The sequence below is a fragment of the Streptomyces sp. NPDC024698 genome, assembly GCF_055559015.1.
The window spans coordinates 1-113,181 of sequence record NZ_JBVHLK010000022.1 but is presented as its reverse complement, the minus strand read 5'-3'; the positions used below and the strand labels follow the sequence as shown (position 1 = coordinate 113,181).

Here is a 113,181-nt window from a genome sequence, read left to right as displayed (position 1 = left end):
CCGCAGGAGCCCTTCCCGGCCCTGACCATCGACTGCGTGACGATGCGCAAGCGGCCGTTGCTCCAGTCCATCGTGGTGGGGCGGCCCCCGACGGAGGACGGTCCCCTCGGCCGGGCGACGGAGCGGTTCTTCCTCCCGCTGCTGAAGATCATCGTCCCGGACATCGTGGACTACCACCTGCCGGAGGCGGGCGGTTTCCACAACTGCGCGATCGTCTCGATCGACAAGAAGTACCCCAAGCACGCCCAGAAGGTGATGCACGCCGTCTGGGGCGCCCACATGATGTCCCTGACGAAGCTCATCGTGGTCGTCGACGCCGACTGCGACGTCCACGATCTGCACGAGGTCGCCTGGCGCGCGCTCGGCAACACGGACTACGGACGTGACCTCACCGTCGTCGAAGGCCCGGTCGACCACCTCGACCACGCCTCCTACCAGCAGTTCTGGGGCGGCAAGGCGGGCATCGACGCGACGAAGAAGTGGCCCGAGGAGGGCTACACGCGGGACGGCGGCTGGCCCGAGATGGTGCTGTCCGACCCGCGGACGGCGGCGAAGGTCGACCGCCGTTGGAAGGAGTACGGGCTGTGAGTTCAGCTTCCGCGGCGCTTCCGCAGCCGGGCCGCACCAAGGCGTTCCTGCGGCTCGTCATGATCGAGCACTCGGTGTTCGCGCTGCCGTTCGCCTACATCGCGGCGCTCACCGCGATGTTCGAGGTCGACAAGAACATCCACTGGGCCAAACTGCTCCTGGTCACCGTCGCGATGGTGGGTCTGCGCACCTTCGCCATGGCGGCGAACCGGATCATCGACCGCGAGATCGACGCCCGCAACCCCCGTACGGCCCAGCGTGAACTGGTCACCGGCGCGATGAGCGTGAAGCACGCCTGGACCGGCGCGCTCGTCGCCCTCGTCGTCTTCCTCGCCGCCGCTGCCCTGCTCAACCCGCTCTGCCTGGCGCTGGCGCCCATCGCGGTCATCCCGATGGTCGTCTACCCGTACGGCAAGCGGTTCACGAACTTCCCGCAGGCCATCCTGGGTCTCGCCCAGGCCATGGGCCCGATCGGCGCCTGGATCGCCGTCACCGGCACCTGGTCCTGGGACGCGGTCGTCCTCGGCCTCGCGGTCGGCGTCTGGATCGGCGGCTTCGACCTGATCTACGCCTGCCAGGACGTCGAGACCGACCGCGAGATCGGTGTGATGTCCGTGCCGGCCCGCTTCGGCATCCCGGCCGCGATCCGCGGCGCGCGGGTCTGCCACGCCGTCACGACGGGGCTCTTCGTCTGGTACGGGGTGGCCACCGGAGCGGGCGCCTTCTTCTGGCTGGGTCTGGTGATCGTCGCCGGCGCGTTCCTCTACGAGCACTCCATCGTGAAGCCGCACGACCTGAGCCGGCTGAACCGGGCGTTCTTCCAGGTGAACGGGTTCATCGGCATCGCCCTGTTCGTGTGTGCCCTGCTCGACCTGCTGGTGCGCGGGCTGACGGTCTGAGCAGGGGCGGTGGCCGGATAGGCTCGACATCATGAAGCCAGGACAGACGCAGCGCCGGCCTTGGATCGTGGGGGTGTCCGGCGCGTCCGGTACGCCGTACGCGGCCGCGGTGCTGCGTTCACTGCTGGAAACGGGGGAGAGCGTCGACCTGGTCGTCAGCCGGGCCTCACGGCTCACGCTGCTCGACGAGACCGGCCTCCCGTTCCGCGACGCCCACTGGCGGGACGACCTGCGCGCGTGGCTGGAGCGGGGCGCCGACGGCAAACCCGGCACCTTCGACGTCCCCGGGGAGCGTCTCGACGCCGTACGGCACTGGAGCGCGGGCGACCTCGCGGCAGGGCCCTCGTCGGGCTCGTACCCGGCCAAAGGCATGATCATCGTGCCCGCCTCGACCGCCTGCGTGGCCGGAGTCGCCCTCGGTCTGTCGAAGGACCTGCTCCAGCGGGCCGCGAGCGTCACCCTCAAGGAGGGACGCACGCTGGTGGTCGCCGTACGGGAGACCCCGCTGAACGGGCAGACACTGCGTCACCTGGTCTCCCTGGACGACGCGGGCGCCACCGTCCTGCCCGCGTCGCCGGCGTTCTACGCGGGAGCCACCCACATCCAGGACCTGGTGGACTTCGTCGCCGGGCGGGCCCTCGACGCGGCGGGTGTCGAACACGGCCTGTACCGCCGGTGGAAGGGCGAACTCGGGAGCGGCTCCCGGGACGCCACCACCTAGACTCGCAAGATTCTCAGGACTTCTCAGACCTTTTCAGTGGAAGGCTTCGATCGCATGGACGCGGTGGACAGGCAGCTCATCCAGGCCCTGAGGGAGAACGGCCGGGCCTCCTACGCGGAGCTGGGGCGCCTCGTCGGGCTGTCGGGACCCAGTGTCACCGACCGCATCAACCGGCTGGAGGCGGCCGGCGTCATCACCGGGTACCGCGCGACGGTCGACTCGGCCTCGCTCGGTCTCGGCGTCACCGCCCTGATCGGCATCTCGCTGTCCGACGCGGCCGACCACGAGGACGTGGCCCGGCGCCTGCGCGACCTCAGCGAGATCGAGGACTGCTGGTTCATCGCGGGCGACGACTCGTTCATGCTCAAGGTGCGCTCCAGCGACGTCGACGGACTGGAGAAGACCATCCGGCGGCTGTCCGGGACCAAGGGCGTCTCCCGCACCCGCACGACGATCGTGCTGTCCACGAAGTGGGAGAACCGGGTCGGAGAGCTGCCCGAGGAGGAGTAAGAGGCGTCCTCGGCACGAAGGCCCTGGTGGGGGCCTTCTGCCGAAAAGCCGGGGGAGTACGGTTGGCAGCGTTCGTCACAGGGAGAGGTAATCGCATGGATGTCGGGCTCAAGCGCGAGCTGGAGGACAAGGTCCGGGCCGGTGAGCGGCTCAGCCGCGAGGACGGCATCGCGCTGTACGAGTCGGACGACCTGGCCTGGCTCGGTGGCCTCGCGCACGAGGTGCGGACGCGGAAGAACGGCGACGTCGTCCACTTCAACGTCAACCGTCACCTCAACATGACGAACGTGTGCACCGCGTCCTGCGCCTACTGCTCGTTCCAGCGCAAGCCGGGCGAGAAGGACGCGTACACGATGCGCATCGAGGAGGCCGTCCGCCTCGCCACGGCGATGGAGGGCGAGAACCTCACCGAGCTGCACATCGTCAACGGCCTGCACCCCAGCCTGCCCTGGCGCTACTACCCGCGCTCCCTCAGCGAGCTGAAGAAGGCGCTGCCGAACGTCTCGCTGAAGGCGTTCACCGCGACCGAGATCCACCACTTCGAGACCATCTCCGGGCTGTCGGCCTCGGAGATCCTCGACGAGCTGATCGAGGCCGGACTCGAATCGCTGACCGGCGGCGGCGCGGAGATCTTCGACTGGGAGGTCCGGCAGCACATCGTCGACCACCGCACCCACTGGGAGGACTGGTCGCGCATCCACCGCCTCGCGCACGAGAAGGGTCTCAAGACCCCGTGCACGATGCTGTACGGGCACATCGAGGAGCCCCGGCACCGGGTCGACCACGTGCTGCGGCTGCGTGAGCTCCAGGACGAGACCGGCGGCTTCCAGGTCTTCATCCCGCTGCGCTACCAGCACGACTTCGTGGACATGCAGGACGGCAAGGTCAGGAACCGGCTCCAGGCGCGGACCCAGATGGCGACCGGCGCCGAGGCGCTGAAGACGTTCGCGGTCTCCCGGCTGCTCTTCGACAACGTCCCGCACGTCAAGGTCTTCTGGGTCATGCACGGCGTCCAGACCGCCCAGCTCGCGCTCCAGCACGGCGCGGACGACATGGACGGCTCGGTCGTCGAGTACAAGATCACGCACGACGCCGACAACTACGGCACGCCGAACAAGCTGACCCGCGAGGACCTGCTGGACCTCATCCGGGACGCGGGCTTCCGGCCGGTGGAGCGCAACACGCGCTACGAGATCATCCGCGAGTACGACGGACCGGACCTGGCGCGCCGCGAGACCCCGCAGGCCATGCGGGTCTGACGTGTCGCTGGTCTTCGAACTGGACCCGGCGGTCACCCCCGAACTGAGGGACGGGGTCGTCGGCCTCTGGGTGGACGTCTCCAACGCGGGCGGCTCCGTCGGCTTCGTGCCGCCGGTGGCCGCCGGTGACGTGCGCCCCGAACTCGTGAAGCACTTCGTCGCCATGGCGGAGGGCCGCACCCGGCTGCTGGTCGGCCGGGACGAGGACGGCGCCGTCGCCGCGACCGCGTTCCTCACCCGCAACACCCACCGGCTGATGCGGCACTGGGTCTGGCTGTACACGGTGATGGTGCACCCGCGGCACCAGGGCAACGGGTACGGCCGGGACCTGCTCGCCGCCGCGGAGGAGGCGGCGGGAGGCCTCGACGGCGTCGACGCGATACGGCTGACCTGCCGGGGCGGCGAGGGTCTCGAACGCTTCTACACCTCCTGCGGCTACAAGGAGGTCGGACGGGTGCCGGGCGCGATCCGGGTCGCCCCCGGCGACGACCGGGACGACATCACGATGCTGCTTCCGCTCGCGGTCCGCGGCTGAGGACCCGCTGCAAGATCGCTGTCCGGGCGTGCTTCACTGGACGGAGTTCTTTGGGACCGTTCGAAACGGAAGAGTGGATTGAGATGCTCCGCTACACACTGATGCGCCTTGGGATCTTCGTGGGCTGCCTCGTGGTCGTCTGGGGCCTCGTCTACTCGGGCATCGCCCCGCGCGGCCTCGGCGACTCCAACTACATGTGGGTCGTCCTGCTGGCCCTGGTGATCTCCGCGCCGATCAGCTTCGTCGTCCTGCGCGGCGCCCGCGACCGCGCCTCGGAGGAGGTCGTCGCCCGCGTGGACCGCGCCCGGGCGAACCTGGAGCAGAACCGCAACCAGGAGGACGCCGCCGTGGACGAGGCCTCGCGGGGCGCCGCGAACCAGCCCTCCTGAAACCGCTCCGCGCCCACCCGCGCGGCGGCCCCTCGTAGGCTTGGCGCATGGGTGCTGTGAAGAACAAGCGGATGCCGCGCGCGGTACGCGAACAGCAGATGCTGGACGCGGCGGTACGGACCTTCGGGCAGCGGGGGTACCGGGCCGCGTCGATGGACGAGATCGCCGAACTGGCGGGCGTTTCCAAGCCGTTGGTCTATCTGTACCTGAACTCGAAGGAAGACCTGTTCACCGCGTGCATCCGGCGTGAGGCCCAGGCGCTCACCGAGGCGGTCCGCGCCGGCGTCCGCATCGAACTGCCCGCCGACCGGCAACTCTGGGAAGGGCTGCGGGCGTTCTTCACCCACACCGCGGAGAACCCGGACGGCTGGTCGGTGCTGCACCTCCAGGCCCGTACGCACGGCGAGCCCTTCGCCGCCGAGGTCTTCGCGATGCGCGAGGAACTGGTCCGGTTCGTCACGCAGTTGATCGTCGTCGCCGCGCGCGAGGCGCACCGTGACCCCTCGCTGCCGGCCCGGGAGGTCGCCGGGCTCGCGGAGGCGCTGGTCGGCGCCGCCGAGTCGATGGCCGCGTGGGCCAACGCCACCCCGGGCGTCTCGGCCCGGCAGGCCGCCGCCACCCTCATGAACTTCGCCTGGGCCGGACTCGGCACCCTCATGCAGGGCCGGCCCTGGACCCCGCCCGCCACGGGAATCCCGTCACAGACCACCGCGGAGGTCCGGCACCTCCGGCAGGAGGAGGCCTGACACCCGGGGCCGGCGGCACCCGCCGCCGTCCCGGGCCGGTCAGTTGCGGCCCCAGCGGCGCAGTGCGGGGGCGACCTTCTCGCGGCCCACGCGGTAGAGGGACCGGGCGCCGCCGCGTGTCGCCCGGCGGACCACCGTCCGCAGCGGTCCGGCGCTCGCGCCCGGCGCGACCGCGAGCGGCCTGCCCTTCTCGTCGAGGCCGTTGCGCTCCAGGATGCCGTCGAGATAGGCGCCCGCGCGCCGCGGCGAGTAGTAGGGCCGCAGCGCGGGCAGCCGCCCGGCGGCTCCCAGCGCGGCGACCCGGGCGCGGGCGGCGGCGTACGGATCGCTCTTGCCGATGCCCTGCCGTGCCGCCCAGACGGGGTCGACGCGGGGTGCCGCGCCGGCGTCGAGGTCGTCCCAGGAGGCCAGACAGCCGGAGTCCACGAAGTAGTGGTTGCCGTGCGCCTCGCGGACCCCGAAGTCGGTGAGGATCGCGGTCGGGATGCCGCGGTGCACCGACTCCAGCGCGGCCGTCGAGCTCACCGTCACCAACAGGTCGGTGCGGTCCAGGACTTCGCCCATGTTGCCGTAGACGAGCCGCAGATTGGCCGGGGCAGGCCCGGTCATCCGCTCGACGAGCAGTTGGTACGGGTCGGTCTCGGCGTGCGTGGTGCGCTCGCCCGGGAGGCTGCGCAGCTTCATCAGCACCAGCCGCTCGGGGTGCCGTCGCGCGTGGGCCGCCGCCCGCTCCAGCAGCTGGAGCCGCGGCTCCCGGCCCTTGGGGACCGACGGCTGTACGGCGAAGGTGAGCGTGAACGGCCGCTCCGTGGAGGGCGCGTAGGGCTCACCGCCGAGGAAGGGCAGCGCGCACTCCACCACCGTGTCCGGGTCGACGCCGACACCGGCGAAGGCGGCACGGAAGCGGTCGGCGTCGTAGGCGCTGTTGGCGAGGACGAGGTCGGTGCCGGCCCGGGTCATCAGCCCGTCGATCATCTTCTCGTAGACGACCCCGACATAGCCGGTGACCGTGACCGGCCGGTGCTCCCGTCCCTCCCACGCGATCCCCAGGCCGTGGGTGAGCGCGAGGGTCGTCCCGCCGACCGTGGCCAGGACGACCAGGTCGGCGGCGGCGAGGTCCTCGTCGTCGACCAGCTCCGCCACCGTGACCTCGCGCCGGGTGTCCGGCACGATCCCGATCTCCGTCAGCTGGCGCTCCGTCGGGGTGGCCGGGGTGCGCAGGAAGAGGGCGTCGAGGGCGTGCCCGGGCGCGATCCGCCGGGCGACGGAGGCGCCCCACTTCCAGCGGGTGTCGGAGTCGGCGATGACGGCGGTACGTCTGGACGGCATGGTTCGGGAGCCTTTCCTGGCGGCGGTCCTGGGGAGTGGACCGAGGCTAGGAACGGTGTCTGAGGGCCATATGAGCGGCTGCTTGAAAGCACCTTGGTGCGCTGGGTGCTCACTGTGAGAGCTTTCTCAACGTGCGCTTACCATCTGCGAGTTGACGGAGTCCGCGGTGCGCGGCGAGGGCTCGCCGCCGCGCGGTGTTCGCCGGAAGTTCACTCGCCTCGCGCGGGCGGCGACCCCACCTCGCCGGTCAGATGGACCCGGTCGCCCGACCTGAGCTCGAAGAACGGGCCCCGCGCGGCGTACGTCACCGTCCCGGGCAGCGGTACCGGCGCCCTGAACTCGGCGCGCACGCGGACCGCTTGGCGGGGCCCGTACTCGGCGAGGCTGCGGGCGACCGTCCACATGCCGTGCGCGATGGCACCCGGGAAGCCGAACAGGCGGGCGGCCAGGGGATGCAGATGGATGGGGTTGCGGTCCCCCGAGACGGCGCCGTAACGCCGGCCGACGTCCGCCGCGAGGCGCCACTCGGCGAGCGCGGGCAGCGGTTCGGACCGCGCCGCGGGAGGAGCCGGGACATCCGGTGGGGTCCCGGGGGCCTCGTCGACGGTCCCGTGGTCTCGGGCCGCGTTCCGGGGCCTGTGCCGGGCGAGGTAGGTGCTGCGTGACTCCCAGACGATCCTGCCGCCGACCCTCGCCTCGGTCAGCAACGTCGCCTCCGTGCCCCTGCGGTGCGGCGCCAACTTCTCGACCCGTACGCCGAGTTCGTACGCGGCGCTCGCGGTGGACTCCTGGTGCCGGGTGATCTCGATCGAGGTGTGCACCAGCCCGGGCAGCGGAAGCGGGAAGGCGCGCCCGGCCATGATCCGCATCGCCAGCGGGAAGGCGAGCACGTGCGGATACGTGACCGGGAGGGCGTCGGCGCCGGTCGGGAACCCGCACACCCTCTCGTACGCGGCGAGGTGTGCGAGGTCGATCCGCACACCGGGCAGGAGGAGCCGGGTGGAGGGGGCGGGGGCGTCCGGGCGGGGCCGTTTGAAGGGTGAGAGCAGGGTGCCGCGGGCCAGCAGCGGGGCGAGCGGGGGAGACGAGGCGAGGGTGCGGGTCCGTGGTCCGGTCTCAAGGCGGGCGGGAGGTCGAGTGCGCATCGGAAGTCTCCAGACGGACGGGGGATGGGCCGGCTTCTGGACGGGCATCTATTTACTCTGGAGTAAGTTACCGTGGGTAAGGCTACGTCAGGGGGAGGGCGGGGTCGAGATGCGATACGGCGACGTCCTGGACGAGGGGTGTCGGGCGAGGGGGTGCGAAGCCTCGGGCGCGCCGGGGTCCGGCGCTTCGCCCGTGAGTGCGCCGGAGCGGCCGACCTGCGACGGCATCGCGGGTCGCGGGGCGGAGAAGAGCACAGCTACCCCGGGTAACCCCCACTTCGCCTGCGGCAAAGCGTCACAAACCCCACACTTCGGCGCCGTAGGATCCCCGTCTCACCGGGTTGCCGAGACCCCTGAACCCCCCACGTTCCAGGGCCGTATGAGTTTGCGCGCGCCCGCGCGCTCCTCCGAGCCCGAACACGCTTTGCACCCGCCCCGGCCTCCGGCCGACAAGGAGCCGCCCCGTGTCCAGCCCGTACCCGCCCGACTCAGTCCCCTTCCTTCCGGAGCCCGAGATCAAGCGGCTGGACGGAGTCGTGCGCGAGGTCGCGGTGCCTCCCATCGTGGGCCAGGTGACCCACGGATCCCTGGCGGACATCCCGTTCGACAACGCGGCCGCCGCCCCGCAGGACGCGGTCCTCAGCCGTAGGACGCCGGACGGCGAGGGCTGGCGGGACGTGAGCGCGGCCGAGTTCGCCGACGAGGTCCTCGCGGTGGCCAAGGGGCTGATCGCGGAAGGGTTCGTGCCGGGCGACCGGATCGCCATCATGGCCCGGACGACGTACGAATGGACGCTCCTCGACTTCGCCGCCTGGGCCGCGGGCCTGGTCACCGTGCCCGTCTACCCGACCTCCTCCGTCTTCCAGACCCGCTGGATCCTCCAGGACTCGGGAGCCGTCGCGCTCGCCGTGGAGTCCGTGGGCCAGGCGGCGGCACTCGGCCCCGAGCGCGATCACCTTCCCGATCTGCGGCACATGTGGATCTTCGAGAAGGGGCACATGGAGCGTCTCGCGGAACTCGGCCGTGACGTCCCGGACCAGGAAGTGGCCGTACGGCGCGGGATGCTGGGCCCCGACACGCTCGCCACCCTCATCTACACCTCGGGCACCACCGGCCGCCCCAAGGGCTGCGTCCTGACCCACGGCAACTTCTTCGCCGAGGTCGACAACGCCGTCGAACTGCTCTACCCGATCTTCAAGGCACGCCCGCAGGACCCCGCCTCCACCCTGCTCTTCCTCCCCCTCTCCCATGTCTTCGGCCGCATGGTGGCCGTGGCCTGTCTGCGCGCCCGCGTGAAACTCGGCCACGCGCCGAGCCTGAAGACCGACGAACTCCTCGCGGACCTGGCCTCGTTCAAGCCGACCTTCCTGCTCGCCATCCCCTACGTCCTGGAGAAGGTCTTCAACACCGGCCGCGCCACGGCCGAACGCATGGGCCGCGGCTCGTCCTTCGACCGGGCGGCCCGGATCGCCCAGAAGTACGGCGAGGCCGTCGAGGCCCGGCAGCACGGCACCGGTCCCGGCCCGAGCCGCTCCCTGCGCGCGGCCCGCGCCCTCTACGACCCCCTCGTCTACCGCCGTATCCGCAACGCCCTGGGCGGCAGGGTCCGGCACGCCATCTGCGGCGGCTCCCCGCTCGGCCGCCGGCTCGCCGCCTTCTACGCGGGAGCCGGGATCGAGATCTTCGAGGGGTACGGGCTGACGGAGACCACGGCCGCCGCGACCGTCACCCCTCCGCAGAAGCCGCGCCTGGGCACGGTGGGCCGGCCGCTGCCGGGCACCCGGGTGCGGATCGCCGCCGACGGGGAGGTGCTGCTGTGCGGGGCGCAGGTCTTCCGCGGCTACTGGGACCCGCACGCGGGCGGTGTCGTCGACGCGGCCCCCGACGGCTGGTTCGCCACCGGTGACATCGGAGAGCTGGACGACGGCGGCTATCTCGCCATCACCGGGCGCAAGAAGGAGATCCTGATCACCGCGGGCGGCAAGAACGTCGCCCCGGCGCCCCTCCAGGACTTCCTCCGCTCCCATCCGCTGATCGCCCAGTGCATCGTGCTCGGCGACCGCCGCCCCTTCGTCTCCGCCCTGGTCACCCTCGACCCCGAGGGCATCTCCCACTGGCGCCGGATGAACGGCAAACACCCGGTCCCGCCCGAGCTGGTCATGGACGACCCGGATCTGCTGGCCATCCTCCAGCGCGCCGTCGACGAGACCAACCGGCTCGTCTCCCGCCCCGAGTCCATCCGCCGCTTCACCGTCCTGCCGGTCGACTTCACCGAGGAGGCCGGCCATCTCACCCCCTCCATGAAGCTGCGGCGCGCGGCGATCGAGAAGGATTTCAGCGGGGAGATAGAAGCCCTGTACGCCGTATAGCCCCGGTGTCCCCGTTCTGGCGGGGAGACGCACAAAGGCAGGAGCCCCGCGGCCGGCTGGCGCGGGGCTCCTTGGGTACTGCTATCCGTTCCGGATCAAAGCTTTGGGCTCATGGAGCCGCAGGCTTAGAGCGGAGTGACGTTCTCCGCCTGCGGGCCCTTCGGACCCTGCGTGACGTCGAAGGAAACCGACTGGTTCTCTTCGAGCGAACGGAAACCGTTCGCGTTGATCGCGGAGTAGTGGACGAAGACGTCCGGGCCGCCGCCTTCCTGGGCGATGAAACCAAAGCCCTTTTCGGCGTTGAACCACTTCACGGTTCCGGTAGCCATAAGCCCTCCTTGGGCCCAAAGGGTTGCCCTGCTCCAGAACCTGCGATTGTGTAAACAACTGCATACGTCTGAAAACGACGAGAGCCCGCGGTCACATGCTCCGCAGGCTCTGTACTGCAAGGGAAACCAAACTGCAACTTGCGGCGAGCCTAGCACGCAGGCAGCCGAAAGCAATAGAGGCGAAGATCACGTCATCCGGACGGGTGGTCCGCACCGGTCAGGGGCCTGACGTGCGTTGACTGCGAGGTGTCACGACGGTTGACACGCGAGGTCGGGATGGTTTCCACCAGCACACGCCGACCCTGAAGCCTGCACGCTATCGCATGGGGGCTAGCCTCGCGATGTGGACAATTCTCGCACCCGGCCGCGCGTCGGCCACATCCAGTTCCTGAACTGCCTGCCCCTGTACTGGGGGCTCGCGAGAACGGGCACGCTCCTCGACTTCGAGCTCACCAAGGACACCCCCGAGAAGCTCAGCGAGCAGCTGGTGCGAGGGGATCTCGACATCGGGCCCATCACGCTCGTCGAGTTCCTCAAGCACGCCGACGACCTGGTCGCCTTTCCGGACATCGCGGTCGGCTGCGACGGCCCCGTGATGTCCTGCGTGATCGTCTCGCAGGTTCCCCTCGACCAGCTGGACGGCGCCCGCGTCGCCCTCGGCTCCACCTCGCGCACCTCCGTGCGGCTCGCCCAGCTGCTGCTGGCCGAGAAGGTCGGGGTGACGCCCTCGTACTACACGTGCCCGCCCGATCTGAGCCTGATGATGCAGGAGGCCGACGCCGCCGTCCTCATCGGCGACGCGGCGCTGCGCGCCAACCTGCTCGACGGGCCGAAGTACGGGCTCCAGGTGCACGACCTCGGCGCGCTGTGGAAGGAGTGGACGGGCCTGCCGTTCGTCTTCGCCGTGTGGGCGGCCCGCCGCGACTACCTGGAGCGCGAGCCGCTCGTCACCCGGAAGGTGCACCAGGCCTTCCTCGCCTCCCGCGACCTCTCCCTCGACGAGGTCTCCAAGGTCGCCGAGCAGGCCGCCCGCTGGGAGGAGTTCGACGAGGCGGTCCTGGAGCAGTACTTCACGACGCTCGACTTCCGCTTCGGCGGCCCCCAGCTGGAGGCCGTACGGGAGTTCGCGCGCCGCGTCGGCACGACCACCGGGTTCCCCGCGGATGTGAACGTACGGCTCCTTCAGCCGTGAGACGCCGGCCGACCCGGTCCCGTTGATTTCGGGGCCGGGGGCGCGCACGGCACTACGCTGCTGGGCAGTGTGTACGGGGGAGGGGGAACCGTGAGTGCCATGCAGCCGCTCGGAGCCGACGAACCCACGGCCGTGGGGCCCTACCGGCTGCTCGGCCGGCTGGGTTCCGGCGGCATGGGGCGCGTGTATCTGGGACGCAGCGCGGGCGGGCGTACGGTCGCAGTCAAGATCGTCCATCCGCACTTCGCGCTCGACGAGGAGTTCCGCGCCCGCTTCCGCCGCGAGGTCGAGGCCGCGCGGCGGGTCGGCGGCGCGTGGACGGCGCCCGTCCTGGACGCGGACCCGGAGGCACCGGTCCCCTGGGTCGCCACCGGCTACGCGGCCGGGCCCTCCCTTTCGCAGGCGATCGCCGACGGCGGGCCGTTGCCCCTCCACTCCGCCCGGGTCCTCGGCGCCGGTCTGGCCGAGGCGCTCACGGCGGTCCACGCGCTGGGCCTGGTCCACCGTGACGTCAAGCCCTCCAACGTGCTGCTCACCCTCGACGGCCCGCTCCTGATCGACTTCGGCATCGCGCGGGCCACCGACGGCACCGCCTCGCTGACCTCGACCGGCGTCTCGGTCGGCTCCCCGGGCTACATGTCGCCCGAGCAGATCCTCGGCAAGGGCGTCACGGGAGCCGCGGACGTCTTCTCGCTCGGCGCCGTCCTCGCCTACGCGGCCACCGGCGAGCCCCCCTTCCCCGGCGACTCCTCGGCCTCCCTCCTCTACAAGGTGGTGCACGAGGAGCCCCGACTCGACGCCCTGGAAGGCGAGTTGCGCGAGCTGGTGGCGGCCTGCCTGGCCAAGGAGCCCTCGGCGCGGCCCGGTCCGGGAGAGGTGGCCGCGCGGCTGGCGCCGGGGGGTGCCGCCCGGCTGGTGTCGGCGGGCTGGCTGCCGGGCGCCCTGGTCGAGCGGGTGAGCCGAAGTGCCGTACAGCTGCTGAACCTTGAGGCGGCGGGGGCCGCGCAGGCCACGCCCTCCGGGCCGTTGGGGTTCAGCAGCGCCTCGGTCGAGGCGGTCCAGGGCGGAGGCTTCGGGCCGCCTCCGCCGGGCTTCGGGCCGCCGCCCACGATGCCGCCCTACGTACCGCGACAGGGCGAGGTCTCCTCCTTTGGGCCAGAGGACGCCGTTCACCGCGAGGGGGCCCCGGGCCCGGGGACGCCCGACCGGCCGGGCAGGGTCTCGGTCAGCGTGGCGGCGACCTCCGCGCCCGGGGCGGGCGGACAGGGCCGCAGGATGAGCTGCACCGTCGCGCTGGCCGTCGCGGGGGCGCTGGCGGCGGTGACCGTGGGATCCGCGTTCCTCTTCGACCTGCTGCCGGGCGGCGGCAAGGACGACGAGGGGAGCGTGGCGGGCGGGCGGCCGTCGCCCACGGCGAGCCGGAGCCTCTCCGCCACGGGGCCGAGCGCGACCGCGAAGGAACCGGGCTCCACCGAGAGCGCCCCGGAGCCCGCTCCGACGAAGAGCGCGTCCGGTCCGGGGAAGCCGCCGTCGTCGATCCCGGCCTCCTACCTCGGCACCTGGGAGGGCGACGGGCTCGGTCTCAGCGGCACCCTCCCCATGGGCACCTTCCGCGTTACCGTCCACCAGGCCGCCGTGGGGCAGGAGTTGGGCACCTTCCGGCAGACCGACCAGATCGGCGGCATCTGTGACGACGTGCTCGTCCTGAAGGAGGTCACGAAGACACGGCTCGTCGCCACGAGCGTGGCCTCGGAGTCCAACCGGGACGTCTGCACCAAGGGGCGGCACGAGGTGCGGCTGACGCCCGTCGGCAGCGATCTGACCTACGAGACGGACAACCCGGAGGCGGGCGATCCGGTGGCCCGGATGAACAAGGTCGGCTGACGGGGCGGGGCGGCCCGGGCGGTGTCGGGCCGCCTGGTTCGGTCGGACAGGTGGTTCGGTCGGACAGGTGGTTCGGCCGGCCGCCCGGGTCAGCCGGTCTGCGCCTTCTCGCGGGCCTTCGTGATCCTGACGGCCGCGCTGATCAGCGCGGCGGCGACGAGCAGCGTCGAGAGCAGGCCGACGGCCCAGACCCACGGGTACTGGACGTGCACCCAACAGGGTTCGCCCCGGCCGAAGCACCCGGAGTCCCCCTCGCGGTGGTGCTTCGGGCGCGCGGTGGTGAACACGACCAGCGCGCAGAAGGAGCAGGCGGCGAGGCCCGGCAGGGAGGCGACCGCCCAGCCGAGCGAACGGAGCGGCCGCTCCTTCCACTTCATCCGTGAGAGCGCCGCGATCACGGCGGCGAGCCCGAACGGCAGCAGGGCGCCGACGGCGGCGGCGAAGCCGTACCCGCCGCCGGGCGAGGCGGGAGTGGTACGGCCCCAGAGCTCCCGCCCCCAGGCCTCCGTCGCCAAGCCGAACGCGGCGAACGCCGCCAGGGCGGCCGACAGGATCAGGCAGCCCCCGACCGCGTTCCTCCAGGACCCCTTCTCCCGCGCCCGCCGTCCCGCGGACGGCCGCCGCGGCACATGCTCGTGGCCCAGCGCGGCCCCCGTGGGCCGCCGCCGTTTCGGTCTCGCCGATCCGCCCACCGGACCCGCCCCCTTCTTCCTCGCTCCCGCCGGCCTGTTCTCCCTGGCTCCCGCCACCGTGCCCGCACGGGCCGATGGCTCACATCGGTGTCGTCACCGTCATCGGCTCCCCGTCCCCGAGGTGGAGCAGGCCCTTGCCGGGGGCGACCGGACCGCCGACCATGCTGCGGTTCGTACGGATGCCGATCAGCTCGCCCGCGGACGAGTCCTGCGGGCACAGCAGGATGCCCCGGCGGCCCTTCTTCATCTCGACCTGCCAGCCGGAGAAGCCGCTGCACACGTCGTCCTCGTCACCGGCGATGACCAGCGCGAGCCCGCGTTCGGCGCCGCGCTGCACGATCCGCTTGAAGACCGTCTCGGCGTCGCAGTCCTCCAGCACCTCGCCGTCGTCGACCAGCACCACGATCGGCTCCTCGGGCGTCGCCGAGTCGATGGCCTCGCGCAGGTCGTCGCCCTCGATGTCGTCCTCGTCGAAGACCTTCAACACGCCGTCCTGACCGTCGAGTTCGCGCAAGGGCGACGGACGGGGCGCCGCGACGACCAGCCGTACGCCCTGGGCCAGGTACGAGCGGGCCATGTTCATCAGCGTCGTACTGCGGCCGGACTTGGCCGGACCCGCGACGACGAACGTCGGCACGCCCTGGGAGAGGTCCGGGCCGAAGCCCCGGACGTCGTCGCCGCCGATGCCCACCAGGCTCCACAGCCGGGAGCGGGAGGCGTCCGGGTCGCGCATCTCCCAGGCTTCGGCGAAGCCGATCCGGGTGGGCAGCACGTCGACCCGGAACGGGCGCCGGGCGCGCGGCAGTTCGGCGTCCCGTGCCGCCGCGGCCTCGCCGATCGCGGTGAGCGCCGCGGCCTGTCCCTGACCGGTCGAGTCCTCCGCGAGCAGGGCGAACTGGGTCTCGGTGCCGTGCTCGTTGCGGTAGCCGCGGCCGGGCGGGATCTCCTCGGGGACCTTGCGCGCGTTGACGCCGATCAGCGAGAAGTCGGAGCGGTCGGCGAGCCGCAGCGCGTACTTGTCCTCGGTGAGCGAGCCGATCCGGGTGGAGAGGATCTGCCGGTCGCCCGTCATCACCAGATGCAGTCCGACGCTCGCGCCCTCGCGCATCATGGCGGTGAGCTGGTCGGTCAGATCGCCGTGGTCGTACTCGCCGAGCGTCGGCAGCCAGCCCTCCCACCGGTCGAGCAGCACCACGATGTGCGGCAGCCGCTCGTCCTCCGTCACCGCGGCCCGCTGCTCGCCGATGTCCGCGAAGCCCTTGTCCGCCAACAAATCCTGCCTGCGCCCGAGTTCGCCCTTCAGACGGGTGACGAGACGGACCACGCGCTCGGTCTGGTTGCGGCCGACGACGGCGCCGCAGTGCGGCAGCCGGGTCAGCGCGTTGAGCGCCCCGTTGCCGCAGTCGATGCCGTACAGATGGACGTCGGCCACCGAGTGGGTGCGGGCCAGCGAACCCGCGAGCGTGCGCAGGATCTGCGACCGTCCGCTGCGCGGGGCGCCGCCGATGAGCAGATGCCCGAAGGAGGCGAAGTCCACCACGACGGGCCGGCGGGCCTGGTCGGCGGGCAGGTCCTCGACGCCGTACGGGGCGGGCGGCAGCTTGCCCGCGCCGCCCCGGAACGCCGGCGCGGTGATCTCGTCGAGCAGCAGCGTCCCGGCGAGGGCGGGCAGCCACGGGCTGTGCTGGGGAGGGATGCCGAGCGCCCGGTTGGCGTCGCGCACGGCGTCGACCAGCACCTTGAGGTCGGTGATCTCCTCCTCGCGCTGCTCGGTCCTCGGCTTGACCAGCGCGGTCCGCCCGAGGTCCGCCCAGTCCAGCGGTCCGGCCCAGGGCGCGAGCGCCGCCGGGTCGGCGGCGCCGGGACGGCGGCCGCCCACGCGTCCGGACTGGAACGGCACGAGCGAGGCGTGCCCGAGCCGCACGTACGCGCGGCCCGGCGTGCTTTTGGAGATCTGCCCGGCCTCGGGGGAGTCGATGACATCGCTCGACTCGCCGCCGTCGGTCACGCGCAGCGCGATACGGAGGTTGGTGTTGGCCCGGATCTCGGGCGAGACGACACCGCTGGGCCGCTGGGTGGCCAGCAGCAGGTGGATGCCGAGCGAGCGGCCCCGCTGGGCGATGTTGACCAGACCCGTCACGAAGTCGGGCAGGTCGCGCACCATGGAGGCGAACTCGTCGATGACGATGAGGAGTCGGGGCACCGGAGCGTGCGAGGGGTCACGGCGTACGAGATCCTGGTAGTCCTCGATGTCCTTGGCGTCGGCGGCGGCGAGGATGTGCTCGCGCCGCTTGAGTTCGGCGCCGAGCGATTCCAGCGCACGTTCCACGAGATGGGCGTCGAGATCGGTCACCATGCCGACGGTGTGCGGGAGTTGCACGCAGTCCTTGAACGCCGAGCCGCCCTTGTAGTCGACGAGGACGAACGTCATGTTCTCGGGGGTGTTGGCCACGGCCAGCGACGCCACGATCGTCTGGAGCAGCTCCGACTTGCCGGAACCCGTCGTACCGGCGATCAGTCCGTGCGGGCCGTCGCGCCGTATGTCGATGCCGAACGGACCGTCGTACGACTCGCCGATGACCGCGGTCGTCGACTGGCCGCCCAGCCGCCAGCGCGCGCCGATCGCGTCCCCGGTCGGCGGTTCCAGCTGGAGCACGTCGAGCAGCCGGCTGGCGCCGGGCAGGGCCGAGTCCTCGGTCTCGCCGCTGATGTCGCGCAGCGCGGAGAGGGAGCGGGCGAGCCGTGAGCACCAGGCGGGCGACACGAGGTCGGGCCGTACGTCCCGGACCCGGGCGATGCCCGTCTGCTGGACGCGCAGCCGCAGTTCGAGCGGCTTGTGCGACCCGGTGGCGGAGTCGTCGGTGCTGGTGGCGTGCCAGGCGTGGAAGGAGGGGAAGCCGCCGGGTGCGGCCGGTGCCGTCCTGGCGGGCGCCTGCGCGCTCGGGTGCTCCTCGGGCCTCGGCTCCGCGACGACGACGGCCTGGCACTCGCCGGGCAGGAACCGCTCCTCGGCGTCCAGGCAGATCGCGTACAGCGACATGGCCGGGCCCTCGCGCAGCAGTCGCACCACGCCCGGCATGGACCGCAGCCGCCGGGATCCGTCCCAGACGACGACGATGTCGGGGTCGCCGAACGAGGCCTTGTTGCCGTTCTGCCTGGCGGCCTTCTGGCGGGCGTCGAGGAGCTGGGTCAGCTCGCCGATGCGGGCGCCGACGGTCTCGGCGTCCGTGCCGATGAGGACGTTGGCCTCCTGGGCGCCGGCGGGCCTGCTGTGCGGGAGCCAGCGCACCCAGTCCCAGCTGTCCCGGCCGCCGTTCTCGGTCAGGACGTAGAACTGGACGTCCAGCGGACTGTGCAGCACCGCGGTCTGCGCGAGGACCCAACGGCCGAGCGCCCGGGCCGAGTCACCGGGTCCCGCGATGCCGACGACACCGCGCTCGGCCAGCGGAAGGGCGACCGGGGCGTCCTCGATGGTCCAGGTGACCTGGCGCTTGTGTTCGTCCCGCTCGGGATCGTCGAGCACGACCTCGGACGGCAGCTGTCCGGTGCCGACCCGCAGCAGCAGATGGTCCGCGTCGGTGCGCCGCCGCTCCCACAGCCGGGTGCGCGGTCCGGTGCCCAGGGACAGCACGGTCGCCGGGTCGGGGATCGCCCGGTGCCGGTCGAGCCGTTCGGCGAGGAGTGCCTCCCGGGCGTCCTGCTCGATCCGCGCCTTGTGCTCGGCGTACTCCTTGACCTGCTTGGCATGGGACTTGCGGCCCTGCTTCTTGTCCATGAAGTAGTTGCCGAGCATGATCAGCGGGCTCAGCAACGCCATGATCATGTAGTACCAGCGCCCGAACACCATCACCATGACGACGGCGCTGACGAGCGGGGTGAGCGCCATCAGCCAGGGCAACGGGCGGGCCTCGTAGTCCCGTACGGGGCTCGGCAGTCGGAACTTCGTCTCGCGTTCGGGCGGTTGGAGCCGTGGGGGCCGGTTGTAGTCGAGGCCGGCTCCGTCGTCCGACCATGTGAGCGCGGCGTCGGGCTGTGCGTAACGGTCGAGCTGGAAAAGGGTGTTGCCGACGGCGACCTGGCTGCCGAGCGGCCACGCGTCGTCCTCGCGGTCTGCGATCGGCTCGCCGTCGAGGGTGACGCCCTTCTTCTCGCCGTGCACGGCGACCCGGCACGTCCCGTCCGTTGCAACTGACAACGTCAGTGCTCTTCCCGGGAGTTCGGGATCGTCGACCCGGACGTACGAGGCGGCCCCGGCGCCGATGTCGTACCGGCCGATCCCGAGCCGGTGCACGCCGCCCGCCGACGGGCCGCCCGCCACCCGCAGTTCGACCAGGCCGGTCGGTTCGCCCGGCAGGCATCCGGCGGGGTCGTGCAGACTCACGACGGCGCCCTCGCGCAGCGGCGAGGTGGCGATGGTCGCGGCGGGATCGACCGGGTACCCGTCGACATACGCGACCGGCGCGCCGCCGCCGGCGGCTCCCTGGTGCTGCCCGAGGGGGATGATCTGGGCACCATCGCCGTAACCGACTTGCTCCGCGAGCTCCTTGGCGATGTCCCCCACCGAGGACTCGGGATCCGCGTCGAGCACCACGTCGGCGGTGGCTCCGCCGAGCGGGTCGACGACGGTCAGAGTCAACCGCACGCTCGTCCTCCCCCTGACACCGAAGGCCCCTTCCGGAACGCGGGCCACCGTGCTTCCGACGATAGCCGCTCACCGCTTCCCGCAGGCAACGGCCCGTGTGAGGGAACCACGAAGGCCCGCCGCGGGAAGGGGCCTTGGTGCGCGCTCGTGACACAACCGGGGTGTGCTCCTGCAAGCGCCGTAAGTAAGCTGCTGGATCGACGCGGACGATCACACCATCCGCATCAGGAGCCACGGGGGTTGGCCCTGCGGCGAGTTGAAGCATGGAGGACGTCACATGGCCGGCGGCAAAGACGCGGACATCACTTACGAGAAGATGCGGCACGCTGCGAAGCGACTCGGCCACGAGAAGGAGAAGATGGAGGACAAGCTCCACGGCCTCGACAGCTACATCGACGGCCTCGTCGCCGACGGCTACACGACGTCCAAGGGCTCCCAGGCCTTCGACGACTCCTTCAAGGAGTTCACCAAGGGCATGAAGGACACCCTGGAGGGCCTCAAGGGAATGGCCAAGTTCCTTGAGGACGCGGCCAAGGCCTATGAGGACCTGGACGATCAGCTGGCGAAGGGGGTCAAGGGCTGACGCCCTCCCCGGCACTCGGGTGAACCGGCGCGGCGGTGTGCCCCGGCGCCCCGCCGCGCCGGGCGGATCCGGCTGCCCTTCGCGCGGTTCGGGCGTATGTGCGCGGGGCGCGCGTGCCGCCTCGGAACGGGCCCGGGAACAGGCTGAGGTGGGCCGCTTCACCGACCGGAGGACCGAGTGGTGAACAAGGAAGAGGAGTCCGTCGACAGCCTGTTCGCGCGGCTGCCGGAGGACGGGCGCCGCACACTGGAACAGGTCGGACTTGGCCTGCCGGAGCTGCGCCTCATGGCCGCCGACGACGGGATGCGCAAGGTGCGCGCCGTTCTCTCCGAGTTCACCACCGAGCTTCGGCCACGGCGTCCCGGGGACGACGAGGGCCCGGCGCAGCGGACCGCCGTACGTCCGTGGGTGCTGCTGTTCGTGGCGGCCCTCGCCGGGGTGGTCCTCACCGAGGTCGCCACGCCCGTACTGCACGAGTCGGCGCTGCTGGTGGGCGCGGTCTGGGCACCGGGTGTCCTTCTCGCGGCCGTCAGGACCCGCGCGTCGCGCGGAGGGCTCGTCCTGCGATGGGTCGCGGTGGCGGCGTACGCCGCCCTGGTCGTCACCGGCTCCTTCGGCACCCAGCAGTGGTACCTGCGGCTGCGCGGTGTCGAGCAGCCCGTGACGATCGTCCGCCCGCTCCACCAGTGGACCCACGGCACCCGGGAGACGTACTGCAAAGTCCGGCTCCAGGACGGTTCCGTCCGCCGTCTGCTCGGCGACAGGGAGAACTGTGCCGACCGGGTCGGCTCCCGGGACACCGCCGTCGTCGATCCGGCAGGTCACTACCGGCCCTTCCTCGGCACGCGGGCCGAGATCGGGGGGACGGCGGGTGCGGTCGTCGCGCTGGGCGCCGCCGTGGTCCTGATTCTGGCACCGGCGAGCGCCGTTTCTCTGGGACGGACACCGCGGCCCGGGCGGGCCGAGGAGGACCGGGCGGTATGACGGGACCATCGGGGTCGGACCGGCCCCGGAGACCCGTGCCTACGGCGTTTGCCCCGACGCGTCCGTATCGCCGGTGGGCTCGGAGAAGGACACCGTGCGGAGAACGGCTACCAGCAGGTCGCAGAATTCGGCCCAGTACTCGGTCGAGGCCGTGTCCAGAGTGAAGACGGCGGTGTGGGGTCCGGTCGGAAACGGGATGTGCACCTGGATCTGCCCCGTGAGAAGGCGCTCCTCGGCGCCGCTGGCGGTGATCTCGGGAGAGAGGGTCACCTCGCGGAACGTCACGCACGAGACCGCTGGACCGCAGGGCAGGTCCAGCCATCGGGCGTCATGGCGCGGATCGCTGCCGAGAGCGGTCAGGATGCCGTGCGCGGCGATCTCGGGGTCGGTCTGCTCCGTCTCCACGGCGGCCACCGTGAGGGAGCACCGGACGACGCCGCCATCGTCGTCGTCGGTGGAGAAGAGGCCCATCGCCGAATACGAGACGCCCGCGTGCGCCAGGCGTTCCGCGAGTGCCTCGTAGAAGGGGGCGGCGGGAGTCCACAGTGCCGCATCGCCACGGGAGTAGAGCTCTCGTACGAACGCCTTTGACAGGACGGCTCGTTCGTCCGGTGTGGCCGCCAGAGGCAGGGTGAAGAAGCCTTCGGGTGCGGTGAACGACAGCGGGGGTACGTCGTCGAGCACCGAGAGGACCGGGTTGGCGGTGGGTGTCACAGGATCCGGCTTCCTTGGTCGTCAGATGTCGCCGTCGTGGAATGTGGCGTTCTCTCCGTCGGGATCCATCAGCTTGAAGGCCGACTTGCCGATTCCGTAGACGGGGTCGACGCGGTCGTCGAGCCGGTAGGTGACGTAGACGTTGCCGCTCGGGCGGCGGTGGATCAGCAGGCTCCCCCCGGGCTCCTTGTCCTCCACGAGCTTCCGTACGGCCTGCCGCTGCCCCGGTGTGAGGTCGTCCGGGTCCATCAGGGTGAGCGGGTCCTCCAGGGCGCGGGTGGCGTCGTCACGGCAGGTGCCGTTCCAGCCGGCCAGCCGGCACCAGGATCCGTCGGTGAAGGCGAGGGTGAAGTCCGTGTCGGTCCGGCAGAAGTTCCTGCGGGTGGCCGCCGCGATGTTCGACCGTTCGGTCTCCCAGAGGACCTCGTCGAAGGGATCCTCCGTGTCGTTCAGCAACCCGAGAACGAGGACGCGTCGGTCTGTGACGACCAGATGCGTACGGTCCGTCGTGGGACGCCGAGCCGGATCGAGCTGCCAGGGGAGCGTACGCGCGAGGGTGCCGGGCGCCGCCCACATGACCGGGAAGTCCTCGACCTCGTTCTCCGGCTCGTCCGGCGTGCCGAGCGTCGTGACGTTACCGGTGCTGCCCGAGCCCGCCAGCGATTCGAGGACACCGATCGCCGCCACGAACAGCACGCTCGCTCCGAACCTCGCGGCGCCGCGCGCCCGGCGCTCGCTCTTGCCGCGGACGGTGAAGCGGGGGCCCTCGGGCCAGCCGGGCAGGTCGTCCTGGATGTCGGCCCGATCGGGGTCCCGGAACCAGCGCATGTTCGCCACGGGCGTGGCGGCACCCGTGGCGAAGCTCACCGCGGATCGCGCGATCAGGATCTCGTTCGCTTCAGGTTGCCAGATCGTCATCAGTGTCTAGCCTCAGTGTGCGGTAGCGGATTGGTGGAGGCGGTCCCCGGGATCGGTGGACTCACCACTGTGCAGTCCGATGCTGATTCCCTTGGGCAGCACCTTGCCTGCGACATCGATTCCGCGGCCCAGCCCGCTCAGCGGGTCGACGGTGAATCTCTCCCCGAGGAGCGCGGCACCCTTGGTCCCGAGCCACTGGCCCTGGTGGTAGCCCGCCTCGGCGAGACCTGCCAGTCGGTTCATCGTTCCGCTCTCGCTGCTGAGCAGGGCGATGTCCTTCGCGGTGCCTCCGAGGACGATCTTCCTGCCCAGCAGGCCGAGTCCTCCTTCGACGGAACCCGCCATCTTTCCCGTGGCCATGAGATTGAACGAGGAGGCGATGGGCGACGCCGCGAAGCCCTTCCCGAACTCACCGATGCGTTCAGCGGCAACCGCCTCGCTGGCCACCTTCGCTCCCTTGGCGAACATCCCGATCCCGGGGAGAAGGCCCAGCGCGTCGGTGCCCATGGTGAGCCAGCTGACGTCCGCGCCGCCGGCCATGGCCACCCCGTGCGTGAGCAGGGCCAGTCCGCTGGTCAGGAGCGCGGCGGCACCGAAGATGGCACCGAGCGGTTCGAAGGGCAGGGTGATGATGGCGAGGACGCCCAGCACCGCGGTGATGTCGCTGAGGACGTCGCCGATCTCCTTGATCAGATCGGCGTGCTCGGTCACCCAGTCCGCGGTTCCGTTCCAGGCATCCGCGATTCCGTTCCCCAGGCTGTCCCAGAAACCCGGCTCGTCCGGCGCGATGTCGGCGGCCTTGTCAAGGTCCTTGCTGATCAGACCCGCGGCCTTGTGGTACCGGTCCTCCAGGTCGTGGACCTTGCTGATGACCTCGTCGACCCCACCGGACGCCTTGCCGAGTGCGTCGCTGCCCTTGCCCTCGGCCTCCTGTTCGGCCTTCTCCTTGGCCGCGAGTTTCACTCCGGCGTCCTTCTCCAGCCGGTCGGCCTCGTCCTGGAAGTCGGAGAGCTGTCCGGCCCAGCGATGCAGGGCCCGAGCCGCCTTGTCGAAGGAGTCGTGACTCTTCTTGATCAAGGGAGTCACGTCGGTGGAGATGTGCTCGCTGAACGCGATCGCGGTCTTGCCCTTCCAGGCACCGCACTCGATCCGCTGCAACTCCCCCAGAGCCGTGCCCAACTCGCCCGCCAGTCCGGCCAGTTTCTTGGCGAGTTCCCGGGTCTGTTCGACATCGCCGGGGGTGGGGTCCCAGCCTATGTGGGGATATGAAGGGCGTCCCATGGCTCGTTCAATGCCCCTTCTTCGTCGGAGCCTTGAGAGACTCCGCGAGATCCAGATCGAGCTTCTCGAAGGACGAACCGATCTTGTCGATCATCTTGACCGCACCCTGGGTGTGCTTGCCGAGCTGTTTGATTCCGTAGCCCCAGGTGTCGGCGAAGTCATGCACGTCGTCCACCAGGCCTTGATCTCCCACCACCGATCCGTCGGTGCCGCGCAGAGTGCGACGCGCGGCGTCCATACGGTCGGTGACGTTGCCGAAGGTCTTCCTCAAGTCCTCGAAGATCGTGCCCTCGAGCCGTAGATCACTCACGATGCGTCGCCCCCGTTGCGTCCGTGAAGGGATCGCCGGGCGAGGTCCGGGCGCGCCTCGGGGCGGAGTTCTCGAGACGGTGCGGCGTCCTCGGCTGTGACGATCATCGCGGCGATCCTACTTTCCGCCCTCGGCGCGCCACCACAGGGGAAGGCGCGGCGCGTTCGGAGGTTTCCGGAGCCGTCTTGGTCCGGTCGTGGCGATGAGGTGATCGTTTCGCGATTCCGGATCGTGAAGCAGGGGTGATCCGAGACGCGACCGGTCCTTGGGGCCGCCACACGAGGAGGGGCCGTCATCGGTTGACCGCCTGGATCTCCTGGACGGTGATGTCCTGGGTGGTTCCGAAGGTGCCGTCGGGGAGGTCGCCACCGGCTCCTCCTGTGCCGGTCCAGGTGACTGCCCAGGTGATGGTGGCCCGGAGTTTGTAGGTGCCGTCGCCCGATGAGCGGAGGTAGGTGATTCCGCAGGGCGGGGTTTGTCCGGCGTCGCCTTTGGCGTACGGGGTGCCGATCGTGTGGTCGTCGTTGAGTGGGCATTCGCCGCCGGCCGGGTAGGTCTGGGCGTCGCTGGTGCCTGGCTCCAGCTTGAGGGAGACCGGTTTGGCGGTAGTGGTCGCGGAGATGTCGAGGCCGGCCACGTTGAGCGCCGCGGTGACGGAGACGTCCTTGAAGGTGGCCTTGTCGAGCCAGGCCCAGGTGGGGAGGTTGACCTTGGTGGTGTCGCGGGGGGCGAGGGTGACCTTGGTGTCCGGGAGCGTGATCCTGTTGTAGGCGAGCTCTGCCAGGACCTGGGGCGTCACGGCGTTCTTCACTGGGGGAACGTCCCCGTTCAGGACCCAGAACGGCAGCTCACTACAGGTGAAGGCAGCGGGATCGTCCAGGCGGTTCGGGTTCTGGACGGACACCCACCAGTTGCCCTTGTCGGCCTCGTCGAGGTTGTAGTCCTTGTACTTGCCGTCGTTGTAGATGTCCCGGAACTGACCCGTCGCCGACTTGGCGTAGTTCGGCTGCCGAGGGTCGTTGACGACTTCGTCGTATTCGCCTTCGACCTTCTTCTTGAATTCGGCGGCCGAGACAGGCTCGTACCAGCAAGCCGGCGGTGTCCAGTTCCCCACGGGCGTGACGTTGCCGGACGACTCGCCGCCCTTTCCACGGGCGCTGCCGGAGTATGTGATCCGCGACTCCAGCGTGTGACCGGAGCGCTTTGTGGACGTGTTCACGTTGGTGTCGGAACCGCCGGTGCCGCGATCGGCGAAAGCCGGGCTGGGCAACAGCACACAGGTCGTCGCAAGGGCGCCGACGGTGAGTACCCGGCCCTTGGACCTCAGTGCGTGCACTTGCCGCTGCCCCTTTCGGAGACGAGCTGCGTCGTCTGCCAGACGCCGTTGCGGGCCTTCTTCAGATGAGTGTTGTAGTAGACGTACGAGTTCTTGGTCACCGGGGTTCTGTCGACTTTCTTCGTCTTCACGTTCTTGTTGAACGCCTTGCTCTCGTCCGTGCAGAACGTGACCCCGGCGGATGCCGTTCCGTAGAGCGTCACACTGGGACGGAAGTACCGAACGGTGCCGGTGTACGTGATTCCGCCGTCCACGAAGGACTTGACCCACTGAGCGCCGCCGACGAGGGCATCGCCCTGCCGGTAGAAGGCGAGGGCCGGTTCGTCGGGATTCCCCTTGATGATGGCGTAATTGGTGGCCGTCTGCGCGCGCCCCGCATCCGCGAGGATCGCGTCCTTCGTCGCGTCCCCCGTCTTCCATCCCTCGAACTCGTCCTTCACGTCGCCCGGAAGAGTGATGTCCGGCCGGTCGGCGTCGTCCGAGGGGCTCGGGCTCGGTGAAGCCGACGCCGTCTTTCCCCGCTCCGCCCCCGCGATCTTGTCGTTCCCCTTCGGGGTGTCGCCTCCGCCCCCGCAGGCCGTCAGCAGCAGGGCTGTTGTCGCGGCGAACGCGGTAGCAACGGGCAAAGTGCGGCGCTTCACAGTGGGCTCCCCGTGGGACATCGGTTGAACGAAGTCGGTCAAGGGCAACGACGGTATCCGTGGGGCTCCTGGTTTCGCCAGGACGGAAGCCCCGTGTGGGCGGGGTGACACGGGGTGTTCCGGTCAACCGGGGTGCTGCGGGCCTCCGATGGTGTTCCTGGCCACATCGGCCGGCGCCGCGAGGGGGACACCTCCACACCCGGCCTCCATTTTGCGTTCGGCACCTTCACCGCCTCCCCCGAGCGGGGCTCAGGCACGCGAAGCCCCCGGCGTCACGGCCGAGGTGGCCGTTCGCGGGGCCCGGCGTTCCTTCCGCCGGTAGGCGCAGTCCCCCGTGCGGCTGAAAAGATCCCCTCCCGCCGGACCCATCCGTAAGCACCTCGTGCAGGCCTCGTGCACACCCGGTGACGGATCGTCCGAACGGACACGTCAGGGATTCGCTGTCGCACAGGCCGGCCGGCCCGTGGATCTCCGGGCCCAACAGGGAACCGGAACACCGCCGTTGCGCGTCGACAACATCGAGTCAGGTGTGGTTCAGGGGACTTGAGGCGCCTTGAGGGGCCTATGTGCGGCTGATACGGTGCCATGGCTCGACGCTCGCTCCAGCGTTGGCTGTTCGGCCAGGTCGCACGGTACGTCCCGGAAAGGGGCGCGGGGGTGAAGTGTCGCATTTGGCGCGTCAATCGGCAGACATTTTCTTGGGTGTACGGGGAGCGGTCGCGTGAAGATCCAAGAGCGTACGGGGGCGGGCGGCAACCGTTCCGGCACGGCGGCGCACCCGGCGATGGGCGAGCGTCTGCCCACCCCGCCTCGCGAGCGCAAACCCGCTCTGGCCGCCCTCGCCGTGCTGCTCATCCTCGTCGGTGCTCTCGGTGCCACCATGCTGGTGCTGCGCGCCGGTGACCGGGTCGAGGTCGTGAAGGTGACGAGCGACATCCAGGCGGGCGAGTCCGTGAGCGGTCACGTGAGCTCCGTGCTGGTCGCGGACGACGCCTCCATCCACTACGTCCCGTGGAACCAGGTGAACCAGCTCAAGAAGCTGAAGGCCAAGTCCACGATCTACCAGGGAACCGTCGTCATCGGCGAGATGTTCACCGAGGGCTCCACGCTTCCCGCGGGCAAGTCCTCCGTGGGCGTCTCCCTCAAGGAGGGCCAGTACCCCGCGGGCATCAAGGCCGGCGACACGGTGGCCGTCTACCGCGTCGGCGACACCGGATCCAGTGGCGGCCGCGGTGCGACGGGCTCGTCCAACTCCGCGAACCCGGGCGCCTCGAACACCGGCGGCAGCCCCATCGTCGAGCGGGCGAAGGTCAGTTACGTCCAGGACCAGAAGGACAGCACGATCAGCAGCACCAACCTGCCGGTCACGCTGACCGTGGACAGCGGCCAGGCGGCCTCCGTCGCCGACGCCGCCTCGGCGGGCCAGGTCGCCCTCGTCATCGTTCCCGGCAACTAGAGGCGAGTGGGTAGACGGACATGGCGCTCATCGCCCTCGCCGCGGACAAGGGTTCCCCCGGAGTGACCACCGCCGCGGTCGCGCTCTCCGCGGTCTGGCCCCGCAGGGTCCTGCTCGCCGAGACCGACCCGGCAGGCGGCGACCTCGTGTACCGCAGCGCCGCGGCCCACGGCGGCCCGCTGAACCCGAACACCGGCATGCTGTCGATCGCGGCCACCGCGCGCCGCGGGCTCGTCCCCGACCAGCTCTGGGACCACGTACAGCCCCTCAGCGGCGGACTCGACGTCCTCGTCGGGCTCGGCAACGCCGAGCAGGCCGCCGGTCTCTCCGGGCTCTGGCCCACCCTGGGCCGGGCGTTCGCACAGCTCGGAGACTCCCCGAACGCGTCCGCCGACGTCCTCGCCGACTGCGGCCGGATCAGCGGGGACACCCCGGCGGTCGAACTGTTCCCGCACGCCGCCCTCGTGCTGCTGCTCTCCCGCACCGAGCCCGAGGCCATCGCCCGCGTCCGCGACCGTGCCGCCGCCCTCTCCGCCAAGCTGCACGGCGGCCCGCGCGGCGCCGGCGGCCTCGCCACACCGTTCATCGGCGTCGTCCTCGTCGCCGACCCCGGCGACTCCGCCAAACTCGTCCACCAGGTCAACGACATGCTGGTGGCGGGCAGGACCGGGGCCGCCGTCGTGGGCACCATCGCCGACGACCCCGCGGGTGCGGCCCAGCTGGCCGGACGCAGACGCGGGCGCCTCGACAAGTCGCTGCTCATCCGCTCGGCCCGCAAGGTCACCGCGGACCTCTACCAGCAGTACGGCGCCGCCTGGTCCGTGCCCGCCGACGGACCCCACGCCGGGCACGGACAGCCCGCCGCCGGAGCCGGCCGATGACGGCGGTCGACCACCAGCTGGTCAAGCGGTTCCGGCAGGACGCGGGCGACCGCATCTCCGAACAGCGCCGCGAGGACCAGGTCCGCGGCGTGACCCCGATGTCCGGCGAGGACGAACGGCACTACGCCCGCGCCGTCATCGCCCAGATACTCGAGGACCACGCCCGCGGCGAGATCAGCCTCGGCAGGACCCCGCTCGACGCGGAGACCGAGGAGCAGTACGCGGCCGCCGTCCACGCCGCGCTCTTCGGCGTCGGCCGGCTCCAGCCGCTCCTCGACGACCCGGACGTCGAGAACATCGACATCAACGGGTACGACGAGGTCTTCATCGGCTACGCCGACGGCCGGGAGACGAAGGGGGACCCCGTCGCCGAGACCGACGAGGAACTCGTCGAGCTCATCCAGGTCCTCGGCGCGTACTCGGGACTGTCCTCCCGTCCCTTCGACTCCGCGAACCCGCAGCTCGACCTGCGGCTGCCGGACGGCTCCCGGCTCTCCGCCGTCATGGACGTGACCCGCAGGCCGGCCCTGTCGATCCGCCGCGCGCGCCTGGGCAAGGTCTTCATGTCCGACCTCGTGGGCAACGGCACCCTGGCCCCCGAGGTCGCGCACTTCCTGGCCTGCGCCGTCCGCGCCCGCAAGAACATCATGATCGCGGGAGCCACCAACGCCGGGAAGACGACCCTGCTGCGCGCCCTCGCCAACGAGATCCCGCCGTACGAGCGTCTCATCACCGTCGAGCGCGCACTGGAACTCGGCCTCGACACCTTCGCCGAACTGCACCCGAACGTCGTGGCGTTCGAGGAGCGGCTGCCCAACTCCGAGGGTCAGGGCGCCATCACGATGGCCGAGCTGGTCCGCAGGTCGCTGCGTATGAACCCCTCGCGCGTCATCGTCGGCGAGGTCCTCGGCGACGAGATCGTGACCATGCTCAACGCGATGTCGCAGGGCAACGACGGCTCGCTCTCCACCATCCACGCGAACAGCTCCAGCGAGGTCTTCAACCGCATCTCCACGTACGCGTTGCAGGCGAGCGAGCGACTGCCCATCGAGGCCAGCCAGATGCTCATCGCGGGCGCGGTGAACTTCGTGGTCTTCATCCAGCGGCGCAACGACTACGAGTCCGGCGGCCGGCTCCAGCGCATGGTGACCTCCGTGCGCGAGGTCAACGGCATCGACGGACGGGTGCTGTCCAGCGAGGTGTTCGCCGAGGCCCCGGACGGCCGGATCGTCCCGCACGCGCCCATCGCCTGCCTCGACGACCTCGTCGCGCAGGGCTACCGGCTGCCCGGCAGCGGGAATTGGTGACGACGATGACGATGATCCAGGAAGCGACGACGGCCGGGGCGTCGCTCGCGGCGGCCATGGCCGCCGCGAGCGGTCCACCGCATCCGACAGTGACCGCCCTCCCCGGCGGGCCGTCGGGCACGGTCTCCCTCGCCGCGCTCGACCCGCTCGGCTCCATGGGCGGACTGTTCTCCCTGCCCGTGCTGTACGCACTCGCGTGCGGGGTGGCCGTCGGCGGCGGCCTCGCGCTGTTCGCCGTGGCCGTGCGCGGTCTGCCCGCCAAGCCCGCGCACGAGAGGCAGAAGGCGAGCGAGCGCGCGAGCGAACTGATCCGGTTCGCCGGCCGGCGCGGCTCGATCGCCGCCATCGCGGGCCTTGCCGTCCTCCTCCTCACCGGCTGGGCCGTCGCCGGCCTCGCAGCCGGCATCCTCGTCTTCTTTTGGGACAAGCTCTTCGGCGGTGCCTCCGAGGAACGCGCCGCGATGCGCCGTGTCGAGGCCCTGGCGTCCTGGACCGAGTCGCTGCGCGACACCATCGCAGGCGCCGTCGGTCTGGAGCAGGCCATCCCCGCGTCGGCCCGCGCCTCCGCGCCCGTACTGCGGCCGCACCTCGACGCGCTGGTGGACCGGCTGCGTTCCAGAACGCCGCTCCCCGAGGCCCTCCAGCAGCTGGCCGACGAGATCGACGACGCGTCCGCCGACATCATCGTGGCCGCGCTCATGCTCAACGCGCGCCTCCGCGGCCCCGGTCTGCGCCAGGTCCTCGGCGCGTTGGCCAAGTCGGCGCGCGAAGAGGTCGACATGCGGCAGCGCGTGATGGCCCAGCGCGCCTCGACCCGGCGTTCCGTGCAGATCGTCGTCGCGGTGTCCGTCGCCTTCGTGCTCGGACTGTCGGTCTTCAACCGTGACTTCGTCGAGCCGTACGGGACGGCGGTCGGGCAGCTCGTACTCGCCTGCGTCTGCGGTCTGTTCGGCCTCGGCTTCTGGTGGCTGCGCAAGCTGTCCACGATCGAGACGCCGGAGCGCTTCCTGGTACGGGACGAGTCGTCCGTGCGGTTCGTGCGGCCCCGTACGCCGGTTTCCGGGGATGAGGCGGTACGACGATGAACCTGACCATGCCCGTCCTGATCGGCGCCGTGCTGGGCCTGGGTGTCTACGCCCTCGTCCGCGCGCTCATGCCGTCGAGGCGCAGCGCGGTCGCGCAGGTCGCCCGTATCGACGCGATGCGGGCCCGCGGGGCGGCGTACGAGTCCGCGCACCACGGCCAGCGCGACAGCGGACGCTTCGGCGGCCTGCGGGCGCGGGTCGGCGAGCGTGTTGCCGAGCTCTATCTCCAGCAGGGCTGGGAACAGCGCTCGCTGCGCGCCGATCTGGCTGTCCTGGACCGGAGTTGGGAGAGGTTCCTCGCGACGAAGGTGCTGCTGGCCGCGGGCGGTGTCTTCTTCGGGCCGTTCCTGTTCGCCGTCGTCTGGACCCTCGGTGTCGGGCGCAGTCCGATCATTCCGGTCTGGCTCGCGCTGCTCTTCGCGGCCGTCTTCTTCTTCCTCCCCGATCTGGAGGTACGGCGGGACGCGGTGGACAGGCGGCGCGATCTGCGGCGCGTGATCGGCGCGTATCTGGACCTGGTGTCGATGAGCCTGGCGGGCGGTCGCGGTCTGCCCGAGGCGCTGATGGCGGCCGCGGAGATCTCCGACGGCTGGGCCATGCAGCGCATCCGCAACGCGCTCGCCGACGCCCGGATCACCGGGATCAGCCAGTGGCAGGCGCTCGGCTCGCTCGGTGAGGAACTCGGCGTCGAGGAGCTCAAGGACCTGTCCGCCTCGCTGGCGCTGGTCGCGGACGACGGTGCCAAGGTGCGTGAGTCGCTCGCCTCGCGCGCCGAGACGATGCGCCACCGCGAGCTCTCCGAGATCGAGGGCAGCGCGGGCGAGAAGTCGCAGTCGATGCTCGTGGCCCAACTGCTGCTGTGCGCGGGCTTCCTGGTCTTCCTGATCTTCCCTGCGGCGATGCGCGTGTTCCAGGTCTGAACCGTCCGCCGTGCCCGAAGGGCCACCGATTTCGGCCGCCACCATCTTCCGAGAGGACAACTCACCATGAACGGACGGAACTTCAGCACCGGGATCCCGGGGGTGGACTTCCTGATCACCTTCCTCCAGGGCCGGGTGCAGCGTGCCCGCTCCGGCGAACTCGACCGGGGCGCGTCCGCGGTCGAGTGGGTCATCATCTCCGCCGTCGTCGTCGCCATCGTCGGTGTGGTCGCCGCGATCATCAACGCCGCGCTGAGCGACGGCGCCAACAAGGTCGGCAACTGCATCAAGGGCGCCGACGCCGGCAAGACCTGCTGAGCTCTTACGGGGATGAGCGTGCGCGAGGACCGATCGGTACGTCACTGGGTGCGCCGCAGGGTGGAGGCAGCCTCCGCCCGCGGTGACTCCGGCATGACCGCGATCGAGTTCGTGCTGCTCACTCCGGTGCTCTTCTTCATGATCTTCGCGACGGTGCAGTTCGCGCTGTACTTCTTCGCGGACCATGTCGCGCAGGCGGCGGCCCAGGCGGGTGCCCGTAAGGCCCGTGCCACCGCGGACGCGCAGCCGGGCGCCTGGCGGGGCGAGGCGGGTGACGTCGTCGACAGCTACATCCGTCAGCTCGGCCCGAAGCTGGTGCTGTCCCCGGACGTGACGATGCTCCAGCCGGAGCCGGACACCGTGGGTGTCGAGATCACGGCGCGGGTTCCCGCGGTCTTTCCCGGCCTGGATCTGACCGTGCACGCACGGTCGTCGGGGCCGGTGGAGAGGTTCGTGAAGGAGGAGACGCCGTGAGGGGGCCAAGCAGCCTGTGGGGCCTGAGGGGTCTGCTCAGGGTCGTGCGTGACCGTGTCTCCGGGCGGCCGGGTCGGGACCGGGGGCTGTCCACCATCGAGGTGGTGATCCTCGCCCCGGTGATGATCCTGTTCATTCTGGTGCTGGTGGCGTTCGGGCAACTGGTCAACGGGCGCGGCGCGTTGGACGGCGCCGCCAGGGACGCGGCGCGGGCCGGCTCGATCCAGAAGGACCACGCGACCGCCATGGCCGAGGCGCGCAAGGCCGCCGAGGCCGACCTCGGGGACGTCTGCTCGGGCCCGGTGAGCGTGACGCAGACCAGCGCGGGCTTCGAGCCGGACACGCTGTTCACCGTCGAGGTGAGCTGCGAGGTACGGGGGCTCGCGATGATCGGCCTCGATGTGCCGACCACCCTGGAGTCGTCGTTCAGCTCCCCCCTCGACCCGTTCCGGAGGACGGCATGAAGGCCAGGTCAGCGGTACGTGACTGGGCCGCCGTGCGCCGGGAAGCGCTCGGCGACCGTGGCTCGGGTGCCGGTGCGGTGATCATCTTCGCGCTCGTCTTCCTGTCGCTCTCGGCCTTCGTGATCGACGGCGGGATGTCCATCTCCAAGCGTGAGCGGGCGGCCGACATCGCGGAACAGGCGGCCCGTTACGCGGCCCAGGACATCGACCTGGAATCCCTCTACGAGAACCGGAACGGCCCGGCCCCCATCAACTTCGAGGACTGCGGAGCCCGCGTGAAGGCGTTCGCCCGGGAGATGGGCATGTCCGGCCCGGACGTCGCCGCGACCCACTGCGTGAGCGCCGACGCCGAACAGGTCGAGGTCGAGGTCCAGTTGACCTATTCACCGGTCTTCACGGGGATGTTCTACGGCGGGGACGTGACGGTCCACGGACGAGCGGTGGCGGAGAACGAGGTGGGCTGAGCCACGTGGTACCGGCTAATTCGCCCCGCCCTTCTTCTGGGTCTTCACCCCCTCGGAGACCTCCTTCGCCAGTTCGTCGTCGAGCTTCTTGAACTCCCGGACCACCGCGTCGGACATCTTCGCCAGGGCGTCGAGGGACTGGCCGATGTCCTCGCGGCCGTCCTCCCAGCCGGACTCGAAGTCGTCCAGGGCGTCGTGGACGGTGTGGTCGCCGAGGTCGTCCTTGAACGATTCGAAGAGCTTCTTGGTGTGGTTCAGCCGGGTCTTGATGTCCCGCAGCCGGTCGCCGTAGTCCTCCAGCGCGCTCAGCGGGAGCGCGAGGTCGCTCTTGCCGCCACCACCCATGCCGGTTCCCCCTCCTGAAGTCCCGAAGTCTCGGTCAGACGAACCGGAACGTGCCGGTCACCGCGTCGAAGATGTCGTGGAAGGCCTCGGCCAGATCGAGCACCGGGCTGGCTCCGGAGACGAGAACGACCGTGTCGGTGGTTCCCGGGACCGGGATGTACGTCTGGGTCAGCACCATGCGAAGGGTACGGGTGTCGCCCTGCGCGACGGGCACGTCCTCGACGCCGAACGTCCTAGCCGCGAGGCCTACTTGAGGTATGTCGACGGTCGTCACCGTGCGCCAGGCGTCACCCTCGCGGCGGGCCGTGACCGTCCGCAGGCTCTCCGCGATCGCGCGCGGGTCGGTCGACAGCGCCACGCCCTGCTTGTTCTGGGCGCCCAGCACCGACACGGTGAGGGTCGCGGTCAACGGAACCCCCTCGAAGTTCTCGGCCATGCAGCCCATGTAAACGGCCCCGGAGTCGTACGCGTCCTTGGCCATCTTGCGCAGCACGGCCGCCAGATCGCTCCGGTACTCCGCGAGTTCGGGCACCTCGCGGATCCGCTCGTCGACCAGCGCGCGAACGGTGGCGTCCCGGCCCTCCGGACGGATGTCGAACTCCCACCAGGAGTCGGGGACGGACAGGGAGAAGCCCGATGACGAGCCGAGGTTGTCAGAGCTGTCGGGGTGCGCGGTCACGTGCCGATTCCTTGGGCGGTAGGCGGATCTCGTCGGATGGTGCGGCTGGATGGTCCTCAATCCATTTCGATTCCGAGGTCCCGTGTCAGGATTTCCATCAGCCGGCTTTCCGGTACTTCCGGAGTCTGGTGGCGGGCGTTTCTCACCTGGATGACGAAATCCGGGGAAAGGGAAACGTGATACTTTCCGAGATAGTAAGGGAGATCCTGGCGCCACAGCCAGATCCCGTCCGTGTAGAGCGATCCGATGCCCGAGAGTTCTGGGGCTTCCGGATCCAGGACGTCAGGTCCGGCACTCATTTCACTCCAGATCCCGGCACCGTTTCGGAGATATGAAATGATCTCGGCCTCATCCGGTTCCCCTGTCACGTTGACGGAGTCCCGCATGAGTCCGTCGGTCGGGAGCCCCCATCCGGGGGTGAGTTCGGAAAAGAACCCGACAGGTCGAATCATTTGATGTCCTCGTTGGTTTCCTGGCCTGTCACTGGGCCATCGGGAGGAAGGTCAGCCAACTTCCGCCGTCCTTGATCTTCGGGGTGAAGGGGCCCTCGCCAAAGCTCGGGACGCCCACCGCGTCGGTCGGGGCCTTGACGGGAACGCCCAGCGAATTGGCCATGTCCTGGATCACGTGAGGCTGAGCGGACCCCGAATGGCAGGTGAGCATCCTGATGGGTCCACCATCATATCCAGGTATTTGCCTGATGGTATCAAGGACGTGATTCGGGTTGATGGTATGGCCTCCGGCTGCTTGGCCCGCGCGATTCGCCTCACCGGCTACCATTCGTCCGTCCACAGTGCCGTGAATGATGACATCCTGGTATCCAGGAAGTCTTTTCGCCACGTCGAAATTTCGCAGAGTGGACGGGTCGTAACCGATCGCCGTGGCCCCGTCCTTGTGGTAGATCGGGATATCTGAGGGGAGTGCGTCGCTCGGCGTTCTGGTGGGAGGGCCGACATGTGGTGAATCCGCCTTCCACCAGCGATTTCTGCCCATCATGCTGAAGGATGAGAAGCGCAGATTCTTCATGCTGCGCACGCCGTCCGCGAGGCCCTTCAGACCCCCGCCGATCCCCTTCATGAAGGCGCCGCCGAGTGCCCTCAGGCCGCCCAGTTTCCAGAGTTTGCCCATCTTGGCGATGCTCGTGAAACCCTTGGTGGCGGGAATGCAGTCGAGGATCGCGAAGATGAGATCGCCCCAGCCCGCCTGGCCGTTGAGCATCTTTCTCACCGTGTCCGCGAGCACGACCAGAGCCGCCGCGAACACCAGCCAGCCCAGCGGGCCGCCCACGATCATCACGATGATGCCGACGATCGTCACGACCCACTTGCACACCGTGACGATCTCGTCCCAGTGGTCGGAGACCCAGTCGAGGGGCTCCTCCCACCAGTGGCGGTTGTGGATGCCGGCGTCCGACGCCTCGTGCAGCTTCTTCACCGTGCGCCGGGCGGCCTCCTCGCGCAGCCCCCTCGCGTGCGCGGCCAGCTTCTTCGCCGCGTCCAGCAGTCCCTGGGCGTCGTCCACGTCCTTGCGGGCGGCGGTCTGCCGCTCCCTGGCGTGCTGGGCGTCCCGGGTCGCACGGCGGACGTCGGCCTCGTCCGGTGGCGGCACGTCCCTGCCGGGGTGCTTGTCCGGGTCGTAGGAGTCGGCCTTCGTGGTGGCCGTGCGCACCCAGTCGTCGGCGCCGGAGAGGGCGCTGTTCGCGGTGGACAGATCCTGGCGGGCCCTGCGGCCGTCGCGCAGCGCCCTGTCCGCCTTCTGCTGGGCGTCGTCCAGATCGGGCCAGTACGAGGCGAGCGCGTCGCCCGCGATGCCGTAGGACTTCTTGAGCTTCTTCAGCTGCCCCGGGACGTCCTCGAACTCCGAGGCGAAGGAGTCGGCCGTCTTGCCCGCCCACTTCAGGACCGCGTCGTCGTGCGCCAGTCCCTTGACGTCCCGCAGGATGTCCGAGACGTCGTCGGCGAAGTCGTGGAGCGAGCCCGCGAGTGTGCGCACCCGCTGCGGGTCGCCCGGCGTCGGGTCCTGGTCCAGGTCGAGTATGTGCCAGTCCGTCGGCCTGTTCGACACGTGTTCCCCCGTAACACCCGCAACCTCTGCATCAGAACGTACGTGTGAACGTAGCGCGTCGACCGTTGCGAGTGGAACGCCGAACAGGGCTTCGTAGAGGGGCTGTTACGTACGGGCCGCGCTGACCCTCCCGGTGCGTATGGCCTGGAGGAGGTGGCCGACGGGGGCGGGGGTGGTGGTGAGGACGATGGCGGGGTCGTCGGATTCGCGGAGGTGCAGGACCGCGCGGGTGGAGGCGAGTTCGACGCAGGAGTCGCCGTCGCCGGGCCCCGAGTAGGACGACTTCTGCCAGTTGTCAGGGGTGGTCATGGGTGCCTCTCACAGCTCCTTCGTCAACCTGTGGATGAAGTCGCGAGACCGGTCGGCGTCCAGCGACACTTCCCCGACCTTATGGAACAGCGTTCGATACGCGTTGAGTTGGGCCTCGGAGTCGATGAACGCCGCGCCCTGGGGAGCGTCGCGCACGACGGTGTCCAGCTTCGGCGCGGGGCCTCCCGCGTACGTCATGGCGCTCGCCGCGCCACCGAACCCCTCCAGGTCGAAGGGGATGACGCGCACGGTGATGTGGTCGGCTTCGCAGAGTTCGAGCACATGGGTGAGTTGGGCGCGGGACGTGGAGCGGTCGCCGACCATGATGCGCAGCGCGGCCTCGTGGACGATGCCGTCGTACCCCTTGGGGGCGGGGCCTTCGAGCAGTTCCTGGCGCTGCATGCGGTGCTGTACGCGCAACTCCACTTCGTCGGCAGGGAGTTCCGGTACGCGATAGGAGAAGACCGCGCGGGCGTACCGCTCCGTCTGGAGGAGGCCGGGGATGTGGAGGAACTGGACGTCCCGCAGGAACGTCGCGTGGTGTTCCAGCTCGGCGAGGTCGAGGAACGGTGTGGGCAGCGAGCCGCGGTACGGCTCCCACCATCCGCGTGTCCTGTCGGTGGCCATGGAGACCAGGGACTCCACGAACTCCTCGTCCGTGCAGAGGTACTGGGCCGCGAGCCGGCGTAACCGCTTCTCGCTCACGCCCGCGAGCCCGGCTTCGATCTGGCTGATCTGCGCGGGGTTCACGCCGAGGAGCGTGGCCGCCTCGCGCGACGCGAGCCCGGCCGCCTCGCGGAGCCGCCGCAGCTCGGCCGCCAGACGCAGCTGACGCGCCGTCGGATCACGCCTCAATGCCATCGGCTTCCCCTCTCGGCGTGCCCATGAAGGTGACGCGTTCGGGGGGCAGATTACGCGACCGCGATGAGGCATCTAAAGAGTTAGGGCTACGTTCGGTCACGCAAGAATCACTCTGAGCGCGCGGAAAGCGTGGAAGTGCACCAGCTGTCGCTTGCTCTCGTCAGACCGGCATGGCCCTCGCGTGCTGGTCCCTCAGTGCCTTCCATGCCAGTTCCTGGGCTTCGCCGGGCATGGCGGGAGCCGGGTGGCCGGCCCTGTCGATAAGTACCAGGGCCGTGGCGATGAAACCGAGGCTGAGGGAGCGGAGGATGCCCTGATCCGACGTGGTGAACCGGTCCAGGGCCACTTCGGAGAGCCTCCGGAAACGCTGGAAGTCCACGACGCATTTGTCGGCGACGAGTTGCCCCACTCCCGAGTCTGTCCGATACAGCCCGGCGAAGACGTCCGAACTGCCCTTGAACGCGTGGGCGACCTCGGAGTCAGGGCACCAGATGTCCAGTCCGGGCATCTCGCTTGAGCGGAATCTGAACGTCACTGGAGGGATCAATCCATGTCCATGGTGTTGGTTTCCCGGCGGTAGGCCCGAGTCACGAGTGACAGTCGCTCCGGCCGCCAGAGATCGTCCCGGTCGTTGAGGCTGAGTTCGCCATTCCTGCGGAGCAGCCAGACGACTTCGAACTGGTAGTGGAGTACGGCATCGCCCTCGATGTGATCCAGCAGAGGCATAACCAGGCGGATCATGTCGTCCTGTTGGTTCGATGTGTCCGCTTCCTTGCCCATGCGGAAGCCGACATCGATCGTGGGAGTGAACCCGAGACTGGTGACGATGGGGTCCCATGGCTGAGGCTGTCGCTGCTGGATCACGCTGACACAGGTCCCTCGACGGGTGTAGGCGAACGTCCCGACCTCCATCAACTGCCCGCCCGTGATCGATTCGTCGAACACACCGGATTTCTTCCCGATCTCGGCCAGACATGCCGCGACTTCGGCCGGAGTCGCCTGTGTGGCGATGTCGAGATCGTATTCGATTGCCATACGGACAGATTCCCTTGGTTGTCATGGATAGAGGTGAACTATGTTGCCCGCGCGGTCGATCACCATCACTTCTTTCAAGCCTTCCTTGGGCCAACTGTGAAACTGTTGACGAAGAGCGCCAAGGTCGGCTCCGCTGTCACCGAGATTCAGGACGACGCGCTCTGTCTGCCCTTTGTCCACCTTCTTCTCCACGGCCCGCCAGATTGAGCGAGGGTTGTCAGAGGTGGGGGCGTAATTGTCGAAAATCTTGCCCTCGATGCGGAAATCCGGCTTGGTTCCGTTGGGCATCTTCCCAGGAGACTGTTCGACGTCATACCCCTGTCGAGCCAAGGTCTCCGCCGAGTGCACCTCCCGTCCCTTCGCTCGCACCGTCTCCGCGTCGTCATTCTTGCTCAGGGATTCCGGCTTCCCGCGCGGCTCGGCGTTCGGATCCACCTGTCCCGAAGGCTTGGTGCGGTCGATCTTGGCTGCTGTGTCCCAGTCGCCCCCGCCCCCGCCCGAGCCGTCGGACGTCATGTCGACTCGGTCGGGCCCCATCGCGTCGTTCATGATGCCGGTGGCTCCGGCGCCCGCGATCGAGAGCCCGGTGGCGATCTGGGCCGCGGCCGCGACATTGATCGGAATGCCGAGAGCCGCACCGATCCCGGATGCGTCCAGCAGGATGCCGCCCGCCTCCTCGCCGACGCCCGCCAGCGCCAGCCCGAGTCCCCCGAGTACGGCCATCGTCGATCCGAGGTCGTCCACCATGGCCTTGCCGATGGAGGCGAGATCCGAGACGAGTACCTCTCCCGCCTCCTTCATCGTCTCCCCGACCTCGGACGCGACAGAGTCCACGGCGTTGCCGAACTTGTCCCACCGCGAATCGTGCATGCCGTCGTGGGTGATAGCTCGGTGGACGACCGCCGCGGCCCGGTTCGCGGCGTCGTCGCGTACGCGCTTGGCCTCGCGCAGCAAGGTCTTCGCGGCATTCAGGTCGTCGGCCGCGCCGTCCCGTTTCTTCTTCAGCCGCACCAGCCCGGGGTCGTCGTCCTTGGTGTTCGGTGGCAGGGACGCGATGTTCTCCGCCGCCGAGCGGTGGTCGGCGGCTGCCTCCGTGGCCGCCTTCAACGCCTTGTCCGCCAGCTGCTGAGCGTGTTCCAGGGCCGAGGCCCAGTCGCCTGTGCTGCCCTGGCGGACGCGCGTGCCCATCGCGCTCGACGCCTTGTCGTAGCGGTGGTAGGCCTTCCGCAGTGGCTTGATGGTGTCCCGCGCCGTGTCACGGAATGCGTCGGCCGCCTTGGACTTCCAGGACTCGACACCGCTCAGCGCCTCGATGTCCCCCGCTTCGCGTTGAATGTCGTTCGCCATCTCGCGCAACGACTGGCCGAGGAGCGCGATCGCGTCCGGGTCACCGGGGACCGGGTCGCCGTCCTCCCCCAGTACCGACCACTCGTGGGCCGGTGGACGGCTCATGCGGGCCCCGCGCCCTGTTTGCTCCTCGCGTCCTGTCGGCGCAGAGCGGCCGCGAGCTCCGCGTCGATGGCGTCGTAACTCCTGGCGGCGTCCGCCGTGATGGTGCCGAGGGTCTTGATCCGGGCCGCCAGGTCCCTCCGATGGATCTTCCAGTTGCTCGCGAACGCGTCGAACGCGTCGACGACATGCTGACTCCCCAACTCCGTCGCCGAGAAGTCCTCGGCGGGGTTGGCCCGGTCGGTGAAGGAGTGGTGGATCCGCTGCAAGGCGCGCGAGCACTCGCGTATGCGCTGGGTGTCCGCCTTCAGGTCGCTCATCGATGCCCCGTGGTCCGACGCGCGGTTCCGTCCCGCGCTGCTCCGTGTTCATGCCGGCCTTGTGACCCTACGAGGAGCGGGTCTGGCCTTGGTATGGCCGAATTCAACTGCGGGCAAAGGGCGTCGGGCGTCAGGGGAGTCGCCCGTGGCAACAGGCTTGCCGCGCAAGGGGCGTCGGGGCCTGCTGGTGGATGTCGTGAAGGGTGTGCGGGGTCAACGGAGGCGGTGGAGGTTCGGGTGGTGGGGTAACTCGGTTGTCGTGGGCGGTTGGTGAGGAAACGGGCGAGGCGGCGTCAATGCCGCCACCTCGGTCTTCGACACCCTCCTTAGACTCTCAGTAGGCTCGGTTCACCTCCGAACTCACGCCCTCCCCATACGACCCCAGGACGCCCGCCATGGCCCGACGCACCAACTCCAGTCCGACGGGCGGCTCGCCGGGTCCGAGGAATCGGACGCCGCAGCCCCTGCCCCGGCGCCGCCGGACGTTCGGGGACTTCGTGAAGGCGTTCGGGGCGTTCGCGGCCCTGCTGGTGCTGCTCGTCGGTGTGCCGGCCGCACTCGTGGTCGCCGTGGGGTGGCCGCTGCCGCACGGGGCCCCCTCGCTCGACTGGCTCCAGCAGGAGATCACCGTCGGCACGTTCATCCATGTGCTGACGGTCCTCGTCTGGTTCGCCTGGGCGCAGTTCGCCGCGTGCGTGCTCGTCGAGATGAAGGCCGCGCTGTCGGGCATCGGGCTGCCGAACCGGGTTCCGGGCGCCGGGCCGAGCCAGTTGCTGGCCCGTCAGCTCGTCGCGGCCCTCCTGCTCGTCGGCGCGGCCGCCGCGAGCTTCACCCCGGGCCTCTCCCAGTTCGGGCAGAGCCCGGAGACCGGCCGGCAGGGTTCCGTCGCCGCCGCCCAGCAGATTCCCGGACTGTTCGCGCAGCAGGAGCGGGCCGCAGCCGGAGTCGCCGCGGCGGTGTCCGAGCAGGCCGCCGACGCCGCGTCCCGGGCCGCGTCCCAGGCGGACGGCGGCGCCTCCGCCCGGCACGGCGACACGAAGTTCTACCGGATCCAGCCCCCCGAGGGCCGTCACCACGACTCGCTCTGGGAGGTCGCGCAGCGCCACCTGGGCGACGGGCGCCGGTACAAGGAGATCTACGAGCTCAACAAGGACCGTACGCAGCCCGACGGGTCCAAGCTGTCCGAGGCCAGCCTCATCAGGCCCGGCTGGATCATGGAGATGCCCGGGGACGCCCACGGCGGCGAGCTCGTCGAGATGCCCCGCGCCGAGCCCGGGATCCCGGAGCAGGTCCAGCAGCAGATCCACGACTACGCCAAGACCGGCGACCAGCAGCAGACGGACGGCCTACAGGGCGGCGACACCGGCCGACAGGGCGATCAAGGCGGCCAGAGCGGCCAGAGCGGCCAGAACGGCCAGAACGACCGGGACACCGCGCAGTTCCGTGTTCCCCAGCAGCGCGCCGGCGGCGAGCGCGGTCAGGAGCGTGTGGGCACCTCCTCCGAGGAGGCCCCCGCGAACGCGCGCGACGGACAGGGCACGCGGTCGGCAGCCGAGGAGAGCGGATCCTCCTCCGGCCTGCCCGAGGCACTCCTCGGCGCACCCCTCCTCGCCGCGGGCCTCCTCGGCGCGCTGGGCCGGCGCCGCCGCCAGGCCCTGTGGCAGTCGGCGCTCGGAGCGGTCGGCGGGCGGCGCGGCATGGAGCCGCCGGTTCCGGCCGGATCGGCCGCGGACGCCCAGGACGCGCTGCTCGTCGGCGCCGACCCCGAGGCCGTACGCCTCCTCGACCTGTCGCTGCGCGGCCTCGCCGCCGCGCTCGCCGCCGAATCGCGCCCGCTGCCGACCGTCTACGCGGCCTGGCTCGGCGGCAACGGCGATCTGCACCTCCAGCTCGCCCAGCCCGCCGGAAGGCCGCCCGCGCCGTGGCGGCTCGGCCAGGACCAGACGTTCTGGATGCTGACCCGCGAGGACGCCGAACGGTACGAGGAGGTCGACACCGCCGCCCCCTACCCGGGCCTCGTCAGCCTCGGCACCATGGACGACTCGCGGCTGCTGCTCAACCTGGAGGCCGTGCCGGGCATCGTCTCCCTGAGCGGCAGCGCGTCCGACCGCGCGGGCGTCTTCGCCTCCGTCGCCGCCGAACTGGCCACCAACGGCTGGTCGGACCGCATGACGATCACCCTCGTCGGCTTCGGTGAGGACCTGACCCCGCTCGCCCCCAACCGGCTGCGCCACCTCGACGGCGTCGAGGCCCTCGTCGAGACGATGGAGGCCGAGACGCGCCAGCGGCGCGGCGCGCTGGGCGCCGCCGGACACGACTCCGTGCTCACCGGCCGCACCGGGCCCGCCCAGCACACCCGTTGGGCCCCGCACCTGGTCCTGCTCGCCACCGAACCCTCCCCGGCCGACGCCCTCACCCTCGCCGAACTGGCCGCGGACGCCGGACGGTTGGGGATCGGCTATCTCGTCGGGACCGAGTCCGGTGAACTGCCGGGCGCGGCCTGGGAGATGGAGATCACCCGCGAGGGCAAGCTGCTGGCGCCGCTCCTCGGCCTCGAACTCGACGCGCAGTCGCTGCCGGTCGCCCAGCAGCAGGCGGTCGTGGAACTCTTCGTCGTGTCGGACCCGGAGGGCGGGCCCGACGACCCGACCGACACCCCGCCGTTCCTCGTCGACATCAGCGAACAGGGGCGGCCCGCCGTGTACGCGCGGCTCGTGGGCCCGTACGAGATCATCGGCCTGGAGACGCCCGAGGGCGAACGCAGTCCACTGCTGCACGAGGCGCTGGCGCTGCTCCTGCTGCACCGCGAAGGGGTGCACCCGCGGGTGCTGTCCTCCGCGCTGTGGCCGCGCGGAGTCACCGAGGACGTCCGGGACGCCCTCGTCGAGCGGCTGCGCGGCTGGCTCGGCGTCGACCCCGACGGCACACCCCGCCTGGGCACCGACGCGACCGGACGGCTCACGCTCGCCAAGTCCGTCGTCTCCGACCTGGACGTCCTGCGCTCCCTCTATCACGAGGCGACCCAGGGCAAGGGCGCCGACAGCCGGGTCGTCCGCGGGCGGCTGCTCACCGACGCCCTCGTCCTCGTCCGCGGTCCGCTGCTCGCCGACCGTCCCGAGGGCCGCTACGGCTGGCTCACCCACGAGATCGTCGACGCCCAACTGCCGCTGCTCGTGGCGGACATCGGGCTCGCACTCTCCGCGTTCCATCGGGAGAAGGACCGGGCGGAGAAGGCGATCGAGGCGCTGAACGCGTCGATGAACTCGGCGCCGGCGGACGAGCGGCTGTGGAACGAACTGCTGCGCGCGACGCATGCGACCGGGGACGAGGACAGGATGAGGCGGCTCGCCGCGGACCTGGTGGTCCGCAGCGGCGCGCGGGGGCTGCCGCCCCGGACGGAGGCACTGCTCGACGAACTGCTGCCGGCCTGGCGAAACGGCGCGGCCGCGGTGGGCTGACATCCGCTCGGCCGCCTGGCCCCTTTCGGGGTCGGTCACCGGCCGGTGGCGGTTCCGCGGCCTTCGCGGCCGTCGTACCGGACTGTTCCTGGGGGGAACGCGTGGATCTCGATCTCTGGATCACCGTCGCCGCCGCGCTGTGGGGCGCGGCGGCGGGGCTTCTGGTGCCCCGGCCCGCCTACCGCTTCGCCGTCGACCCGGACGAGCCGTGGCGGGACCGCTGTCCCGAGGGGCAGCCGATCACCGGGGCCGCGCGCGGCTGGCTCGGGCTCGCCCGTTCCCCGGGCGGCACCCCTTACGGCCCCGGCGTCCTGCTCGTCGCACCGGTCACCGCCCTGCTCTGCGCGGGGCTCGCCCTCGCCACCGGGACACGCCCCGAGCTGGGCGTCTGGCTGCTGCTCGCGCCGCTCGGCGTGCTGCTCGCCGTGGTGGACTTCCGAGTGCAGCGGCTGCCGGACGCGCTGACCCTGCCGCTCGCGACGGCGGCGCTGGTGCTGCTCGGGGCGGCCGCCCTGCTGCCCGAACACGCGGGGGAGTGGCTGACGGCGCTGCTGGGGGCGCTCGTGCTCGGCGGCGCGTTCTTCGTGCTCTTCCTCATCAACCCGAACGGCATGGGCTTCGGCGACGTGAAACTCGCCCTCGGCCTCGGCGCGGTGCTCGGCTGGTACGGGTGGAGCGTGGTCGTCCTGGGCACCTTCGCCGGGTTCCTGTTCGGCGGGCTGTACGGGCTGGTGCTGGTGATCGCGCGGCGCGCGGGGCGCAAGACGTCGATCCCGTTCGGCCCCTTCCTGATCGCGGGGGCGTACGTGGGACTGCTGATCGGGGCCTACGCGGCCTGAGTCGGCCGGGGCGACGGTACGGCGCCCGGTGCCGAGGGAAGGTGGGCCGGGCGCCGGCCGGGCCGGTCGCAGGGAGCCCGGTGCCGTCCGGGTCGGTGGGCTGGCGTCGGCCGGTGCGGTGCGCTGGCGTAGGGTGGTTGAGTCTGTCCACAACCCTTACGAAAGGGACGCTCCCGGTGACCGAGAAGGCCGACCTTCAGTCCGTGCTGGACCGTGCCGCCGCGGGTGGGCGGATCACTCCGGAGGAGGCGCTCGTCCTCTACCGCGACGCCCCGCTGCACGCGCTCGGCGCCGCGGCCGACGCGGTGCGCCGCCGCAGGTACGCGGGTACGGAGCACATCGCGACGTACATCATCGAGCGCAACATCAACTACACGAACGTGTGCGTCACGGCGTGCAAGTTCTGCGCGTTCTACGCGGCCCCCAAGGACACCGCCAAGGGCTGGACGCGCGACCTCGACGACATCCTGCGCCGCTGCGCGGAGACCGTCGAGCTCGGCGGCACGCAGATCATGTTCCAGGGCGGACACCACCCGGACTACGGCGTCGAGTACTACGAGAAGCACTTCGCCGCGATCAAGGGCGCCTACCCCGAACTGGTCATCCACTCCCTCGGCGCCTCCGAGGTCGAGCACATGGCCCGGATCTCCAAGGTGAGCGTCGAGGAGGCCGTTCAGCGGATCCACGCGGCCGGTCTCGACTCGTTCGCGGGCGCCGGCGCCGAACTGCTCCCGGCCCGCCCGCGCAAGGCGATCGCCCCGCTCAAGGAGAGCGGCGAGCGCTGGCTGGAGATCATGGAGATCGCGCACGGTCTGGGCGTCGAGTCGACGTCCACCATGCTGATGGGCACCGGCGAGACCAACGCCGAGCGCATCGAGCACCTGCGGATGATCCGTGACGTACAGGACCGGACGGGCGGCTTCCGCGCCTTCATCCCGTACACCTACCAGCCCGAGAACAACCACCTGAAGGGCCGTACGCAGGCGACGCTCTTCGAGTACCTGCGGATGATCGCGATCGCCCGTCTGTTCCTGGACAACGTGGCCCACATCCAGGGCTCCTGGCTGACCACCGGCAAGGAGGTCGGCCAGCTCTCCCTGCACTACGGCGCGGACGACCTCGGCTCGATCATGCTGGAGGAGAACGTCGTCTCCTCCGCCGGTGCCAAGCACCGCTCCAACCGCATGGAGATCATCGACCTGATCCGCAAGGCGGACCGGGTTCCCGCGCAGCGGACCACGACGTACGAGCACATCGTCGTCCACGACGACCCGGCGAACGACCCGGTCGACGAGCGCGTCATGTCCCACATCTCCTCGACGGCGATCGAGGGCGGCACGGCACACCCCGAGCTGAAGCTCCTCGCCTCCAACTGACGCGCCCATGCTGACGATTCACATCGCCGAGGAGTCGGCCGGGACGGCGCTCCTGGTCGACGGGGCGGCCGTCGCCGCCATCGGCCCGTACGAGGAGCTGGCCGCCGCCCATCCGAGTGCGAAGGTGCGGCGCTGGCCCGGCATCCTGACGCCGGGACTGCTGAACCCGTACGGCCCTGAGCTGCTGGAAGCCACCTACCACCCGGACCCGCGCGAGGCCGAGGGCTTCGGCACCGAGCCCATCGGCGGGGAGCGGGCCAAGCGGATCTTCCGCGCGGAACCCACACGCCTCGGCGCCAGCGCGCGGCGCGGGATCCAGCGGATGCTGGCGCACGGCACGGTGGCGGTGGCCGGGGACCTGCGGTCGCGATCGGTGGCCGACGCGGTGCGCAGGGCCGGACTCGTGGTGGGAAGGCGACCGGACCGGCTCCCGGGTCCTGCGGCGCTGTCCCCGGCCCCGCTGATCCTGCTGCCGCAACTGGTGCCGGGCGGTCCCGCCCGGTTCGCCGTGTTCGACGTCGCGGACCGCGACGAACTGGTGCGGCGCGGCGCGGGGACCTGCGTGGCGACCGTGATCGGCGGACGACTGGTGTACCGAGGCCGCTGATCACGGCGCCGACCCGGCCCTGATCACAGCACGGGGTGCCGGCTCAGCCCGCGAACGCCCGGGCGAAGGCTCCCGAACTCTGCTTCACGCCACTGCAATCGGTCGCCGCGTCGCCCGCCGTGGCGCTGCCCTTCTCGCACTGCCGGTCCCGGAACGTCGACCACATCGACACCCAGGCCACGCCCTTCTTCTCGGCGAACTCCCTTACCTGCGCCGCGTCCGCGAGCCCGAACGTCTCGTCGCCCACGTCGTTGACGCCGATCATCGAGGTGAGCGCGAGCCCCTGCCAGGCGTGGGCGTCCGACAGTCCGAACACCTTCTTCAGCTGGCCGTGGGCGGCCTCGGCGGACGCGATCGCGTAGTCGCCCATGTCTCCGGCGTACGAACTGCCGTAGTTCATGGTCATGATGTTGACCGTGGAGACGTCCACGGAGTGGTCGTTGGCGGACTCCAGGAGAGCCAGCCCGTCGGAGTCCAGGCCGGACGGCATCACGGGCAGGGTGAAGGACACCGTCAGTCCTGGGCGCTTCCTCTGGAGCAGCGCGATGGCCTCGGAGCGCAGCGCGACCGAGGCGGAGTCGCCCAACTCGGTGCCCTCGATGTCGAAGTCCGCCTGTGTGGAGCCTGCGGCGTCCAGTGCCGCGCCATAGGCGGCGGCCAGATCGCTCGCGCTGTCGCAGGCCGACGCCAGTTCCTTGCCGGACGCGCCGCCGAACGACACCCGTACCCCGGCACCGGATTTTGCGAGCGCCCAGACACGGGACTTCACGGCCGGGTCCCCGATCGCGTACATGCCGTCCCACTCCGGTGTGCAGTTGCTGCCGTCCGAGATCACGAAGGCGAGGTTGTACGTGGTCGGCGACCCCGCGGAGTCGGTGCCGGCGGCGGTCGTGGCGCTCACGTACGGGGCGTACGAGGTGGCCGGCGACGGGGACGTGCCCGGGTTCGGGGCCGCCGCCGTGGTCCGGCCGGCGCCCGCGGCCGCCGGGTCGGACGCGCCGCCCGAGGAGCACCCCGTACAGGCCAGCGCCACCAGGCACAGAAGCCCCGCGGCCGGCTTGAGGAAACTCCGCATTGTGCACGCACCCGCTCTCGTGATGTCTGTCTCAGGACGGAAACAAACGGTCGTTTCTCGACTGGAAATGTGTCACACCCGGAACGGATTAACGAATGGAGATCGCGCCGAGAAATCGGGGAAGAAGGCGCCGACAAACGGGGCGATGGGGACATTCGATGGGTGTATATCGACCATATCCATCGGGTCCGGGTCGCGTGGGCTTTCCCTGATTCTCATAGAGAAACTACAGGCTGAGGCATCCCTCATGGGCCGTTCACGCAGAAGCCGGAGTTTCCGACACATAAAAGCGTCCTACCGTCTGGGGAATGCAATCCGAGTCCGCCATCGAAAACCCAGCCCAGGTGTGTGGCCGTCGCCGCAAACGCGGCAGCGCGGCCGTGGACGGCCCCGTGTTCGTCGACAACTCCGGGCGCCGCGCGCGCCTGCTGACCAGAATCGGCCTGCTCGTCGGTGTCGGCTGCCTCGGCTACGCGGTCGTGCTCGGCATGGCCTTCACGGGCTGGGGCACCTCCCTGACGCCGTCCTCGCTCCTCCCCTTCGACGGCGGCCGATCCGGTTCGGCCCCCGCCGCGGGTTACGGCACGACCCCCGCCGCGGGCGACGGCACGGGCTACGGAGCCGGCTTCGGCACGGGCCACGGCGGGCCGCGCGGTTCCATCGCCCCCAGCGGCGGGGTGCACCCGACCTCATGACCACGACCACATCCCCGCGCGGCCGACGGCGCGCCCCCTCCAGGATGGAGCGGGCCGTCGGAAAGGCCGCGGCGCTTCAGAAACCCCGTGCCGTCCTCGCCCTGTTGCTCCTGCTGGCGCTCGTCAGCGTGATGCTGCTCGACGGCTATCTGCGGTCCGAGATCGGCAACGACGCCCGGGTGCGCGACGGAGCGGCCTACGACGAGGTGCCGCAGAAGATCCTCGACGGCGGACCCGTCCTGACGTTCGCGGGCGGCACCGCGAGGACGCAGTCCGTACCGAGGAAGACCATCGTGCTGACCTTCGACGACGGGCCGACCGCGGACTGGACGCCCCAGGTCCTCAAGGTCCTGGAGGAGAACGACGTCGAGGGCACCTTCTTCATGGTCGGCTCGATGATCTCCCGCTACCCGGACGTGGTGAAGACCCTGGTGGACCAGGGCAACGAGGTCGGCATCCACACCTTCACCCACGTCGACCTCTCCTATCAGAGCACCGCGCGCCTCCGACGCGAGCTGAAGCAGACCCAGTTGGCCCTCGCGGGCGCGGCCGGTGTCACCACCACGCTGTTCCGTGCCCCGTACTCGTCGGAGATCAGCGCCGTCGACAACTACAGCTGGCCCGTCTACAAGGACCTCGGCGGCCTCGGCTACACCAGCGTCTTCGTGGACACCGACAGCGACGACTGGAAGAAGCCGGGCGTCGCGAAGATCGTCCGCTGGGCGACGCCCAAGAACGACGAGGGCGCCATCGTGCTCATGCACGACGCGGGCGGCGACCGCTCGCAGACGGTCGCCGCGCTCGGCACGTACATCAAGAAGATGAAGGCGAAGGGGTACATCTTCACCACCGTCAGCGGCGCCCAGGCCATGCTGGGGGCGGACCGTGTCGCCCAGACCGCCCAGCGGAGGGCCACCGGCGCGACCCTCTACGAGGGCAAGGCGCTCGTCTACGCCGTGGTGGTCGCCGAATGGGTCGTGCCGGCGCTGTCCTGGTTCCTCCTCGTCGTCGGCGTCGCCGTCATGAGCCGGTTCGCGATGATGCTGGTCCTCGCCCGGCGTCACCACCGGCAGCGCAACCGCGGACGCGGCCGGGGCGGGAGGTTCAGCTGGGGGCCCGAGGTCACCCGGCCGGTGACCGTGATCGTGCCCGCGTACAACGAGAAGGAGTGCATCGCGGGCACCCTCAAGTCGCTGGCGCGGAGCACGCATCCGATCGAGATCATCGTGGTCGACGACGGTTCCGAGGACGGCACGGCAGAGATAGCGGAGTCGCTCGGCATGCCGAACGTCCGGGTCGTCCGACAGGAGAACGCCGGCAAGCCCGCCGCCCTCAACAACGGTGTCCGCAAAGCCCGTCACGACATCGTCGTGATGATGGACGGCGACACCGTCTTCGAGCCGGACGCCGTGCGCCGGCTCGTGCAGCCCTTCGCCGATCCGGAGATCGGGGCGGTCGCGGGCAACGCGAAGGTCGGCAACCGCACCACCATGATCGGCGCCTGGCAGCACATCGAGTACGTGATGGGCTTCAACCTCGACCGCCGCATGTACGACCTGCTGCGCTGCATGCCCACCATCCCCGGTGCCATCGGCGCGTTCCGCCGGGACGCGGTCCTGGAGGCCGGCGGCATGAGCGAGGACACGCTCGCCGAGGACACCGACATCACCATCGCCATGCACCGCGCGGGATGGCGGGTCGTCTACGAGGAGCACGCCAAGGCCTGGACGGAGGCGCCCGGTTCGTTCAAGCAGCTGTGGTCGCAGCGCTACCGCTGGTCGTACGGCACCATGCAGGCGCTGTGGAAGCACCGCAAGTCCCTGACGGACAGGGGCCCTTCGGGTCGCTTCGGTCGCGTGGGCATGCCGCTGGTGGTGCTCTTCCAGATCGTCACGCCGGTGTTCGCCCCGCTCATCGACGTGTTCACCGCCTACTCGATGCTCTTCGTGGACTTCAGGGCCGCGCTGCTCGCCTGGCTGGCCGTCCTCGCCGTCCAACTGATCTGCGCCGCCTACGCGTTCCGGCTCGACGGGGAGAAGTACCGCTACCTGGCGATGCTGCCGCTCCAGCAGCTCGCCTACCGCCAGATGATGTACCTGGTCCTGATCCACTCCTGCGTCACGGCCCTGACCGGCGGCCGCCTCCGCTGGCAGAAGCTCAAACGCACGGGCGAGGTCGGAACCCCGGCGGGGGTGAGCTAGATGAGCCGGCCGCCGGAACAGGAACAGCGAGGGCAGTACGGGCAGCAGGCGTATCCCGGCCCCTGGCAGCAGTACGAGCAGCCGATCCCGTGCCAGGAGCCGATCCCGGACGCGGAGCCGATCCCGTACGCGGAGCAGTGGTCGTACGAGGCGCCGAGCCCGTACGAGGAGCAGTGGCCGTACGTTCCCGAGGAGCCGGGGGCGGTCTCCATGGAGGTGCGGCTGACGGCCGAGGGCGGAGACGAGGCCGCGGCGGCTCCTCCGGCCCCGAAAGGGAGATCAGGGGGCCGTGACCGCTATTTCGACACCCTCCGCGCCGTGGCCCTGGTCCGTGTCGTCGCCTACCACACCTTCGGCTGGGCCTGGGCGGGACTCGTCTTCCCGTCGATGGGCGTGATGTTCGCGCTCGCCGGCACGCTGATGGCCAGATCCCTGGAGCGCCCCGCGTTCGGGGTGATCCGAAGCAGGATGCGGCGACTGCTGCCGCCGTTCTGGTTCTGGGGCTTCTTCGTCGTGCCGGCGATGCTGATCCACGGCTGGATGCCGGGCCGGCAGATCGTGTTCTGGGTCGTCCCGGTCGGCGACCCCCCGGGCGACCGGTGGGGCGAGCAGGCCTGGGAGATCCTCTGGTACCTGCGGACGTACCTCTGGTTCGTGCTCCTCTCCCCCCTGCTGCTGAAGATCTTCCGCAAGGCCCCGGTCCCGGTCCTGATCCTCTCGCTCATGCCGATCGTGCTCCTCCGCTACGGATGGCAGCCCTCCTACGACCGCTTCGGCAGCGCCCTCACCGACCTCGCCACCTATCTCTTCTGCTGGCTGCTCGGCTTCGCCCACCGCGACGGGGTGCTCCAGCGGCTGAAGCCGGCCGTGGTCGTCCTCGGTTCGGCCGCCGCCCTCGCGTACGGCGGCTGGTTCGCCCTCGCGCACCGGTCGGAGTTCGGCACGTACGACCTCGACGAGAACCCTCTCGCCCAGGCCTTCTGGTCGGCGGGCTTCGTGACGCCGCTGATGTACTTCAAGGCGTACCACGACGTCGATTTCGCCTGGCTGGCCCGCTTCCGACGGCTCGACCGCGCGGTGACGGTCTTCAACGGGCGCGCGGTGACGATCTACCTCTGGCACGAGATCGCGCTGATCCTGGCCGTCCCGCTGATCGACCAGTTCTGGAAGGTGCCGGCGTTCGAGAAGTGGCTGCCCCTGGAGAGCCAGTGGTTCATGTTCGCCGTCGGATGGGTGCTGGTCTGGATCGCGATCCTCCTGTTCGGCTGGGTCGAGGACGTGGCCGCCAGGAAGAGGCCCCGGCTGCTGCCGTAGCGGCTCGAAGGGTGAATCTCGCCCCGGTTGGCCGTGCGGGGACGCCTACAGCGAGCCGGACACGATCTTGGTCACGAGCATGGGAGAAATTCCCACAGAGAGGCTGACGTCCCCCATGCGTCGTTCCCTGCTCGCCGCGTCCACCGCGGCGACCGCCCTCACCGCCGCCCTGTCGCTGGCCCTGAACGCCCCCGCCGCCGCCGGAGCCGGCCGTGGGCACAACCCCGAACCCTGGGTGAAGCGCAGCGCGGTGATGCGCGCGAATCCCAAGGACTTCCATTCACTGTGCAAGAGACAGAAGGACGGAGTCCCCGAGACCCGCACCTTCCCGCTCTTCGAACACAGCAGGGGCTTCACGGCGATCGAGGACTTCAAGCGCCAGGACCCGGACGGCACGGTGTTCTGGTCCGGCCACGATCCGAAGCACCCGGAGAACACGATCTCCGTGTCCATCATCGGAGCGTGTGTCGCCGGTCCGGTCACCCTGTCCGGCGAGATCGAGGAGGGCTTCCGCCAGTACGTGTACAAGCCGCTGGCCAAGCGTCCCGGCCGGTACCTGCTCCAGGAGATCGACGCCCTGAAACTGCCCCCGAGCGGACAGGGCGTCGACACGGTCACCGTGCCGCCGACCAGGTCGGTCAGGCCGCAGCCGGGCCGCCGGGTCGCCACCCCCGACAATCCGGCGGCCATCGACATCGTCGTCGCCTACACCCCGGCCACCGTCACCGAACTCGGTTCGGTCTCCGCGGTCCAGAGCCGTATCCGGTACGGCGTGAACCAGCTCAACCGGGCGCTCGCGACCAGCGAGGTGCCCGCCAGCGTGCATGTCGTGAACACCTACCAGACCCAGGCGACCGGCGTCGCCCGTGAGAACGCCGGAACCCTGCTGAGCATGGTCAGCAACCCCCTGAACCCGACCCTCGGCGTCACGGCCGCCGCCCAGAGGACGGCTTTCGGCGCGGACCTGGTGGCGCTCATCGCCGCCATCCCGGCGGAGGACAGCTCCGGGCAGGCCAACCTGCCCAACCCGGCGGGCCCGGGGACCAGCGGCAACGCCTTCTCGGTCACCAGCGCCTTCTCCATCACGGCGTGGGAGAACCTCGCGCACGAGATCGGCCACAACTTCGGCCTCATGCACGACCGCAAGACGGTCGTGGACCAGGGCGGCACGACTCCCGTGGGCACCCAGAACTACGGCTGGGTCACCGCCGACCAGCGGCACCACACGATCATGGCCTACTCCAGCGCCTGCAATCTGCGGTGCACGGTCGTCAACCAGTACTCCAACACCGTCAACCTGCTCAACGGGCAGGCCCTCGGCGACGAGAACAACAACAACGCCGCCGTCGCGACGCGGGCCGCGGAGTTCCTGGCCGGCTACCGGGCCTCCCTGGTCACCAACCGGGTCTCCCTCACCATGAACGCCAGCCCCGTCGCCGGAGGCAGGCTCAAGCCGAGCGAGTACGGCCCGTACGACCCCGGCACGCAGGTCACCGTCACCGCCGAGACGGACCCCGGCTTCCGGTTCACCGGCTGGGAGGTCGACGGTGTGCCCCAGACCGACACCACGCCCAACTACACGATCACGATGAACGCCAACCACACCCTCACCGCGCTGTTCGCCGAGGTCCCGGAGCCCCCGCAGTAGAACCCGGCGCCGGACAGCGGCCGCACCGGCCGCGGGACCACCGGCGGCGGGACGCGCCGTACCCTCTCCGTGCTTCACGGGGCGGGTGCGGCGCACTTCTCGTCCGCGGGCCCCGTCCGCGGCCGGGCGCCTCGGAGCCGCCGGGACCGTACTGCCACAATGGGACGGTGACCCGCGCATCCCTGGACAAGCAGCCGCACGAAGTCGCCTCGATGTTCGACGACGTGGCGGAACGGTACGACCTCACGAACGACCTGCTGTCGCTCGGCCAGGACCGGGCGTGGCGCAAGGAGGTCGCGAAGGCGGTCGACGCGCGCCCCGCGCAGAAGATCCTGGACCTCGCGGCCGGCACCGCGACCTCCTCCCTCCCCTTCGCCCGCACCGGCGCGTACGTCGTCCCCTGCGACTTCTCCCTCGGGATGCTCCGCGTCGGCAAGCGGAACCACCCCTGGCTGCCGCTGACCGCGGGCGACGCGACGAAGCTGCCGTTCAAGGACGACACGTTCGACGCCGTCACCATCTCCTTCGGACTGCGCAACGTCCAGGACACCGACACCGCCCTTCGCGAGCTGTACCGCGTGACCAAGCCGGGCGGGCGTGTCGTGATCTGCGAGTTCTCGCACCCCACCTGGGCGCCGTTCCGCACGGTCTACACCGAGTACCTGATGCGCGCGCTGCCCCCGGTCGCCCGCGCCGCCTCCTCCAACCCGGACGCGTACGTCTATCTCGCCGAGTCCATCCGCACCTGGCCGACCCAGCCGGAGCTGGCCGAGCGGCTGATCAAGGCCGGCTGGTCCAAGGTGGCCTGGCGCAACCTGACGGGCGGCATCGTGGCCCTCCACCGGGGCTACAAGCAGGTCTGATCCGACCCCGCGCGCGAGCACGCGCCTGACCCCGCTCGGACCCGCTCACCGGGGCGACCTGCCTGCGGTCACCGCTACCTGAGCACCTCGAACGGAAGGCCGGGCAGGTCGAGTTCGCGGCGGAGCCCGCCCGACGGCGGGCGGGGCGGGCGGGGCTCACGCACCCCGGCGCCCCCCTCCGCGTCCCCGAGGTCGAACCACACCGTGACAACGGCTCCGCGCGGCACCTCGGCCCCGGGCTGCGGAAATTGCCGTACGACGTAGTCGACGACCGTCCGATGGAAATCGGGCCGGTCGGGCGCGGCGAGCAGAACACCGCGAGCCTCAGCCGTCTCTCGCGCGTCCATGGCCATCAGACCGACGAGCCGCGGCACGCGCACTTCGGGTGTCTTGGGTGTTATGCGCACAGACGTCACCCCCAGCGGTACCGGAAGGGTAGGCCTCGCCCCGCCCTTCGGGAACCCGTCGGAAGGCGCGGGGCCCCTGCCCGGGGCCGGCCCCGGCGACGGTGAGGCGCCCGGCCCCGCCGGGGGTCACATGGCCGCCCGGTCACGGTCACAGGCCCGGCCGCCCGGGCCTGCCGCCTGCGGTCTCGGCGCCGGATGGTCGCCGGCGGCCCCAGGGCAGCCCGGTCACGGTCACAGGGTCAGCCGGTAGCGGTGTCCCTCATGCTGGGAGGAGGGCAGCGTGAACCGTTCCGCGAGCTCCATCCCGAGCCGTCTCGTCACCGCGATGGAACGGGCGTTGCCCGCGTCGACCATGGCGACCACGTCCGTGACGCCCGCCGCGCGGACCCGCTCCAGGGTGGTGCGCGCCGCCGCCGTGACGTACCCCTTGCCCCAGTGCGCCCGCCCCAGCCGCCAGCCGATCTCGATCTTCCCGGCCGGACCCCAGGCGTGCGGCCACGGCTGCGCGCCCGTGAAGCCCAGCACCTCGTCCCCGGGCCCGAGCATCGTCCACAGACAGAACCCGCGTTCCGCGTCGTGCCGCCGCTGGCGCGCGGTGAGTTCCTCGTAGACGGACCGTTCGGCCGCGCGGCCCCCGTGGAACTGCATGACCTCGGGGTCGTCGAACACCCGGTGCCACGCGAGGGCGTCCTCGTCGGTGGGCACGCGCAGGCGTACATCGGGGAGAGCTCGGTTCACGGGGCAGCCCTTCAGCCGGGTGATCGGTACCGCTGCATAGACTGCCCATGTCCAGTGCCCGTCGGCACGTTCATTTCGAGTCTTGGGGAGACCCCGCCGTGACCGAGTCCCAGCCACTCTCCGAGAACACCGCCGACGTCATCGTCGTCGGGGCGGGGCCAGCCGGTTCCACCACCGCCTACTACCTGGCGAAGGCGGGGCTCGACGTCCTGCTCCTGGAGAAGACGGCCTTCCCGCGCGAGAAGGTCTGCGGTGACGGACTGACCCCGCGCGCCACCAAGCAGCTGGTGTCGATGGGCATCGACATCTCCGAGGAGGCCGGCTGGCTCCGTAACAAGGGCCTGCGCATCATCGGCGGTGGCGTCCGCCTCCAGCTCGACTGGCCGGATCTCGCCTCCTTCCCCGACTACGGACTCGTGCGCAAGCGTGACGACTTCGACGAGCAGCTGGCACGGCAGGCGCAGAAGGCGGGTGCGCGGCTGCACGAGCGCTGCAACGTCGGCGCCCCGATCCTCGACGAGCGCACCGGCCGGATCATCGGCGTGCACGCCAAGCTGGGCGACGCCGACTCCAAGGAGAAGCGGGAGGTGACCTTCCACGCCCCGCTGGTGGTGGCGGCGGACGGCAACTCCACCCGTCTCTCCCTCGCCATGGGCCTGCACCGCCGCGAGGACCGCCCGATGGGCGTCGCCGTCCGTACGTACTTCACCTCGCCGCGCCACGAGGACGACTACCTGGAGTCCTGGCTGGAGCTGTGGGACCGCCGGGGTGCCGAGGACCGTCTGCTGCCCGGCTACGGGTGGATCTTCGGCATGGGCGACGGCACCTCGAACGTCGGCCTCGGTGTCCTCAACACCTCCGACTCCTTCAAGGAGCTGGACTGGCGCGAGGTCCTGAAGGCGTGGTGCGCCTCGATGCCGGAGGACTGGGGCTACACCCCGGAGAACATGACCGGCCCGATCCGCGGCGCGGCCCTCCCGATGGCCTTCAACCGTCAACCTCACTACACCAAGGGCCTGCTGCTCGTGGGTGACGCCGGCGGCCTGGTGAACCCCTTCAACGGCGAGGGCATCGCCTACGCCATGGAGTCCGGCCAGATCGCGGCCGACGTCATCGTCCAGGCCCACGCGCGCGCCACCCCCGGTCAGCGCGAACTGGCTCTCCACCGCTATCCGCGCGTCCTCAAGGACACCTACGGCGGCTACTACACGCTCGGCCGCGCCTTCGTGAAGCTCATCGGCAACCCGAAGGTCATGAAGATCGCCGCCCAGCGCGGTCTGACCCACCCGATGCTGATGAAGTTCACGCTGAAGATGCTCGCGAACCTCACCGACCCGACCGGCGGTGACGCGATGGACCGCATCATCAACGGTCTCTCGAAGGTGGCCCCGAAGGCCTGACCCGGCGGGAATCCCGCCCCGGGCCGCCCGCCCGGACAGCCAGAAGGACCGCTCCCCGCACAGGAAGCGGTCCTTTCGGCTGTTCACCCGGGGGTCAGAGCACGCGCACCGCGCCCGTGGCCGGGTAGCCCGAGAGGTCCTGGATCACGACGCCCTTGGACGGGTTGGCCGCGTCCAGGTACTGGCCGTTACCGATGTACACGCCGACGTGGTAGGCCGACCCCGCCGAGCCCCAGTACAGAATGTCGCCGACCTGGACATTGGACAGGGAAACCGGCGTACCGGACACCGACTGGTCCTGCGAGACGCGCGGCAGGTCGACGCCGACCTGCTTGAACGCCGCCTGCACCAGACCGGAACAGTCCCACGCGTTGGGTCCGGTGCCGCCCATGACGTACGCGTCGCCGACCTGTGCCTTGAGGAAGGCGATGACCGTCGCGACACTGCCGCTGGCCGGCGCGGCGACGTTCGTGGACGTGGTGGCGCTCGCCGACAGGACGGACCGCGCAGAGGAGCGCGAGACGGCGTCGGCCGCGGCGGCCTTTCGCGCGGCCTCCGCCTTCTTCTTGGTCTCGGCCTTCTTCTTGGCGTCCGCCAGGTCGGCCTTGGCCTGCTTGGCGGCCTTGGCGGCCGCCGCGTCGCGCTCCGCCTGGAGCTGGTAGTTGGCCGCGGCCTGCTGGGTGGCGTCCGCGGACTCGGCGACCTGAGTGGCCAGGTCGGCCGTCAGGGTCGGCAGCTCCATGGTCTGGGTCACGGGCTCGGCGGCGCTCGCCGAACCCGCGGCCGCGGCCACGGCCAGGGTGCTGAGGACGCCACCGGCAACTCCGGCGCGCATCGCGAGCGACGGGGCGTTGCGACGGGGTTTCCGGTGGCTTCGTATGTGTGCGGTGTGGGACATGGGTACTAGCGGTACCAGGGGCTCCTCCATACCTTCAAGAAACGTGTGGTGCGCCACAGTTGTTCAATCGGTCGCCGAATTCCTCGCCCGTCACTCTTTATTGACGCCGTAACGGGCATTGCGGACACTGTCCATCAGGGCCGTGATCATGGCCTTTCCGCATTACGTCCGAATTGCCCGCCGCCTACCACCGGTTGAAGAGGATGGCCAAGCCCGGCTTATCTGACCCATAGGTAGATGTGGTGCAGGTCACGGAACGGTCACCCGGGCGGTCGCGTCCCGCGCGTGAACCCCGGCGGTCCCCGCCCCGCCCCCGCATGTGAACGCGTGCACGTGTCCACATCGGTCCCCTCGGTCCCTCCGAAGTGTGAACGCGCTCCTCTATCAAGGGGGTGCGTCCAGCGCCAATTTGCATGCAGCGGAAGTCTCTTGATATGGAGACGACCCTCCCGGCCTGCGATGATGAGCGAAAATGTCACGTCTGGTGATCGACCTGACGCTTCGCGTGTGAAGATCACTGCTCATCCGACTTCATGATCGTTCGTCAGGTGGTGGAGATCACAAAGCTAAGGCAATACCCCGTGTCGCAGATCACAGACCGCCGGGCATAAGATGCGAGGCAGTTGGGCTTGTGACCTGCTTCACATGTCCGCGATCTTCGCCGGGACGGGTGGGGTTCGCGGTGCTGACGAGGCAGGGGTGCAGGCTCGCCGAACCGCCACCAGTCAGTGCCGACTGAGAGGAGCGAGGAGCGTGAACGCGTATGCGCCGATCCTCGTACTGGGAGCCCTCGGGGCAGGCTTTGCGATCTTCTCCGTGGTCATGGCCACGCTGATCGGTCCGAAGCGGTACAACCGCGCAAAGCTCGACGCCTACGAGTGCGGCATCGAGCCGACCCCCACGCCGGTCGGCGGTGGGCGTTTTCCCATCAAGTACTACCTGACGGCGATGCTCTTCATCGTCTTCGACATCGAGATCGTCTTCCTCTACCCCTGGGCCGTCACCTTCGACGCCCTGGGTGTTTTCGGGCTCGTGGAGATGCTGCTCTTCGTGCTCACCGTCTTCGTCGCCTACGCGTATGTGTGGCGGCGCGGCGGCCTGGAATGGGACTGAGGGGCCTTTAAGACATGGGACTCGAAGAAAAGCTGCCGAGCGGATTCCTGCTGACGACCGTCGAGCAGGCCGCGGGCTGGGTGCGCAAGGCGTCCGTCTTCCCCGCGACATTCGGGCTCGCCTGCTGTGCCATCGAGATGATGACGACCGGCGCCGGGCGCTACGACCTGGCCCGCTTCGGTATGGAGGTCTTCCGCGGGTCACCCCGCCAGGCCGACCTGATGATCGTGGCCGGCCGGGTGAGCCAGAAGATGGCGCCGGTGCTGCGGCAGGTCTACGACCAGATGCCCAACCCCAAGTGGGTCATTTCCATGGGAGTTTGTGCGTCATCAGGCGGAATGTTCAACAACTACGCCATTGTGCAGGGAGTCGACCACATCGTCCCGGTCGACATCTATTTGCCCGGATGCCCGCCGCGGCCCGAGATGCTGATGGACGCGATCCTCAAGCTCCACCAGAAGATCCAGACCACCAAGCTCGGCGTCAACGCCGAGGAGGCGGCCCGCGAGGCGGAGGAAGCGGCGCTCAAGGCGCTTCCCATCATCGAGATGAAGGGCCTGCTGCGGTGAGCGATGCGAACGGCAACGGGGTCAACCCCGAGAAGGACCTGGGCGCCTCCAACCTTCCCGGCCAGCGAGGCGACAAGGGCGAGGAGATCCGCGTCCAGCGCGGGATGTTCGGCGCCAACAACGGCGGCGATACCTCCGGCTACGGCGGTCTGGTCCGCTCGATCCGGCTGCCCGGGGCGGCCGGCCGGCCCTACGGCGGCTGGTTCGACGAGGTGGCCGACGAACTGGAGGGCGCTCTGGAGGAACAGGGACTCGTCCCCGAGAACGTCATCGACAAGACGGTCGTCGACCGCGACGAGATCACGTTCCACGTCGAACGCGAGTACCTGCTCCCGGTCGCCCAGACGCTGCGCGACGACCCGGCCCTCCGGTTCGAGCTGTGCACCGGTGTCTCCGGTGTGCACCACCCGCAGGACAAGGGCCGCGAGCTGCACGCCGTCTACCACCTGCGCTCGATCACCCACAACCGGCTGATCCGGCTGGAGGTCAGCGCCCCGGACGCGGACCCGCACGTCCCCTCGCTCGTCTCCGTCTATCCGACGAACGACTGGCACGAGCGCGAGACGTACGACTTCTTCGGCCTGATCTTCGACGGCCACCCCGCGCTGACGCGGATCATGATGCCGGACGACTGGCAGGGCTTCCCGCAGCGCAAGGACTATCCCCTCGGCGGCATCCCCGTCGAGTACAAGGGCGCCCAGATCCCGGCTCCGGACCAGCGGAGGTCGTACTCATGAGCACGCAGACCCCTTCCGGGGCGTCGGCCGCCTCGCCCCGCGAGACGACCGAGGGCACCGTCTATACGGTCACCGGCGGCGACTGGGACGAGATCGCCCAGTCGGCGGCCAAGTCCGACGACGAGCGCATCATCGTCAACATGGGCCCGCAGCACCCGTCCACCCACGGTGTACTCAGGCTCATCCTGGAGATCGACGGCGAGACGGTCACCGAGGCCCGCTGCGGCATCGGCTACCTCCACACGGGCATCGAGAAGAACCTCGAGTTCCGCACGTGGACCCAGGGCACCACGTTCGTGACGCGCATGGACTATCTGACGCCGTTCTTCAACGAGACGGCCTACTGTCTCGGCGTCGAGAAGCTCCTCGGGATCACCGACCAGATCCCCGACCGCGCCTCGATCATCCGCGTGCTCCTCATGGAGCTGAACCGGCTCTCCTCCCACCTGGTGTGCATCGCCACCGGCGGCATGGAGCTGGGCGCCACCACGATCATGATCTACGGCTTCCGTGACCGTGAGCTCATCCTCGACATCTACGAGCTGATCACGGGCCTGCGGATGAACCACGCGTTCATCCGCCCCGGCGGACTCGCCCAGGACCTGCCCCCGGGCGCGGTGGACCAGATCCGCGAGTTCGTGAAGAAGATGACGAAGAACCTTCCCGAGTACGACAAGCTCGCCACCGGGAACCCCATCTTCAAGGCGCGCATGCAGGACGTCGGCTATCTCGACCTGGCCGGCTGCATGGCCCTCGGCGCCACCGGCCCGATCCTGCGCTCGGCGGGCCTGCCGCACGACCTGCGCAAGTCCCAGCCGTACTGCGGCTACGAGAACTACGACTTCGAGGTCCCGACCGCCGACACCTGCGACTCCTACGGTCGCTTCCTGATCCGCCTGGAGGAGATGCGCCAGTCGCTGCGGATCGTCGAGCAGTGCCTGGACCGGCTCCAGCCCGGCCCGGTCATGGTCGCCGACAAGAAGATCGCCTGGCCCGCCCAGCTCGCGCTCGGCCCCGACGGACTGGGCAACTCCCTCGACCACATCAAGAAGATCATGGGCACCTCCATGGAGGCCCTGATCCACCACTTCAAGCTGGTGACCGAGGGCTTCCGCGTGCCGCCGGGACAGGCGTACACGGCGGTCGAGTCGCCCAAGGGCGAGCTCGGGGTGCACGTCGTCTCCGACGGAGGCACCCGTCCCTACCGGGTCCACTTCCGTGACCCGTCCTTCACCAACCTTCAGGCCATGGCCGCGATGTGCGAAGGCGGCCAGGTCGCCGACGTCATCGTCGCCGTCGCGTCCATCGACCCCGTGATGGGAGGCGTCGACCGATGACCACCACCCCCGAGGGCGTCAGCCTGGGCATGCCCCAACTGCCCGCGCCCGACTACCCGGCCGACGTCCGGGCCCGACTGGAGGCGGACGCGCGCGAGATCATCGCCCGCTACCCCGACTCCCGCTCGGCGCTCCTTCCGTTGCTGCATCTCGTGCAGTCGCAGGAGGGCCACGTCACGCGCACCGGACAGCGGTTCTGCGCGGAGGTACTGAAGCTGACGACGGCCGAGGTCGCCGCCGTCGCGACCTTCTACTCGATGTACCGGCGCAAGCCGAGCGGTGACTACCAGGTGGGTGTCTGCACCAACACCCTGTGTGCCGTCATGGGTGGCGACGCCATCTTCGAGGCCCTCCAGGACCACCTCGGCGTCGGCAACGGGGAGACCACCGGTGACGGCAAGGTCACCCTGGAGCACATCGAGTGCAACGCGGCCTGCGACTTCGCTCCCGTCGTGATGGTGAACTGGGAGTTCTTCGACAACCAGACCGTGGCCTCGGCCAAGCGTCTCGTCGACGACCTGCGCGCCGGTGCCGACGTCGACCCGACCCGCGGCGCCCGGCTGTGCACCTTCAAGGACACCGCCCGGATCCTGGCGGGCTTCCCCGACGAGCGCGAGGGCGCGGTGGAGGCCGGCGGCAGCGCCGGGCACGCGTCGCTGGTCGGGCTGCGGCTCGCCAAGGGGGAGAAGGGCTCCGCGCGCGTGGTGCATCCGCGCGGCGGAGGAGTGCCTCAGGACCAGCGGCCCGCCGAGCACCGCAGCTCGCACGACGCGCCGCAGGACACGTCGGCCTCCGACCCGTCCCACCCGGCGGGTCCCGTGGCAGAGGAGGGGGAGTGATGACCTTGGCAGCCGAGATCAACGAAACGAGTCCCGAAAAGCTGCTCGCACCCGTGCTGTCGGCCTTCTGGGACGAGGACAGGTCCTGGTCGCTGGACGTCTACCGAAGGCACGAGGGGTACGAGGGCCTGCGCAAGGCACTCGCCATGTCACCGGACGACCTGATCGCGTACGTCAAGGACTCCGGTCTGCGCGGTCGCGGCGGGGCCGGCTTCCCGACCGGAATGAAATGGCAGTTCATTCCGCAGGGAGACGGCAAACCTCACTATCTAGTTGTCAACGCCGACGAATCGGAGCCGGGAACCTGCAAGGACATCCCGCTCCTCTTCGCGAACCCGCACAGCCTCATCGAGGGCATTGTGATCGCGTGCTATGCCATTCGGTCTTCGCATGCCTTCATCTATCTCCGCGGTGAAGTGGTCCCTGTACTGCGGCGGTTGCACGAGGCCGTACGTGAGGCCTACGCGGCGGGCTACCTGGGCGAGAACATCCTGGGCAGCGGGCTCGACCTCCAGCTCACCGTGCACGCGGGCGCGGGCGCGTACATCTGCGGTGAGGAGACCGCGCTGCTCGACTCGCTCGAAGGCCGTCGCGGCCAACCGCGGCTTCGTCCCCCTTTCCCTGCTGTCGCGGGCCTCTATGCGTGTCCAACTGTTGTGAACAACGTCGAATCCATCGCGTCAGTTCCCGCAATTCTCCAAAAAGGCAAGGAATGGTTCAGGTCGATGGGCAGCGAGAAGTCTCCGGGCTTCACGCTGTACTCGCTCAGCGGCCATGTCGTCAGCCCCGGCCAGTACGAGGCACCGCTCGGCATCACCCTGCGTCAACTCCTCGACATGAGCGGCGGGATGCGCCCCGGACACCGGCTGAAGTTCTGGACGCCGGGCGGCTCCTCGACCCCGATGTTCACCGACGAGCACCTCGACGTCCCTCTTGACTACGAAGGAGTGGGCGCCGCGGGTTCCATGCTCGGCACGAAAGCACTCCAGTGCTTCGACGAGACGACCTGCGTCGTCCGCGCCGTCACCCGCTGGACCGAGTTCTACGCCCACGAGTCCTGCGGCAAGTGCACCCCCTGCCGTGAAGGAACGTACTGGCTCGTCCAGTTGCTCCGTGACATCGAAGCCGGCAAGGGCGTCATGTCCGACCTCGACAAGCTGAACGACATCGCCGACAACATCAACGGCAAGTCCTTCTGCGCCCTCGGCGACGGTGCCGCCTCGCCGATCTTCTCCTCGCTCAAGTACTTCCGCGAGGAGTACGAGCAGCACATCACGGGCCGCGGCTGCCCCTTCGACCCCGCCAGGTCCACGGCCTGGGCGGACAAGCACACGGAGGTGAACGCATGACAGTGACCACCAGTGCTCCCTCCGGAGGCGGGGAAGCGTCGGTCCCGCCGGAGGACCTCGTCTCGCTGACGATCGACGGCGTCGAGATGAGCGTGCCCAAGGGCACCCTGGTCATCCGGGCCGCCGAACAGCTCGGCATCGAGATCCCCCGGTTCTGCGACCACCCGCTCCTCGACCCGGCCGGCGCCTGCCGCCAGTGCATCGTCGAGGTCGAGGGCCAGCGCAAGCCCATGGCGTCCTGCACGATCACCTGTACGGACGGGATGGTCGTCAAGACTCAACTCACCTCCCAGGTGGCCGAGAAGGCACAGCACGGTGTGATGGAGCTGCTGCTCATCAACCACCCGCTGGACTGCCCGGTCTGCGACAAGGGAGGCGAGTGCCCGCTTCAGAACCAGGCGATGTCGCACGGCAACGCCGAGTCCCGGTTCGAGGGCAGGAAGCGGACCTACGAGAAGCCCGTCCCCATCTCCACACAGGTGCTGCTCGACCGCGAGCGGTGCGTGCTGTGCGCCCGCTGCACCCGTTTCTCGAACCAGATCGCGGGCGACCCCATGATCGAGCTGGTCGAGCGGGGCGCGCTCCAGCAGGTCGGCACCGGTGACGGCGACCCCTTCGAGTCGTACTTCTCCGGCAACACGATCCAGATCTGCCCGGTGGGCGCGCTCACGTCGGCGGCGTACCGCTTCCGCTCGCGCCCCTTCGACCTCATCTCCTCGCACTCCGTGTGCGAGCACTGCTCCGGCGGCTGCGCGACGCGCACCGACCACCGGCGCGGCAAGGTGATGCGGCGTCTCGCGGCGCCGGACGCCGAGGTCAACGAGGAGTGGGTCTGCGACAAGGGCCGGTTCGGGTTCCGGTACGCGCAGCAGCGCGACCGCCTCGACACCCCCCTGGTGCGCAACAGCGAGGGCGTCCTCGAACCCGCCTCCTGGCCGGAGGCCCTCGAAGCCGCCGCACAGGGGCTGACGGCGGCCCGCGGCCGGGCCGGAGTCCTCACCGGCGGACGGCTCACCGTCGAGGACGCCTACGCGTACAGCAAGTTCGCACGCGTGGCCCTCGACACGAACGACATCGACTTCCGCGCGCGCGTGCACAGCTCCGAGGAGGCCGACTTCCTGGCCGCCCGGATCGCCGGACGCGGCCGGGACCTCGACGGAACCGGTGTCACGTACACCTCGCTGGAGAAGGCGCCCGCCGTCCTGCTGGTGGGCTTCGAGTCCGAGGAGGAGGCGCCCGGCGTCTTCCTGCGGCTGCGCAAGGCCTGGCGTGGGCACGGACAGAAGGCCTTCTCCCTGGCCACGCACGCCACCCGCGGTCTGGAGAAGGCGGGCGGCACCCTGCTGCCGGCCGCGCCCGGCACCGAGACCGAGTGGCTGGACGCGCTCGCGAGCGGTGTCGGCCTGGACGAGGACGGAACCCGGGCCGGCGAGGCGCTGCGCACCGAAGGCGCCGTGATCGTCGTCGGCGAGCGGCTGGCCACCGTGGCGGGCGGCCTGACCGCCGCCGTGCGGACCGCGACCGCCACGGGCGCCCGGCTGGTGTGGATCCCGCGCCGGGCCGGGGAGCGCGGTGCGATCGAGGCGGGCGCGCTTCCGTCGCTGCTGCCGGGTGGCCGCCCGGCCACCGACCCGCGCGCGCGGGACGAGGTCGCGGCCGCGTGGGGTGTCTCCGAACTCCCGCACCGCTACGGCCGTGACACCGGCCAGATCGTGGAAGCGGCCGCCGGCGGCGAACTGCGGGCCCTGGTGGTCGCGGGCGTGGAGGTCGCCGACCTGCCCGATCCGGCACGCGCGCGTGCGGCCCTGTCCGAAGTGGGCTTCCTGGTGTCGCTCGAACTGCGGCCCAGCGAGATCACCGAGCACGCCGACGTCGTCCTGCCGGTCGCCGCGGTCGCCGAGAAGGCCGGAAGCTTCCTCAACTGGGAAGGCAGGGTCCGCTCCTTCGAGGCCGCGCTCAAGCCCGACCAGATGACCCGGAGTCTCGCGCCCGCCGACGCGCGTGTCCTCCAGATGCTGGCCGACGCCATGGACGTACACCTCGGGCTGCCGGATCTGCGCACCACGCGCGCGGAACTGGACCGGCTCGGTGCCTGGGACGGACCGCGGGCCGGCGAGCCCCGGGAGACCGGCGTGCAGATGCCGCGCCCGGCCGCCGGAGAGGCCGTACTGGCCGGGCACCGGCTGCTGCTCGACCAGGGGCGTCTCCAGGAGGGCGACGAAGCGCTCGCCGGGACCCGGCACGCCGCACGCGCGCGTGTGTCGGCCGCCACCGCCGCCGAGGCGGGGGTCAAGAACGGCGACCTCATCGCCGTGACCGGCCCGGCGGGAACGGTCGAACTCCCGCTCCAGATCACCGAGATGCCCGACCGCGTGGTCTGGCTCCCGCTGAACTCGACCGGAGGGGGCGTCGCCTCCGACACCGGGGCGCTGCCCGGCGCACTCGTCCGCATCGGCCCGGCGACCATCGCCGCCGAGGCCCCCAAGGAGGTGGAGGCATGAGGCCGTACCTCGCCACGGAAGACCTCTCGATGTTCGGCCACGACCCCTGGTGGCTGGTCGTCGTCAAGGCGGTCTTCTGCTTCGCCTTCCTGATGGTGACCGTGCTCTTCTCCATCGTCTGGGAGCGCAAGGTCGTCGCCTGGATGCAGCTGCGCATCGGCCCCAACCGGCACGGGCCCTGGGGCATGCTCCAGTCGCTCGCCGACGGCGTGAAGCTCATGCTCAAGGAAGACGTCATCGTCAAGCGCGCGGACAAGGTGGTGTACGTCCTCGCGCCGATCGTGGCGGCCATCCCGGCCTTCATGGCGATCGCCGTGATCCCCTTCGGGCCCGCGGACGACGAGGTCTCGATCTTCGGTCAGCGCACCACGATGCAGCTGACCGACCTGCCGATCGCGATGCTCTACATCCTCGCGGTGGCCTCCGTGGGCATCTACGGGATCGTGCTCGCCGGCTGGAGCTCGGGATCCACCTACCCGCTCCTTGGCGGTCTGCGCTCCTGCGCCCAGATGATCTCGTACGAGATCGCCATGGGCGCCGCGTTCGCCTCCGTGTTCCTCTACTCCGGTTCGATGTCGACCTCGACGATCGTCGAGCAGCAGCACGACCGCTGGTACATCGTCCTGCTGCCGGTCTCCTTCCTGATCTACGTCGTGACGATGATCGGCGAGACCAACCGGGCCCCGTTCGACATGCCGGAGTCCGAGGGCGACCTGGTCGGCGGGTTCAACACCGAGTACTCGTCGATCAAGTTCGCGCTGTTCATGCTCGCCGAGTACGTGAACATGGTGACGGTCTCGGCGGTGTCCACGACGCTCTTCCTGGGCGGCTGGCGGGCACCGTGGCCCATCAGCAGCTTCTGGGAGGGCGCCAACCACGGCTGGTGGCCGATGCTCTGGTTCGTGGTGAAGGTGCAGCTGCTGCTGTTCTTCTTCATCTGGCTGCGCGGCACGCTGCCGCGTGTCCGCTACGACCAGCTGATGAAGCTCGGCTGGAAGGTGCTCATCCCGGTCTCCGTCGTCTGGCTGATGCTCGTCGCGACGGTACGGACGCTGCGCAACGAGCACTACGACTTCGCCGACATCGCCCTGTACGTGGGCGGAGGTGTCCTCGTCCTGCTGTTGCTGTCCTTCGTGGCGGACATCTTCCGCGACAAGCAGGGCCACGAGACGCCCGCCGAGTCCGCCGCCTTCGACCCGATGGCCGGTGGATTCCCCGTGCCCCCGCTGCCCGGCCAGGAGCTGCCGCCGGTACCGCGGCGCCGTCCGCGCCGGGAGCGGGAGCTGATTGTCAGTGGCGGGTCCGATACTGCGAGTGATGGATCGGTTACCGGATCTCGTGACGGAAAGGAGGGGTCCGATGGCTGAGGAGCCGAAGGAGACCAAACCGGGTTTCCAGAACCCCGTCGCCGGTTTCGGCGTGACCTTCAAGGCCATGTTCAAGAAGCGGCTGACCGAGCAGTACCCGGAACAGCAGAAGACCACCGCACCGCGGTTCCACGGCCGGCACCAGCTCAACCGCCATCCGGACGGCCTGGAGAAGTGCGTCGGCTGTGAGCTGTGCGCCTGGGCCTGTCCCGCGGACGCCATCTATGTGGAGGGCGCGGACAACACCGAGGAGGAGCGCTACTCCCCGGGCGAGCGTTACGGCCGCGTCTACCAGATCAATTACGCCCGCTGCATCCTGTGCGGCCTGTGCATCGAGGCGTGCCCCACGCGCGCGCTGACGATGACGAACGAGTTCGAGCTCGCGGACAGCAGCCGTGCCAACCTCATCTACACCAAGGAGCAGCTGCTCGCCGGACTCCAGGAAGGCATGGTCGAGACACCGCACTCGATCTTCCCGGGCACGGACGAGCAGGACTACTACCAGGGTCTGGTGACCGAGGCGGCGCCCGGCACCGAGCGCCAGGTGGCCGTCTCCAAGGGCGAGTTGCACCCCTCGGCGAGCCCGACGGGCTCGTCCGCCGGAGAGGGGGCGGAGGCATGACCGCGAACCTGGCCGCGTACTCCACCTCCACCGGAGAGGCCTTCCAGTTCTGGGTTCTGGGCACCGTCGCGGTGATCGGCGCCCTGTGCACCGTCTTCATGAGGAAGGCCGTGCACAGCGCGCTGTGCCTCGCCGGGACCATGATCATCCTGGCGGTGTTCTACCTCGCCAACGGCGCCTACTTCCTGGGCATCGTCCAGGTCGTCGTCTACACCGGCGCGATCATGATGCTCTTCCTCTTCGTCGTCATGCTCGTCGGTGTCACCGCGGCGGACTCGCTGAAGGAGACCATCAAGGGGCAGCGCTGGCTGGCCCTGCTCTGCGGACTCGGCTTCGGCATCCTGCTGTTCGCCGGTATCGGCAACGCCTCCGTCCAGGACTTCGACGGCCTGTCGAAGGCGAACGCCGGCGGCAACGTGGAGGGCCTCGCCGCCCTCATCTTCACGAAGTACGTGTTCGCCTTCGAGATCACCGGCGCCCTGCTCATCACGGCCACCATCGGCGCCATGGTGCTGACGCACCGCGAGCGCACCGAGCGTGCCAAGACCCAGCGCGAGCTGTCCGAGCAGCGCGTGCGCGAGGGCAAGCACCTCCCGCCGCTGCCGGCGCCGGGTGTCTACGCCCGGCACAACGCGGTGGACATCGCGGGCCTGCTCCCCGACGGCACCCCGTCCGAGCTGACCGTCAGCAAGACGCTGCGCGACCGCGGGCAGATCCGTGACGTGTCGGCCGACGCGCTGAAGGACCTGAAGGCGCTGGAGCAGCGTTCCGAGGAGCGCCTGGAGCGCACGAAGCCGGAGGAGGCGTCCAAGTGAATCCGGTCAACTACCTCTATCTCGCCGCTCTGTTGTTCACGATCGGCGCCACCGGCGTCCTGATCAGACGGAACGCGATCGTGGTGTTCATGTGCATCGAGCTCATGCTCAACGCCTGCAACCTCGCCTTCGTCGTCTTCTCCCGGATGCACGGCAATCTCGACGGCCAGATCATCGCCTTCTTCACGATGGTCGTCGCCGCCGCGGAGGTCGTGGTCGGGCTCGCGATCATCGTGTCGCTGTTCCGTTCCCGCCACTCGGCCTCGGTCGACGACGCCAGCCTGATGAAGCTGTAAGGGGTCGCTGAATCGTGGAGAACCTGATTGCGCTGCTCATCGCGGCGCCTCTGCTCGGAGCGGCCGTACTGCTGTGCGGCGGACGCCGGCTGGACGCCGTCGGCCAGTGGGTCGGCACCGTGCTCGCGGCCGCCTCCTTCGTGATCGCCGTCGTGCTCTTCGCCGACATGCTGGGGAAGAGTCCGGGCGACCGGACCTTCACACAGCATCTGTTCAGCTGGATCGCCGTCGGCGACTTCCGCGCGGACGTCGGCTTCCAGCTCGACCAGCTGTCGATGACGTTCGTCCTGCTGATCACCGGTGTCGGCTCGCTGATCCACCTGTACTCGATCGGGTACATGGAGCACGACGAGCGCCGCCGCCGCTTCTTCGGCTATCTGAACCTGTTCCTGGCGGCGATGCTGCTGCTCGTCCTCGCCGACAACTACCTCCTGCTGTACGTCGGCTGGGAGGGCGTCGGTCTCGCCTCGTACCTGCTGATCGGCTTCTGGCAGCACAAGCCCAGCGCGGCCACGGCCGCGAAGAAGGCCTTCCTGGTCAACCGTGTCGGCGACCTGGGCCTGTCCATCGGCATCATGCTGATGTTCACGACCTTCGGGACCTTCGCCTTCGGGCCGCTGCTCGGCACCGAGGGGCACCAGGGGATCGCCGGGGACGCGACCCAGGGCAAGCTGACCGCCATCGCGCTGATGCTCCTGCTCGCCGCGTGCGGCAAGTCGGCCCAGGTGCCGCTCCAGTCCTGGCTCGGGGACGCGATGGAGGGCCCGACCCCGGTCTCGGCCCTCATCCACGCCGCCACCATGGTCACCGCGGGCGTGTACCTGATCGTCCGTTCGGCCGCCGTCTTCAACGCGGCCCCCGACGCGCAGCTCGTCGTCACCGTCGTGGGCGGGGTCACGCTCCTGTTCGGTGCGATCGTCGGTTGCGCTAAGGACGACATCAAGAAGGCGCTCGCCGGCTCGACCATGTCGCAGATCGGCTACATGGTGCTGGCGGCGGGCCTCGGCCCCATCGGTTACGTCTGGGCGATCATGCACCTGGTGACGCACGGCTTCTTCAAGGCCGGGCTCTTCCTCGGCGCCGGTTCGGTCATGCACGGCATGAACGACGAGGTCGACATGAGGAAGTTCGGCGGCCTCAGGAAGTACATGCCGATCACGTTCGTGACCTTCGGTCTCGGCTACCTCGCGATCATCGGCTTCCCCTTCCTGTCCGGCTTCTTCTCCAAGGACAAGATCATCGAGGCGGCCTTCGCCAAGGGAGGCACCGAGGGCTGGATCCTCGGCGGCGTGGCCCTGCTGGGTGCCGCGATCACCGCGTACTACATGACGCGCGTGATGATCATGACCTTCTTCGGGGAGAAGCGCTGGCAGCCCGACGCGGAGGGCCATGAGCCGCACCCGCACGAGTCGCCCAGGTCCATGACGATCCCGATGATCGTGCTGGCCTTCGGCTCGGTCTTCGCGGGTGGCTTCTTCAGCATCGGCGACCGCTTCCTGCACTGGCTGGAGCCGGTCACCGGGCACTCGGAGGGCGACTCGCCCGTCAGCGCCCTCACGGTCACCCTGGCCACCATGGTGCTGCTCGTCGTCGGCGCCGGCATCGCCTACCTCCAGTACGGACGCAGCTCCGTCCCGGTGGTCGCCCCGCGCGGCTCCCTGCTCACCCGCGCCGCCCGGCGCGACCTGTACCAGGACGACTTCAACCATGTCGTGCTGGTACGCGGCGGTGAGCACCTCACCCGCTCCCTGGTGTACGTCGACCACACCCTGGTCGACGGGGTCGTCAACGGGACAGCCGCCTCGGTGGGCGGCCTCTCCGGACGGCTGCGCAAGCTCCAGAACGGCTATGCGCGCAGTTACGCGGTCTCGATGTTCGGCGGTGCGGCGATCCTCGTCGCCGCGACCCTGCTGATGAGGGCGGTCTGATACCGATGTCCTTTCCTCTGCTGACAGCGACGGCGGTGCTCCCGGCCCTCGGGGCGATCGCCACGGCCGCCGTGCCGGCCGCGCAGCGCGTCGCGGCCAAGTGGCTGGCGCTGCTCGTCTCCCTGGGCACGCTGGCACTCGCCGCGGTCACCCTGGTGCGTTTCGACCCCGGCGGTGCCCGCTACCAGCTCACCGAGTCCCACGCCTGGATCCCGGACTTCGGGGTGCGCTACCAACTGGGCGTGGACGGCATCGGGGTGGCGCTCGTCGCGCTCACCGCGCTGCTGATGCCGTTCGTGATCCTGGCGGGCTGGCACGACGCCGACCCGCACGAGACCGGAAGCAGGCGCTGGCGTCCGACCCAGGGTTTCTTCGCCCTGATCCTGGCCGTCGAGGCGATGGTGATCATCTCCTTCGAGGCCACCGACGTCTTCCTCTTCTACATCTTCTTCGAAGCCATGCTGATCCCGATGTACTTCCTCATCGGCGGCTTCGGGGACCGGGCCCACGAACACGGCGACGAGGCGGCGGCGACCCAACGCTCGTACGCCGCGGTGAAGTTCCTGCTCTACAACCTGGTCGGCGGTCTGATCATGCTGGCCGCCGTGATCGGCCTCTACGTGGTGGCCGGGAGCTTCTCGCTCCAGGAGATCGTCCACGCGCGGGCCGACGGCTCTCTGCACATGGCGACCAGCACCGAACGCTGGCTCTTCCTCGGCTTCTTCTTCGCCTTCGCGGTGAAGGCGCCCCTGTGGCCGCTGCACACCTGGCTGCCCAACGCCATGGGTGAGGCCACCGCACCGGTGGCCGTGCTGATCACGGCGGTCGTCGACAAGGTCGGCACCTTCGCGATGCTCCGCTTCTGCCTCCAGCTCTTCCCGGAGGCGAGCAAGTGGGCGACGCCCGCGATCCTCGTCCTGGCGCTGATCAGCATCGTCTACGGGGCACTGCTCGCGGTCGGGCAGCGGGACATCAAGCGGCTGGTCGCCTACGCGTCGATCTCGCACTTCGGGTTCATCGTCCTGGGCATCTTCGCGATGACCAGCCAGGGCCAGTCGGGCGCGACGCTCTACATGGTCAACCACGGGATCTCGACCGCCGCCCTGATGCTGGTGGCCGGCTTCCTGATCTCGCGGCGCGGCTCGCGTCTGATCGCCGACTACGGAGGGGTGCAGAAGGTGGCCCCGGTGCTCGCCGGCACCTTCCTGATCGGCAGCCTCGCGACGCTGTCGCTCCCGGGTCTCGCGCCCTTCGTGAGTGAATTCCTGGTCCTGGTCGGCACGTTCACGCGGTATCCGGTGGTCGGCATCATCGCCACCTTCGGCATCGTCCTCGCCGCGCTCTACACCCTCGTCCTCTATCAGCGGACGATGACCGGCCCGGTCAAGGCCGAAGTGGCGAAGATGCCGGACCTCAGGGTGCGCGAGCTTCTCGTGGTCGCCCCGCTGATCGCTCTGCTGATCTTCCTGGGCGTCTTCCCGAAGCCGCTCACCGACATCGTCAACCCGGCGGTCAAGCAGACCATGTCAGATGTACACAAGACGGACCCCCAGCCCGCGGTGGAGGCGGCCAAGTGAGCGCATCAGCCGTCCACAGCCTGTGGACAACAGCGGCGACCGCAGCCGAGCCGATCTCCAAGATCGACGCGCCGAGGATCGAATATGGGCAATTGTCGCCCACTCTGATCGTCCTCGGCGCGGCGGTCATCGGGGTTCTGGTCGAGGCGTTCGTGCCGCGCAAGTTCCGTTACCACGCACAGGTGTTCACCGCCGTCGTCGCCCTGGCCGCGGCCTTCTCCGCGGTCGTCGCGCTCGCGGCGGGCGGATACGGAACCACGAAGGCGCACATCGCGGCGATGGGCGCGATCGCCGTCGACGGACCGGCCCTGTTCCTCCAGGGCACGATCCTGCTCGCCGGAATCCTCGGCGTCTTCACCTTCGCCGAGCGGCGCCTCGACCCCCAGGCACACGGAAACCGGGTCGACGCCTTCGCCGCACAGGCCGCCTCGGTGCCCGGCAGCGACAGCGAGAAGGCCGCCGTGAAGGCGGGGTTCACCACCACCGAGGTGTTCCCGCTGCTGCTCTTCGCGATCGGCGGCATGCTGGTCTTCCCCGCGGCCAACGACCTGCTGACACTGTTCGTCGCCCTGGAGGTCTTCTCCCTGCCGCTGTACCTCCTGTGCGCCGTGGCCCGCCGCAAGCGGCTCATGTCGCAGGAGGCGGCGGTCAAGTACTTCCTGCTCGGCGCCTTCGCCTCCGCGTTCACGCTCTTCGGCATCGCCCTGCTGTACGGCTACGCGGGCTCGGTGTCGTACGCGACGATCGCGCACGTCGTCGACGGCACGATCACCAACGTCGACCCGGCGCTCGCCGGCACCATGGGCAACGACGTGCTGCTGCTCATGGGCATGGCCCTGGTCGTCATGGGCCTGCTCTTCAAGGTCGGCGCGGTCCCCTTCCACATGTGGACGCCCGACGTCTACCAGGGCGCGCCGACCCCGGTCACCGGCTTCATGGCCTCGGCGACGAAGGTGGCGGCGTTCGGCGCGCTGCTGCGCCTGCTGTACGTCGTCCTGCCGGGCATGCGCTGGGACTGGCGGCCGGTCATGTGGGCCGTGGCGATCGTCACGATGCTGGGCGGCGCGATCGTCGCGATCACCCAGACCGACATCAAGCGGCTCCTGGCGTACTCGTCGATCGCGCACGCCGGATTCATCCTCGCGGGTGTCATCGCGACCTCGCCGGACGGTGTCTCGTCGGTCCTCTTCTACCTGGCCGCGTACTCCTTCGTCACGATCGGCGCCTTCGCCGTCGTCACGCTCGTGCGGGACGCGGGCGGAGAGGCCACGCACCTGTCCAAGTGGGCGGGTCTCGGACGCAGGTCGCCTTTGGTGGCCGCGGTGTTCGCGGTCTTCCTGCTGGCCTTCGCCGGTATCCCGCTCACTTCGGGATTCGCCGGAAAGTTCGCCGTGTTCAAGGCGGCGGCCGAGGGCGGCGCGGGCGTGCTGGTCGTGGTCGGTGTGATCTCGTCGGCGATCGCGGCGTTCTTCTACATCCGCGTGATCGTGCTGATGTTCTTCAGCGAGCCGAAGCCCGAGGGGCCGACGGTCGCCGTGCCGTCGCCGCTGACCATGACGGCCATCGCGGTCGGTGTGGCGGTCACGGTGGTGCTCGGTGTGGCGCCGCAGTACTTCCTGAACCTGGCCGGCCAGGCCGGGGTCTTCGTGCGCTGAGCGCGCCCGCCCGCGGCTCGGGCCCCGCTCCCTCGGGGGGAGCGGGGCCCGAGCCGTTCTCAGTGCCCGGTGTGGGCGGTGTGGGCGGTGCCCATGGAACCGGTGTGTGCCGCGGAGGACGACCCCTTGTGTGCGGCCGACGACGAGCCGGTGTGGGCTGTGGACGACGAGCCGGTGTGGGCTGTCCCGGACGGGCTCGTGTGACCCATGTCGGCCTTGCCGGGGTGGGCCGGAGCGGCCGGACACCTCACCTTGGGGTTCCAGCGGTTGAACAGCCCGTTGGGATTCTGCTTCCACAGCCAGACGTGCAGGTCGTAGTGGATCGGCATACCGGGGTAGTGGCCCGGCATCGGACCGTCGAACTTCTGGCCGCCGAACATCGACGGCCGGTCCTTGGTGGTCTTCATGTTCTGGTCGGAGTCCAGCACGATCCACTCGACCCCGGCGAGCTTGCGCTTCCCGTCCTTGCCGTCCTCGAAGAGGAGAGCCGACGGTTTCGCCGGATCCAGCGAGCCGTAGCGGGACTCGTTGAAGTAGTGGTAGCCCATGCTGCCGTGCCCCGCGGGATCCGAGGAGCACTGGTGGGGGACGTATCCGTCGGCGAGGGCGGTCTTCTCGTCGAGGTACTTGACGCTGGCCACGTACGCGGTGACCAGGTCCCGCACGGCCTTCGGGTCGACCGGACGGTTCGCGGCCGGGGCCGGAGCGGCGGACAGGGCGAGCGACGCGGCGGCGGCCGTCACGAGGGTGATGGTGGTCCTGAGGGGGCGCTGGGACATGCGATGACTCCTAGAGACACGAGAGAGGCGTACGGACTGCACGGGTCCGTCGGCTGCGGGCCCCCTCCTCCCGCCCGAGCAGCATGGCCCTCGGCTCCGAAGCGCCGCCATGCGGGCGGGGCCAACGGGTTGAACCCGGCCGGGGCGCGCCGCGCGGGGGAGTGAGACGCGACGGGCGCCGGTACGCGGGGAAGCCGACCGGTCGCAGCCTGTGGACAACTCTCGGACTGTCGGCGCGGACCCCTATCGTGGACGCAGTGGTCGAGATGCGGCGTACGGGGGACGGAACGATGGGCGGGACGGGTGTGATGACCGGAGCGGACGCGACGGAGAAGCCGGGCGAGAGCGAGGCGCGGGCAACCCTCCACCGGGTCTTCGGGTACGACGTCTTCCGCGGCGAGCAGGAAGCGATCGTCGAGCATGTCGTGGCGGGCGGTGACGCCGTCGTCCTGATGCCGACCGGTGGCGGAAAGTCCCTCTGCTACCAGATTCCTTCCCTGGTCAGACCCGGTACGGGCGTGGTCGTCTCCCCGCTCATCGCGCTCATGCAGGACCAGGTGGACGCGCTGCGGGCGCTGGGCGTGCGCGCCGGGTTCATGAACTCCACGCAGGACTTCGACGAGCGGCGCGTGGTCGAGGCGGAGTTTCTGGCCGGAGAACTCGACCTGCTCTATCTCGCCCCCGAGCGGCTGCGGCTCGACAACACGCTGGATCTGCTCTCCCGCGGGAAGATCTCCGTCTTCGCGATCGACGAGGCGCACTGTGTGGCCCAGTGGGGCCACGACTTCCGCCCCGACTATCTGGCGCTCTCGCTGCTCGGCGAGCGCTGGCCGGACGTCCCGCGCATCGCGCTCACGGCCACCGCCACCCGCGCGACGCACAAGGAGATCACCCAGCGCCTGGGCATGCCCGCGGCCCGCCACTTCGAGGCGAGCTTCGACCGCCCCAACATCCAGTACCGGATCGTCCCCAAGGCCGATCCGAAGAAGCAGCTGCTGTCCTTCCTGCGCGAGGAGCACACGGGCGACGCGGGCATCGTGTACTGCCTCTCGCGCAACTCCGTCGAGAAGACGGCGGAGTTCCTCTCCCGCAACGGCATCGAGGCGGTGCCGTACCACGCGGGCCTGGACTCGGGCACCCGTGCGACGCACCAGTCCCGCTTCCTGCGGGAGGAGGGCCTGGTGGTGGTCGCCACGATCGCCTTCGGCATGGGCATCGACAAGCCGGACGTGCGGTTCGTCGCCCACCTCGACCTGCCGAAGTCCGTCGAGGGCTACTACCAGGAGACGGGCCGCGCGGGCCGTGACGGGCTCCCCTCCACGGCCTGGATGGCGTACGGCCTTCAGGACGTGGTCCAGCAGCGCAAGATGATCCAGGGTTCGGAGGGCGACGAGGCGTTCAGGCGCAGGGCCGCCAGCCATCTGGACTCCATGCTCGCCCTGTGCGAGACGGCCCAGTGCCGGCGCTCCCAGCTCCTGGCCTACTTCGGCCAGGACCCCGACACCCCGGCCTGCGGCAACTGCGACACCTGTCTGACGCCGCCGGAGACCTGGGACGGCACGGTCGCGGCGCAGAAGCTGCTGTCCACGGTGGTGCGCCTCCAGCGCGAGCGGGGGCAGAAGTTCGGCGCGGGCCAGATCGTCGACATCCTGCTGGGGCGGAAGACCGCCAAGGTGATCCAGTTCGACCATGACCAGCTGTCCGTCTTCGGTATCGGCGAGGAGCTGGCCGAGTCCGAATGGCGCGGTGTCGTACGGCAGTTGCTGGCCCAGGGGCTGATCGCGGTCGAGGGCGAGTACGGGACGCTGGTGCTGACCGAGGCCAGCGAGACGGTGCTACGGCGCGAGCGCGATGTGCCGTTGCGCAAGGAGGCGCCGAAGCCGGCCACCTCCCGGTCGTCGGCCTCCAGAGGCGAGCGCAAGGCCAAGGCGGCCGCCGTGGCCGAGCTGCCCGCCGAACTCGTTCCCGCGTTCGAGGCGCTGCGGTCCTGGCGTGGCGAGCAGGCCCGTGAACAGGGCGTCCCGGCGTACGTCATCTTCCACGACGCCACGCTGCGGGAGATCGCCACGGTGTGGCCCACCTCCGTGAAGGACCTGGGCGGTATCAGCGGGGTGGGAGAGAAGAAGCTGGCCACGTACGGAGAGGGCGTCGTCGCGGTGCTCGCCTCACTGGCCGACGGTCCGCCCGCGGCCTCCCCGGCGCCCCCGGCCCCCTCGGCCGCTCCGGCCGCCGGAAGACCCGGGACCGTACCCGCTGCCGTGGGCTCTGCCTCTTCCTCTTCCTCTGCCTCTGCCTCTGCTGGATCGGACCTGGACTGGTCCGGGCTTGACCAGGAGCCGGAGCCCGAGGACTGGATGTAGCGGGTTCGCGGCAGGGGCACGGTGGCCAGGGTTCTGGCCACCGTGACACGGACCTCGTTCCCTCCCGCGGGGAGACTCCTGGGGACCCCTACAGGGAGACGGCAGGCGTGATGCGGCCCCGGACCTCGCCGAGGCCCACCCGGGTCCCGCCCGGTCCGGGTGCCCAGGCCGTCAGGGTCACCTCGTCGCCGTCCTCGAGGAACGTGCGCTTGCCGTCGGGGAGTTCGAGTGCGTCGCGCCCGTTCCAGGTGAGTTCGAGCAGGGAGCCGCGCTCGCCCTCGGTGGGGCCGCTGACGGTCCCGGAGCCGTAGAGGTCGCCGGTGCGCAGGGAGGCACCGTTGACCGTCATGTGGGCAAGCTGCTGGGCGGCCGTCCAGTACATGGTGGAGAAGGGGGGCTCGGAGACGACGTGGCCGTTGACGGCCACGGAGATCCGGAGGTCGTAGCCGCCCGGCTCCTCGGAGGCGTCGTCGAGATAGGGGAGGAGGGGGTGCGTGCGGGCGGGCGGGGCCACGAGGGCGTCGTCGAGGGCGTCCAGCGGGGTGATCCACGCCGACACGGAGGTGGCGAAGGACTTGCCGAGGAAGGGGCCGAGAGGGACGTACTCCCAGGCCTGGATGTCGCGGGCCGACCAGTCGTTGAGCAGGCAGAGGCCGAAGACATGGTCGCGGTAGTCGCCCAGGGGCACCGGCCGGCCCTGTCGCGAGGGGGTGCCGACGACGAAGCCGACCTCCGCCTCGATGTCCAGGCGGACGGAGGGGCCGAAGACCGGGGCGGCGTCCGTGGGGGCCTTGCGCTGGCCCGAAGGACGGACGACATCCGTGCCGGACACCACGACCGTGCCGGAGCGGCCGTGATAACCGATCGGCAGATGCTTCCAGTTGGGCGTGAGGGAGTCGGCCGCGTCCGGGCGGAAGATCTGGCCGACGTTCCGGGCGTGGTTCTCGGAGGCGTAGAAGTCGACGTAGTCGGCGACGGTGAACGGGAGGTGCAGCGTCACGTCGGACAGGGGGTGCAAATGGGGAGCGAGGGTCTCCCGGTGGGCCGGGACGGTGACCCAGGCCGTCAGCGCGCGCCGGACGTCGGACCACGCGGTGTGGCCCGCGGCGAGCAGCGCGTCCAGGCTCGGCTGTGCGAGCAGCTCGGCGTAGGGGGAGCCGAGCGAGCGGGCGGCGGCGCCCGCGTCGAGCACGTGGTCGCCGAGCCGTACGCCGACGCGTCGCTCGGGGTCGCCGGCCGGGTCGGTCAGGGAGAACACGCCGTACGGCAGGTTGTGCGGGCCGAAGGGATCGCCCTCGGGGACATCGAAGGGGGGCATCGGTTGGTGCCTCGCTTTCGGATTCGTACTCGCCATGTGATCCATGCGTTCCACGCACTTCATGTGGTCGGGGCACACGTTACGGGGGAGGGCCCCTGCTGTGGCAGGGCCTAAAGAGTGCGCAATGTCCGAATTGGCCGTGTCGGGTGCGGTGATTGCGGCTTGGCGCGGCTCGGTTCATCGCCTGGAGTGCCCCTCGCGGGCCGCCGTGACAGGCCCTCGCGGGGCACCGCCGTGAGGGGCGTCGTCGGGCTTCGCCGGGTTCCCTCCAGCGGGTCGCCGGGTTCCTCGGGCGGGCTTCGGCGGGTTCCCTCGGGCGGGCTTCGTCGGAATTCTTCCCGGGCTTCCCTTGGCGTCGGCCTGGGTGCCGGCTTCGCGCCGAGCGGGCACCCCAGGGGCCAACGACGCGCTGGGATGCGTGGCGGAGCTCGTGTCCGTCACACGATCCGGCATTGCTCCGGATCGCTAATTCGGCTGTAGCGAAGGCATGTTGAGAGGAGGGCGATGCTGTTTGCCTTGTATCCAGCGGGTGTTGGGGCGTTGTGGTCGGTCGTGTTCGGGAAAGTCGGTGTGGGCGGAAGCGGACCCTGGGTGATCCGAATCGGTCGCAACGCGCTTACCGCCGTGCGGTGAACGGCGTTGCAGACGGGATACCGGACGTCGTCCGGTTCACGCCGGGCCGATGAGTCGTGGGATCCGTATTCTTCGGATCATGGCCGCTCCGACTGCATATTCACTCATCGCCACTGACCTGGACGGAACGCTGCTGCGCGGCGACGACACACTCTCCGACCGGTCACGCGCCGCGTTGGCGAAAGTGACCCGGGCAGGTGCCCGGCATCTCGTGGTCACGGGCCGACCCGCGCCGCGCGTGCGACCGTTTCTCGATGAACTCGGCGGTGAGGGACTGGCGGTGTGCGGACAGGGGGCGCAGCTCTACGACGCCGCCACGGACCGCATGCTCTGGTCGGTGACCCTGGAGAGAGAGCTGGCGGAGACGGCGCTCGGCAAGATCGAGGCGGAGGTCGGGATGCTGTACGCGGCGGTCGACCAGGACGGCGTGGACGGCCTGACGCTCATCGAGCCGGGGTACGTCATGCCGCATCCGACGCTGCCGGCGGTGCGGGTGCCGCGCCGGGACGACCTCTGGGCCGAGCCGATCAGCAAGGTGTTGCTCCGCCATCCCTCGTTGTCCGACGACGAGTTGGCGTCGGCGGCACGGCAAGTGGTCGGTTCGCTGGCGACGGTGACCATGTCGGGGCCCGGCACCGTCGAACTCCAGCCATGCGGGGTGACCAAGGCGACGGGGCTCGCTCTCGCCGCGGCGCACCTCGGACTCAGCCCGTGCGGGACGCTCGCGTTCGGGGACATGCCCAATGACATCCCCATGTTCGACTGGGCGGCCCGGGGTGTGGCGATGGCCAACGCCCATCCGGAACTGAAGGCGGTGGCCGACGAGGTCACGCTGTCGAACGAGGACGACGGGATCGCGGTGGTGCTGGAGCGCCTCTTCGGCTTCTGACCGCGACCGGCGTGACCGTGACGGGAGCGAGAGCGCTCTCGCCCGCAACGCACCCGCACCCGTCGACGGTCCGAGAAGGAGCCGTGGGCGGGTGCGGGGGAAGTGCGAGGGTGCGGGGTGGATCAGTAGGCGCCGTTGACGTTGTCGATGGAGCCGTAGGTCTTGGCCGCGTAGTTGCAGGCGGCGGTGATGTTCGCGACCGGGTCGTAGATGTTCATCGACGTGCCGGCGACGTGGTACGCCTGGAAGGTGGGGTCGATGACCTGGAGCAGACCCTTGGAGGGGATGCCCGCGGCGGCGTTGGAGTCCCAGTTGTTGATGGCGTTGGGGTTGCCGGAGGACTCACGGATCACGTTGCGATAGATGCCGTCGTAGCTGCCGGGGATGCCCGCCTTGGCCATGACGTCGAGGGATTCCTTGATCCAGCCGTCGAGGTTGTTGCTGTAGGTCTTGGCGGAGGCCTGGGTGACCTTGGCCGTGGCCGTCGTGGTCTTGGCGACGGCGGAGGTCGCGTTCGCCGTGGTGCGGACGGTCGTCGAGCCCAGCGACTTCGTACCGACGGTCAGCTTCAGGCCCGGGCGGATCAGGGCGGGGTTGTCGCCGATGACCGCGCGGTTCGCCGCGTACAGCTTCTTCCAGCCACCGCTCTTGGGGTACTTCTGCGCCACCTTGGACAGGGTGTCGCCGGCGACGACCTTGTAGGTGACGAGCTGCACGTTGGGGACCACCGCGGTGTGGGCCGTCTTCGCGATCTGGGGGGCCTGCGCCGGGGTGGCGGCGCTGGCGCCGGTCGCGCTCACGAGCGGGAGGGCGAGGGCGATGCCACCCGTTCCGGCGGCGATCATGCCGCGGGTGATGACGTTGGCCTTCTTGCTGCGGTGCTTGCCTCGTACGGGCATGACGAATGTCCTCTCCGACGCCTGCGAGGTGAGCTGTCGGGTTCGGGCGGGAGATGCCCGGCCGCGCTGTAGGCACGGCTTCACCCCAAGCCGGTCCGGTATGTCCGGATCGGCGGCTTACCTGTGGTTCCCCCGCTCCTGCCGTGCGTGGGTCGATGGGTTTCCGGGCGGCGGCAGGATTCGGCGATCCGCCCGGGGTCGACCAGAACGTATGCGAGAGCACATGTCCGAAACAAGACGAGATTTGACCGCGAAGATCGCTTTCTCCTGGTTAAGGGCAGGGTAAAAAGTCCGATTGTGCCGGAATTGGATCCTCAACTTGCCTTTGGCGAAGGGGTTGAGTCGAGCGGGTCGCGAGGTGGCGGCCCGACGTGCCGGTGACTCAACTCACGAGACCAAAGGTCATCAACGCGGCATGAGGGGTAATTCGGGCATCACGCTCGCGCCGGCGGGCGCCGCCGGACCCTCCCGGGGGCGCCGAGTGCCCCCTTGCGGGAGGGGAATTGTGGCGTGGGCCACGTCGGGACGGATGGGTCCGCCCCGGTGCGAGGTGGGAGGCGAGAGGCGGGATGGGGGATGCAGGATGGGGGTGCGGGGCGTGAGCGAGCCTAGTTCGGGCGGAGGCGGGGTGAAGTGCCGCTCGTGGCAACGGTGTTCGGCGTACGAGGGGGAGTGCGGGCAAGGCGTGGACGAGGCGGGGGCGGTGTGCCGGGCGGGATGCGGGGCAAGGTGCAGGCGGGATGCGGTGCGGTGAACTCCCCTGCTCCGCAAGCCTCTTGCCCCGCGAGTCGCCTGCCCCGCGAGCCCACTCGTGGGCGTCCTGCCCTGAGGCCCTCTCCCCCGGACCCCCTCCGCGAGCTACCTGCTCCGAGCGCCCCTCTGTGAGCCGCCTGCTCTGCGAGTCGCCTTCGTGAGCCCTCTGCTCCAAGAGCCCCTGCCTCGCAGGCCCCCTCCCTCTCCCCCTCCCGCAAGCTCCCTGGGGCCTGTGCCCTGTCAGTCGGAGGTGCGGGGGATCCTCTTCTCCCAGGTCCGGTGGAAGACGACCTCGTCACCGGCCTTGCAGACGAGTTCGTCGGTCGTGATGAAGTCCCGCGCGTCGCAGCTCATGGCGGAGACGGTCTCGACACGGGCGTCCCACGGCAGGTCGGGGCGGTGCAGCCGGATCGACCAGGTCGAGCGAGCGAGCGCGGACAGCGGGTCCGACGTCTCGATCGTGTACGTCTCCCGCCCCTCCTCCGTGCATTCGAGGCCGTCGGGATACACGCGCGTGCCGCCGTGGCCCGGGGTCACCTCCAGGCGCCAGGTCTCCGCGGCCACGTCGCGCAGCACCAGGCGCCGCGGCCGGGGCTCGTCCAGGGTCGCGGAGACGGTCACCCCGAGGGGCTCGGACTCCTCGGGCTCGCCGAAGGTGATCGAGGGGTCCGACTCCCTTGTCCGTACGGGGAGTTCGAGGACGCTGCCGATCGGCTCCAGGGTGAATCCCGCCTCCGAGCCCGGCTCGGGCCAGATCCAGGGCCAGTAGGCGGAGGAGACGCCCAGCCGGATGCGGTGGCCGGCCGGGAACGCGTAGCCGATGGCGCCCAGGTCGAACACCACGTGCTCCGTGCCGCCAGGACTCCAGGGAACCGCCTGGCCGGGCCCCCGGCGCGCCGACAGATTCAGGGCGCCCCGGGTGACGAGCGTGGACGCCCCGTCCGGCGCCACGTCGCACAGCCGGGCGATCACCTGACCCCTGGGCACCATGGAGGTCAGCCGCAGAGTGACCCGGGGGCGGCCCAGCAGCCAGGTCTCCTCCGGCACCTCGAACTCGAAACAGGCCGACCGGGCGTCCTCCTCCCGCTGGTCCGGCGGCAGGTCGGCGTCGTCGCCGAACGGGAAGGGGCGGCCCGCGTCGACCCCCGTGTGCTGTGGGGACCGCACCGGCACCGGGGTGCCCTGGAGCGCGTACGCGACCGGGGTCACCGAGGGTGAGGGCCAGGCGGGGTCGCCCACCCAGCGGCCTGGGATCCGCTCGTACACGGTCGCCGGAGGGTGCGCGTCCATCACGTACGAGCGCAGCAGGGGGACGGAGAGCGCGTCCGTCTCCTCGCCCTTGAGCCAGTGGTCCCACCAGCGCAGCGTCTCCTGGAGGAAGCCGATCGCCGGTCCGGGCGGCAGGTCGCGGTCCGGGTACTGGCGGGACCAGGGGCCGATGAGTCCTCGTACGCGATCCGGTGGCAGGTTCCGCACCAGGCGCAGCACCGTGTCGCGGTGCGGGTCGTGCCAGCCGCCGACCGCGAGGACCGCCGCGCGGACGTCCCCGTACTCCTCGCGAACGCCGTCGTGGCGCCCGTACGGATCCCCGGTCCGGTGTGTCGGCCAGGTGTGCATCCAGGGGACGGCCGCCTCCAGTCGCTTCTCCCACATGTCCCGCCACATCCCCTCGCCCACGTGCGCGGGGTCCGGCGGGCGGGCGGCGAAGGCGAGCCGGGCGGCCGCCCGGGCGTGTGTGCCGACGGCGGGAAAGGAACCTCCCGCACGGTGTGCGTCGTTGTCATGGAGGTCGGAGCGGTGCGAGAGGTCGGAGAGATCAGAGAAATCGTCGGCCGAGCAGACCGTGACGACCGCCTTGAGCGGCCCGGGCGCGCGGGCCGCGACGCGAAGGGAGTGGAGGCCGCCCCACGCGATCCCGAACATGCCGACCCGGCCGGTGCACCAGGGCTGGGCGGCCAGCCAGGAGACCACCTCCACCCCGTCGTCCGGCTCGGTCCCCGGGTACTCGTCCCCCGGCACGCCCTCCGAGTTCCCGTGGCCGCGCGCGTCGACGCGGACGGAGGCGTAGCCGTGCCCGGCGTACCAGGGGTGGCGCTGCTGGTCGCTCGGGGCCGTCGCGTCGGTCAGGCGGTACGGGAGGTACTCCAGGAGCGCCGGGACGGGCTCCTCGGTCAGCGGCCGCCAGATCCGGGCGTACAGACGGGTGCCGTCCGGGAGAGGGACGAGGACGTCCTCATGAGTGGTCTCGTAGGGGAAGGACGTACGGATGTGCATGAGCGTCACCTCGGTGGACGAAATGCATCGTGCGGCACGGCCCGGGAAGGGGGCCGTCGGGTCCCGGCCGGGCGCGGAACGGTCCGTCGGGTCCCGGCCGTGCGGGGGGACGGGTGAAGCCGTGGGGCACAGTCATCTCTTCCGGGGTAATCCCTCGCATCTCATCGCATATCGGTTCACATCATCTGATCATGAACATACCGCCCGTGATCGGGAGGCGCCCGTGAACCGGGGTACCCGCCGTTGGGACACGCAGGTGCTTCCCGTATGCCTTCCGGGTGTACTCCCGCATACCGCCTGGCGGAGCGAAGTGGGCCGGGGGACGGTGGGCGCTCGTGGTGATCGAAACGTGACCGGATACGCTGACTTGAGTGATGGCAGCGACACATCGACAAACCGTGTCATCGACCGAATGATCGACCGAGTTCGCCATGTGATCGTCAGCAGACAGGAGAACCTCTCGTGACCGTCGTCGGGCCGTTCGGGCTGAGCGTGCGGGACCAGGCTCTCGAAGCCGATGTCCAGGCCGGATTGGCGGCTGTCGAGGAGGGTTTGCTCGAAGCCACCAAGAGCGAGGTCCCGTTCATCACGGAAGCCGCCCAGCACCTCGTGCGGGCCGGCGGGAAGCGGTTCAGGCCGCTGCTCGTGATGCTCGCCGCCCAGTTCGGTGACCCCTACGCGCCGGGTGTCGTGCCCTCGGCCGTGGTCGTCGAGCTGACCCATCTCGCCACGCTGTACCACGACGACGTCATGGACGAGGCCGAGGTCCGGCGCGGGGTGGACAGTGCCAACGTGCGCTGGGGCAACTCGCTGGCCGTCCTCACCGGCGACTTCCTGTTCGCCCGTGCCTCGTACATCCTGGCCGATCTCGGGCCCGAGGCCGTCCGGATCCAGGCCGAGGCGTTCGAGCGCCTGGTGACCGGACAGATCCTGGAGACCGCGGGACCGCGCGACGGCCGCGACCCGGTCGATCACTACCTCGACGTGCTCGGCGGCAAGACCGGATCGCTGGTCGCGGTCGCGTGCCGGTTCGGCGCGATGATGTCCGGCGCCGACGAGACGGTCGTGGACGTGCTCACGCAGTACGGAGAGCGGCTGGGCGTCGCGTTCCAGCTCGCGGACGACGTCCTCGACATCGCGTCCGACTCGCACGAGTCCGGCAAGACGCCGGGGACGGATCTGCGCGAGGGCATCGCCACGCTGCCGGTGCTGCGGCTGCGCGAGCGCGCGGAGCGCCTGGGACTCGCCGAGGACATCGCGCTGTGCGAGCTGCTCGACTCCGACCTGACGGACGACGCGCGGCACGCGGAGGCGCTGGCCAGGCTGCGGGAGCACCCCGCGCTGGAGCAGGCACGCCGGGACACCGTCCGCTACGCGGAGGAGGCCCGCGCCGCCCTGGTCCCGCTGCGCGAGTGCGACGCGAAGGCCGCGCTGGTGGAGCTGGTGGACGCGGTGGTGCACCGGGCCGGCTGAGGTGCCGGCCCCCGCCGATCTCCGTGGCCATCGGGCCGGCTGACGCGCCGCCGCGCCGATCACCGTGCCCATCCGGCCGGCTGACGCGCCGACCCACCGATCTCCGTGTCCATCGGGCGCGCTGAGACTCCGACCGGGCTGATCACCACGCCCCATCGGGCCGGCTGAGACGCCGGCCCGCCGATCACCACGTTTCACCGGGTCGACCGGAGCGGTCAGCGCCGGTCTCCGGGGCGGCCCGAGTTGTCGGCGTACGTCTCAGGGCAGGCCCGAACCGTCAGCGCCCCCCTCGGGCCGCCCCGAACCGTCGGCGCCCCTCTCCCGGGCCGCCCGTGCTCCTGGTGACCGGGGGCGCCGTCAGCACCGTCAGTACCCTCCGCCGCCTCCCGTGCTCGTGCCCGAGCTGGACGGGGCCGGTGCCGAGGACGTCGAGACGGGTGTGGTGATCTTCGCTCCGCTGGGCGTGACGGCCCACCATGTTCCGTCCACTCCCTGCCCGTACGGCTCCTTCGGCGCGTCGTCCTTGGCGTACCGGTAGAGGGGCCAGCCGGCGAGGGTGATCTGGGTGCTGCCGTCGTTGCGCTTCACCGTGGAGACCAGGCTCTTGTCGATGCCCTTCGTGGTCACCGAGCCCTGGGTGGTGGTCGTGGCCGCGGGCCAGAGCGCGGCGCAGGTGCTGTAGCAGCTGACCTTGGTCGGGTTCGCCGAGTCCGCGTCGAAGCGGTACAGGACGAACCCCTTGCCGTCGGTCACGACCGTGCCCAGCTTCGCGACCTTCGCGGTGGTCAGCATCGACGTCGCCGATCCCGTGCCGGCCTTCTGTGCCGAGCCGCTGCTCTGCGGGGTGCCGGTCCCGCTGCTGCTACTGCTGCCGCTTCCTCCGCCCCCTCCTCCGCATCCGGCGAGCGTGAGTGCCAGGGCGGCGGCGCCCATGGCGGCGTATCCCGTGACGTGCCTGATGGCATGCATGGCGATCCCTCGATCCTTCGATCCCTGGAGAGCTGTGCGATCCGATCGCTGCCACCCGTAAGTACGGATTCGCACCGTTTTTTACTCGAATGACCGAGGTGTTTGATGTCTTCCGGGTGACACGGGCGGGGGAAGGGGCGACCCCTACGGGTCGCGGGGAGGTACGCCGTCTCACGTCATACCGCAGGACTACGCGGAGTTGAGCCCGCGGGTTGACGCGTTCTTCCGCCGTATTTGGTCAGATGGAGAACACCACTCCTCACCGGTCCGGGTGAGAATGGCGGCTTAGGGGTGGAGCACGGAACGAGGGCAGGGCCGCCGCCGACGACGGAGGTAAGGCACACATGACACCGTACGAATCCGACGACAGCGCGAGGGCCACGGAGGCCGACGACAGGCTCGACGGTCGACGCAAGGCCGCGCGGTACGTCGTTCCGGTCGCGGTGGTGGGGGTGGCGGCGGCGACGATCGGACTCGTCCCGGCGCTCGCCGACTCCGGAGACCCGAACCTTCCGAAGGTCACCGCGCAGCAACTCATCGAGAAGATCGCCCAGTCGGACGTCCAGCAGCTGTCCGGCACGGTCAAGATCAGCACCGATCTGGGACTGCCCGACCTGGGCGGTCTGGAGAGCGGCCTGCTGTCCGGCGCGGCGGGGGGCCACGGCGGCTCGTCCGCCGACCCGCAGTCCAAGCTCCTCGAACTGGCCTCGGGCACGCACACGCTGCGCGTGGCGGCCGACGGACCGGACCGGGGCAAGGTCTCCCTGCTGGACAACGCCGCCGAGTACAGCGTCATCCACGACGGCAAGGACGTGTGGGGGTACGACAGCAAGTCGAACGAGGTCTTCCACTCGACGTCCGCCGCGTCCGGGCACGACGGCGAGAAGACCGGGGGCAAGGCGCCGCGGGATGTCCCCGCCACGCCCAAGGACTTCGCCGACGAGGTGCTCAAGTCCGTCGACGACACGACCTCCGTGAAGGTCGACGGCACGGCGCACGTCGCGGGCCGCGACGCCTACAAGCTGGTCATCAAGCCCCGGCAGTCCGGTACGACGGTCGGTGCGATCAGCATCGCGGTGGACGCGAGGACGGGGCTGCCGCTGAAGTTCACGCTGACCCCGGCGAGCGGTGGCGCGGCCGTCGTGGACGCGGGCTTCACCCAGGTCGACTTCTCCCGGCCGGCCGCCTCGACGTTCGCCTTCACCCCGCCGAAGGGCGCGAAGGTCACCGAGGGCGACACGCTGAAGGGCGCGAAGGGCGACGCGTCCAAGGGCCCGGGGGGCGCCGAGCCCAAGCACGTGGAGAAGGGCGCGCCGAAGGGTCACGGGACAACCGCCGAAGGACTCGGCGGTCCGCAGACGATCGGCAAGGGCTGGAACTCGATCGTCGTCCTCAACACCGGAGGCAAGGGTGTGCCCTCGGGCGCGTCCGGTTCGACCGGCAACAGCAACGTCGACGGGTTCCTGAACTCCCTCGGCGACCATGTGACCGGCACGTTCGGCTCGGGCACGGTCTACTCGACCCGCCTGATCAACGCGCTGATCACGGACGACGGCAAGGTGTACGCCGGCGCCGTCACCAAGGCCGCACTCGTGAAGGCCGCGAACGCGGCCCACTAGGGCCTGCCCGACCATTCCGGTCCGCCCGGCCCCAGGGCCGCGCGGAAGCGAACCGAGGGAGTCCATGGAGAAGCTGTCCGCCGGCCGGCCGGGCCCGGCGCGGGACGCGGGCGCCGCCGTCCCCGGCGAGGACGCGGTGATCGCGACCCGTGCGCTGAGCAAGCGGTACCGCGGCGGACAGCTCGCCGTCGACGGCCTGGACCTCACCGTCCCGGCGGGCAGCGTCTTCGGCTTCCTCGGGCCCAACGGCTCGGGCAAGACCACCACCATCCGCATGCTGATGGGCCTGATCGAGCCGACCTCGGGCACGGCGAGCGTGCTGGGGCGGCCCATGCCCCGGTCCGCGCGCACCGTGCTCCCGCACGTCGGGGCCCTGATCGAGGGCCCCGCGCTGTACGGCTTCCTCTCCGGGCGGGACAACCTCCTCCGGTACGACTCCGCGGACCCGACCGCCGACCCCCGCACCCGCAGGGCACGCGTCGAGACCGCGCTGGACCGGGTCGGACTGTCCGCGGCGGCGGGAAAGAAGGCGAGGGCGTACTCCCTGGGCATGAAGCAGCGGCTCGGACTCGCGGCCGCGCTGCTCCAGCCCCGCCGGCTGCTCGTCCTGGACGAGCCGACCAACGGGCTCGATCCTCAGGGCATGCGCGAAATCCGTTCGCTGGTCAGGGAGCTGGCCTCCGACGGCACGACCGTCTTCCTCTCCTCGCACCTGCTCGACGAGATCGAGCAGGTCTGCACCCACGCGGCCGTGATGACCCAGGGGCGGCTCGTCGTCCAGGGTCCCGTGGCCGATCTCGCGGCCGGTGCGCGGGGCCGTCTGGTGGTGACGACCCCGGACACCGGGGACGCGGTACGGGTTCTCAAGGAACAGGGCGTCATGGATCTCGTCGTCACCGAGGCGGGGGTGACCGCGGAGCGACCCGACGGCGAACTCGCCGAACTGAACGCCGCGTTGGTCACGGCGGGCGTCCGCGTCCGCGGCTTCGGGGTCGAACGGGCTTCGCTGGAGGACGCGTTCGTGGCGCTGACCGGGGAGGGGTTCGATGTCGCGGGCTGAGAGTCTGCCGCAGCAGGACGCGGAACCGGGGTCCGGTCAGGAGCCGGGGTCCCGTCGAGAACGGGGGTCCCGTCGCGGCCCGAGCCCGCTGTGGACCTTCGGGCTCTTCCGCGACGAACTCGTCACCACCTTCCGTCGCTGGCGGACGATCGCGCTGCTCGGCGTGCTCGCGGCCGTGCCGATCCTCATCGGTGTCGCCGTGAAGGTCGAGACGGACGGCGGCTCGTCCGCGGGCGGAGATGGTGGTCAGGGCCCCGCGTTCATCGCGCAGATCACCAACAACGGACTGTTCCTGGTGTTCACCGGCCTGGCCGCGACGCTCCCCTTCTTCCTGCCGATGGCGATCGGCGTCATCGCGGGCGACGCGATCGCGGGCGAGGCCAACGCCGGCACCCTGCGCTATCTCCTGGTCGCGCCCGCCGGCCGCACCCGGCTGCTGCTCACGAAGTACGCGACGACGATGACGTTCTGCCTGGTGGCGACGCTGGTGGTGGCGGTGTCGGCGTTCGCGGTGGGCGCCCTGCTGTTCCCGCTGGGCGAGCTGACCACGATCTCCGGGACCCGTATCGGTTTCGCCGAGGGGCTCGGCAGGGCACTGCTCATCGCCCTGGTCGTGGCCGCCTCACTGACCGGGGTCGCCGCGTTGGGCCTGTTCGTCTCCACGCTCACCAACAGCGGCATCGCGGCCATGGCGACGACGGTCGGGCTCCTGATCACCGTCCAGATCCTCGACCAGATCCCGCAACTGCACGCGCTCCAGCCGTACTTCTTCTCGCACTACTGGCTGTCCTTCGCCGACCTCATGCGCGACCCCGTCTACTGGGACGGCCTGGTCCGCGACCTCGGCCTCCAGGGCCTGTACGTCGCCGTGTTCGGGTCGGCCGCGTGGGCGCGGTTCACGACGAAGGACATCACCGCCTGAGCGGACGCGTCACCGCCGGTACGCCGGGTGCCTCACCGCTCGTACGGGAAACGGGCGAGCGGCGGTTCCTGCGCGAAGAAGGTCTTCGCACGGGTCAGCGCCGCGGTGTCATTCAGTACGTCGCCGCGCCCGCTGCCGTTGCCGAGCAGGACTCCGCCGAAGCGCATCTCCATGTAGGCCGCGGTGTGGTTCAACGTGCCGATCAGCGGGCCGGCGACCTCGGGCTCCTCGTGCGCGAGCGCGGTGACGCCCCAGAGGGTGCGGCCGGCCAGGGTGGCCTTGAAGTCGACGCCGGGTGTACGGAGCCAGCCGGACCAGTGGTCCAGGTAGCGCTTGGTCAGTCCGGACACCGCGTACCAGTACAGCGGCGAGGCGATCACGATGTCGGTGGCCGCGAGGGTGGCGTCGAGCAGCAGGGCTGTCGTGCTCGCGGCGGGAGGGGGTACGTGGTCGGCGTCCCGGCGGAGGTCCACGAAGTCGGGGAGCGGGTGCTCGGCCAGGGACAGCCAGTGCTGCTCTGTCTCCACGGGCAGTTGTTCGGCGGCCCTGCGGGCCAGGGTCTCGGTGTTGCCGCCGGGGCGGCTGCTGCCGAGCACGAACAGGAATCGGCGGGTCATGGGTGCCCCCTGGGATGTGTCGGCGGTCGATGGCACGCGTGAACAATATATGCACGCGCATCTACCTGTCCAGGGTGGCCCCCTCCACCGGACCTGCACCTGCGACAGCCTTCTTTCGCCCCCTCCGCCCCTACCCGACCCGAACACGGGGGCACCGCCCCCGGACCGCCGCTCCTCAAACGCCGGAGGGGCAGGATGATCCCCGGAACCCGAAGGGCGGGCCACCCCTGGGGCGCCGCCCCCGGACCCCCGCTCCTCAATCGCCGGAGGGGCTGAATCTTTCCGGGGCTGAATCGTTCGGGACGGCCGCCACCGCGATGTACCCGCAGCCGGGTACGCGCGTGAGGGGACGTGCCGGTACATCGATGCCCGTCGCCACCGACGGTCACCCCTCATCCAACGGCGACGGGCTGATGCACCGGCACGGCCCCGACCCACCCACCGGACGGACCGGCCTACCGTCCCGGCCGCGGCGGATGCTGCACGCGGGGAGTCGGGCCCGGCGTGCCGGTGCCGGGCACGCCCCCGGTCGGGGTCGGGGACGCGGACCGGCGCCCGGACTGGAGGCGGGCCGCGTTCGCCACCGGGTTGGCCTGTGGCGTCGCGCCCGCCACGGCCGGCCTCCCCCAGCCCTCCGGAACCGACGCGTGCCGCTCCACCGTCCCGTGCGTCCGCGCCTCCGCGAGCCGCGCCGTCTGCTGGGCCACGGGAGCGAACCCCGGAGCGGCGTTACCGCTCTGGGAAGGCACCTGCCGGACGGCCATCGCGGTCAGGGCGGCCTGGGTGTCCCGGGGAAAGACGTCCCGGGGCAGCAGCTGCGAGGCCGCACCGGTCACCTCCACCCGGTGCTGCCTTCCCCCCGCCTCGAAGGTGACGCCGTACCCGAGGTACTGCCGGTCCCGGTCGAACATCAAGTCCCCGCGCACCCGCCCGCCCCCGTCCCGCGTCCGCTCGCTCAGCTCCCGCAGAGCCTCCGGCATCGGCGCGGTCCGCCCGAGGCTCGCCACATACGCGTCCGCCTCCACGTTCCCCTCCCGGAACCGCGGGCTGCCGTCCGGCCCGGTGGACAGCCGCACGGCACCGACCCGGTTGCCGGGATCGATGTCGATGGTGAGGCGGCCGTCACCCCCGTACTCGCTCACGAACCGCTCCCGCAGCGCGGTGAACTGCACCTGGTTCTCCAGCGCGGGTGGCAGGTTGGGCCCGTAGATGGTGACCCGCGCATCGGGGTCGGCCTCCAGGATGATCTCGGCGTTGGCCACCCCGGTGCCGCCGGCGCCCGCGACCAGCCACGTCTTCGGGGCGCCCGCCGCGGCCGCGGCGCTCGCGTCGAAGCGGCCCTCCGCGATCTCGTCCCCGAGGAAGACACGGCCGGGCGCGGCGGCCCGCGCCCGCTCCCACAGGGCGGTCGCGTCCAGCGTCTGGAGCGCGGCCCGCGCCGCGCCGTCCGAGCGCAGCGTGTCGAGGATCCCTTCCTCCCGCAGCACCTGGAGCGCCCGCTCCGCGCCGACCTCCCCGGTCAGCCGGGCGTGCGCCGGTGAGTCGGCGGGCAGCTGCCCCCGTACGGCGTCGAGCGCCTCCGGCAGATTCACCGCGTCGCGGCGGTCGACGCCCGGCACCATCTCCGGCGGCAGCCCGGTGGCCACGGTCGGCGTGCCCTCGACCTTCACATAGAGGTCGGGAGAACCGTCGGCGGGCCGGATGTGGGCGTAGAGACGGCCGTCCGGCCCCGGGACCAGGGCCGCCGTCCCGTCGACGAGCGGCCCGCGCACGGCGAGCTGGTCCTCCCACAGACGGACCGCGTCGCGCGGCACCCGAGCGGTCGGATCGGCGAACTGGTGGGCGTCGCCGAGCCCGTTGGCCCGCATGTCCCTCGTCTGGTCGGGGGACTGGACGATGCCCTCGCCCGGGTCCAGATGCCAGCGGCCGCGGGCGTCGACGAGCAGGGCCTCGGGGTCGCGTCCGACGAGGCTCGCGCCACCGCCGACGGCGATCCGCCGGGTGGGCCACTCGCCGGTCGCCGCGATCTCCGCGCGCAGCTCGTCCAGGGTGGCGGCTCCGGCCCGGGTGCGCTCGTCGGCCGCCCGGACCGCCGCCGCGGCGAGCTCCTCGCGGGGGAGGGGGGAGCCGTCGGGCCCGAGTCCAGGGAGGGGAGGGACGTCGGCGGGCGCGCCGAGGGGCCGGGCGTGCTCGGCGCGCGCCCGGAACGCGTACAGCTCGGCGGCGTCGGCCGCCCCCAACCGCTCGACGGGTACGGCCAGTTCGCGCAGGGCGCCGACCGCCGACGGGGTCAGATGGGGATCGACGAGGTCGCGGCGGATGTCGGCGGCCCGGAGCTCAGGCGCATGGCGGTCCGAGCCGACCGGAGCCAGCGGTCGCAGCCCGGTGTGATCGATGAGCGCCGACAACTCGGCGCGTGACTCGGCGCGTTGGCTCGCGTCGAGCGTGGCGTCGTCCATGCGGGCGGCCAGATGGTTCAGTTCACCGATCCGGCCCAGGTCCTCCTCGGTCAGACTCAGGCGCCGCTCCGCGCTCCCGAGCCCGCCGCGGGCCAGCAGGTCGGCGCGGTTCGGGGCGACGCCCGCGACCTCGGGGTCACCGGCGGCGGCACGGGTCGCCCGGTCGCGCACCGCGAGCAGTTCGCCGACCTCGTGGCTCAGCGCCCGGCCCACCTGGCGCGGGTCCATCCGGTCGGAGAGCTGGACGACGTGCTGGTCCGAGGTGGTGTTGACATGGGTCCGCGCCACCGTGCCGGAGGGGAGCGGTACGGCGTCCAGCCGCAGGGTGAGGTTCCGGCCCCGGTCGTCGGTGAGCGCGAAGAAGCGGTCGCCCGCGGCGCCGGACCGCAGTTCGACCGAGCTCAGCCGCTGCCCGTACAGGCTCTGCACGACCATCGGCAGCGTGCTCTCCGCCTGCGCGAGGACGGCCGTCTGCCGTCCGGGACCGGGCGCGGTGCCGATGCCCGAGACGAAGCGGCTGCCCGCGACGTCGGTCGCGGTGATGACGACGGGCTCCGCACGCGGTCCCGCGCCCGGCCCTGGACGGTCCGGACGGGCGTCCCCCCGGACCGCCGGCCGGTCCGGACGGCCGGCGTTCCCGCGGTCGAGCGGTTCCTGGTCCACTGGCACTTTCCCCCTTGAACTGCCTCGTGGCACGTAAGATCTTGGCATGCTGATCGCCCGTTCGACGCAGGAAGCACACCTCTACATGGACCTGCACGCGTGCGCGTGCGGGGCGGAGAGCTTCGAGCGCGAGCACCGTCTCGACGAGCGTGACGGTGTCCTGGTCGCGGTGTACGAGGGCGTCTGCCCCCGGTGCGGCCGCGCCCGCTCCTTCGCGTTCCGGCTGACCGACGAACTCCCGCCCGCGCCACCGGCGTTCGGCGGGCCCGAGCCCTCGCGGATCATCGACCCCGGGGAGTTCCTGTGGGTTGCCGACCAGGTGGCCACGGACACCGGGCTGCGGCTGTTGCACACACCGCCCGCCGGGCGGCCCGCGCGGCGCGAGGGTTCCGCGTTCGCGCTCGCCGCGGTCGAGGAGGTCCTCAAGTTCCTTCCGCAGGCCGCCGATCGCGTCCCCGAGGAGTCGTTCACCTCGGAGCGCGGCCGTGAGGTGTACGAGAAGTCCCCGCACCGCTTCGAGCGGACCGCGCTCCTGGAGAACATCGCCCGCAAGCGCCGCATCCTGGACGGCCTCGACCGGACCGGACCCCAGTTGGACGCATAGCCCCTCCCGAACTCCACAGCCCCCCGCACTCCGCCACTCACCGCACTCACGGCGTTCGCGGGGCCCGGGGGACCGCGCGCGGTACACCGGCGGCCGCCGGAGACGCGGCGCCCGGAGCGCCCGGTGTCCCTCCGGCCGCCGGGACGGCGCTCCCGCCACCGGACCGCAGGCGCGCGGCGGTGGCGACCCGGATCGTGGCGTCCCCCTGCCGAAACCCGCCCGGCACGCCGGCCCCCGTCACCGCACCGCCCGGCACGCCGGCCCCCGGCACCCCACCGACCGGGACCCCGCTCCCGGGCACCGCACCGACCGGGACCCCGGCCCCCGTCACCGCACCGCCCGGCACACCCAGCCCCGGCACCGGAGCCGCCCCCGTTCCCCGCCCGGTGGGGAACACGCCCCGCTCCGAGGTGATCAGCGCCGTGGCCAGTCCCCCCTCGACCAGCTTCTCCGCGTTCTCGCGGCCGACGGAGAAGCCGCGTCCCGAGGTGCCGCGCGCGTACAGGTCCTCGATCATGACCTCGGGGGCCATGCGTCCGCCGTAGCGGTCACGGCCCGCGTCGAACTCGGTGCGGCCGTGCTGCCAGCGGCCGGCGTTCTGCGCGAGGCACTGCTCGACGGGGACCTCGACCGAGAGCAGGACGCGCCGGTCGTAGCCGTCGGCGCGCAGATCGCCGAGGAGTCTCTCGTTCCAGCGCTGGTCGCGCAGGGTCGCGTCGTAGAGAAGGTTGTAGCCCTCGGCGCGTGCCCACTGCTCGAAGACCTCCTGGAGGAAGGCCGACTCGCGGTGCGTGAGCGAGGCCGTCTCGGACGGCGCGAGCGGCCGTCTGTCGGACAACTCGCGCGCGTGGTGCGGCAGTCGGGGCGATCCGCCGTGCTCGAAGAGCGCGACCTTGAAGTCGTCCGGGTCCAGGACCACGTAGTCGCGTACGTCGATGCCGTGGGCCCGCCTCAGGGCCCGGCCCAGTTCGTCGTCGCGCCCCTGCCAGTCGCCGAGCCCGCGCAGCGCGCCGCCCTTCCCTGCCCCGGGCGCCCCGGCGGTGAGCAGAGCGGCATGGCCGTCGCGCGGCATGCCCGCGCAGCGAGCGGTGAACTCCTCCAGGATCGCCGAGTGCATCCGCTCGCGATCCGGCGTCCACAGCGCGCCGCGCCGGAACCGTCCGAACGTGTCGGCGTCGCCCGGGGCGAGATCGCCGCCGGGTGACATCCGGGTCTGCAACTCCCGGTACAGCGCGCGGTATTCGGGTCTGAGCCCCGCCTCCGGTCTCTCGCCCGTGGTCATGGCCGCCGCTCGGCCCCGTCCGCCGGGCCGTCCGGCCGGCTGTCGATCCTGCGCTGGATCTCCTCCACGTCCTCGCGGGCCACCTGCCCGAGCAGCCGTGCCGCGGCGAGCACGGAGAGTGTGTTGTCCTGGTGGGTCGGCTCGGGGTGCCCCTCGTCCCGTCCCTCCTCGGCCTCGAAGGGCCAGGCGGCGACGGTCGCGATCATCTGCTCACGTTCCACGAATCCGGCCGCGTAGAGGCCGAGGTAGGCGCGGAGCGAGGGGGCCGATCCTGCGGCGGACGCGCCGGGCGCGGGGGTGTCGTTCATGGGCGGAGTGTTCCTCCTTCACCAGAGACTGGTCTCGTACGGATCCGGGCCGGGCCGCTGCCGGGACGCGGCGACGGCGTCCTCGTACGACTCGACCGCGGGTGGCGTCTTCGGGCGGTGGCTGCCGCCCTTGCAGCCCGCGAACGGGCCGCTGGGTGACCGTAGTTCGGACAGTACGGCGCCGAGGTGGTCCCGGTGCCAGACGGCGGGTCCCGAGGCGCCCGCCGCCGGGTCGGTGTGCTCCTGCCAGGCCAGCCACAGCCCGTGCAGCCGGGCGACCGCCTCCGGGTGCTCCCACCAGCGGGGGCACCAGGGCTGCTGCGAGGTGACCTCCCGGCCGTAGACGGGCAGGAGCAGGTCACCCACCCACACGGCCAGCAGGCCCATCTCCTCGGCGTACTCGGGACTGTCGAGGCAGAGGATGAACGGTGGTGCGCCGGAGGGCTGTTGCCCGTCGTCGAGGGGCGTCATCGGGTGGTGATCCTCTCGGTCGCGCGGGCGGTGATGGCCTTCACCTCAGCCTGCGCCGCCGTCGCGACGCGCTCGGCGCCCGGTTCGGCGTACCAGGGGCGCAGCCGGACCAGGGCGGGCCTGATGCCGGTGGCCAGCAGCAGGGCGGTGCCCTTGGGCAGGGCGCGGATGCGGTCGGCGGGCAGGATGCGCTCCAGGCGGTACGAGGTCGACCGGGACCGGCCCTCCCTGCCCTTGGACCAGCTGACCGTCGACACGTCGTGCTCGCCGACCAGCCGGGAGATCTTCTCCACGAAGTCGGCGTCGTCCAGTCCCGCGCCGAGCAGCTTGATGGTCGCGGCCGACCAGAGGGCGTCCATGCCCGCCTCGCCCCAGACGCGTGAGCCCTGCCGGTAACTCTGGAGCAGCGTCACGATGTTGATGCCCCGTGAGCCGAAGTGCGAGTACAGGTCGGGGAGATCGGAGATCCGGCAGACGTTCGCCGCCTCGTCGAGGACCGCCGTCATCGGCGGTTCGAGGCGTCCGCCCATCCGTTCGGCGGCGAGAACTCCCGCACGCAGCACGGAATCCGCGGCGGCGGCGACGACACCGGCCGCCGATCCGCCGCCGTCCTTGGAGAGGAGGAAGAGCGTGTCGCGGGACAGGACGTGCCGGTCGGGGAAGAACTGGGGCAGCGCGGGATCCGGGGTCACCCAGGCGGCGATCCCCGGGTCGAGGAGACAGGCCACGCACTGGCGGCTGGTCTCGTAGATGCCGTCCCGGGTCTCCACCGCGCCCTGCACGGTGCCGTTCAGCTGGTCCGCGAGCGCCGTCATCCCGGCGTCGCGCAGCAGGTCGACGGGGGTGCGGTCGGCCGGGTCGGCGAGCCAGGCGAGGACCTCGCCGATGGGCCGCCCGCCGCGCTGGGCCGCGTGGAACAGGGCGGTGAGCGTGTTCTGGGCGGCCGAGATCCAGAAGTCGCGGCGGGAGGCGTCGTCGTTGACCGCGCCGACGAAGTGACCGGCCAGCCGGCGGGCGCCCTCGATCGTCGCCGCCTCCGCGAGCATGTCCCACCACAGGCCGCGCGGGGTGTGGGCGATGCCCTGGGGGTCGAACGTCCAGACCCGGCCCACCCGTTCGCGTTCCGCCCGCGTCACGCTGTACACGTCCGCCTTGTTCGACGTCAGGAGCACACTGCCGCGGGCCCGCAGGACGCGTGGGACCGCTATGCCGGTGGACTTGCCCGCGCGGGGCGCCATCAGGTCGAGTTCGACGTCCTCGTAGCTGGAGCGCAGTTCCGGGCCCCGGGGTTCCAGGTTGCCGATCAGGTTCCCGGTGTCGTCCGCGGTGACCTTTCCCTGCTTGGCCAGCCCCGGCCGGAGTTCACGGGCTCGCCGGGCGGCGCCCTTGGGCAGGAGCGCGGCCAGTTCCTTGCGGCCCGCGAGGCCGGTGGGCGCGGTCACCCGGCGTCGTACGAGCACGATCAGGGCGGTGATCACCGCCACGACGGCTCCGAAGACCGTGGCCATGCCCGCGGCGAGCGCGGTCGGTGAGGCCGTCGGCCACAGCGGGGCCGGGCCCTTCTCGACCAGCGTCGAGAGGGTGGACAGCGCGAACGGTGGCGGGTGCCAGCCGCTGCCGCTCGCCGCCGCGCCCAGGGTTCCGCCCAGCCAGGCGCCGAGGAACACGGTGCCGATGAGGAACGCGGCTCCCGGCACGATCCAGGGGAGGACGTCCTCCCCGGCTCCGGGTCCCGCCTTGCGTGTGCTGCTCATCTCTGCTCCCCCGTTGGATCTTTCTCGCCCCCGCCGCCCCTGCCCGTCCCATCCCGGGGCGGTGCCCCCGGCCGCCCCCCCCGCCGCGCTCCGCGCGGGTCCTCAAACGCCGGACGGGCTGGAGTTGGCCCTTCGTCCTCAAACGCCGGACGGGCTGGAACTTCCCCCGGACGGGCTCGGATTTCCCTTGTGCAGGGACGGTTTGCCCGCCTCCGACCAGCGGGTGTTCGTGTTGTGCAGGGCCCGTTCGGTGTCCGTGATGGACACCTTGATCGGGATGCCGGGGCGGCCGCCCACCTTGATCAGGAAGCGTCCGCGTCCGGGTGGCTCCTCGTTGCCGCCGGTGCTGGCCCAGCCGGGCGGGGACGACCAGGACGACACGAGTTCGATCTCGCGCTCGGACATGCCGACGATCTCGCCGAGTTCCCGCATCTCCGAACGCGGAAGCCCGGCGCAGACGACCATGCCCGCCCGCTCCACGAAGCCCCGCGCCTTGGCGCGGTCGGACTCGCTGCCGAGGGCCTCGGCGTCCTTCAGCGTGTGGGTGATCTTCGCGTCGCCGAGGCCGAGCGACCGGTTCAGCCGGGTCAGCGCGTCGATCCGCTCCACGATGCCGGAGGCGGCCCGCAGCGGGCGCCACAGCTCGTCGAGGACGGTGAAGAACCAGCGCTGCGGGGCGAGTCCGGCGTCGGCGAGCGCGTGCGCGGCGGCGACCGTGCCGAGCCCGTCCGACCAGGCCGCGAGCATCGCGGCGGCCGTCAGCTGGGTGTCGGCCTCACCGATCCGGGAGATGTCCACGCAGACCGCGGGCGACGCCGGGTCGATCCGGGTGGACGTCTCACTGGCGAAGGTGTCGCCGAGCGGGCCGTCGAGCACTCCGAGGAGCGAGCGGTGCAGCGGGTCCACGGCCTCCTGGTAGCGGGCCTCGTTGCCACGGTCCAGCGTCACCGCGCGGACCCGGTCGGGACCCTCGTCCAGCACCTTCAGCAGATCCGGCAGGAGCGGCGGCCGCCCCGGCTTCGTACGCTCCGCCAGGTGGTGCAGACAGGCGGACAGCACCGACTGCTCGTGGTCGTCCATCGGTCGCCCGCGCACGATGGTGATCAGCGCGGCGACCATGTTCAGGACCCGGCCGTGCGCCTCCGCGGCCAGGATCCGGCCGCGCTCGCCCCCGATCCGGGCCGCCGCCTCGCCCATCGCGCCCGGGTCGAGGACGTTGATGCCGCCGACCCCGCGCCCGATGGAGATCACCTGGCCGCCCAGCGCCCGTACGGTGTCGGCGTAGTCGGGCTTGAGGTCGCCGAGGACCAGCGGCGTGATGCCGGTCGCGGACATGCCGATGAGCATGCGGTTGACCAGGGTCGACTTGCCGAGGCCCGGCATGCCGAGCATGAAGAGCGACGGGTTGGAGATGTAACGGGCCCGGGTGAACCAGGAGATGGGATCACCGCACACGGTCGCCCCGGTGTGCAGATGCTGCCCGAGCGGCACCCCGGTCATCGGCGCGCCCGAGCCGGCCGTGAACGGCCACAGCCCGCACGCCTGCACGGTGGTCGCGCGCCACAGCGCGGGCGGGTCGACATGCCCGACCTGGCCGCCCGCGGGGCCGTACCAGCCGCGCGGCGGCGCGGTGACCGGGTTCCCCTGCGCCTGCCGCCTGCTCACAGTGCCTCCCTGATCTGGTACGGGACGAGGGTGTGCTCCCACGGGAGCAGACCGACCGGCAGCGTGCAGGTGAAGGCCGCGGCCTGCATCCGGTCGGCGGGGCGCATCAGGATGCGCGACGAGGCCTGGAGGTTGCGCACGGTGATGCCCGCGTCCTGCAACTGCTCCTCGCCGTCGACGGTGACGGTCATCATCAGCGAGAACTCCACGAGTCCGGCGCCCGCCGCCTCCTCGGCCGCGGTCTGCTCGGCGGCCTGCATCTCCGAACTGGCCCGCGCCTGCACGAGACCGCGCCGCGAGCCCGCCATGAAGTGCGCGGTGCGCCGGTCGGACTCGACGATGCGGGCCGAGGTCGCCGGGTCGATGGGCCGGTAGATCAGGGAGACCCGCTTGCGCCGGGTGCCCGGAGCCGGTTCGAGGAGCCCGCGCAGCACGCTGGAACGGACCGTGCCGCGCGGCGCGAGCGTCAGCATCCAGGTCCGCGAGACGCCCGAGTCGTGCTTGTACGAGGTGACGGTCTCCACGGCCGCGGCCGGGCCCGCGTCGGCCCACTCCACCCCGGTCTCGGCGTGCTCGGCGCGGGCGCTGAGCACGTCGGGCGCGATGGCGGGGTCGTACGCCACCCGGACGACCTCGGCGAGCCGGTCGGCCGCCAGCGGGTAGGCGCTGCCGCCGCCCGCCGCGACCAGCCCGGACAGCAGCCCGGGCAGCCGCATCGACAGGTCGGTGACGATGTCGTCCGTGCCGCGCTTGGGGCCGCCCGTCGGGCCGTAGGTCAGGGCGATGTAGGTGTGCATCTCGGAGGACGCCGACGGATAGCGCTCGACGACCTCCTCCATCACGGCGCGCGCGGCGGCCGGCGCGTCGGGGGCGATCCGGGGGAGCACCTCGGCCGCGAGCCGGGTCCCGGTGTCCGGGGCGGTCTCCACGACGACCTGGGCGCCGCGCAGGCCCGGCTCGTGCGAGAGCCGTGCGAGCCAGTCGCCCCAGGAGGCGACCCAGATGTCGATCTGAGCGGGGTCGACCAGTGAACCGCCGTCGGGTTCGCAGGCCAGGACCACCGTGTACAGGCCGCGGCCCGGGTGGTGCAGCACGCCGAAGGGACGGTTGTAGGCGTCGCGGCCCTCGTGCATCCGGGTGCGCGCGAGCAGTCCGGGCGGCTGGTAGCGGCCGCCGGGGCGCTTGGACAGCGGTCCGGAGAGGTAGGTGTGCGAGCCGGACGACTTGCGCCGCGTCCAGCCGACGCGGATCGCGAGGACCTGGTAGACGTTGCGGCCGTCGACCGTGCGCAGCGCCAGCGGGGCGAGGAAGAGCGCGACGGGTACGAGGACGACGATCGCGGCCGTCAGCGACACCAGCGAGGCCAGCAGGGCCACCAGCAGTCCGCCGAAGGCGACGACGGTGCCGAGCAGGCCCAGCGGACCGAGTCCGGGACGGCGGGGCCTGCGCCAGTTCCCGTACGTGGGACGCGTCATGGCGTCGGTGGACATGGGGTTCCTTCTTCCGGCTCGAAGCGCTGGATACGTGAGAGGGGTGGGGCTCCGGGGCGGCGGCCGCCCCTGTGGCGGCGGGAGGCGCGTCGCCCCGGAACCCGCTGAGCGCGATGGCTCCTCGGCCTCGCGGCCGTTACTGGTTGTGGCCCTTCATGCCGTCGTTGTCGTTCAGGGAGTTGGCCACTTCGCTCGCCGCCGCGACACCGGTCTGCACGGCGACCGCCGCGGCCTGCACGGCGAGGGTCGCGCCGCCCGTGGCCGCGCCCGCGGCGGCCGCGCCGCCCGCCGCCGCGCCACCCGCGCCTCCGGCCGCACCCGCGCCACCGCTCGCCGGAGCCCCGGCGCCCGCGGACGGCGAGCCCTGCGGACCGGCGGCGCCCCCGCCGCCTCCGCCGGCACCGCCCGCGGCGATGCTGACGGCGCCGGTGGCCACGTTGTTGACCGCGTTCAGGGTGACCGTGCCGCCCGAGGTGCCGCCGAGCGCCGCCGTCGCCGGAACGATCAGCTTGAGGAGCGCGGGAAGGGCGAACACGGCCATGATCAACATGCCCATGCCGGCGATGGTCTGGTCGAGGTTCTTGGTGCCGTCGGTCATCGAGGTGGCGGAGTAGATGATCAGCGCGGCCGCCGGTTTGTACAGCAGCCAGGCCGCGAGCCAGCCGACGTGCTTCTTCCACCAGCCCTCGCCCCATCCGGTCATGGAGGAGACGGCGGCCAGCGGCAGCGTGCCGACCAGCATGATCATGACGCCGATGCGGATGTACATCAGACAGATCTGCACGAAGCTCGACAGCATCACCAGCAGGCCGAAGATGAGGATGAGGCCCGGCTGGTCGAGCGTGAGCACCCCGAGCATCGTCGACGCCTTGTCGCCGAGGTCGGACTTCTCGTACACGTCCTGCGCGTACAGGTCGGAGGCCCGGGTGAGCGCCTGCACCACCGGCACGGCGACCGCGCCGACGAGGATGACCTTCCACATCCCCATGAACGCCTGCTTCATCGGCTGGCCCTTGCGCTCCAGCGCCATGCGGATCGCCGCGATCAGCAGCGAGGCCACGGCCACGTAACCGACGAGCCAGTCCACCTCCCCGTCGATCTTGGCGATGGGCCCGGAGGCGTCTCCCACGTCGACGTGCATCCACACGCCGTTGAGCGCCTTGAGCACGGCCGCGGTCGCGTCGCCGATCGCCTTGGCGAAGGCCACCACGGCACTGTCGGTGAGCTGTGTGCCGACCTCGTCGATCACACAGTCGTACACCCGCCAGGAACACGACATCTCACACCTCCCAGGTGACGAAGCCCTTGGTGCCGCTGATCTGCGACATGCCCGAATAGACCGTCCCGTCGGTGTCGGGCGAGAGTTTCCAGTCGCCGTCCAGCCAGCGCAGCGTCACCGAGGCGGTGCCGTAGGCGTTCTTGCCGGGGACCCGCACGACGAACATCACGGTGGACTTCTCCTTGTCGTACGACAGGACGGTGAAGCCCGCGTAGCCGCCCCCGTCGGGCTCGCCCGAGGTCGGTTTGTCGCCCGCCGCCGTACGGCTCGCGACGAGTGCGTCGCGGCCCGCGCCGGGAACGACCTGCCGGGAGACGACCTTCCGCCAGCCCGGGTAGCTCAGGTGGTCGGTGATGGCGTGGGCGGCCATGACGGAGCCCATCGGCGTGTGCGCGAAGCAGGACCAGACCGGTCCGGCGAACGTGAGCGGGCCCACCGTCCTGGAGACCGGCACCAGGCCCGTGCCGTCGGCCTTCCATGTGAAGTCCTTCGGGGCCCGCGTGGGCTTGGCCTGGTCGTCGTCGTCGGTGCGGCAGCCGGCGGGACGGGTGTCCGGCCGGCCGCCACGGGGCCGGTCCGCGTCCGCGGACGGGACGGGCCCGTCGTCGCCCGACGTGTTCGCCGGCGTCCTGCCGCCGCCGCTGATCATCGTGAGACCGGCGAGTACGAGCAGCACCAGCAGGAAGCCGGCCGACAGGATCCAGCCTCGCTGCTGCCAGAACGGCTGTTCCCACTCTCCGCTGCCCCCTTGGGGCCTGGAGTTCAGCATGGTTGCGCTCCCTTCGCTCAGGCTCTGACGGAGCGTCGGTCAGGCGAACACGAAGGTGACGACGGGGCCCGCGGTGGCCACCAGGACACAGCCGCCGAGCACCATGCCGAGGCGGCCCATGTGCTCCGAGCCCTCGCCGCGGCGCATCGAGATCGCCATCATGGCGCCGGTGATGAGCACACCCGCGACACCCGCCGCGGTGCCCGCCCAGGCGAGGATGCCGAGGACGGTGTCGACCTTGCCGGTCAGCGCGCCCGGCGCGTCACGGTTGGGGTCGGGGATCTTCCCGTCCGCCAGGTAGACGTACTGGTGGGCCTGGGCTGCTATCGCCTTGAACATGCTGTCTCCCCGATATGGCCGGCGGCTCGCGCACCCGTCCTGGACGCATGCGGAACTCACCGGAGCTGAGCGGCACTTGCTCGGTACGAGCGGTACGTGCTTGCTGTGAGCGGTTGCTTGAGGGCGATGAGGATCGGTGGGACGCCCTGTGTTTCCCGGTGCACAGTGAGCTTGGCGACTTCGGTGGGCCGAGGCCAAGCGATGTGGGAATCCAGCACCTGTCGGTGACGTGTCCGTGACAGACGGGAAGAGACCGTCATGAAAGACGAGGTCGGGGACCTGGAAAACAGCTGAGACACCATCAGATGCGATGGTGTCTCAGAAGGGGCGCCGGGGTGCGAGGCGCCTGACGGCGGAGCGGGTCAGAGCACGAAGCCGACGATCGGTCCCGCCGTGGCGCCGATGACACAGGCGCCCAGCACCATCAGGAACTGGTGCAAGTGCTCCTCGAACTCACCGGTCTTGACGGCCAGGGCCATCCGGGAGCCCACGATCATCAGCCCCGCCACGCCGGCGGCCGTGACGAGCCAGGCGATGATGCCGAGGACGAAGTCGAGCTGGTGGGTGACCTCCGCCTGTACGGCCAGCGGGGCGGTGGCGAGCGCGTGCAGGGCGGTCACGGCGCCGTCCTTCCCGTGAGCCGGGCCAGGGCGGCCGCCTCGCGCGGCGGTGGTCCGGCGAGGTCGCCGGTGCGCCACGCGGGCATCCAGGGCACCCGGTAGACGTCGATGACGGAGTTGATCACCTTGATGCGCTGGGTGAGTTGACGCGGCAGCCGGCCCGGCGCGTCCGCGACCAGCACGATGGCGTCGAGGTCGAGCCCGGGCGGAGCGTCGCCGCGCCGGAAGATGTCCAGGGTGTGCGACACGGCGTCCAGGCCCGCCGCGTGCGTGCGCCCGACGAGCAGCACCGAGGCCGGCTCGCCCCGGTCCGGGCGGGGCCAGTCGCGGCCCGCGTCATGGCCGCCGAAGACGGTGGCGAGCGTGGAGGAGCCGGCTCCTCCGTGCGTGGCTATCCAGGAGAACTGCCGCATGCGCGGCGCGCGTTGCTCCTCCTCGTACCGCTGCGGCGGCTGTTCCGGTTCCCCGACCGCCCCGCGGATCCATATCTCGGGCCCGCCCGGCCCGCGCGGTATCGCGCCGTTGTTCCCGCGCACGGCCGCGCCCTCGTCGGCCCGCACCGCCACCCCCTCGATCCCCTGCATGGGTCCTCTCCCCTCGTCGGTGCTCCGATCCTCCCGGTGCGCGGGCGAGTTGGGTAACGGGGCGTGAGTTCCTGGGACGAGCCTGTGACGCCGCGGTGACGCGGGAATCGGGTGGGAACGGAGAGACTCGACTGCATGTACACGACCGGAAGATGAGGCTGAGGGGGGCCGATGTCCAACGGGGGCGGATCCACCATGACCTGGGTGGTGGGCGGTTGCCTGGCCGCCGTGATGATGCCGGTGGTCATGATGGTCGCGGTGAGCGGGGCGGCGAGCGAGGAAGATCCGGAACCCGGCGCGAGCGGGGGACTGAAGGACGGTTCCGTGCCGCAGAGTTACGTTCCCTGGGTGCTCAAGGCGGGCGCCATGTGCGCGGTCATCAAGCCCGCCGTCATCGCCGCGCAGATCGAGGCCGAGTCGGGCTGGAACCCCGAGGCCCGTTCTCCGGTCGGTGCCGAGGGCCTGTCGCAGTTCATGCCGGGGACCTGGCCGAACTGGGGCAAGGACGACGACGGCAACGGCCGGGCCTCGCCGTTCGACCCCGGTGACGCGATCATGGCCCAGGGCCGCTACGACTGCGCCCTCGCCAAGACGGTCGAGGGCTACAAGAGCCGCGGCGAGGCGAGCGGCGAGACCCTCGACCTCGCGCTCGCGGCGTACAACGCGGGCCCCGGCGCGATCCACCAGTACCACGGCATGCCGCCGTACACCGAGACCCGTAACTACGTCGCCCGTATCAAGTCCCTGATACCCAAGTACGCGTCGGTGGACGATCCGCCGGGCAAGATCCCCGCCGGGCAGCAGTTGGCGATGCCGATCGCCGGCAACCCGCCCGTGACCTCGCCGTTCGGGATGCGCATGCATCCGATCCTGCACGTCTACAAACTGCACACCGGCATCGACTTCGGCGCCCCGGCGGGTACGCCGTTCCGGGCGGCCCGGGACGGCACGGTCACCTTCGCGGGCTGGTCCAACGGATACGGCAACCGTGTGGTCATCTCGCACGGGACCATCGACGGGGACAGCATCTCGACGACGTACAACCACATGCGCAGCCTCAGCGTGCACGTGGGCCAGCACGTCCAGGTCGGCCAGCAGCTCGGCGAGGTCGGTTCCACCGGCTACTCGACCGGGCCGCACGCGCACTTCGAGGTCCAGCAGAACGGCAAGTACGTGGATCCGGCACCCTGGCTGGGACTGAAGTGAGGAGGGAGGCGAGGATGAGGACGACACGGAGGACGGCGGTCCGTGCCGGGACACGCGGCAGGACGGTCGCCGCGCTGGCGGTCGTGTCCGTGACCGGGCTTCTGGCGTTGACGGGCTGTGGCCTGCGGGACCATCGTGAAGACGTGGGCGTTCCGGGTTCACCGCCCTCCGCGGTGCCGTCCGTGGCGCCGAAGGCGTCCCTCCCACCGGGCAGGCCGCTGGGCACGGACGCACACGTGCCGAACCCGTCGGGTGTCGACGGGAAGGACGCGACGGAAGTATCGGAGGCGTGGGCGGAGGTGGCGTACGGCTATGACACGAAGTACGACTACGGTCCCCACGACGCCATGATGCGTTCCACCCGCTGGCTCACCCCGGCCAAGGCCGCGGCCGAGCGGTCGTACCACCCCGCGAGCGGGGCGGGCGCCGAGTGGAACACCTGGGCCGGTCACCGCGCCTGGACCACCGTGAAGGTGACCCCGGACGACGACGCCGACGGCCCCGCCGACACGGCGGTCCTCGCCTACCGCGCCCTGTTCGTGGAGGGCACGGCCCACGGCCGTGACGGCTGGACGGGCACGGGTCCGCGCGCGAACGTCTACCTCAAACTCACCCGGGCGGGCGGTGGCCGTCCTTGGCACGTCGCCGAGGTGACGACCGTGGAGGCGGCGGACCCGCCTGCCCCGCCGTCGAGCTCCGCGCCCTCGCCCTCGACGCCGGCTTCGCCCCCGGCCCCGACGCTGTCCCCGACCCCGTCCTCGACCACCCCTTCGTGAGGGAACCGATGTCTCGACTCAGCCGCGAACAGAAGCGGGAACTCAAGCGGCAGCGCTCGGCGGCCGGTGCCGGAGGGCAGCCGGCCGCGGGGACGACGCCGATCGAGGTGCACGTACCGGCGTCCGCGGACGCCGTGGCGGGGGCCGCCGTGCCCGGTGCCGCGGGGGCGCGGGGCTGTGCCACGGTCGGCGGGATGCCGGTCGTGGCCGCGCCTGGTGAGACGGTCCAGGGCGCGATCCTGAACTACCTGCACCGCCTCGCCCTGGCCACCGGCCACCCGGTCCTGGCCAGCATCCACGACGAACGCATCGGCTACGTCGTACCGCTCCAGGTGCACGTCGACGGCTCCAGCCGCTACACCGCGGAGCCGGTACGCGTGGCACCCCCCGCGCAGCACCCCGACCACCGGAACCTCCCGCCCCGGTCCCCGGACCACGGCGCGCAGCAGCACCGGGCACCGGAACACCGTCCGCAGCCGCCCGTCCAGGAGCGCCGCTCCGGGTACGGGGCGGAGGAGCACCCGCGTCCCCCGGTTCAGGGGCACCCGCGGGGCCCCGTTCAGGAGCACCCGCGGTCCTCGGTCGGTGAGGTTCCGCAGGCGCCGGTTCAGGGGGCGCCGCAGCCGCAGCCGCCCGCCCAGCGGCGTCCGGAGCAGCCGGCCGCTCCGCTCTCGCCCGCGCCGTCGTACGCCGACGCACCGGCCCCGGCTCGGGCTCCGGCTCCGCCATCGGTATCGGCTCCGGCTTCGCCATCGGCTCCGGCATCGGAATCGGAATCGGCTCAGGCTCCGGCCGCTCCGCGTCGGGACAAGGCGACCTACGTTCTGCGCGCGGTGCCGGAATCGAGTGCGCGGCCGGTCCCGGCACCGGAGAGCGAGGCTCCCTCCACCCCGGCGGCGAGCTCCGAGTCGGCCCCCGCGCCCGCCTACCCGCCCATGGCACCGCCCTCGCCCGAGCCGCCGGCGCGCCCGGAGTTCGCTCCGGAGCCGCAGCGCGCCCCGGTGCGCAGCCCGGAGCCCGCGGTGACGGCGGAGTTCGTGCCGCATCCGGTTCCGCAGCCGTCTGTCGGTCCGGAGTCTCGGCCGGCGCCCGCGCACCGGTCTGAACCGGCGGAGTTCGTGCCGCATCCGGTGCCGGAGCCGCCGGTCCGTCCGGACGCGCAGCCCGCCCCCGTGCGCGGGCCCGAGCCCGCAGTGACCGCCGCCTTCGTGCCGCAGCCGCAGCCCGAGCCGTCGGCACCCTCCGCGCCCACGCCCGCACCCGCCGCCATGGCCGAGCCGGTGGTTCGTGCCGCGGACTCCGGTCAGGCGGGCGACGGTGTCGTCGCGGGGCCCGGCCAGGCGCCTGCGGCCGAGCAGCCCGTCGCACCGGGTACTCCCACTCCGTCCACCTTCGTGCTGCGGGCGGTGCCGGAACCGAGGCCGTTGCCCGGGGCCGCGTCGACGCGTGTCCTGCGGGCGGTGCCGGAGTCGGCGGCCGCTCCGACGGGCGAGTTCGGCCCGGCTCCGGTGACCGGCGGCGCCCCGGAGCCGAAGCCCGCGCCCGAAGCGAAGGCGCCCGCCCCGGAGCGGAAGCCCGCTTCCGCGATGGAGGCCCTTGCGCTGCTGGGCCCGGAGCCGGAACCGGACCCGAAGCCCACTCCCGCCCGCGGCTTCGACGCCGTGGCCGAGGCGGTCCTCGCGACCGGTCCCCGGGGGCCGGCCCCGGAACGGGACCCCGCGGCGGCGTTCCTCGCGGAGCCCGTCGCCCGGATCAACGAGGCCGTGAAGATGGGCCGGATCGAGGCCGCCGCGGGAATGGCGGAGCGCGCCGTCGCGGAGGCGGCCCACTCGCTGGGCCAGGAACACCCCGAGGTGCTGAAGCTGCGCGAGCTGACCGCGTACATCGCCTACCTGGCCGGTGACGCGCTCAGGTCGTTCCATCTGTCCCTGGATCTCGCGAGGGTGCGCAGGCGCCACCGCGACACCGGGGCGGCCTACGGCAACGTGCAGAGCGCCGCCGCCGCGTGGCGTGCCGTGCGCGACCCCCTCCAGGGTCTGCACCTGGGACGCGATCTGATCGGGCTGTGGACCGAGCTCGCGGCCGACGACGGCCCCGCCGCCGACGACCTCGAACAGCTCGAATCGGCCCGCACCCGCATGGCCCGTCTGGCGGAACGCGCCCGCGTCGCGGGCGACAACCCGTACACCCGGACGCCCCGCGCCCACGGCGAGTGAGCGACGGCGCCCCCGCACCAAGCCGGGGGCGCCGAACCGGGGGCGCGGAGCTTCCGCTGCCGGGCCCGACCGCGCGCCGCCGCCCCCTCCAGCCGTCGGACGTCCGGCGTCAGTGGACGCAGAACTCGTTCCCCTCGGGGTCCGTCATCACGGTCCACGCCCCGGCCGGTTCCCTCACCTCGCGCAGCACGCTCGCCCCCAGCGCCGTCAGCCGCGTGACCTCCTCGGCGCGGCGCCCCTCGACGGGGTGAAGGTCGAGGTGGAGCCGGTTCTTCTCCGTCTTCGGCTCGGGAACCCGCTGGAACAGAAGCCGCCGCCCGAGGCCGGTGCCGCGTTCCTGGTCGTAGGGGTCCTCGGGATGCCGTACGGCGATCAGATCGCGGAACGCCCGGCGGCCGTGGAAGTCGACGGTGGCCTCGGCCGGCAGGGCGCCGAGGGTCAGCAACTGCTCGATGAAGGGGCTGTTGTCCTCGACCGTGTAGCCGAGCGCGGCGGACCAGAAGTCGGCCTGCGCGTGCGGATCGGCGGAGTCGATGACGAGCTTCCAGTGGACGGGTGCGGGAGCGGGCGCGGGCTCGGGAGTCGGCGTCATGGGCCACTCATAGTGCTTGCACGACCGGGCGGGCAAGGTCACTCGCCGGAGCCGGCCCTCATGTCGTACGGGATGTCGTACGGGTCGTACGACACGAAGGGGCGGCCCCGGCGAGTCACCCCGGCGAGGCCGCCCCTTCGTCCACTCGTCCGCTAGACGATGCCGCGCGAACCGGCCGGTCCGGCGGAACCGACGGCCTCGGCGGCGATCCCGGCGGCCTCGACGGGGACCGCCAGGACGGCCGCTTCGACGGGGGCGCCCCCGGCCGCGGTCTGCGCGGCGCTCGCGCGAGCCGCCTCCCGCAGGGCCAGCGCACCCCGCCGCGCCGCACGCAGCGCGTCGAACGTCAGGAGCGACAGCGCGAGCCACACCAGCGCGAACCCGGCCCACCGCTCGGCCGGCATGGCCTCGTGGAAGTAGAAGATGCCGAGGAGGAACTGGAACACGGGGGCCATGTACTGGAGCAGGCCCAGGGTGGACAGCGGCACACGGATCGCGGCGGCGCCGAACAGGATCAGCGGGATCGCGGTGACCACGCCGGTCGCCGCGAGCAGCGCGCCGTGGCCCGCACCCTGCGCGGTGAACGTCGCGTCGCCCCGCGAGCCCAGCCACAGCAGATACGCCAGCGCCGGCAGGAACTGGATCGTGCTCTCGGCGGCCAGCGATTCGAGGCCGCCGAGGTTGACCTTCTTCTTCACCAGGCCGTACGTGGCGAAGGAGAACGCGAGGCAGAGGGAGATCCACGGCGGGCGGCCGTAGCCGATGGTCAGGACGAGGACGGCCGCGGCGCCGACCCCCACGGCGGTCCACTGCACCGGCCGCAGCCGCTCCTTGAGGAGCAGCACGCCCATCGCGATGGTGACCAGGGGGTTGATGAAGTAGCCAAGCGAGGCCTCGACCACGTGACCGGAGTTGACCGCCCAGATGTAGACGCCCCAGTTGACGGTGATGACCGCCGCCGCGATCGTGATCAGCCCCAGTTTGCGCGGCTGCCGCAGCAGCTCGCCCGCCCAGGCCCAGCGCCGCATCACCAGCAGCAGGACACCGACCACCGCCAGCGACCACACCATGCGGTGGGCGAGGATCTCGATCGCCCCGGCGGGCTTCAGCAGCGGCCAGAACAGGGGGACCAGCCCCCACATCCCGTACGCCGCGAAGCCGTTCAGCAGACCTGTGCGCTGCTCGCCCCTCGACTGCCCGGCCACCGGCGTCTCCTTCTCCCACGGTCTCTCGGGCGTCTGTCGCGCCCCGCGCCCCGTAGCCCCCGTGAGGTCGGGGAACTTCCGTGCAGCATGAAAGAAGGTAGCGCCGGAGACCCCCACCTGTCATGCCCGTATCGCCATACGGTCATGACAGGTGGGGGTGCGGAGGAGGGCGCCCGGAGCCGCCTGGACCGCGGTCCTTCGTGCCGGGACCTCAGCCCTTCAGCGCCACCGCGACGGCTTCGGCGATCGGCGTGGTCGGACGGCCCGTGAGCCGGGACAGGTCGCCCGAGGTGGCGGCCAGCTCACCCTTCTCGATCGAGACGTCGACGCCCGCGAGGATCCCGGCGAAGCCCTCGGGCAGCCCGGCGCCGGTCAGGATGGCGGCGAAGGCCTCGGGGGACACGGAGTTGTAGACGATCTCCTTGCCGGTCTGCCGGCTCAGCTCGGCGGCGTACTCGGTGAAGTCCCACGCCTGGTCGCCGCTCAGCTCGTACGTGGTGTTCTCGTGGCCCTCACCGGTCAGCACCGCGACGGCGGCGGCCGCGTAGTCGGCGCGCGCGGCGGAGGCGATCCGGCCCTCCCCCGCGGCCTGGACGACGGCTTCGTGCGCGAGCACCGGGGCGAGGTTCTCGGTGTAGTTCTCGTGGTACCAGCCGTTGCGCAGCAGCGAGTAGGGCAGTCCGGAGGCCAGCAGGACCTCCTCGGTGGCGCGGTGGTCGTCGGCCAGCGCGGCCGTCAGGCTGCCGGGGGCGCTGGTGTAGGCGAGCAGGGAGACCCCGGCCGCCCTGGCGGCGTCGATGACGACCCGGTGCTGCTCCACGCGGCCCTTGTCGAACTCGTTGCCTGAGATCAGCAGCACCTTGTCACCGGCCGCGAACAGGCCGTCGAAGGTCTGGGGCGTGTTGTAGTCGGCGACCGCGAGCCGTACACCGCGTGCCGCGAGGTCGGCGGCCCTGGACTCGTCCCGCACGACGGCGGTGATCTCCCCCGCGGGGACCTTCTCCAGCAGCTGTTCGATCACGTGACGGCCGAGGTGTCCGGTGGCTCCGGTGACGACGATGCTCATGGCGTACATCTCCTTGTGGGGTGCGGATGACACTCACCCTAGGAGCTGCACTAACTGTTGGAAAGTACCCACCTTGAAGTAAGGTACTGGCATGGCCGTAAGTATGAAGGCAGCGGACGGGTACGACGCCGGTGAGGCGATGTGCCCCTACCGCCTGGTCCTGGAACACGTCACCAGCCGCTGGGGCGTCCTCGTCCTGATCGAGCTGCTGGAGCGGTCGTACCGCTTCAGCGAGCTGCGCCGGGCGATCGGCAGGGTCGGGAAGGGGGTCAGCGAGAAGATGCTCACCCAGACCCTCCAGACCCTGGAACGCGACGGGCTCGTCCACCGCGACGCCAAGCCGGTCATCCCGCCGCGGGTCGACTACTCCCTGACCGACCTGGGCCGTGAGGCCGCCGAGCAGGTGCGGTCGCTGGCGCTGTGGACCAGTGAGCGCATGGCCGACGTCGAGCGGGCCCGCGGCGCGTACGACGAAGCCCGGGGACGCGGGCCCCGGGCCTCGTAGAACCGCCGCGGACGGATTCAGCCGATGACGGTCCAGGTGTCGCCGCCGGCGAGGAGGGCGGCGAGGTCGCCCTTGCCGTTCTGTTCGATGGCGGCGTCGAGCTGGTCGGCCA

Annotated in this window: 103 protein-coding genes and 1 riboswitch (1 of these 104 only partly in view); of the genes, 57 read left to right on the top strand and 46 right to left on the bottom strand. The window is 70.7% G+C overall.

The annotated features are described in order from the left end of the window. The 8 genes from ACZ4AA_RS32360 to ACZ4AA_RS32325 all read left to right on the top strand — a co-directional run. On the top strand, positions 1 to 588 hold the end of the coding sequence (locus ACZ4AA_RS32360; protein WP_467610656.1) for a menaquinone biosynthesis decarboxylase. 864 nt of this gene lie to the left of the window's left edge; 588 of the gene's 1,452 nt are visible here — the last part of the coding sequence; its start codon lies off the left edge, out of view; it ends in the stop codon at positions 586 to 588. Further along, a complete protein-coding gene (gene mqnP / locus ACZ4AA_RS32355) occupies positions 585 to 1,487 on the top strand; it encodes a menaquinone biosynthesis prenyltransferase MqnP (RefSeq protein ID WP_467610654.1) in 903 nt (300 codons plus the stop codon). Before ACZ4AA_RS32360 ends, mqnP begins: the two co-directional genes overlap by 4 nt. 31 nt (positions 1,488 to 1,518) lie before the next feature. Further along, on the top strand, positions 1,519 to 2,208 hold the full coding sequence (locus ACZ4AA_RS32350) for a UbiX family flavin prenyltransferase (RefSeq protein WP_467610652.1): 690 nt from the start codon (positions 1,519 to 1,521) through the stop codon (positions 2,206 to 2,208). A 54-nt stretch (positions 2,209 to 2,262) separates the two neighbouring features. After that, the gene (locus tag ACZ4AA_RS32345) at positions 2,263 to 2,718 is read left to right on the top strand and encodes an Lrp/AsnC family transcriptional regulator (protein WP_266761447.1); all 456 of its coding nucleotides are present in this window, start codon (positions 2,263 to 2,265) and stop codon (positions 2,716 to 2,718) included. A gap of 95 nt (positions 2,719 to 2,813) precedes the next feature. Further along, complete coding sequence (gene mqnE, locus ACZ4AA_RS32340) at positions 2,814 to 3,977, top strand: aminofutalosine synthase MqnE (RefSeq protein ID WP_467610649.1); 1,164 nt, start codon at positions 2,814 to 2,816, stop codon at positions 3,975 to 3,977. A gap of 1 nt (position 3,978) precedes the next feature. After that, positions 3,979 to 4,512, top strand: coding sequence for a GNAT family N-acetyltransferase (locus tag ACZ4AA_RS32335; RefSeq protein ID WP_467610647.1), 534 nt, complete (start codon positions 3,979 to 3,981; stop codon positions 4,510 to 4,512). A gap of 83 nt (positions 4,513 to 4,595) precedes the next feature. Next, positions 4,596 to 4,901, top strand: coding sequence for a DUF4229 domain-containing protein (locus tag ACZ4AA_RS32330; RefSeq protein ID WP_467610645.1), 306 nt, complete (start codon positions 4,596 to 4,598; stop codon positions 4,899 to 4,901). A 47-nt stretch (positions 4,902 to 4,948) separates the two neighbouring features. After that, positions 4,949 to 5,647 (top strand): TetR/AcrR family transcriptional regulator, encoded by a 699-nt coding sequence (locus ACZ4AA_RS32325; RefSeq protein ID WP_467610643.1) that lies wholly within the window; start codon positions 4,949 to 4,951, stop codon positions 5,645 to 5,647. A 39-nt stretch (positions 5,648 to 5,686) separates the two neighbouring features. Here the strand turns inward: ACZ4AA_RS32325 and ACZ4AA_RS32320 are convergent, their stop codons facing one another. Further along, the gene (locus ACZ4AA_RS32320; protein WP_467610641.1) at positions 5,687 to 6,976 is read right to left on the bottom strand and encodes a DUF6716 putative glycosyltransferase; all 1,290 of its coding nucleotides are present in this window, start codon (positions 6,974 to 6,976) and stop codon (positions 5,687 to 5,689) included. A gap of 209 nt (positions 6,977 to 7,185) precedes the next feature. Further along, complete coding sequence (locus tag ACZ4AA_RS32315; protein WP_467610639.1) at positions 7,186 to 8,121, bottom strand: MaoC/PaaZ C-terminal domain-containing protein; 936 nt, start codon at positions 8,119 to 8,121, stop codon at positions 7,186 to 7,188. 464 nt (positions 8,122 to 8,585) lie between these two features. On the opposite strand from ACZ4AA_RS32315, the gene ACZ4AA_RS32310 reads away from it, so the two are divergent. Beyond that, the gene (locus ACZ4AA_RS32310; RefSeq protein ID WP_467610637.1) at positions 8,586 to 10,490 is read left to right on the top strand and encodes an AMP-dependent synthetase/ligase; all 1,905 of its coding nucleotides are present in this window, start codon (positions 8,586 to 8,588) and stop codon (positions 10,488 to 10,490) included. 125 nt (positions 10,491 to 10,615) lie between these two features. On the opposite strand, the gene ACZ4AA_RS32305 is transcribed toward ACZ4AA_RS32310, so the two are convergent. Next, the gene (locus ACZ4AA_RS32305) at positions 10,616 to 10,819 is read right to left on the bottom strand and encodes a cold-shock protein (RefSeq protein ID WP_037627265.1); all 204 of its coding nucleotides are present in this window, start codon (positions 10,817 to 10,819) and stop codon (positions 10,616 to 10,618) included. Positions 10,820 to 11,162: 343 nt separating this feature from the next. Here ACZ4AA_RS32305 and ACZ4AA_RS32300 point away from each other — a divergent pair, with 343 nt between their 5' ends. Continuing rightward, entirely contained in the window at positions 11,163 to 12,011 is an 849-nt protein-coding gene (locus ACZ4AA_RS32300; protein WP_467610635.1) for a menaquinone biosynthetic enzyme MqnA/MqnD family protein, read from the top strand. Positions 12,012 to 12,110: 99 nt separating this feature from the next. Beyond that, entirely contained in the window at positions 12,111 to 13,895 is a 1,785-nt protein-coding gene (locus ACZ4AA_RS32295; protein ID WP_467610696.1) for a serine/threonine-protein kinase, read from the top strand. 89 nt (positions 13,896 to 13,984) lie between these two features. On the opposite strand, the gene ACZ4AA_RS32290 is transcribed toward ACZ4AA_RS32295, so the two are convergent. Further along, positions 13,985 to 14,587, bottom strand: a complete 603-nt coding sequence (locus tag ACZ4AA_RS32290; RefSeq protein WP_467610633.1) for a hypothetical protein — start codon at positions 14,585 to 14,587, stop codon at positions 13,985 to 13,987. Between the two features lie 79 nt (positions 14,588 to 14,666). Beyond that, entirely contained in the window at positions 14,667 to 19,229 is a 4,563-nt protein-coding gene (locus ACZ4AA_RS32285; RefSeq protein WP_467610631.1) for an FtsK/SpoIIIE domain-containing protein, read from the bottom strand. 277 nt (positions 19,230 to 19,506) lie between these two features. On the opposite strand from ACZ4AA_RS32285, the gene ACZ4AA_RS32280 reads away from it, so the two are divergent. Together ACZ4AA_RS32280 and ACZ4AA_RS32275 are read left to right on the top strand one after the other, a co-directional pair. Continuing rightward, positions 19,507 to 19,812, top strand: a complete 306-nt coding sequence (locus ACZ4AA_RS32280) for a WXG100 family type VII secretion target (protein ID WP_078943692.1) — start codon at positions 19,507 to 19,509, stop codon at positions 19,810 to 19,812. 180 nt (positions 19,813 to 19,992) lie between these two features. Continuing rightward, entirely contained in the window at positions 19,993 to 20,796 is an 804-nt protein-coding gene (locus ACZ4AA_RS32275; protein ID WP_467610630.1) for a hypothetical protein, read from the top strand. Positions 20,797 to 20,835: 39 nt separating this feature from the next. On the opposite strand, the gene ACZ4AA_RS32270 is transcribed toward ACZ4AA_RS32275, so the two are convergent. The 6 genes from ACZ4AA_RS32270 to ACZ4AA_RS32245 all read right to left on the bottom strand — a co-directional run bounded on the left by ACZ4AA_RS32270 (position 20,836) and on the right by ACZ4AA_RS32245 (position 25,996). Beyond that, on the bottom strand, positions 20,836 to 21,510 hold the full coding sequence (locus ACZ4AA_RS32270; protein WP_467610629.1) for a hypothetical protein: 675 nt from the start codon (positions 21,508 to 21,510) through the stop codon (positions 20,836 to 20,838). A gap of 21 nt (positions 21,511 to 21,531) precedes the next feature. Beyond that, positions 21,532 to 22,428 (bottom strand): hypothetical protein, encoded by an 897-nt coding sequence (locus ACZ4AA_RS32265; RefSeq protein ID WP_467610627.1) that lies wholly within the window; start codon positions 22,426 to 22,428, stop codon positions 21,532 to 21,534. A gap of 12 nt (positions 22,429 to 22,440) precedes the next feature. Then, positions 22,441 to 23,709 carry an enoyl-CoA hydratase/isomerase family protein gene (locus tag ACZ4AA_RS32260; protein WP_467610625.1) on the bottom strand — a complete coding sequence of 423 codons (1,269 nt, stop codon included), beginning with the start codon at positions 23,707 to 23,709 and terminating at the stop codon, positions 22,441 to 22,443. A gap of 7 nt (positions 23,710 to 23,716) precedes the next feature. Continuing rightward, positions 23,717 to 24,019 (bottom strand): hypothetical protein, encoded by a 303-nt coding sequence (locus ACZ4AA_RS32255; protein ID WP_467610623.1) that lies wholly within the window; start codon positions 24,017 to 24,019, stop codon positions 23,717 to 23,719. A gap of 292 nt (positions 24,020 to 24,311) precedes the next feature. Continuing rightward, a complete protein-coding gene (locus tag ACZ4AA_RS32250; RefSeq protein WP_467610621.1) occupies positions 24,312 to 25,355 on the bottom strand; it encodes a hypothetical protein in 1,044 nt (347 codons plus the stop codon). Beyond that, positions 25,343 to 25,996 (bottom strand): hypothetical protein, encoded by a 654-nt coding sequence (locus tag ACZ4AA_RS32245; RefSeq protein ID WP_467610619.1) that lies wholly within the window; start codon positions 25,994 to 25,996, stop codon positions 25,343 to 25,345. Before ACZ4AA_RS32245 ends, ACZ4AA_RS32250 begins: the two co-directional genes overlap by 13 nt. Before the next feature lie 721 nt (positions 25,997 to 26,717). On the opposite strand from ACZ4AA_RS32245, the gene ACZ4AA_RS32240 reads away from it, so the two are divergent. From ACZ4AA_RS32240 to ACZ4AA_RS32200, 9 genes are all read left to right on the top strand, one after another. Further along, the gene (locus ACZ4AA_RS32240) at positions 26,718 to 27,452 is read left to right on the top strand and encodes a hypothetical protein (protein WP_467610617.1); all 735 of its coding nucleotides are present in this window, start codon (positions 26,718 to 26,720) and stop codon (positions 27,450 to 27,452) included. A 20-nt stretch (positions 27,453 to 27,472) separates the two neighbouring features. Beyond that, on the top strand, positions 27,473 to 28,333 hold the full coding sequence (locus ACZ4AA_RS32235) for a hypothetical protein (protein WP_467610615.1): 861 nt from the start codon (positions 27,473 to 27,475) through the stop codon (positions 28,331 to 28,333). Continuing rightward, positions 28,330 to 29,640, top strand: a complete 1,311-nt coding sequence (locus ACZ4AA_RS32230; RefSeq protein ID WP_467610613.1) for a CpaF family protein — start codon at positions 28,330 to 28,332, stop codon at positions 29,638 to 29,640. The genes ACZ4AA_RS32235 and ACZ4AA_RS32230 overlap by 4 nt, the downstream gene beginning before the upstream one ends. 155 nt (positions 29,641 to 29,795) lie before the next feature. After that, positions 29,796 to 30,725, top strand: coding sequence for a type II secretion system F family protein (locus tag ACZ4AA_RS32225; protein ID WP_467610693.1), 930 nt, complete (start codon positions 29,796 to 29,798; stop codon positions 30,723 to 30,725). Then, a complete protein-coding gene (locus tag ACZ4AA_RS32220; protein WP_467610611.1) occupies positions 30,722 to 31,645 on the top strand; it encodes a type II secretion system F family protein in 924 nt (307 codons plus the stop codon). The genes ACZ4AA_RS32225 and ACZ4AA_RS32220 overlap by 4 nt, the downstream gene beginning before the upstream one ends. Positions 31,646 to 31,711: 66 nt before the next feature. Continuing rightward, positions 31,712 to 31,963 (top strand): hypothetical protein, encoded by a 252-nt coding sequence (locus ACZ4AA_RS32215; protein WP_037627216.1) that lies wholly within the window; start codon positions 31,712 to 31,714, stop codon positions 31,961 to 31,963. A gap of 93 nt (positions 31,964 to 32,056) precedes the next feature. Beyond that, on the top strand, positions 32,057 to 32,437 hold the full coding sequence (locus tag ACZ4AA_RS32210) for a TadE family protein (protein WP_467610690.1): 381 nt from the start codon (positions 32,057 to 32,059) through the stop codon (positions 32,435 to 32,437). Positions 32,438 to 32,469: 32 nt separating this feature from the next. Further along, the gene (locus ACZ4AA_RS32205) at positions 32,470 to 32,901 is read left to right on the top strand and encodes a TadE/TadG family type IV pilus assembly protein (RefSeq protein ID WP_467610687.1); all 432 of its coding nucleotides are present in this window, start codon (positions 32,470 to 32,472) and stop codon (positions 32,899 to 32,901) included. Then, a complete protein-coding gene (locus ACZ4AA_RS32200; protein WP_467610609.1) occupies positions 32,898 to 33,365 on the top strand; it encodes a Tad domain-containing protein in 468 nt (155 codons plus the stop codon). The genes ACZ4AA_RS32205 and ACZ4AA_RS32200 overlap by 4 nt, the downstream gene beginning before the upstream one ends. 15 nt (positions 33,366 to 33,380) lie before the next feature. Here the strand turns inward: ACZ4AA_RS32200 and ACZ4AA_RS32195 are convergent, their stop codons facing one another. The 10 genes from ACZ4AA_RS32195 to ACZ4AA_RS32150 all read right to left on the bottom strand — a co-directional run bounded on the left by ACZ4AA_RS32195 (position 33,381) and on the right by ACZ4AA_RS32150 (position 40,427). Beyond that, complete coding sequence (locus ACZ4AA_RS32195) at positions 33,381 to 33,710, bottom strand: hypothetical protein (RefSeq protein ID WP_467610607.1); 330 nt, start codon at positions 33,708 to 33,710, stop codon at positions 33,381 to 33,383. Between the two features lie 34 nt (positions 33,711 to 33,744). Further along, positions 33,745 to 34,389, bottom strand: coding sequence for a hypothetical protein (locus tag ACZ4AA_RS32190; protein WP_467610605.1), 645 nt, complete (start codon positions 34,387 to 34,389; stop codon positions 33,745 to 33,747). 56 nt (positions 34,390 to 34,445) lie between these two features. Continuing rightward, a complete protein-coding gene (locus ACZ4AA_RS32185; RefSeq protein ID WP_467610602.1) occupies positions 34,446 to 34,841 on the bottom strand; it encodes a hypothetical protein in 396 nt (131 codons plus the stop codon). 28 nt (positions 34,842 to 34,869) lie between these two features. Beyond that, positions 34,870 to 36,453 carry a putative T7SS-secreted protein gene (locus tag ACZ4AA_RS32180; protein WP_467610599.1) on the bottom strand — a complete coding sequence of 528 codons (1,584 nt, stop codon included), beginning with the start codon at positions 36,451 to 36,453 and terminating at the stop codon, positions 34,870 to 34,872. Between the two features lie 105 nt (positions 36,454 to 36,558). Further along, positions 36,559 to 36,762, bottom strand: coding sequence for a DUF397 domain-containing protein (locus ACZ4AA_RS32175; RefSeq protein ID WP_467610597.1), 204 nt, complete (start codon positions 36,760 to 36,762; stop codon positions 36,559 to 36,561). Positions 36,763 to 36,771: 9 nt separating this feature from the next. Next, entirely contained in the window at positions 36,772 to 37,623 is an 852-nt protein-coding gene (locus tag ACZ4AA_RS32170; RefSeq protein WP_467610595.1) for a helix-turn-helix domain-containing protein, read from the bottom strand. Between the two features lie 160 nt (positions 37,624 to 37,783). After that, positions 37,784 to 38,131, bottom strand: coding sequence for a DUF6086 family protein (locus ACZ4AA_RS32165; RefSeq protein WP_467610593.1), 348 nt, complete (start codon positions 38,129 to 38,131; stop codon positions 37,784 to 37,786). A gap of 35 nt (positions 38,132 to 38,166) precedes the next feature. After that, positions 38,167 to 38,658, bottom strand: coding sequence for a SitI3 family protein (locus ACZ4AA_RS32160; protein WP_467610591.1), 492 nt, complete (start codon positions 38,656 to 38,658; stop codon positions 38,167 to 38,169). 21 nt (positions 38,659 to 38,679) lie between these two features. Further along, positions 38,680 to 40,110 carry a CdiA C-terminal domain-containing protein gene (locus ACZ4AA_RS32155; RefSeq protein WP_467610589.1) on the bottom strand — a complete coding sequence of 477 codons (1,431 nt, stop codon included), beginning with the start codon at positions 40,108 to 40,110 and terminating at the stop codon, positions 38,680 to 38,682. Continuing rightward, the gene (locus ACZ4AA_RS32150) at positions 40,107 to 40,427 is read right to left on the bottom strand and encodes a hypothetical protein (protein WP_467610587.1); all 321 of its coding nucleotides are present in this window, start codon (positions 40,425 to 40,427) and stop codon (positions 40,107 to 40,109) included. The genes ACZ4AA_RS32155 and ACZ4AA_RS32150 overlap by 4 nt, the downstream gene beginning before the upstream one ends. Before the next feature lie 395 nt (positions 40,428 to 40,822). Here ACZ4AA_RS32150 and ACZ4AA_RS32145 point away from each other — a divergent pair, with 395 nt between their 5' ends. From ACZ4AA_RS32145 to ACZ4AA_RS32130, 4 genes are all read left to right on the top strand, one after another. Continuing rightward, positions 40,823 to 43,885 carry a BTAD domain-containing putative transcriptional regulator gene (locus ACZ4AA_RS32145; protein WP_467610585.1) on the top strand — a complete coding sequence of 1,021 codons (3,063 nt, stop codon included), beginning with the start codon at positions 40,823 to 40,825 and terminating at the stop codon, positions 43,883 to 43,885. Positions 43,886 to 43,986: 101 nt separating this feature from the next. Then, on the top strand, positions 43,987 to 44,724 hold the full coding sequence (locus tag ACZ4AA_RS32140) for a prepilin peptidase (RefSeq protein WP_467610583.1): 738 nt from the start codon (positions 43,987 to 43,989) through the stop codon (positions 44,722 to 44,724). A 176-nt stretch (positions 44,725 to 44,900) separates the two neighbouring features. After that, positions 44,901 to 46,100 carry a cyclic dehypoxanthinyl futalosine synthase gene (mqnC, locus tag ACZ4AA_RS32135; protein WP_467610581.1) on the top strand — a complete coding sequence of 400 codons (1,200 nt, stop codon included), beginning with the start codon at positions 44,901 to 44,903 and terminating at the stop codon, positions 46,098 to 46,100. 7 nt (positions 46,101 to 46,107) lie between these two features. Next, positions 46,108 to 46,707, top strand: a complete 600-nt coding sequence (locus tag ACZ4AA_RS32130; RefSeq protein ID WP_467610579.1) for an imidazolonepropionase-like domain-containing protein — start codon at positions 46,108 to 46,110, stop codon at positions 46,705 to 46,707. Positions 46,708 to 46,750: 43 nt separating this feature from the next. On the opposite strand, the gene ACZ4AA_RS32125 is transcribed toward ACZ4AA_RS32130, so the two are convergent. Further along, on the bottom strand, positions 46,751 to 47,782 hold the full coding sequence (locus tag ACZ4AA_RS32125; RefSeq protein ID WP_467610577.1) for a chitinase: 1,032 nt from the start codon (positions 47,780 to 47,782) through the stop codon (positions 46,751 to 46,753). Positions 47,783 to 48,090: 308 nt separating this feature from the next. On the opposite strand from ACZ4AA_RS32125, the gene ACZ4AA_RS32120 reads away from it, so the two are divergent. From ACZ4AA_RS32120 to ACZ4AA_RS32100, 5 genes are all read left to right on the top strand, one after another. Continuing rightward, complete coding sequence (locus ACZ4AA_RS32120) at positions 48,091 to 48,477, top strand: hypothetical protein (protein ID WP_467610573.1); 387 nt, start codon at positions 48,091 to 48,093, stop codon at positions 48,475 to 48,477. Next, entirely contained in the window at positions 48,474 to 50,678 is a 2,205-nt protein-coding gene (locus ACZ4AA_RS32115; protein WP_467610570.1) for a bifunctional polysaccharide deacetylase/glycosyltransferase family 2 protein, read from the top strand. The genes ACZ4AA_RS32120 and ACZ4AA_RS32115 overlap by 4 nt, the downstream gene beginning before the upstream one ends. Next, entirely contained in the window at positions 50,679 to 51,992 is a 1,314-nt protein-coding gene (locus tag ACZ4AA_RS32110; protein ID WP_467610568.1) for an acyltransferase family protein, read from the top strand. A 115-nt stretch (positions 51,993 to 52,107) separates the two neighbouring features. After that, the gene (locus ACZ4AA_RS32105; RefSeq protein WP_467610566.1) at positions 52,108 to 53,640 is read left to right on the top strand and encodes a M12 family metallo-peptidase; all 1,533 of its coding nucleotides are present in this window, start codon (positions 52,108 to 52,110) and stop codon (positions 53,638 to 53,640) included. 167 nt (positions 53,641 to 53,807) lie between these two features. After that, a complete protein-coding gene (locus ACZ4AA_RS32100; RefSeq protein WP_467610564.1) occupies positions 53,808 to 54,503 on the top strand; it encodes a demethylmenaquinone methyltransferase in 696 nt (231 codons plus the stop codon). Positions 54,504 to 54,577: 74 nt separating this feature from the next. Here ACZ4AA_RS32100 and ACZ4AA_RS32095 read toward each other — a convergent pair whose 3' ends face one another. Further along, a complete protein-coding gene (locus ACZ4AA_RS32095; RefSeq protein WP_467610562.1) occupies positions 54,578 to 54,910 on the bottom strand; it encodes a PASTA domain-containing protein in 333 nt (110 codons plus the stop codon). 231 nt (positions 54,911 to 55,141) lie between these two features. Next, positions 55,142 to 55,648 carry a GNAT family N-acetyltransferase gene (locus tag ACZ4AA_RS32090; RefSeq protein WP_467610560.1) on the bottom strand — a complete coding sequence of 169 codons (507 nt, stop codon included), beginning with the start codon at positions 55,646 to 55,648 and terminating at the stop codon, positions 55,142 to 55,144. Positions 55,649 to 55,695: 47 nt separating this feature from the next. Here ACZ4AA_RS32090 and ACZ4AA_RS32085 point away from each other — a divergent pair, with 47 nt between their 5' ends. Further along, positions 55,696 to 57,048 (top strand): geranylgeranyl reductase family protein, encoded by a 1,353-nt coding sequence (locus tag ACZ4AA_RS32085; RefSeq protein WP_467610557.1) that lies wholly within the window; start codon positions 55,696 to 55,698, stop codon positions 57,046 to 57,048. A gap of 94 nt (positions 57,049 to 57,142) precedes the next feature. Here ACZ4AA_RS32085 and ACZ4AA_RS32080 read toward each other — a convergent pair whose 3' ends face one another. Beyond that, on the bottom strand, positions 57,143 to 57,976 hold the full coding sequence (locus ACZ4AA_RS32080; protein WP_467610554.1) for a C40 family peptidase: 834 nt from the start codon (positions 57,974 to 57,976) through the stop codon (positions 57,143 to 57,145). Positions 57,977 to 58,699: 723 nt separating this feature from the next. On the opposite strand from ACZ4AA_RS32080, the gene ACZ4AA_RS32075 reads away from it, so the two are divergent. Genes ACZ4AA_RS32075 through nuoN form a run of 14 tightly spaced genes read left to right on the top strand, consistent with a single transcriptional unit; the run spans position 58,700 to position 74,651 of the window. Continuing rightward, a complete protein-coding gene (locus ACZ4AA_RS32075) occupies positions 58,700 to 59,059 on the top strand; it encodes an NADH-quinone oxidoreductase subunit A (RefSeq protein ID WP_037627175.1) in 360 nt (119 codons plus the stop codon). A 14-nt stretch (positions 59,060 to 59,073) separates the two neighbouring features. Beyond that, a complete protein-coding gene (locus ACZ4AA_RS32070; RefSeq protein ID WP_467610552.1) occupies positions 59,074 to 59,628 on the top strand; it encodes a NuoB/complex I 20 kDa subunit family protein in 555 nt (184 codons plus the stop codon). Then, positions 59,625 to 60,365 (top strand): NADH-quinone oxidoreductase subunit C, encoded by a 741-nt coding sequence (locus ACZ4AA_RS32065; RefSeq protein ID WP_467610549.1) that lies wholly within the window; start codon positions 59,625 to 59,627, stop codon positions 60,363 to 60,365. Before ACZ4AA_RS32070 ends, ACZ4AA_RS32065 begins: the two co-directional genes overlap by 4 nt. Beyond that, positions 60,362 to 61,702 (top strand): NADH-quinone oxidoreductase subunit D, encoded by a 1,341-nt coding sequence (locus ACZ4AA_RS32060; RefSeq protein ID WP_387298056.1) that lies wholly within the window; start codon positions 60,362 to 60,364, stop codon positions 61,700 to 61,702. Before ACZ4AA_RS32065 ends, ACZ4AA_RS32060 begins: the two co-directional genes overlap by 4 nt. After that, positions 61,699 to 62,541, top strand: a complete 843-nt coding sequence (gene nuoE / locus ACZ4AA_RS32055; protein WP_467610547.1) for an NADH-quinone oxidoreductase subunit NuoE — start codon at positions 61,699 to 61,701, stop codon at positions 62,539 to 62,541. Before ACZ4AA_RS32060 ends, nuoE begins: the two co-directional genes overlap by 4 nt. Next, positions 62,538 to 63,890: an NADH-quinone oxidoreductase subunit NuoF gene (nuoF, locus tag ACZ4AA_RS32050; protein ID WP_467610545.1), complete on the top strand. Its 1,353-nt coding sequence runs from the start codon at positions 62,538 to 62,540 to the stop codon at positions 63,888 to 63,890. Before nuoE ends, nuoF begins: the two co-directional genes overlap by 4 nt. Next, complete coding sequence (locus ACZ4AA_RS32045; RefSeq protein ID WP_467610543.1) at positions 63,887 to 66,391, top strand: NADH-quinone oxidoreductase subunit G; 2,505 nt, start codon at positions 63,887 to 63,889, stop codon at positions 66,389 to 66,391. Before nuoF ends, ACZ4AA_RS32045 begins: the two co-directional genes overlap by 4 nt. Next, complete coding sequence (nuoH, locus tag ACZ4AA_RS32040; protein WP_467610541.1) at positions 66,388 to 67,758, top strand: NADH-quinone oxidoreductase subunit NuoH; 1,371 nt, start codon at positions 66,388 to 66,390, stop codon at positions 67,756 to 67,758. The genes ACZ4AA_RS32045 and nuoH overlap by 4 nt, the downstream gene beginning before the upstream one ends. Then, positions 67,751 to 68,380 (top strand): NADH-quinone oxidoreductase subunit NuoI, encoded by a 630-nt coding sequence (nuoI, locus tag ACZ4AA_RS32035; RefSeq protein ID WP_467610539.1) that lies wholly within the window; start codon positions 67,751 to 67,753, stop codon positions 68,378 to 68,380. Before nuoH ends, nuoI begins: the two co-directional genes overlap by 8 nt. Further along, positions 68,377 to 69,195: an NADH-quinone oxidoreductase subunit J gene (locus ACZ4AA_RS32030; protein ID WP_467610537.1), complete on the top strand. Its 819-nt coding sequence runs from the start codon at positions 68,377 to 68,379 to the stop codon at positions 69,193 to 69,195. Before nuoI ends, ACZ4AA_RS32030 begins: the two co-directional genes overlap by 4 nt. Then, positions 69,192 to 69,491 (top strand): NADH-quinone oxidoreductase subunit NuoK, encoded by a 300-nt coding sequence (gene nuoK / locus ACZ4AA_RS32025; protein WP_009190046.1) that lies wholly within the window; start codon positions 69,192 to 69,194, stop codon positions 69,489 to 69,491. The genes ACZ4AA_RS32030 and nuoK overlap by 4 nt, the downstream gene beginning before the upstream one ends. Before the next feature lie 14 nt (positions 69,492 to 69,505). Next, positions 69,506 to 71,419, top strand: a complete 1,914-nt coding sequence (nuoL, locus tag ACZ4AA_RS32020; protein WP_467610535.1) for an NADH-quinone oxidoreductase subunit L — start codon at positions 69,506 to 69,508, stop codon at positions 71,417 to 71,419. Between the two features lie 5 nt (positions 71,420 to 71,424). Beyond that, a complete protein-coding gene (locus tag ACZ4AA_RS32015; RefSeq protein ID WP_467610533.1) occupies positions 71,425 to 72,996 on the top strand; it encodes an NADH-quinone oxidoreductase subunit M in 1,572 nt (523 codons plus the stop codon). Further along, the gene (nuoN, locus tag ACZ4AA_RS32010; RefSeq protein ID WP_467610531.1) at positions 72,993 to 74,651 is read left to right on the top strand and encodes an NADH-quinone oxidoreductase subunit NuoN; all 1,659 of its coding nucleotides are present in this window, start codon (positions 72,993 to 72,995) and stop codon (positions 74,649 to 74,651) included. Before ACZ4AA_RS32015 ends, nuoN begins: the two co-directional genes overlap by 4 nt. A 59-nt stretch (positions 74,652 to 74,710) precedes the next feature. On the opposite strand, the gene ACZ4AA_RS32005 is transcribed toward nuoN, so the two are convergent. Further along, positions 74,711 to 75,430 carry a hypothetical protein gene (locus tag ACZ4AA_RS32005; RefSeq protein ID WP_467610529.1) on the bottom strand — a complete coding sequence of 240 codons (720 nt, stop codon included), beginning with the start codon at positions 75,428 to 75,430 and terminating at the stop codon, positions 74,711 to 74,713. A 290-nt stretch (positions 75,431 to 75,720) separates the two neighbouring features. Here ACZ4AA_RS32005 and recQ point away from each other — a divergent pair, with 290 nt between their 5' ends. Then, positions 75,721 to 77,790, top strand: coding sequence for a DNA helicase RecQ (gene recQ / locus ACZ4AA_RS32000; protein WP_467610685.1), 2,070 nt, complete (start codon positions 75,721 to 75,723; stop codon positions 77,788 to 77,790). An 88-nt stretch (positions 77,791 to 77,878) separates the two neighbouring features. On the opposite strand, the gene fahA is transcribed toward recQ, so the two are convergent. After that, complete coding sequence (fahA, locus tag ACZ4AA_RS31995; protein WP_467610527.1) at positions 77,879 to 79,108, bottom strand: fumarylacetoacetase; 1,230 nt, start codon at positions 79,106 to 79,108, stop codon at positions 77,879 to 77,881. Positions 79,109 to 79,820: 712 nt separating this feature from the next. Here fahA and ACZ4AA_RS31990 point away from each other — a divergent pair. Next, the gene (locus tag ACZ4AA_RS31990) at positions 79,821 to 80,630 is read left to right on the top strand and encodes an HAD family hydrolase (RefSeq protein WP_467610525.1); all 810 of its coding nucleotides are present in this window, start codon (positions 79,821 to 79,823) and stop codon (positions 80,628 to 80,630) included. A gap of 122 nt (positions 80,631 to 80,752) precedes the next feature. On the opposite strand, the gene ACZ4AA_RS31985 is transcribed toward ACZ4AA_RS31990, so the two are convergent. Continuing rightward, positions 80,753 to 81,529, bottom strand: a complete 777-nt coding sequence (locus tag ACZ4AA_RS31985; RefSeq protein WP_467610523.1) for a transglycosylase SLT domain-containing protein — start codon at positions 81,527 to 81,529, stop codon at positions 80,753 to 80,755. A 3-nt stretch (positions 81,530 to 81,532) separates the two neighbouring features. Then, positions 81,533 to 81,693, bottom strand: a riboswitch (cyclic di-AMP (ydaO/yuaA leader). Between the two features lie 829 nt (positions 81,694 to 82,522). Next, a complete protein-coding gene (locus ACZ4AA_RS31980; RefSeq protein WP_467610521.1) occupies positions 82,523 to 84,556 on the bottom strand; it encodes a CocE/NonD family hydrolase in 2,034 nt (677 codons plus the stop codon). A 462-nt stretch (positions 84,557 to 85,018) separates the two neighbouring features. Here ACZ4AA_RS31980 and ACZ4AA_RS31975 point away from each other — a divergent pair, with 462 nt between their 5' ends. After that, positions 85,019 to 86,029: a polyprenyl synthetase family protein gene (locus tag ACZ4AA_RS31975; protein ID WP_451406308.1), complete on the top strand. Its 1,011-nt coding sequence runs from the start codon at positions 85,019 to 85,021 to the stop codon at positions 86,027 to 86,029. Positions 86,030 to 86,395: 366 nt separating this feature from the next. Here the strand turns inward: ACZ4AA_RS31975 and ACZ4AA_RS31970 are convergent, their stop codons facing one another. Continuing rightward, complete coding sequence (locus tag ACZ4AA_RS31970) at positions 86,396 to 86,998, bottom strand: hypothetical protein (protein ID WP_467610519.1); 603 nt, start codon at positions 86,996 to 86,998, stop codon at positions 86,396 to 86,398. Positions 86,999 to 87,342: 344 nt separating this feature from the next. Between ACZ4AA_RS31970 and ACZ4AA_RS31965 the strand changes: the two genes are divergently transcribed. The 3 genes from ACZ4AA_RS31965 (at position 87,343) to ACZ4AA_RS31955 (ending at position 90,599) form a co-directional block, all read left to right on the top strand. Further along, positions 87,343 to 88,617 carry a LolA family protein gene (locus ACZ4AA_RS31965; protein ID WP_467610517.1) on the top strand — a complete coding sequence of 425 codons (1,275 nt, stop codon included), beginning with the start codon at positions 87,343 to 87,345 and terminating at the stop codon, positions 88,615 to 88,617. Positions 88,618 to 88,681: 64 nt separating this feature from the next. Continuing rightward, positions 88,682 to 89,677 carry an ABC transporter ATP-binding protein gene (locus tag ACZ4AA_RS31960; RefSeq protein ID WP_467610515.1) on the top strand — a complete coding sequence of 332 codons (996 nt, stop codon included), beginning with the start codon at positions 88,682 to 88,684 and terminating at the stop codon, positions 89,675 to 89,677. Next, positions 89,664 to 90,599 carry an ABC transporter permease gene (locus ACZ4AA_RS31955; protein WP_467610513.1) on the top strand — a complete coding sequence of 312 codons (936 nt, stop codon included), beginning with the start codon at positions 89,664 to 89,666 and terminating at the stop codon, positions 90,597 to 90,599. The genes ACZ4AA_RS31960 and ACZ4AA_RS31955 overlap by 14 nt, the downstream gene beginning before the upstream one ends. Before the next feature lie 32 nt (positions 90,600 to 90,631). Here the strand turns inward: ACZ4AA_RS31955 and ACZ4AA_RS31950 are convergent, their stop codons facing one another. Together ACZ4AA_RS31950 and ACZ4AA_RS31945 are read right to left on the bottom strand one after the other, a co-directional pair. Then, positions 90,632 to 91,216, bottom strand: a complete 585-nt coding sequence (locus ACZ4AA_RS31950; RefSeq protein ID WP_467610511.1) for a flavodoxin family protein — start codon at positions 91,214 to 91,216, stop codon at positions 90,632 to 90,634. 455 nt (positions 91,217 to 91,671) lie between these two features. Then, positions 91,672 to 94,338: a hypothetical protein gene (locus ACZ4AA_RS31945; RefSeq protein ID WP_467610509.1), complete on the bottom strand. Its 2,667-nt coding sequence runs from the start codon at positions 94,336 to 94,338 to the stop codon at positions 91,672 to 91,674. Positions 94,339 to 94,384: 46 nt separating this feature from the next. Between ACZ4AA_RS31945 and ACZ4AA_RS31940 the strand changes: the two genes are divergently transcribed. After that, a complete protein-coding gene (locus ACZ4AA_RS31940) occupies positions 94,385 to 94,942 on the top strand; it encodes a hypothetical protein (protein WP_467610507.1) in 558 nt (185 codons plus the stop codon). A gap of 46 nt (positions 94,943 to 94,988) precedes the next feature. Here the strand turns inward: ACZ4AA_RS31940 and ACZ4AA_RS31935 are convergent, their stop codons facing one another. The 11 genes from ACZ4AA_RS31935 to ACZ4AA_RS31885 all read right to left on the bottom strand — a co-directional run bounded on the left by ACZ4AA_RS31935 (position 94,989) and on the right by ACZ4AA_RS31885 (position 105,503). Next, entirely contained in the window at positions 94,989 to 96,224 is a 1,236-nt protein-coding gene (locus ACZ4AA_RS31935; RefSeq protein ID WP_467610505.1) for a zeta toxin family protein, read from the bottom strand. After that, the gene (locus ACZ4AA_RS31930; RefSeq protein ID WP_467610502.1) at positions 96,221 to 96,532 is read right to left on the bottom strand and encodes a hypothetical protein; all 312 of its coding nucleotides are present in this window, start codon (positions 96,530 to 96,532) and stop codon (positions 96,221 to 96,223) included. The genes ACZ4AA_RS31935 and ACZ4AA_RS31930 overlap by 4 nt, the downstream gene beginning before the upstream one ends. Before the next feature lie 18 nt (positions 96,533 to 96,550). Further along, positions 96,551 to 97,003, bottom strand: a complete 453-nt coding sequence (locus ACZ4AA_RS31925) for a DUF4913 domain-containing protein (protein WP_467610499.1) — start codon at positions 97,001 to 97,003, stop codon at positions 96,551 to 96,553. Continuing rightward, positions 97,000 to 98,757: a type IV secretory system conjugative DNA transfer family protein gene (locus tag ACZ4AA_RS31920; RefSeq protein WP_467610496.1), complete on the bottom strand. Its 1,758-nt coding sequence runs from the start codon at positions 98,755 to 98,757 to the stop codon at positions 97,000 to 97,002. Before ACZ4AA_RS31920 ends, ACZ4AA_RS31925 begins: the two co-directional genes overlap by 4 nt. 138 nt (positions 98,758 to 98,895) lie before the next feature. Beyond that, positions 98,896 to 100,422 (bottom strand): ATP/GTP-binding protein, encoded by a 1,527-nt coding sequence (locus tag ACZ4AA_RS31915; protein ID WP_467610494.1) that lies wholly within the window; start codon positions 100,420 to 100,422, stop codon positions 98,896 to 98,898. Beyond that, the gene (locus tag ACZ4AA_RS31910; protein ID WP_467610492.1) at positions 100,419 to 101,912 is read right to left on the bottom strand and encodes an SCO6880 family protein; all 1,494 of its coding nucleotides are present in this window, start codon (positions 101,910 to 101,912) and stop codon (positions 100,419 to 100,421) included. The genes ACZ4AA_RS31915 and ACZ4AA_RS31910 overlap by 4 nt, the downstream gene beginning before the upstream one ends. Positions 101,913 to 102,048: 136 nt before the next feature. Further along, on the bottom strand, positions 102,049 to 103,191 hold the full coding sequence (locus ACZ4AA_RS31905) for a hypothetical protein (protein ID WP_467610490.1): 1,143 nt from the start codon (positions 103,189 to 103,191) through the stop codon (positions 102,049 to 102,051). Between the two features lies 1 nt (position 103,192). Then, positions 103,193 to 103,960 (bottom strand): DUF8175 domain-containg protein, encoded by a 768-nt coding sequence (locus ACZ4AA_RS31900; protein ID WP_467610488.1) that lies wholly within the window; start codon positions 103,958 to 103,960, stop codon positions 103,193 to 103,195. A 39-nt stretch (positions 103,961 to 103,999) separates the two neighbouring features. Further along, positions 104,000 to 104,299 (bottom strand): hypothetical protein, encoded by a 300-nt coding sequence (locus ACZ4AA_RS31895; RefSeq protein ID WP_328554028.1) that lies wholly within the window; start codon positions 104,297 to 104,299, stop codon positions 104,000 to 104,002. 362 nt (positions 104,300 to 104,661) lie between these two features. Next, entirely contained in the window at positions 104,662 to 104,919 is a 258-nt protein-coding gene (locus ACZ4AA_RS31890; protein WP_467610485.1) for a hypothetical protein, read from the bottom strand. Next, positions 104,916 to 105,503, bottom strand: coding sequence for a DUF6668 family protein (locus tag ACZ4AA_RS31885; RefSeq protein ID WP_467610483.1), 588 nt, complete (start codon positions 105,501 to 105,503; stop codon positions 104,916 to 104,918). The genes ACZ4AA_RS31890 and ACZ4AA_RS31885 overlap by 4 nt, the downstream gene beginning before the upstream one ends. Positions 105,504 to 105,674: 171 nt before the next feature. Between ACZ4AA_RS31885 and ACZ4AA_RS31880 the strand changes: the two genes are divergently transcribed. The 3 genes from ACZ4AA_RS31880 to ACZ4AA_RS31870 are packed head-to-tail and all read left to right on the top strand — an operon-like array spanning position 105,675 to position 109,701. Then, positions 105,675 to 106,709 carry a peptidoglycan DD-metalloendopeptidase family protein gene (locus ACZ4AA_RS31880; protein ID WP_467610480.1) on the top strand — a complete coding sequence of 345 codons (1,035 nt, stop codon included), beginning with the start codon at positions 105,675 to 105,677 and terminating at the stop codon, positions 106,707 to 106,709. 14 nt (positions 106,710 to 106,723) lie between these two features. Then, complete coding sequence (locus ACZ4AA_RS31875) at positions 106,724 to 107,485, top strand: hypothetical protein (RefSeq protein ID WP_467610477.1); 762 nt, start codon at positions 106,724 to 106,726, stop codon at positions 107,483 to 107,485. Positions 107,486 to 107,493: 8 nt separating this feature from the next. Beyond that, on the top strand, positions 107,494 to 109,701 hold the full coding sequence (locus tag ACZ4AA_RS31870) for a hypothetical protein (protein WP_467610474.1): 2,208 nt from the start codon (positions 107,494 to 107,496) through the stop codon (positions 109,699 to 109,701). Between the two features lie 109 nt (positions 109,702 to 109,810). On the opposite strand, the gene ACZ4AA_RS31865 is transcribed toward ACZ4AA_RS31870, so the two are convergent. The 3 genes from ACZ4AA_RS31865 to ACZ4AA_RS31855 form a co-directional block, all read right to left on the bottom strand. Beyond that, positions 109,811 to 110,293 (bottom strand): VOC family protein, encoded by a 483-nt coding sequence (locus tag ACZ4AA_RS31865; RefSeq protein ID WP_467610472.1) that lies wholly within the window; start codon positions 110,291 to 110,293, stop codon positions 109,811 to 109,813. Between the two features lie 152 nt (positions 110,294 to 110,445). Then, positions 110,446 to 111,498 (bottom strand): EamA family transporter RarD, encoded by a 1,053-nt coding sequence (rarD, locus tag ACZ4AA_RS31860; RefSeq protein ID WP_467610468.1) that lies wholly within the window; start codon positions 111,496 to 111,498, stop codon positions 110,446 to 110,448. Between the two features lie 211 nt (positions 111,499 to 111,709). Further along, a complete protein-coding gene (locus ACZ4AA_RS31855; RefSeq protein WP_467610466.1) occupies positions 111,710 to 112,564 on the bottom strand; it encodes an SDR family oxidoreductase in 855 nt (284 codons plus the stop codon). Between the two features lie 91 nt (positions 112,565 to 112,655). Between ACZ4AA_RS31855 and ACZ4AA_RS31850 the strand changes: the two genes are divergently transcribed. Continuing rightward, positions 112,656 to 113,069, top strand: a complete 414-nt coding sequence (locus ACZ4AA_RS31850; protein WP_467610464.1) for a winged helix-turn-helix transcriptional regulator — start codon at positions 112,656 to 112,658, stop codon at positions 113,067 to 113,069. Positions 113,070 to 113,181: the final 112 nt, after the last annotated feature.

Excerpts from the sequence above, each read along its gene's own strand:
- ACZ4AA_RS32235 (WP_467610615.1), top strand. The coding sequence starts at position 27,473 with ATGGCGCTCATCGCCCTCGCCGCGGACAAGGGTTCCCCCGGAGTGACC.
- ACZ4AA_RS31895 (WP_328554028.1), bottom strand. The coding sequence starts at position 104,299 with ATGTTCAAGGCGATAGCAGCCCAGGCCCACCAGTACGTCTACCTGGCG.
- ACZ4AA_RS32225 (WP_467610693.1), top strand. The coding sequence starts at position 29,796 with ATGGGCGGACTGTTCTCCCTGCCCGTGCTGTACGCACTCGCGTGCGGG.
- ACZ4AA_RS32130 (WP_467610579.1), top strand. The coding sequence starts at position 46,108 with ATGCTGACGATTCACATCGCCGAGGAGTCGGCCGGGACGGCGCTCCTG.
- ACZ4AA_RS32105 (WP_467610566.1), top strand. The coding sequence starts at position 52,108 with ATGCGTCGTTCCCTGCTCGCCGCGTCCACCGCGGCGACCGCCCTCACC.
- ACZ4AA_RS31880 (WP_467610480.1), top strand. The coding sequence starts at position 105,675 with ATGTCCAACGGGGGCGGATCCACCATGACCTGGGTGGTGGGCGGTTGC.
- ACZ4AA_RS32145 (WP_467610585.1), top strand. The coding sequence starts at position 40,823 with ATGGCCCGACGCACCAACTCCAGTCCGACGGGCGGCTCGCCGGGTCCG.
- ACZ4AA_RS32005 (WP_467610529.1), bottom strand. The coding sequence starts at position 75,430 with ATGTCCCAGCGCCCCCTCAGGACCACCATCACCCTCGTGACGGCCGCC.
- ACZ4AA_RS32120 (WP_467610573.1), top strand. The coding sequence starts at position 48,091 with ATGCAATCCGAGTCCGCCATCGAAAACCCAGCCCAGGTGTGTGGCCGT.
- ACZ4AA_RS32230 (WP_467610613.1), top strand. The coding sequence starts at position 28,330 with ATGACGGCGGTCGACCACCAGCTGGTCAAGCGGTTCCGGCAGGACGCG.
- ACZ4AA_RS31970 (WP_467610519.1), bottom strand. The coding sequence starts at position 86,998 with ATGCATGCCATCAGGCACGTCACGGGATACGCCGCCATGGGCGCCGCC.
- ACZ4AA_RS32260 (WP_467610625.1), bottom strand. The coding sequence starts at position 23,709 with ATGGGACGCCCTTCATATCCCCACATAGGCTGGGACCCCACCCCCGGC.
- ACZ4AA_RS32215 (WP_037627216.1), top strand. The coding sequence starts at position 31,712 with ATGAACGGACGGAACTTCAGCACCGGGATCCCGGGGGTGGACTTCCTG.
- ACZ4AA_RS31870 (WP_467610474.1), top strand. The coding sequence starts at position 107,494 with ATGTCTCGACTCAGCCGCGAACAGAAGCGGGAACTCAAGCGGCAGCGC.
- ACZ4AA_RS31950 (WP_467610511.1), bottom strand. The coding sequence starts at position 91,216 with ATGACCCGCCGATTCCTGTTCGTGCTCGGCAGCAGCCGCCCCGGCGGC.
- ACZ4AA_RS32175 (WP_467610597.1), bottom strand. The coding sequence starts at position 36,762 with ATGACCACCCCTGACAACTGGCAGAAGTCGTCCTACTCGGGGCCCGGC.
- ACZ4AA_RS32160 (WP_467610591.1), bottom strand. The coding sequence starts at position 38,658 with ATGGCAATCGAATACGATCTCGACATCGCCACACAGGCGACTCCGGCC.
- ACZ4AA_RS31920 (WP_467610496.1), bottom strand. The coding sequence starts at position 98,757 with ATGAGCAGCACACGCAAGGCGGGACCCGGAGCCGGGGAGGACGTCCTC.
- ACZ4AA_RS32295 (WP_467610696.1), top strand. The coding sequence starts at position 12,111 with ATGCAGCCGCTCGGAGCCGACGAACCCACGGCCGTGGGGCCCTACCGG.
- ACZ4AA_RS32315 (WP_467610639.1), bottom strand. The coding sequence starts at position 8,121 with ATGCGCACTCGACCTCCCGCCCGCCTTGAGACCGGACCACGGACCCGC.
- ACZ4AA_RS32350 (WP_467610652.1), top strand. The coding sequence starts at position 1,519 with ATGAAGCCAGGACAGACGCAGCGCCGGCCTTGGATCGTGGGGGTGTCC.
- ACZ4AA_RS32085 (WP_467610557.1), top strand. The coding sequence starts at position 55,696 with ATGTCCAGTGCCCGTCGGCACGTTCATTTCGAGTCTTGGGGAGACCCC.
- ACZ4AA_RS32015 (WP_467610533.1), top strand. The coding sequence starts at position 71,425 with ATGTCCTTTCCTCTGCTGACAGCGACGGCGGTGCTCCCGGCCCTCGGG.
- ACZ4AA_RS32200 (WP_467610609.1), top strand. The coding sequence starts at position 32,898 with ATGAAGGCCAGGTCAGCGGTACGTGACTGGGCCGCCGTGCGCCGGGAA.
- ACZ4AA_RS32185 (WP_467610602.1), bottom strand. The coding sequence starts at position 34,841 with ATGATTCGACCTGTCGGGTTCTTTTCCGAACTCACCCCCGGATGGGGG.
- ACZ4AA_RS32155 (WP_467610589.1), bottom strand. The coding sequence starts at position 40,110 with ATGAGCCGTCCACCGGCCCACGAGTGGTCGGTACTGGGGGAGGACGGC.
- ACZ4AA_RS32070 (WP_467610552.1), top strand. The coding sequence starts at position 59,074 with ATGGGACTCGAAGAAAAGCTGCCGAGCGGATTCCTGCTGACGACCGTC.
- ACZ4AA_RS31910 (WP_467610492.1), bottom strand. The coding sequence starts at position 101,912 with ATGTCCACCGACGCCATGACGCGTCCCACGTACGGGAACTGGCGCAGG.
- ACZ4AA_RS32195 (WP_467610607.1), bottom strand. The coding sequence starts at position 33,710 with ATGGGTGGTGGCGGCAAGAGCGACCTCGCGCTCCCGCTGAGCGCGCTG.
- mqnE (WP_467610649.1), top strand. The coding sequence starts at position 2,814 with ATGGATGTCGGGCTCAAGCGCGAGCTGGAGGACAAGGTCCGGGCCGGT.
- ACZ4AA_RS32320 (WP_467610641.1), bottom strand. The coding sequence starts at position 6,976 with ATGCCGTCCAGACGTACCGCCGTCATCGCCGACTCCGACACCCGCTGG.
- ACZ4AA_RS32345 (WP_266761447.1), top strand. The coding sequence starts at position 2,263 with ATGGACGCGGTGGACAGGCAGCTCATCCAGGCCCTGAGGGAGAACGGC.
- ACZ4AA_RS31905 (WP_467610490.1), bottom strand. The coding sequence starts at position 103,191 with ATGTCGTGTTCCTGGCGGGTGTACGACTGTGTGATCGACGAGGTCGGC.
- ACZ4AA_RS31930 (WP_467610502.1), bottom strand. The coding sequence starts at position 96,532 with ATGAACGACACCCCCGCGCCCGGCGCGTCCGCCGCAGGATCGGCCCCC.
- nuoH (WP_467610541.1), top strand. The coding sequence starts at position 66,388 with ATGAGGCCGTACCTCGCCACGGAAGACCTCTCGATGTTCGGCCACGAC.
- ACZ4AA_RS31955 (WP_467610513.1), top strand. The coding sequence starts at position 89,664 with ATGTCGCGGGCTGAGAGTCTGCCGCAGCAGGACGCGGAACCGGGGTCC.
- ACZ4AA_RS32060 (WP_387298056.1), top strand. The coding sequence starts at position 60,362 with ATGAGCACGCAGACCCCTTCCGGGGCGTCGGCCGCCTCGCCCCGCGAG.
- ACZ4AA_RS32110 (WP_467610568.1), top strand. The coding sequence starts at position 50,679 with ATGAGCCGGCCGCCGGAACAGGAACAGCGAGGGCAGTACGGGCAGCAG.
- ACZ4AA_RS31865 (WP_467610472.1), bottom strand. The coding sequence starts at position 110,293 with ATGACGCCGACTCCCGAGCCCGCGCCCGCTCCCGCACCCGTCCACTGG.
- ACZ4AA_RS31855 (WP_467610466.1), bottom strand. The coding sequence starts at position 112,564 with ATGAGCATCGTCGTCACCGGAGCCACCGGACACCTCGGCCGTCACGTG.
- ACZ4AA_RS31980 (WP_467610521.1), bottom strand. The coding sequence starts at position 84,556 with ATGCACATCCGTACGTCCTTCCCCTACGAGACCACTCATGAGGACGTC.
- ACZ4AA_RS31925 (WP_467610499.1), bottom strand. The coding sequence starts at position 97,003 with ATGACGCCCCTCGACGACGGGCAACAGCCCTCCGGCGCACCACCGTTC.
- ACZ4AA_RS31850 (WP_467610464.1), top strand. The coding sequence starts at position 112,656 with ATGGCCGTAAGTATGAAGGCAGCGGACGGGTACGACGCCGGTGAGGCG.
- ACZ4AA_RS32165 (WP_467610593.1), bottom strand. The coding sequence starts at position 38,131 with ATGCCCGGACTGGACATCTGGTGCCCTGACTCCGAGGTCGCCCACGCG.
- ACZ4AA_RS32280 (WP_078943692.1), top strand. The coding sequence starts at position 19,507 with ATGGCCGGCGGCAAAGACGCGGACATCACTTACGAGAAGATGCGGCAC.
- ACZ4AA_RS31940 (WP_467610507.1), top strand. The coding sequence starts at position 94,385 with ATGCTGATCGCCCGTTCGACGCAGGAAGCACACCTCTACATGGACCTG.
- ACZ4AA_RS32150 (WP_467610587.1), bottom strand. The coding sequence starts at position 40,427 with ATGAGCGACCTGAAGGCGGACACCCAGCGCATACGCGAGTGCTCGCGC.
- ACZ4AA_RS32210 (WP_467610690.1), top strand. The coding sequence starts at position 32,057 with ATGACCGCGATCGAGTTCGTGCTGCTCACTCCGGTGCTCTTCTTCATG.
- nuoE (WP_467610547.1), top strand. The coding sequence starts at position 61,699 with ATGACCACCACCCCCGAGGGCGTCAGCCTGGGCATGCCCCAACTGCCC.
- nuoI (WP_467610539.1), top strand. The coding sequence starts at position 67,751 with ATGGCTGAGGAGCCGAAGGAGACCAAACCGGGTTTCCAGAACCCCGTC.
- ACZ4AA_RS32325 (WP_467610643.1), top strand. The coding sequence starts at position 4,949 with ATGGGTGCTGTGAAGAACAAGCGGATGCCGCGCGCGGTACGCGAACAG.
- recQ (WP_467610685.1), top strand. The coding sequence starts at position 75,721 with ATGGGCGGGACGGGTGTGATGACCGGAGCGGACGCGACGGAGAAGCCG.
- ACZ4AA_RS32080 (WP_467610554.1), bottom strand. The coding sequence starts at position 57,976 with ATGGAGGAGCCCCTGGTACCGCTAGTACCCATGTCCCACACCGCACAC.
- ACZ4AA_RS32330 (WP_467610645.1), top strand. The coding sequence starts at position 4,596 with ATGCTCCGCTACACACTGATGCGCCTTGGGATCTTCGTGGGCTGCCTC.
- ACZ4AA_RS31935 (WP_467610505.1), bottom strand. The coding sequence starts at position 96,224 with ATGACCACGGGCGAGAGACCGGAGGCGGGGCTCAGACCCGAATACCGC.
- ACZ4AA_RS32170 (WP_467610595.1), bottom strand. The coding sequence starts at position 37,623 with ATGGCATTGAGGCGTGATCCGACGGCGCGTCAGCTGCGTCTGGCGGCC.
- ACZ4AA_RS32220 (WP_467610611.1), top strand. The coding sequence starts at position 30,722 with ATGAACCTGACCATGCCCGTCCTGATCGGCGCCGTGCTGGGCCTGGGT.
- ACZ4AA_RS32115 (WP_467610570.1), top strand. The coding sequence starts at position 48,474 with ATGACCACGACCACATCCCCGCGCGGCCGACGGCGCGCCCCCTCCAGG.
- ACZ4AA_RS31990 (WP_467610525.1), top strand. The coding sequence starts at position 79,821 with ATGGCCGCTCCGACTGCATATTCACTCATCGCCACTGACCTGGACGGA.
- ACZ4AA_RS31960 (WP_467610515.1), top strand. The coding sequence starts at position 88,682 with ATGGAGAAGCTGTCCGCCGGCCGGCCGGGCCCGGCGCGGGACGCGGGC.
- ACZ4AA_RS32265 (WP_467610627.1), bottom strand. The coding sequence starts at position 22,428 with ATGACGATCTGGCAACCTGAAGCGAACGAGATCCTGATCGCGCGATCC.
- ACZ4AA_RS32305 (WP_037627265.1), bottom strand. The coding sequence starts at position 10,819 with ATGGCTACCGGAACCGTGAAGTGGTTCAACGCCGAAAAGGGCTTTGGT.
- ACZ4AA_RS31985 (WP_467610523.1), bottom strand. The coding sequence starts at position 81,529 with ATGCCCGTACGAGGCAAGCACCGCAGCAAGAAGGCCAACGTCATCACC.
- ACZ4AA_RS31885 (WP_467610483.1), bottom strand. The coding sequence starts at position 105,503 with ATGCAGGGGATCGAGGGGGTGGCGGTGCGGGCCGACGAGGGCGCGGCC.
- ACZ4AA_RS31965 (WP_467610517.1), top strand. The coding sequence starts at position 87,343 with ATGACACCGTACGAATCCGACGACAGCGCGAGGGCCACGGAGGCCGAC.
- ACZ4AA_RS31900 (WP_467610488.1), bottom strand. The coding sequence starts at position 103,960 with ATGCTGAACTCCAGGCCCCAAGGGGGCAGCGGAGAGTGGGAACAGCCG.
- ACZ4AA_RS32030 (WP_467610537.1), top strand. The coding sequence starts at position 68,377 with ATGACCGCGAACCTGGCCGCGTACTCCACCTCCACCGGAGAGGCCTTC.
- ACZ4AA_RS31875 (WP_467610477.1), top strand. The coding sequence starts at position 106,724 with ATGAGGACGACACGGAGGACGGCGGTCCGTGCCGGGACACGCGGCAGG.
- ACZ4AA_RS32125 (WP_467610577.1), bottom strand. The coding sequence starts at position 47,782 with ATGCGGAGTTTCCTCAAGCCGGCCGCGGGGCTTCTGTGCCTGGTGGCG.
- fahA (WP_467610527.1), bottom strand. The coding sequence starts at position 79,108 with ATGCCCCCCTTCGATGTCCCCGAGGGCGATCCCTTCGGCCCGCACAAC.
- ACZ4AA_RS32045 (WP_467610543.1), top strand. The coding sequence starts at position 63,887 with ATGACAGTGACCACCAGTGCTCCCTCCGGAGGCGGGGAAGCGTCGGTC.